This is a genomic window from Clostridium sp. TF11-13AC (genome assembly GCF_003481065.1).
GTDB classification, from domain to species: Bacteria; Bacillota; Clostridia; order Lachnospirales; family Lachnospiraceae; genus Otoolea; species Otoolea fessa.
On record NZ_QUKJ01000005.1, the window covers coordinates 58,086 to 173,428 of the forward strand.

Annotated in this window: 103 protein-coding genes, 1 riboswitch and 1 other annotated feature (2 of these 105 cut by a window edge); of the genes, 16 read left to right on the forward strand and 87 right to left on the reverse strand. The window is 49.1% G+C overall.

What is annotated here, in order from left to right; all coding sequences use genetic code 11:
- A protein-coding gene (locus tag DXD12_RS11045) for a CidA/LrgA family protein (RefSeq protein ID WP_107000488.1) crosses the window boundary here: on the reverse strand, positions 1-33 show its start. It extends 333 nt beyond the left edge of the window; only the first 33 of its 366 coding nucleotides appear in the window; its start codon is at positions 31-33; its stop codon lies beyond the left edge, outside the window.
- 280 nt (positions 34-313) lie between these two features.
- Here DXD12_RS11045 and DXD12_RS11050 point away from each other — a divergent pair, with 280 nt between their 5' ends.
- Complete coding sequence (locus DXD12_RS11050; RefSeq protein ID WP_182457069.1) at positions 314-1,195, forward strand: GNAT family N-acetyltransferase; 882 nt, start codon at positions 314-316, stop codon at positions 1,193-1,195.
- Between the two features lie 65 nt (positions 1,196-1,260).
- Here DXD12_RS11050 and DXD12_RS11055 read toward each other — a convergent pair whose 3' ends face one another.
- The 10 genes from DXD12_RS11055 to DXD12_RS11100 all read right to left on the reverse strand — a co-directional run bounded on the left by DXD12_RS11055 (position 1,261) and on the right by DXD12_RS11100 (position 10,287).
- Positions 1,261-1,974, reverse strand: coding sequence for a GTP pyrophosphokinase family protein (locus DXD12_RS11055; RefSeq protein WP_107000490.1), 714 nt, complete (start codon positions 1,972-1,974; stop codon positions 1,261-1,263).
- Positions 1,975-2,011: 37 nt separating this feature from the next.
- On the reverse strand, positions 2,012-2,839 hold the full coding sequence (locus DXD12_RS11060) for an Mrp/NBP35 family ATP-binding protein (RefSeq protein ID WP_022359355.1): 828 nt from the start codon (positions 2,837-2,839) through the stop codon (positions 2,012-2,014).
- Positions 2,840-3,151: 312 nt separating this feature from the next.
- Complete coding sequence (locus DXD12_RS11065; RefSeq protein ID WP_022359354.1) at positions 3,152-3,736, reverse strand: biotin transporter BioY; 585 nt, start codon at positions 3,734-3,736, stop codon at positions 3,152-3,154.
- 127 nt (positions 3,737-3,863) lie between these two features.
- Positions 3,864-4,427, reverse strand: coding sequence for a folate family ECF transporter S component (locus DXD12_RS11070; RefSeq protein WP_022359353.1), 564 nt, complete (start codon positions 4,425-4,427; stop codon positions 3,864-3,866).
- A 63-nt stretch (positions 4,428-4,490) separates the two neighbouring features.
- Positions 4,491-4,595: riboswitch (THF riboswitch) on the reverse strand.
- 120 nt (positions 4,596-4,715) lie between these two features.
- Positions 4,716-5,150, reverse strand: a complete 435-nt coding sequence (locus DXD12_RS11075) for an acyl-CoA thioesterase (protein WP_107000491.1) — start codon at positions 5,148-5,150, stop codon at positions 4,716-4,718.
- Positions 5,151-5,278: 128 nt separating this feature from the next.
- Positions 5,279-5,554 (reverse strand): HPr family phosphocarrier protein, encoded by a 276-nt coding sequence (locus DXD12_RS11080; RefSeq protein WP_022359351.1) that lies wholly within the window; start codon positions 5,552-5,554, stop codon positions 5,279-5,281.
- 73 nt (positions 5,555-5,627) lie between these two features.
- Positions 5,628-8,105 (reverse strand): homocysteine S-methyltransferase family protein, encoded by a 2,478-nt coding sequence (locus tag DXD12_RS11085; protein WP_118638366.1) that lies wholly within the window; start codon positions 8,103-8,105, stop codon positions 5,628-5,630.
- Between the two features lie 31 nt (positions 8,106-8,136).
- Positions 8,137-8,790, reverse strand: coding sequence for a vitamin B12 dependent-methionine synthase activation domain-containing protein (locus DXD12_RS11090; protein WP_118638367.1), 654 nt, complete (start codon positions 8,788-8,790; stop codon positions 8,137-8,139).
- Positions 8,790-9,650: a methylenetetrahydrofolate reductase [NAD(P)H] gene (metF, locus tag DXD12_RS11095; RefSeq protein WP_022359348.1), complete on the reverse strand. Its 861-nt coding sequence runs from the start codon at positions 9,648-9,650 to the stop codon at positions 8,790-8,792. The genes DXD12_RS11090 and metF overlap by 1 nt, the downstream gene beginning before the upstream one ends.
- 166 nt (positions 9,651-9,816) lie before the next feature.
- Complete coding sequence (locus DXD12_RS11100) at positions 9,817-10,287, reverse strand: hypothetical protein (protein ID WP_118638368.1); 471 nt, start codon at positions 10,285-10,287, stop codon at positions 9,817-9,819.
- A 251-nt stretch (positions 10,288-10,538) separates the two neighbouring features.
- Here DXD12_RS11100 and DXD12_RS11105 point away from each other — a divergent pair, with 251 nt between their 5' ends.
- A complete protein-coding gene (locus DXD12_RS11105) occupies positions 10,539-11,561 on the forward strand; it encodes a PTS sugar transporter subunit IIC (RefSeq protein WP_022359346.1) in 1,023 nt (340 codons plus the stop codon).
- 217 nt (positions 11,562-11,778) lie between these two features.
- Here DXD12_RS11105 and DXD12_RS11110 read toward each other — a convergent pair whose 3' ends face one another.
- The 3 genes from DXD12_RS11110 to DXD12_RS11120 form a co-directional block, all read right to left on the reverse strand.
- Entirely contained in the window at positions 11,779-12,633 is an 855-nt protein-coding gene (locus DXD12_RS11110; RefSeq protein WP_265104151.1) for a RelA/SpoT domain-containing protein, read from the reverse strand.
- A gap of 10 nt (positions 12,634-12,643) precedes the next feature.
- Positions 12,644-14,149 (reverse strand): UDP-glucose--hexose-1-phosphate uridylyltransferase, encoded by a 1,506-nt coding sequence (gene galT, locus DXD12_RS11115; protein ID WP_117796167.1) that lies wholly within the window; start codon positions 14,147-14,149, stop codon positions 12,644-12,646.
- A 167-nt stretch (positions 14,150-14,316) separates the two neighbouring features.
- The gene (locus DXD12_RS11120) at positions 14,317-14,850 is read right to left on the reverse strand and encodes a Gx transporter family protein (protein ID WP_022359343.1); all 534 of its coding nucleotides are present in this window, start codon (positions 14,848-14,850) and stop codon (positions 14,317-14,319) included.
- 390 nt (positions 14,851-15,240) lie between these two features.
- On the opposite strand from DXD12_RS11120, the gene DXD12_RS11125 reads away from it, so the two are divergent.
- The gene (locus DXD12_RS11125; RefSeq protein ID WP_118638369.1) at positions 15,241-16,266 is read left to right on the forward strand and encodes an FAD:protein FMN transferase; all 1,026 of its coding nucleotides are present in this window, start codon (positions 15,241-15,243) and stop codon (positions 16,264-16,266) included.
- Entirely contained in the window at positions 16,247-16,591 is a 345-nt protein-coding gene (locus DXD12_RS11130) for a NusG domain II-containing protein (protein WP_181357182.1), read from the forward strand. The genes DXD12_RS11125 and DXD12_RS11130 overlap by 20 nt, the downstream gene beginning before the upstream one ends.
- A gap of 69 nt (positions 16,592-16,660) precedes the next feature.
- Here the strand turns inward: DXD12_RS11130 and DXD12_RS11135 are convergent, their stop codons facing one another.
- The 21 genes from DXD12_RS11135 to DXD12_RS11235 all read right to left on the reverse strand — a co-directional run bounded on the left by DXD12_RS11135 (position 16,661) and on the right by DXD12_RS11235 (position 41,866).
- Positions 16,661-17,656 (reverse strand): aldo/keto reductase, encoded by a 996-nt coding sequence (locus DXD12_RS11135; protein ID WP_107000500.1) that lies wholly within the window; start codon positions 17,654-17,656, stop codon positions 16,661-16,663.
- Positions 17,657-17,671: 15 nt separating this feature from the next.
- A complete protein-coding gene (locus DXD12_RS11140; protein ID WP_118638370.1) occupies positions 17,672-18,532 on the reverse strand; it encodes an SseB family protein in 861 nt (286 codons plus the stop codon).
- Between the two features lie 16 nt (positions 18,533-18,548).
- Complete coding sequence (locus tag DXD12_RS11145) at positions 18,549-19,178, reverse strand: DUF3877 family protein (protein ID WP_182427961.1); 630 nt, start codon at positions 19,176-19,178, stop codon at positions 18,549-18,551.
- A 134-nt stretch (positions 19,179-19,312) separates the two neighbouring features.
- The gene (locus DXD12_RS11150) at positions 19,313-19,810 is read right to left on the reverse strand and encodes a metallophosphoesterase (RefSeq protein ID WP_117796169.1); all 498 of its coding nucleotides are present in this window, start codon (positions 19,808-19,810) and stop codon (positions 19,313-19,315) included.
- Complete coding sequence (gene rdgB / locus DXD12_RS11155; protein ID WP_107000503.1) at positions 19,807-20,409, reverse strand: RdgB/HAM1 family non-canonical purine NTP pyrophosphatase; 603 nt, start codon at positions 20,407-20,409, stop codon at positions 19,807-19,809. Before rdgB ends, DXD12_RS11150 begins: the two co-directional genes overlap by 4 nt.
- Before the next feature lie 115 nt (positions 20,410-20,524).
- Positions 20,525-22,234 carry a lectin like domain-containing protein gene (locus DXD12_RS11160; protein WP_118638371.1) on the reverse strand — a complete coding sequence of 570 codons (1,710 nt, stop codon included), beginning with the start codon at positions 22,232-22,234 and terminating at the stop codon, positions 20,525-20,527.
- Positions 22,224-23,390 (reverse strand): class I SAM-dependent RNA methyltransferase, encoded by a 1,167-nt coding sequence (locus DXD12_RS11165; protein ID WP_107000505.1) that lies wholly within the window; start codon positions 23,388-23,390, stop codon positions 22,224-22,226. Before DXD12_RS11165 ends, DXD12_RS11160 begins: the two co-directional genes overlap by 11 nt.
- Positions 23,391-23,531: 141 nt before the next feature.
- On the reverse strand, positions 23,532-23,843 hold the full coding sequence (locus DXD12_RS11170; protein WP_022359332.1) for a rhodanese-like domain-containing protein: 312 nt from the start codon (positions 23,841-23,843) through the stop codon (positions 23,532-23,534).
- A gap of 226 nt (positions 23,844-24,069) precedes the next feature.
- The gene (locus DXD12_RS11175) at positions 24,070-24,270 is read right to left on the reverse strand and encodes a hypothetical protein (protein ID WP_107000506.1); all 201 of its coding nucleotides are present in this window, start codon (positions 24,268-24,270) and stop codon (positions 24,070-24,072) included.
- A gap of 264 nt (positions 24,271-24,534) precedes the next feature.
- Entirely contained in the window at positions 24,535-25,254 is a 720-nt protein-coding gene (locus tag DXD12_RS11180; protein ID WP_022359330.1) for a C40 family peptidase, read from the reverse strand.
- 384 nt (positions 25,255-25,638) lie between these two features.
- Positions 25,639-27,396 (reverse strand): HAMP domain-containing sensor histidine kinase, encoded by a 1,758-nt coding sequence (locus tag DXD12_RS11185; protein WP_118638372.1) that lies wholly within the window; start codon positions 27,394-27,396, stop codon positions 25,639-25,641.
- On the reverse strand, positions 27,393-28,070 hold the full coding sequence (locus DXD12_RS11190) for a response regulator transcription factor (protein WP_022359328.1): 678 nt from the start codon (positions 28,068-28,070) through the stop codon (positions 27,393-27,395). The genes DXD12_RS11185 and DXD12_RS11190 overlap by 4 nt, the downstream gene beginning before the upstream one ends.
- Positions 28,071-28,477: 407 nt before the next feature.
- Positions 28,478-30,286: an aspartate--tRNA ligase gene (gene aspS, locus DXD12_RS11195; protein WP_118638373.1), complete on the reverse strand. Its 1,809-nt coding sequence runs from the start codon at positions 30,284-30,286 to the stop codon at positions 28,478-28,480.
- Between the two features lie 53 nt (positions 30,287-30,339).
- Positions 30,340-31,602: a histidine--tRNA ligase gene (gene hisS, locus DXD12_RS11200; protein ID WP_107000509.1), complete on the reverse strand. Its 1,263-nt coding sequence runs from the start codon at positions 31,600-31,602 to the stop codon at positions 30,340-30,342.
- A gap of 148 nt (positions 31,603-31,750) precedes the next feature.
- A complete protein-coding gene (gene hemZ / locus DXD12_RS11205) occupies positions 31,751-33,202 on the reverse strand; it encodes a coproporphyrinogen dehydrogenase HemZ (protein WP_022359325.1) in 1,452 nt (483 codons plus the stop codon).
- Complete coding sequence (locus tag DXD12_RS11210; protein WP_022359324.1) at positions 33,199-33,843, reverse strand: MBL fold metallo-hydrolase; 645 nt, start codon at positions 33,841-33,843, stop codon at positions 33,199-33,201. Before DXD12_RS11210 ends, hemZ begins: the two co-directional genes overlap by 4 nt.
- 68 nt (positions 33,844-33,911) lie before the next feature.
- Complete coding sequence (locus DXD12_RS11215) at positions 33,912-36,197, reverse strand: bifunctional (p)ppGpp synthetase/guanosine-3',5'-bis(diphosphate) 3'-pyrophosphohydrolase (protein ID WP_022359323.1); 2,286 nt, start codon at positions 36,195-36,197, stop codon at positions 33,912-33,914.
- A gap of 277 nt (positions 36,198-36,474) precedes the next feature.
- Positions 36,475-36,999: an adenine phosphoribosyltransferase gene (locus tag DXD12_RS11220; protein ID WP_022359322.1), complete on the reverse strand. Its 525-nt coding sequence runs from the start codon at positions 36,997-36,999 to the stop codon at positions 36,475-36,477.
- 32 nt (positions 37,000-37,031) lie between these two features.
- Entirely contained in the window at positions 37,032-39,887 is a 2,856-nt protein-coding gene (locus DXD12_RS11225) for a YfhO family protein (RefSeq protein ID WP_118638374.1), read from the reverse strand.
- Positions 39,888-39,992: 105 nt separating this feature from the next.
- A complete protein-coding gene (locus tag DXD12_RS11230; RefSeq protein WP_117796305.1) occupies positions 39,993-40,430 on the reverse strand; it encodes a GtrA family protein in 438 nt (145 codons plus the stop codon).
- Positions 40,431-40,579: 149 nt separating this feature from the next.
- Entirely contained in the window at positions 40,580-41,866 is a 1,287-nt protein-coding gene (locus DXD12_RS11235) for an aminotransferase class I/II-fold pyridoxal phosphate-dependent enzyme (protein ID WP_117796177.1), read from the reverse strand.
- 296 nt (positions 41,867-42,162) lie between these two features.
- On the opposite strand from DXD12_RS11235, the gene DXD12_RS11240 reads away from it, so the two are divergent.
- Complete coding sequence (locus DXD12_RS11240; RefSeq protein ID WP_243017078.1) at positions 42,163-43,056, forward strand: polysaccharide deacetylase family protein; 894 nt, start codon at positions 42,163-42,165, stop codon at positions 43,054-43,056.
- Between the two features lie 2 nt (positions 43,057-43,058).
- Here DXD12_RS11240 and DXD12_RS11245 read toward each other — a convergent pair whose 3' ends face one another.
- The 12 genes from DXD12_RS11245 to DXD12_RS11300 all read right to left on the reverse strand — a co-directional run bounded on the left by DXD12_RS11245 (position 43,059) and on the right by DXD12_RS11300 (position 55,218).
- Positions 43,059-44,159, reverse strand: coding sequence for a zinc ribbon domain-containing protein (locus DXD12_RS11245; RefSeq protein WP_117796178.1), 1,101 nt, complete (start codon positions 44,157-44,159; stop codon positions 43,059-43,061).
- Between the two features lie 109 nt (positions 44,160-44,268).
- A complete protein-coding gene (locus DXD12_RS11250) occupies positions 44,269-45,102 on the reverse strand; it encodes an RNA methyltransferase (protein WP_117796179.1) in 834 nt (277 codons plus the stop codon).
- A 407-nt stretch (positions 45,103-45,509) separates the two neighbouring features.
- On the reverse strand, positions 45,510-46,103 hold the full coding sequence (locus DXD12_RS11255; protein ID WP_333549888.1) for a cytidylate kinase-like family protein: 594 nt from the start codon (positions 46,101-46,103) through the stop codon (positions 45,510-45,512).
- A gap of 14 nt (positions 46,104-46,117) precedes the next feature.
- Positions 46,118-47,485, reverse strand: coding sequence for an MATE family efflux transporter (locus tag DXD12_RS11260; protein WP_118628929.1), 1,368 nt, complete (start codon positions 47,483-47,485; stop codon positions 46,118-46,120).
- 379 nt (positions 47,486-47,864) lie between these two features.
- On the reverse strand, positions 47,865-48,824 hold the full coding sequence (locus tag DXD12_RS11265; RefSeq protein WP_118638375.1) for a LysR family transcriptional regulator: 960 nt from the start codon (positions 48,822-48,824) through the stop codon (positions 47,865-47,867).
- A 94-nt stretch (positions 48,825-48,918) separates the two neighbouring features.
- A complete protein-coding gene (gene atpC, locus DXD12_RS11270; RefSeq protein WP_022359057.1) occupies positions 48,919-49,332 on the reverse strand; it encodes an ATP synthase F1 subunit epsilon in 414 nt (137 codons plus the stop codon).
- A 6-nt stretch (positions 49,333-49,338) separates the two neighbouring features.
- Complete coding sequence (atpD, locus tag DXD12_RS11275; protein ID WP_118638400.1) at positions 49,339-50,739, reverse strand: F0F1 ATP synthase subunit beta; 1,401 nt, start codon at positions 50,737-50,739, stop codon at positions 49,339-49,341.
- A gap of 41 nt (positions 50,740-50,780) precedes the next feature.
- Positions 50,781-51,683, reverse strand: a complete 903-nt coding sequence (gene atpG, locus DXD12_RS11280; RefSeq protein WP_118638376.1) for an ATP synthase F1 subunit gamma — start codon at positions 51,681-51,683, stop codon at positions 50,781-50,783.
- Positions 51,684-51,697: 14 nt separating this feature from the next.
- Complete coding sequence (atpA, locus tag DXD12_RS11285; RefSeq protein WP_118638377.1) at positions 51,698-53,770, reverse strand: F0F1 ATP synthase subunit alpha; 2,073 nt, start codon at positions 53,768-53,770, stop codon at positions 51,698-51,700.
- A complete protein-coding gene (locus tag DXD12_RS11290; protein WP_118491621.1) occupies positions 53,757-54,245 on the reverse strand; it encodes an ATP synthase F0 subunit B in 489 nt (162 codons plus the stop codon). The genes atpA and DXD12_RS11290 overlap by 14 nt, the downstream gene beginning before the upstream one ends.
- Before the next feature lie 31 nt (positions 54,246-54,276).
- A complete protein-coding gene (gene atpE, locus DXD12_RS11295; RefSeq protein WP_022359062.1) occupies positions 54,277-54,501 on the reverse strand; it encodes an ATP synthase F0 subunit C in 225 nt (74 codons plus the stop codon).
- A gap of 39 nt (positions 54,502-54,540) precedes the next feature.
- Positions 54,541-55,218 carry a F0F1 ATP synthase subunit A gene (locus DXD12_RS11300; RefSeq protein ID WP_107000520.1) on the reverse strand — a complete coding sequence of 226 codons (678 nt, stop codon included), beginning with the start codon at positions 55,216-55,218 and terminating at the stop codon, positions 54,541-54,543.
- Positions 55,219-55,601: 383 nt separating this feature from the next.
- Between DXD12_RS11300 and DXD12_RS11305 the strand changes: the two genes are divergently transcribed.
- Entirely contained in the window at positions 55,602-56,546 is a 945-nt protein-coding gene (locus DXD12_RS11305) for a LysR family transcriptional regulator (RefSeq protein ID WP_118491623.1), read from the forward strand.
- A 68-nt stretch (positions 56,547-56,614) separates the two neighbouring features.
- On the opposite strand, the gene DXD12_RS11310 is transcribed toward DXD12_RS11305, so the two are convergent.
- Positions 56,615-57,280, reverse strand: coding sequence for a Crp/Fnr family transcriptional regulator (locus tag DXD12_RS11310; protein WP_181357208.1), 666 nt, complete (start codon positions 57,278-57,280; stop codon positions 56,615-56,617).
- A 244-nt stretch (positions 57,281-57,524) separates the two neighbouring features.
- Here DXD12_RS11310 and DXD12_RS11315 point away from each other — a divergent pair, with 244 nt between their 5' ends.
- Entirely contained in the window at positions 57,525-59,471 is a 1,947-nt protein-coding gene (locus tag DXD12_RS11315) for a DEAD/DEAH box helicase (RefSeq protein ID WP_118638378.1), read from the forward strand.
- A gap of 9 nt (positions 59,472-59,480) precedes the next feature.
- On the opposite strand, the gene DXD12_RS11320 is transcribed toward DXD12_RS11315, so the two are convergent.
- Positions 59,481-59,798 carry an EamA family transporter gene (locus tag DXD12_RS11320; protein WP_182457070.1) on the reverse strand — a complete coding sequence of 106 codons (318 nt, stop codon included), beginning with the start codon at positions 59,796-59,798 and terminating at the stop codon, positions 59,481-59,483.
- A 165-nt stretch (positions 59,799-59,963) separates the two neighbouring features.
- Between DXD12_RS11320 and DXD12_RS11325 the strand changes: the two genes are divergently transcribed.
- On the forward strand, positions 59,964-61,331 hold the full coding sequence (locus tag DXD12_RS11325; RefSeq protein WP_118570190.1) for an NAD(P)/FAD-dependent oxidoreductase: 1,368 nt from the start codon (positions 59,964-59,966) through the stop codon (positions 61,329-61,331).
- 131 nt (positions 61,332-61,462) lie between these two features.
- On the opposite strand, the gene DXD12_RS11330 is transcribed toward DXD12_RS11325, so the two are convergent.
- Together DXD12_RS11330 and DXD12_RS11335 are read right to left on the reverse strand one after the other, a co-directional pair.
- Positions 61,463-61,825: an MGMT family protein gene (locus DXD12_RS11330; protein WP_118472179.1), complete on the reverse strand. Its 363-nt coding sequence runs from the start codon at positions 61,823-61,825 to the stop codon at positions 61,463-61,465.
- 2 nt (positions 61,826-61,827) lie between these two features.
- Positions 61,828-63,585: a SulP family inorganic anion transporter gene (locus tag DXD12_RS11335; protein ID WP_118638380.1), complete on the reverse strand. Its 1,758-nt coding sequence runs from the start codon at positions 63,583-63,585 to the stop codon at positions 61,828-61,830.
- 241 nt (positions 63,586-63,826) lie between these two features.
- Positions 63,827-64,081, forward strand: a binding site (T-box leader).
- A 113-nt stretch (positions 64,082-64,194) separates the two neighbouring features.
- On the opposite strand from DXD12_RS11335, the gene DXD12_RS11340 reads away from it, so the two are divergent.
- Entirely contained in the window at positions 64,195-65,931 is a 1,737-nt protein-coding gene (locus DXD12_RS11340) for a carbon starvation CstA family protein (RefSeq protein WP_118472181.1), read from the forward strand.
- A gap of 336 nt (positions 65,932-66,267) precedes the next feature.
- On the forward strand, positions 66,268-66,870 hold the full coding sequence (thrH, locus tag DXD12_RS11345) for a bifunctional phosphoserine phosphatase/homoserine phosphotransferase ThrH (RefSeq protein WP_118638381.1): 603 nt from the start codon (positions 66,268-66,270) through the stop codon (positions 66,868-66,870).
- Positions 66,871-66,975: 105 nt separating this feature from the next.
- On the opposite strand, the gene DXD12_RS11350 is transcribed toward thrH, so the two are convergent.
- The 5 genes from DXD12_RS11350 to DXD12_RS11370 form a co-directional block, all read right to left on the reverse strand.
- Positions 66,976-68,001 carry an NrtA/SsuA/CpmA family ABC transporter substrate-binding protein gene (locus DXD12_RS11350; RefSeq protein WP_347475169.1) on the reverse strand — a complete coding sequence of 342 codons (1,026 nt, stop codon included), beginning with the start codon at positions 67,999-68,001 and terminating at the stop codon, positions 66,976-66,978.
- Positions 68,002-68,014: 13 nt separating this feature from the next.
- Complete coding sequence (locus tag DXD12_RS11355; protein WP_117796190.1) at positions 68,015-68,728, reverse strand: ABC transporter ATP-binding protein; 714 nt, start codon at positions 68,726-68,728, stop codon at positions 68,015-68,017.
- Positions 68,715-69,530: an ABC transporter permease gene (locus DXD12_RS11360; RefSeq protein WP_347561388.1), complete on the reverse strand. Its 816-nt coding sequence runs from the start codon at positions 69,528-69,530 to the stop codon at positions 68,715-68,717. Before DXD12_RS11360 ends, DXD12_RS11355 begins: the two co-directional genes overlap by 14 nt.
- Before the next feature lie 46 nt (positions 69,531-69,576).
- Complete coding sequence (locus DXD12_RS11365; protein WP_118638382.1) at positions 69,577-70,221, reverse strand: hypothetical protein; 645 nt, start codon at positions 70,219-70,221, stop codon at positions 69,577-69,579.
- A gap of 444 nt (positions 70,222-70,665) precedes the next feature.
- Positions 70,666-72,063 carry a sodium-dependent transporter gene (locus DXD12_RS11370; RefSeq protein ID WP_118638383.1) on the reverse strand — a complete coding sequence of 466 codons (1,398 nt, stop codon included), beginning with the start codon at positions 72,061-72,063 and terminating at the stop codon, positions 70,666-70,668.
- Between the two features lie 314 nt (positions 72,064-72,377).
- On the opposite strand from DXD12_RS11370, the gene DXD12_RS11375 reads away from it, so the two are divergent.
- Positions 72,378-72,647, forward strand: a complete 270-nt coding sequence (locus tag DXD12_RS11375; RefSeq protein WP_117796193.1) for a hypothetical protein — start codon at positions 72,378-72,380, stop codon at positions 72,645-72,647.
- A 30-nt stretch (positions 72,648-72,677) separates the two neighbouring features.
- Complete coding sequence (locus tag DXD12_RS11380) at positions 72,678-73,727, forward strand: transglutaminase domain-containing protein (RefSeq protein ID WP_118638384.1); 1,050 nt, start codon at positions 72,678-72,680, stop codon at positions 73,725-73,727.
- Between the two features lie 383 nt (positions 73,728-74,110).
- On the opposite strand, the gene yqeB is transcribed toward DXD12_RS11380, so the two are convergent.
- The 7 genes from yqeB to DXD12_RS11415 all read right to left on the reverse strand — a co-directional run bounded on the left by yqeB (position 74,111) and on the right by DXD12_RS11415 (position 79,259).
- Positions 74,111-74,926 (reverse strand): selenium-dependent molybdenum cofactor biosynthesis protein YqeB, encoded by an 816-nt coding sequence (yqeB, locus tag DXD12_RS11385; protein ID WP_118293485.1) that lies wholly within the window; start codon positions 74,924-74,926, stop codon positions 74,111-74,113.
- Positions 74,927-75,040: 114 nt separating this feature from the next.
- On the reverse strand, positions 75,041-75,271 hold the full coding sequence (locus DXD12_RS11390; RefSeq protein ID WP_118522642.1) for a DUF3343 domain-containing protein: 231 nt from the start codon (positions 75,269-75,271) through the stop codon (positions 75,041-75,043).
- A 16-nt stretch (positions 75,272-75,287) separates the two neighbouring features.
- Positions 75,288-76,427 (reverse strand): aminotransferase class V-fold PLP-dependent enzyme, encoded by a 1,140-nt coding sequence (locus tag DXD12_RS11395; RefSeq protein WP_118472185.1) that lies wholly within the window; start codon positions 76,425-76,427, stop codon positions 75,288-75,290.
- Entirely contained in the window at positions 76,424-77,041 is a 618-nt protein-coding gene (gene yedF, locus DXD12_RS11400; protein ID WP_022359082.1) for a sulfurtransferase-like selenium metabolism protein YedF, read from the reverse strand. The genes DXD12_RS11395 and yedF overlap by 4 nt, the downstream gene beginning before the upstream one ends.
- Positions 77,042-77,053: 12 nt before the next feature.
- A complete protein-coding gene (selD, locus tag DXD12_RS11405; protein WP_118472187.1) occupies positions 77,054-78,088 on the reverse strand; it encodes a selenide, water dikinase SelD in 1,035 nt (344 codons plus the stop codon).
- A 5-nt stretch (positions 78,089-78,093) separates the two neighbouring features.
- Positions 78,094-78,930, reverse strand: coding sequence for a selenium cofactor biosynthesis protein YqeC (yqeC, locus tag DXD12_RS11410; protein WP_243017784.1), 837 nt, complete (start codon positions 78,928-78,930; stop codon positions 78,094-78,096).
- Positions 78,909-79,259 carry an arsenate reductase family protein gene (locus tag DXD12_RS11415; RefSeq protein WP_022359085.1) on the reverse strand — a complete coding sequence of 117 codons (351 nt, stop codon included), beginning with the start codon at positions 79,257-79,259 and terminating at the stop codon, positions 78,909-78,911. Before DXD12_RS11415 ends, yqeC begins: the two co-directional genes overlap by 22 nt.
- Before the next feature lie 417 nt (positions 79,260-79,676).
- Between DXD12_RS11415 and DXD12_RS11420 the strand changes: the two genes are divergently transcribed.
- Entirely contained in the window at positions 79,677-80,618 is a 942-nt protein-coding gene (locus DXD12_RS11420; protein ID WP_022359086.1) for an ion transporter, read from the forward strand.
- Positions 80,619-80,848: 230 nt separating this feature from the next.
- On the opposite strand, the gene pheT is transcribed toward DXD12_RS11420, so the two are convergent.
- The 17 genes from pheT to ftsH all read right to left on the reverse strand — a co-directional run bounded on the left by pheT (position 80,849) and on the right by ftsH (position 105,684).
- Complete coding sequence (gene pheT / locus DXD12_RS11425; protein ID WP_118638385.1) at positions 80,849-83,269, reverse strand: phenylalanine--tRNA ligase subunit beta; 2,421 nt, start codon at positions 83,267-83,269, stop codon at positions 80,849-80,851.
- A 20-nt stretch (positions 83,270-83,289) separates the two neighbouring features.
- Positions 83,290-84,333, reverse strand: a complete 1,044-nt coding sequence (pheS, locus tag DXD12_RS11430; protein WP_117796200.1) for a phenylalanine--tRNA ligase subunit alpha — start codon at positions 84,331-84,333, stop codon at positions 83,290-83,292.
- Between the two features lie 1,159 nt (positions 84,334-85,492).
- Positions 85,493-86,641, reverse strand: a complete 1,149-nt coding sequence (gene iadA / locus DXD12_RS11440; protein WP_118570196.1) for a beta-aspartyl-peptidase — start codon at positions 86,639-86,641, stop codon at positions 85,493-85,495.
- Between the two features lie 86 nt (positions 86,642-86,727).
- Positions 86,728-88,248, reverse strand: coding sequence for a putative basic amino acid antiporter YfcC (gene yfcC / locus DXD12_RS11445; RefSeq protein ID WP_118468203.1), 1,521 nt, complete (start codon positions 88,246-88,248; stop codon positions 86,728-86,730).
- Positions 88,249-88,415: 167 nt separating this feature from the next.
- A complete protein-coding gene (locus DXD12_RS15805; protein WP_270707184.1) occupies positions 88,416-88,538 on the reverse strand; it encodes a hypothetical protein in 123 nt (40 codons plus the stop codon).
- A gap of 19 nt (positions 88,539-88,557) precedes the next feature.
- Positions 88,558-88,821 (reverse strand): acylphosphatase, encoded by a 264-nt coding sequence (locus DXD12_RS11450; RefSeq protein WP_182457071.1) that lies wholly within the window; start codon positions 88,819-88,821, stop codon positions 88,558-88,560.
- Between the two features lie 3 nt (positions 88,822-88,824).
- On the reverse strand, positions 88,825-89,799 hold the full coding sequence (locus tag DXD12_RS11455; RefSeq protein WP_118638387.1) for a Gfo/Idh/MocA family oxidoreductase: 975 nt from the start codon (positions 89,797-89,799) through the stop codon (positions 88,825-88,827).
- Positions 89,800-89,824: 25 nt separating this feature from the next.
- Entirely contained in the window at positions 89,825-90,859 is a 1,035-nt protein-coding gene (locus DXD12_RS11460; RefSeq protein WP_118638388.1) for an alcohol dehydrogenase, read from the reverse strand.
- A gap of 21 nt (positions 90,860-90,880) precedes the next feature.
- A complete protein-coding gene (locus DXD12_RS11465) occupies positions 90,881-91,237 on the reverse strand; it encodes a hypothetical protein (RefSeq protein ID WP_118638389.1) in 357 nt (118 codons plus the stop codon).
- A 671-nt stretch (positions 91,238-91,908) separates the two neighbouring features.
- On the reverse strand, positions 91,909-93,450 hold the full coding sequence (gene guaA / locus DXD12_RS11470) for a glutamine-hydrolyzing GMP synthase (protein WP_118629029.1): 1,542 nt from the start codon (positions 93,448-93,450) through the stop codon (positions 91,909-91,911).
- Between the two features lie 667 nt (positions 93,451-94,117).
- Complete coding sequence (uvrA, locus tag DXD12_RS11475; RefSeq protein ID WP_118638390.1) at positions 94,118-96,970, reverse strand: excinuclease ABC subunit UvrA; 2,853 nt, start codon at positions 96,968-96,970, stop codon at positions 94,118-94,120.
- Between the two features lie 300 nt (positions 96,971-97,270).
- Complete coding sequence (locus DXD12_RS11480) at positions 97,271-98,074, reverse strand: formate/nitrite transporter family protein (RefSeq protein ID WP_182457072.1); 804 nt, start codon at positions 98,072-98,074, stop codon at positions 97,271-97,273.
- 329 nt (positions 98,075-98,403) lie between these two features.
- The gene (locus DXD12_RS11485; RefSeq protein WP_118638392.1) at positions 98,404-99,366 is read right to left on the reverse strand and encodes an ABC transporter permease; all 963 of its coding nucleotides are present in this window, start codon (positions 99,364-99,366) and stop codon (positions 98,404-98,406) included.
- Complete coding sequence (locus DXD12_RS11490; RefSeq protein ID WP_022360157.1) at positions 99,363-100,439, reverse strand: ABC transporter permease; 1,077 nt, start codon at positions 100,437-100,439, stop codon at positions 99,363-99,365. Before DXD12_RS11490 ends, DXD12_RS11485 begins: the two co-directional genes overlap by 4 nt.
- Positions 100,436-101,992, reverse strand: coding sequence for an ABC transporter ATP-binding protein (locus tag DXD12_RS11495; RefSeq protein ID WP_107000563.1), 1,557 nt, complete (start codon positions 101,990-101,992; stop codon positions 100,436-100,438). The genes DXD12_RS11490 and DXD12_RS11495 overlap by 4 nt, the downstream gene beginning before the upstream one ends.
- Positions 101,993-102,184: 192 nt before the next feature.
- Positions 102,185-103,378, reverse strand: coding sequence for a BMP family ABC transporter substrate-binding protein (locus DXD12_RS11500; protein WP_107000564.1), 1,194 nt, complete (start codon positions 103,376-103,378; stop codon positions 102,185-102,187).
- A gap of 428 nt (positions 103,379-103,806) precedes the next feature.
- Positions 103,807-105,684, reverse strand: a complete 1,878-nt coding sequence (ftsH, locus tag DXD12_RS11505; protein WP_118638393.1) for an ATP-dependent zinc metalloprotease FtsH — start codon at positions 105,682-105,684, stop codon at positions 103,807-103,809.
- A gap of 260 nt (positions 105,685-105,944) precedes the next feature.
- Here ftsH and DXD12_RS11510 point away from each other — a divergent pair, with 260 nt between their 5' ends.
- From DXD12_RS11510 to DXD12_RS11520, 3 genes are all read left to right on the forward strand, one after another.
- Complete coding sequence (locus DXD12_RS11510; protein WP_118481915.1) at positions 105,945-106,445, forward strand: MarR family transcriptional regulator; 501 nt, start codon at positions 105,945-105,947, stop codon at positions 106,443-106,445.
- A 202-nt stretch (positions 106,446-106,647) separates the two neighbouring features.
- Positions 106,648-107,595, forward strand: coding sequence for a tyrosine-type recombinase/integrase (locus DXD12_RS11515; protein WP_243017785.1), 948 nt, complete (start codon positions 106,648-106,650; stop codon positions 107,593-107,595).
- Positions 107,596-107,616: 21 nt separating this feature from the next.
- Positions 107,617-108,516 (forward strand): tyrosine-type recombinase/integrase, encoded by a 900-nt coding sequence (locus DXD12_RS11520; RefSeq protein WP_118481913.1) that lies wholly within the window; start codon positions 107,617-107,619, stop codon positions 108,514-108,516.
- 477 nt (positions 108,517-108,993) lie between these two features.
- Here the strand turns inward: DXD12_RS11520 and DXD12_RS11525 are convergent, their stop codons facing one another.
- The 7 genes from DXD12_RS11525 to DXD12_RS11555 form a co-directional block, all read right to left on the reverse strand.
- The gene (locus DXD12_RS11525; RefSeq protein WP_117796214.1) at positions 108,994-109,746 is read right to left on the reverse strand and encodes an amino acid ABC transporter ATP-binding protein; all 753 of its coding nucleotides are present in this window, start codon (positions 109,744-109,746) and stop codon (positions 108,994-108,996) included.
- Positions 109,736-110,425: an amino acid ABC transporter permease gene (locus DXD12_RS11530; RefSeq protein WP_022360148.1), complete on the reverse strand. Its 690-nt coding sequence runs from the start codon at positions 110,423-110,425 to the stop codon at positions 109,736-109,738. The genes DXD12_RS11525 and DXD12_RS11530 overlap by 11 nt, the downstream gene beginning before the upstream one ends.
- Before the next feature lie 174 nt (positions 110,426-110,599).
- Entirely contained in the window at positions 110,600-111,433 is an 834-nt protein-coding gene (locus DXD12_RS11535; RefSeq protein ID WP_117796215.1) for a basic amino acid ABC transporter substrate-binding protein, read from the reverse strand.
- A 692-nt stretch (positions 111,434-112,125) separates the two neighbouring features.
- Positions 112,126-113,478: a TRAP transporter large permease gene (locus DXD12_RS11540; RefSeq protein ID WP_117796216.1), complete on the reverse strand. Its 1,353-nt coding sequence runs from the start codon at positions 113,476-113,478 to the stop codon at positions 112,126-112,128.
- Positions 113,475-114,101, reverse strand: a complete 627-nt coding sequence (locus tag DXD12_RS11545; RefSeq protein ID WP_117796217.1) for a TRAP transporter small permease — start codon at positions 114,099-114,101, stop codon at positions 113,475-113,477. The genes DXD12_RS11540 and DXD12_RS11545 overlap by 4 nt, the downstream gene beginning before the upstream one ends.
- A complete protein-coding gene (locus DXD12_RS11550; protein ID WP_117796218.1) occupies positions 114,055-115,116 on the reverse strand; it encodes a TRAP transporter substrate-binding protein in 1,062 nt (353 codons plus the stop codon). Before DXD12_RS11550 ends, DXD12_RS11545 begins: the two co-directional genes overlap by 47 nt.
- Positions 115,117-115,131: 15 nt before the next feature.
- A protein-coding gene (locus DXD12_RS11555) for a hydantoinase B/oxoprolinase family protein (RefSeq protein WP_118468271.1) crosses the window boundary here: on the reverse strand, positions 115,132-115,343 show its end. The gene runs 1,450 nt beyond the window's last position; only the last 212 of its 1,662 coding nucleotides appear in the window; its start codon lies off the right edge, out of view; the stop codon is at positions 115,132-115,134.

Consider the following 115,343-nt stretch of genomic DNA (forward strand, 5'->3'; position numbering starts at 1 on the left):
AAAAATAATTGTCACTTCTTTCAAGTACTTCATGATGTCTTCACCTTTCGTATTTAATGCCTCTATTCTATCACTCCCAAATTTATAGGACAATATGAAAATTAGCATAAATTCTGTCAATTTCCTTGAATTTTTTGCGTCTTTTTTATACGATACAGGTAAGCTTTTCCGATTCGTAAAATCCAGACATTTTCGATCCAAAAAACGTGAAGTTTTTATCCGCAAATACGTTTATCTTTATGAAAGACTTATCTTCTCAGCTGCTTTTGTAGCTGGTACACTTTGTATTGCAAGAAAGAAAGGATTAGAAGTTATGAATTTAATTCAGACAAACTCTCTCTCTGCCAGACAGGCAGAACAGATCCTGGCACTGTTGAATGAATGCCAGAAGACGCAGCCGATCCACATTTCTTTTCCATTTGAAGACGGAAATTGTTTCCTGCTTCTTCTGGATGAATCAGAGACACTTGCAGCCATCATGGGAATGATCCTTCCACCGGATGGCTCTTCGGACGAGGAACCCGTCGAATGCATCGCCTTCACCCGCCCTTCCCTGCGCCGACGCGGATATTTTGCCGCACTCTTAGAAAAAGCCTGCGACATCTCCGGTGAGCACGATATTCTATTTCCGGTTGACCCGGAATCTGCTGATACGGCTGCCACGATGAAAGCCATTCACGCTGACCGCGTTGATCAGGAATATCAGATGAAATGGGACTTTGACCCGGCGGCCGAACGCTTTGACTCTCCCATGGTTGAAAAACGCCCGCTTACCTTTACCTGCACTTCTGCACCGGAAGGTGACGTCAACGAAAGTGTTGATCCCGACAGTTGCTGGGACTGCTTCCACAGCGCCGATGATCCAGATCCGGCCGTTACAATTCTGACCTATGAATTTTTAGAGACTCCGCCGGATCCGATGTGCTCTCCGGCTGCCGTGTGCATGGCGCGTATGCAGCCCATCCCGGACGTTCCCGGCACATTTCATGCCTGTTTCTACGGTTTCCGGGTCCATGACCTCTGCCGCGGACTAGGAATCGGTGAAGCTGCTTTCTGTCTGGTCTTAAACGATCTGATCGCGCGCGGCTGCACCCGAATTGTTCTTCACGTCAGCAGTGACAATTATCCGGCACTCTCGATCTATAAAAAAGCAGGGTTCCGAATTACCGAAACCCTGTCCTATTTTATGTATTAAAGATATGGCAGGCGCTTCAGCCGCCAAAAGCACCCCGATACATGAGCTATTCGTTTACATCACGACTATTCTTCCTGCGTCGGATGTTTTTCCTCAATCTTCTGACGGATGCTTAACATCTTGCAATCTGTCTCCGCGATGACATCCGCGCACTTTTTCAGCTCCGCACCGATCTCTGCGGCTTCCTGGGCATCCAGCTGCTTTTTATACTTGAGCTGGTGATCCAGACTCGCCCAGAAATCCATGGCGATCGTGCGGATCTGGACTTCCACACGGATATTTTTCTTACTGCTTGAAAAGAATACCGGTACTTCCACGATCATGTGGTAGCTGCGGTAGCCGTTTTCCTTCGGCGCCTTGATATAATCCTTGATCGCAATGATGGTCACATCATCCTGGCGTTCCAGCATCCGGCTGATCTCGTAAATATCGTCCACAAACGAACATATCACACGGACACCCGCTATATCATCCAGGTTGGACTCCATCGATTCGATCGAAAGCGGAAGTCCGCGCCGCTGCAGTTTTTCTACAATACTCTTCGGCTTCTTCACTCTCGCCTTGATCATCTCGATCGGGTTTCTTGCATTCCGCATGGAAAGCTCATCGTTGAGCACTTCCAGCTTCGTCTTAAACTCTCGAATCGCGCAGCTGTACTGCATCATCGCTTCCTGAAACTGCCTTGCCGTCTCCCGGAATGTCTCAGGAATCTCAAACACCTGAGGCGTATTGACCGCGAAATGGCTCAGCTCGCTGTTGGGATTCTGAGCAATATTCATTTGTATTCTTCCACCTCTTCTATATATCTATATTCTTTTATGCCTTCTCCACTGCGTCAGCCGCCGCATCCAGCCATGGGGATTCCACATACTCAACCAGCCCCTCGTCCACCTTGGACGCAATCGACGGATCGATCGGAATCTTCGCAAGCACCGGAATCTCATACTCGTCTGCCGTCTCCTCGATATGGCTTTCACCGAACACAGAAATCTTCTTTCCGCAGTCCGGACATTCCAGATAACTCATGTTTTCAACCAGTCCCAGAATCGGAATATCCATCTTCTTCGCCATGTTGACCGCTTTTGCCACGATCATCGAAACCAGCTCCTGCGGGGAAGTCACAATGATAATACCTGCCAGCGGCAGGGACTGAAATACAGTCAGCGGCACATCGCCGGTTCCCGGAGGCATATCGACAAACATATAATCAATGTCCTTCCAGAGTGCCTCGCTCCAGAACTGCTTAATCACGCCGCCCACAACCGGTCCACGCCAAATTACCGGATCCGTCTCATGCTCCAGAATCAGGTTCGAAGAAAGAATCTCTATCCCCGTCGAGGTCGTGCGCGGCAGCATCAGCTGATCCGCTGTCACACCTACCATGCCGTGAATGCCAAATGCCTTCGGGATCGACGGTCCTGTAATATCTGCATCAAGAATGCCAACGCGGTTGTTTCTCGCACGCATCTTACATGCCATCAGGGATGTCACCAGGGATTTTCCGACGCCGCCCTTGCCGCTGACTACACCAATTACTTTTTTAACTGAACTCTGTGGATTTAACGGCACCCGGAAACTCTCCATCGTCCGGCTGGCACACGTTTCGCCGCAGCTTGAACAATTATGACTGCAATTCTCACTCATACATACTTCTCCTTTTTATCAGGTTGGATTCTGATCGTTCGCTGGTTTTCGTTTTTGCATCCTCTTCAGACGTTTTCCAAGACCAAAAACCTGTAACGCCCAAATCCTCCCCTGTCGTAATCTCCGTACATTTTACCATATTTTCTGCAAAAATGATAGGGGGCAAACACAACTGGCAGCGTTACAAAAGAATGTGCCGTTACTGTACACGTATGCGTGAACAGTAACGTTTTCTATGAGACAAAAACAGACAGCCCGTTTGCTACACTGCATTCAGACTGTCTGTCTTTTTTATATCCTATTCATTTTTCTCTACAGATACGCCTGTACCATCGGGCGCAGCCGTCTTGCCATGATCGCCGCCAGAATGCAGAGAATATAATCCGCCGGCATCTCCGGCAGGCAGTAAACCAGCACAATCGCTTTCCAGCCGATCGGCTGCAGGGTTACGAGATGGGTAATCAGATAGAAATAAACCATTCCCATTCCATAATATACCACATATCCAGCCGTCGCCGCCGTCATCAGCGCTCCCATTTTCCAGGAATTCAAACATTCACAGACCTTTCCCATGACCCACGCCGCAAGGAGAAATCCCAGCAGAAAACCAAAGGTCGGGCGCAGCAGATACGCCGGACCGCCGCCGCGTGCAAAGATCGGGACGCCCGCAAGTCCAATCAGCAAATAGACACCCACACTGGTAAATGCCCGTCTGGAGCCCAGCAGAAATGCTGCCAGCATCACGAAAAACCACTGCAAGGTGAAGTTCATGGTATCTGCGCCGGTCGGAATGACAACCTTGATAAATGCCCCCACGGCGACCAGCGCCGCAAACAGACCGCAAAGCGCCACATCCTTCGAATGTTCCCGGCTCCGCGAAACTGCTTTTTCTCTCATCTGTTTTCCTCCATCATGCATGATGCATTTTTTCATAAACGGTTCCTTTCATGGCATGCAGCCACCGTGCCTGCAGACTTTCGCTGTCCATGTATGTTTCCTTTTGCTCAAAACGAATCCTCCAGCATCACTCCGCCTGGAATTTACGGATCATCCGCACAAGTCCAAGACTCTCCATCCGTTTTGCAATCAGATAAAAGAGTGCTGCATCCACCGGCCACTTGATGAGATTCTTAAGCACACGCATCGGCAGAAGCACCATCATTGCTTTTCCAGACATCATGCTAAGCCAGAGTGTGTTCAAAAATATGTTGCAGATCAGCGCCACCACCAGATCCGCCCAGAGCGCCCGGCGGAAGGTAAGCGGTTTCCGATACAGAATTGTGCCATATAGCACGCCGCCCAGCATCGCATTCAGCGTAAATCCCGGAAAAAATGCCCCTGTCGGCTTTACGACATATTTGACCAGGTCCAAGACTCCGCCATAGACCGCTCCAGCCACCGGACCGAAGAGGTAGTAGACAAACTGGTTGACCACACCGCCGAATCCGATTTTCAAATACGGACCAGCCTCAATCGTGAAGTATCCCAGAACAACGGAGACAGCCATCAGCATGGCGGCAGTCGTGAGTGTTTTCACGTGTTTCAGTTCCTGAAAGGATGCCTGATAACATACTGCAAATTTTTTCATAAAAAAATACCTCCTTTTCTGCAGATCTCTCGAACCACATCAGGAGATAGATTGTATCAACGATGCAGCGGGATGCGGAATACTGACCGCGAAACCCCGGAGGGTCTCTTCGTCCGGCTGACAACTCCCTGTTCAACCAGCACTTAACGCCTGTATTCCTACTCTGCGTTTCTTTTTTATCTTTTACATCATACCATAATTTTCCCGCTTTTCAAGCACTTTATAAGCGCTTCTGGCAATTTCCGCACAAGCACGCCTCTGGCAGTCCATTTTCGAACCGACCAGCATTTACTCTTCTTTTTGGCTCTGTTCGCTGTATTCCCTAAACGCACGATCCATCTCGATATAGTTGCGTTTCAGGGAAACCGGCTTTCCGTCGCGGGTCAGGAAACAATGGCGGCTCTCGCCCACGCAGCGGATTGCGCCCGTTTCCTTGTCAAAAACCGTGTATTCCAGCGTCATGCGGATGCCGTTGTATTCCTTCATCTGAACCAGCACCTGCACCGTCTCGCCAAACCGCGCCATGCTCTTATAATCGCAGTGAACCGACAGCACCGGGCTTATGATCCCCTGTTTTTCCATGATGTCATATCCCATTCCCATCTGCTCCATCATGTCGATCCGCGCTTCCTCAAACCAGTGTAGGTAATTTGCATGGTGAATGATTCCCATCTGGTCGGTTTCATAATACTGCGCTTTGTGTTCGTAAATTTTCAGTTCCATAAAAACCCCTCTTTTCCATCTAAAAAGGGATACCTGCACAACTGCAATTTCTGCCGTTCTGCAATATCCCCCTCTGGTTCTGATATGTGTGTCACCGTCCGCACACTGTGCAGGCAATGGCTGATACCTTACTGTTCCAGTTCTTCTCCGAGTCCGCTCTCGATCGCCTCGGTAATCGTCTTCAGCGCTTCTTCCTCATCCGGTCCGTCGCAGGCAACCGTGATCTCGGTGCCGCACTTGATACCCGCTGCCATCACGTTCAGCACGCTCTTTGCCACAATATGTTTCTCCCCGCACTCAATCAGAGTCCGGCTCTTAAATTTCATCGCGGTCTGCGAAAGCACGCCAGCCGGCCGCAGGTGAAGTCCCGATGGATTAACCACTTTCACTTTCTTCGATACCATAGCTGTCCCTCCCTCGTCAATTCTTAGTTTTAATTACCCTAATTTTAGTCTAAGTAAGGCAGACTGTCAAGCGTTAGACCAGCACCTGCTGCGCATAATTAACAGACGCCATCGCATCGCGGCAATACGCATCTGCTCCGATCATATCCGCGTATTCCTGGGTCAGAACCGCGCCGCCGACCATGACTTTCGCCCACGGTGCTTCCTTGCGGAGCTGCTTGATCGTCTCCTCCATGCTCGGCACGGTGGTCGTCATCAGGGCGGACAGACCGACCAGTCTTACATGGTTCTTGATCGTCTCTTCCACGATCGCCTCCGGAGCTACGTCCTTACCTAAATCCAGCACATCATAGCTGTAATTCTCCAATAATACTTTTACGATATTTTTTCCAATGTCATGAATATCACCCTTGACGGTCGCCAGCACGATCTTGTCCTTCTTCTCTCCTGCTTCCCCGGAGGACTCCATCTGGTTTTTGATGACCTCAAACGCCGATTTTGCTGCCTCCGCACTCATCAGAAGCTGCGGCAGAAAGACAGTGCCTGCCTCAAAACCCTTTCCGACCTTATCGAGTGCCGGGATCATGCAGGAATTGATGACGGTCAAGGAATCCATGGTCTTTAAGAGTTCCCCGGCTGCCGATGCCGCCTGCTCTTTTAAACCTCTCTCCACACTGACCGTAAGCTGATGCTCCGGACCGGATGCCTGGCTGCCAGTGTCCGCACTGCCGGAAGCTCCAGCTGCACCTGCCGCCGGGGCACCCGAACCTGCGCTGCCTGCTGCACCTACGCCGGAAGCTCCGCCCGCACCTGCCTTTGGGATCGCCAGCCGCGCTGCCTGCTCAATATAATCGCCGCAGTGTTCATCCAGTGCTGCCAGAGCCCGGTAACTATAATAAGAACGCATCATTGCCGCCGAATTCGGATTGATGATCGCCGCGGTCAGACCGCTCTGCATCGCCATCGTAAAGAAATTGGAGTTGACAATCTCACGCTGCGGTAATCCGAAGGAAATGTTTGAAACGCCGAGAATCGTATTGCAGCCAAGTTCCTGACGGACACGGCGCACCGTCTCCAGTGTCACCAGCGCGCCGGTCGGCTCGGAGCTGATCGTCATACAGAGCGCATCGATCACGATGTCTTTTTTCTGGATGCCATACTTTTCCGCCTCCGCACAGATTTTCCGCGCGATCGCCATACGTCCGTCCGCCGTCGCCGGAATGCCTTCCTCGTCGATCGTCAGCGCAACCACCGTGCCGCCGTAATGTTTTACCAGCGGAAATACAGCGTCCATGACCTCCTGTTTGCCATTGACAGAGTTAATCAGTGCCTTTCCATTATAAATACGCAGCGCCTGTTCCATCGCCTCTGTGTCAGTCGTATCAATCTGCAGCGGAAGCTCGGTCACCGCCTGCAATTCCTGTACGACCTCGCGCATCATCGCCACTTCATCGATCTCCGGCAGTCCCACGTTGACGTCAAGCACCGCAGCGCCATTTTCCTGCTGGGTGATCGCCTCGCGCAGGATATATTCCAGGTTGTGATCGCGCAGCGCCTGTTTGAACTTTGATTTTCCGGTCGGATTGATGCGCTCGCCAATAATGACTGGATCGGTTCCCATCTCTACTACCGACGCGTAGGAAGTGATGAGAGTGTCATTTTTCGGCTCGATCGGCTTTCTCGTTCTGCCCTTACACATCTCTGCCAGCAGACGGATGTGCTCCGGGGTCGTACCACAGCAGCCCCCGACTGCCGAAACGCCCATCTCCAGCATTCCTTTCATTTCCTCGACAAATTCTGGCGGATCAATATCATATACGGTCTTTCCTCCCTCGCTTCGCGGAAGTCCCGCATTTGGATTGACAACCACCGGGATCGACGCATACCGAAGCAGTTCTTCCACAATCGGCTTCATCTGAACCGGACCTAATCCACAATTGATTCCGAGCGCATCCACGCCCAGACCTTCCAAAAGTGCCACAACGGACTTCGGTGTTCCGCCGGTTAAAAGTTTGCCTTTTCCATCGAAAATTGTGGTTGCAAAGATTGGAAGATCGGAATTTTCCTTTGCCGCCAGAACCGCTGCCTTGAGTTCATACGTGTCGCTCATCGTCTCGATCAGAATCAGATCCGCGCCGCCGCGCACGCCTGCCTTTACCACCTCGGTATAGATGGAGACCGCCTCCTCAAAGTCCAGATCGCCCATTGGCTTTAAAAGGCGTCCGGTCGGTCCCAGATCCAGCGCTACATAACCACGGCCGCAGTGTTCTACCGCTGTCCGGGCATTTTTCATCGCCGCATCCACAATCTCATCCAGATTAAACTCGGCTGTCTCATTGTATTTCAGGCGGTTCGCGCCGAATGTATTCGATAAAATAATATTTGCGCCCGCGTTCAGATAATCCTCATGGATCTTTACCAGAACCTCCGGATGCTTGATATTCCAGGTTTCCGGCAGTTCGCCCGGTTTCAGCCCGGCTCCCTGCAAAAGACTTCCCATTCCTCCGTCAAATACCAGTATTTTATCGTTCCAATCTTCCCGTATACCCATGTCAGCTTCCTCTCTGTTTTTTGTTTCTTACTTATTTATCTCTCCGGTACAGGCAGTTTTTGTTTGAACAGACCTCACAGCCCTCTTTCACACAGCCCGCCGCTATCTTCGATACTCCGATGACCGCCGTCACCGACTTGGACGGCATCATCAAAAAACTTTCCGTCAATGTAATCCCCACCGTCTTTTCCGCTTCCAGTACCCGGCAGAAATCCGGCTGGCACGAAAGCGGCAGATCTCCATAACCTGGCGAAAAGCGGGGACGCAGATAGAGTCCTTCTTCTGCTGCCTCCGCTTTTAATTTGTCATTGATTTCATTGCAGTAACTCTCAATCCGTGCCGCCGCGCACGCCTGCAGGACAACCGCCCGGCTCATCGAAAGACGGCTGTATCGGCGCAGAAGCAGATCCACACCAGCACCCAGCGTCGCCGCAAAAAGGATGATCTCCTGGCAGTCCTTTAAATTGCGGCTGAGCGCCCGGCTTTTTACTTTAAAACACGTAAAATCAAGTTCTGAATCTGGCAGCAGCGTCAGCGGATATCGTCTGTAAAAGCTCCGGCAGTTGACGGATCGCTCTAATTCTCCCAGACAGTCCTCCACCAGATCTTTCGTCTGCAGATCCGGCTCCTGCTGCCCTTTAATTCCTAAATACCGATATATTTCTCTTCGATTGACTTCCGCCATTACAGAATCTCCGACAGGTTGTTCTTAATCTGCGCCGCTACATCCGGTTTATTCATCGAATATACATGGATTCCATTTACATGGTTCGCAATCAGATCGATGATCTGCTCAGTTGCATAGGCGATACCTGCCTGCTTCATCGCTGCCGGGTTATCACCAAAACGATCTACGATCGCCTTGAAGCGTGCCGGAAGGTAGGTGCCGGACATGCTGCAGATGCGCTTGATCTGACTTATGTTTGTCACCGGCATGATGCCTGCGACAACCGGAACCGTGATTCCTTTTTCTCGGATACGGTACAGGTAATTATAAAGGATATTATTGTCAAAGAACATCTGGGTCGTCACAAAATCACAGCCCGCTTCCACTTTTTCTTTCAGATGCCCGATATCCACCGTCTTGTTGACCGATTCCACATGTCCCTCCGGATAACAGGCTGCGCCGATGCACAGATCCGGGCAGGTCTCACGGATCTCGCGGATCAGCTGGGATGCATACTGATAATCTTTTTCTACCTTGCCGTCTTTCGGAATATCGCCGCGAAGTGCCAGGACATTCTCAATTCCGTGTGCCTGAATCTCGCGCAGGACACTGTGCACCTTCTCACGGGTCGAGGAGACGCAGGTCAGATGTGACAGCGCCGGCACCTGGCAGGTGCTCTGGATATCCGATGCGATCTGGACCGTATACTGGCTTGTGCCGCCGCCTGCTCCGTAGGTCACGCTCATAAATGACGGATTTAACTTTGCAATCTCAAGCGCCGCTTTCTCAACGGAAGCGAAGTTGCTCTCCTCCTTCGGCGGGAACACTTCAAACGAAAGCGTCGGCTGTCCTTTGGCTAAAATATCCTTAATCTTCATCGTATTTATCTCCTGTTCTCATCATTTCGTCCGGTTCTGCCCCGGACCTCTATTGCCTATGTATTCTATATGATTTTTGCTCAGTATACCATATTTCCCCAATGAACGCCAGACTTCCGGCAGCTATCTTCTGGATTGATTTTCTATATCTTGCCATAGGCAAAATCTATAGCAACCAAATAAAATACATAAACATACGATACAGATAATTAATTCCAGACAAAGCAAACAAAATCAGCAAAATCACCAGCACAAGGCTCATTTTCCCCTTCTTTTTCTGATTTTTTCCTTGCTGCACCGCGCTTCGTCTCTGCGTTGTCTGATACGACATACTGTTCTGGTTCTGTGTCCGGACGGATGCCTGTCTGCCTGCGCCTGCTGCTTTCTGCGTCTGGGAATATACCTTCGCCCGGTCCGCAAGCGTGCGGATGGCATCTGTGCCTGCCCTTGCACTCGTTTCCCACGAGGCAGATCCCGCATTGTGGTACTCACAGTCCGTCTCATGCGCCGGGTGGCGCTCATTCAGATAATAAGTTGCATTGACATAGTTAGGATTCCGGATCCACTGTTTACAAAAAGAACAATAATGACCATACTTGATCGGATGGTCGCAAATCGGACAAATTCGTCTCTGCATGAAATACCTCCCCTCGGATCGAACATACTTTTTCGAAAACACCTCGTCAATTATTTTTTATTGTACCATAACTTTTTTACTTTTTTCTATATTTTCTCTTGTATTTTCTCCATTTCGTGTTAAAATACAAACGTCCATTACACCTGTCAAGACAGGTGTAAGCCATTTATTTGACTGTCATGGATTTGACCGGAATGGCTGAAACGATTCATTCCGTTCACAATTATTTTACTCTGGGAGGTTCTATCAATATGGAACGTGTGAAAGCTTTTCTGAAACGGAAGCAGGTTGTCATCTCCGTTCAGACGTATCTCATCGATGCGCTGGGCGCGATGGCATTTGGTCTGTTTGCTTCTCTTCTGATCGGTACCATTTTCGGCACGCTGGGGGAAAAAACAGGCGTTGTAATTTTTACTACGATCGCAGGCTACGCCAAGAGCGCGACCGGTGCGGCGCTCGGCGTCTCGATTGCCTACGCCTTAAAGGCACCGACGCTCGTCCTTTTCTCCGCCGCTACCGTCGGCATCGCGGGCAATGAACTCGGCGGTCCGGTCGGCGCGCTCGTTGCCACCATCATCGCAGCCGAGCTTGGAAAAATCGTCTCCAAAGAGACACCGGTTGATATTCTCGTCACCCCGGGTGTCACCATCATCTCCGGCATCCTGGCCGCACAGTTTGTCGGTCCGGGCGTCTCCGCATTCATGACCGCTTTCGGAAATCTGGTGAAGACAGCGACCGTCATGCAGCCGCTTTTCATGGGTATTCTGGTTTCTGCCCTGATCGGCATCGCCCTGACGCTTCCGATCAGCAGTGCGGCAATCTGCATCATGTTAAGCCTCGACGGTCTGGCAGGCGGTGCCGCCACCGCAGGCTGCTGCGCGCAGATGGTCGGATTTGCCGTTTTAAGCTTCTGTGAAAATAAATGGGGTGGTCTTCTGGCACAGGGACTCGGAACCTCGATGCTCCAGATGGGAAATATCGTCCGGAACCCGAAAATCTGGATTCCACCGACACTCGCCTCGATGGTCACCGGTCCGCTCTCCACGATGGTCTTCCATCTGGAAAATATTCCAGCCGGTTCCGGCATGGGAACCTGCGGTCTCGTCGGACCGATCGGAATCTACACCGCCATGCAGGGAAGTGGAAATTCGATGATGTGGCCGGGCATCCTGCTCATCTGCTTCGTGCTTCCGGCTGTTTTGACCCTGTTCTTCGGCGCACTTTGCCGGAAAGCCGGATGGATCAAGGAAGGCGATTTGAAGCTGGATCTATAATTATAGCTCCATGTGCTTCCAATTATCTATCATTCCTATCTGGCATCTGTCCTTAGAATCAGCCAGATTGTCACGGTTCACGCATACGTGCCCAGTAAGGCCAGATTCATAGACCTATGACAGCAAAACAGGCATTGAAATGCTCTTCATCCACCACTGTGTGGATAGCAAGCATTCCAATGCCTGTTTTTTGATCCAGTTATCTTTTCCCTATTCCTTATCGTTCTTCTTTCCCCAGCAGCTCCCGCATACTTGCGAGCAGCTTCGCCTCTTTGTCTTCCTTATATTCTCCGAGCAGGACCTCTTCAAACTCCTTCTCCACCTTCATCCGGCGGAAATACGAGCTCATTTCATCCGCCATACCGGAGAGCCGGTTTAACAGGCGGGAGAAATCGCGCAGCATCACGTCGTCCTTGTGGTACGGATAAACAATGTCGTGGTCAACCTCACTCCATCCCTCCTCGAACAGCGTTCTCGCCTGAATCTCGACGTAGTAACCGCGGTATTTGATGATGTAGTGAAGGGAACGGTAGATACCGCCTGACTTGATTTCGATCACATTTTCATCGTAGATCCGGCTGTCCCCGTTTCGGCGGTATACCTTCGGACGCTCTGCAATGTAGCAGTGTGTCTCATCGTTGTCAAAATCGCGCTCACGGTCTTTTACATACTGCTCCGGGGCATTTTCAAACGCCGATGTGATGTATTCATGGAAATGACGCCAATCCTCACGGTACAGGAAGAATACACGGATACCGATAAGGTCCGTCACGTATTTCCAGTAATTATCAACTCCCAGCTGGGCAAATTTCTCCGGCTGCTCTTTTTTCTTGCGGATGATCTTCTCCAACAGATGCCCCGGTGCCTTGGTACGGTAACGGTAGGAATGGATCCCCGCTTTTTCAATATCATACAGATACTTATCTACAAAATCCTTGCCAATCTCCCGCAGCTTTCCCTCGATCGTCGCATAATGATCCGCGATCGCAGTCAATTCCTCCCAGGAAACGCCCGCCGCGTCAAAGTCTTCCTGTTCGATCCGATATTTTCTTAAAAATAAATCTCTCTCCATTATCTCCTCTTTATCGGAAGCCCACTGAGCGCAGGAACCGGGCAAATGCCTCCCTGCCTTCCGGCGTACACTTATATACGCCCGCGTCTTCCAGTACCTGCTCAAAGACAAGACCTACCTCTTTTTGCAGGATTTCGTTTATATTTTCACTTGTTATATGCTCATACTTCGGCAGGAACTCATCCACCCAGTCCGCATGCTTTTCAAGCTCTGGATTGGAACGGATATCGCCTCCGGAAAGGATCACCTCCGCCAGATCGGCAAGCTCCTGTTTCAATCTGGACGGGAGCACCGCCAGACCCATGACCTCGATCAGACCGATATTTTCTTTCTTGATGTGATGCAGCTTCGCGTGCGGATGGTAAACACCAAGCGGATACTCATCCGTCGTGATGTTATTGCGGAGCACCAGATCCAGCTCGTAGAAATCGCCATTCTTTCTGGCAATCGGCGTGATCGTGTTGTGCGGTTCTCCGTCCGTCTCAGCATAAATAAAAGCATCCTCATCCGTATAGCTGCGCCATGCACGCAGCACTTTTTCACCAAGATCAATCAGGCGGTCCGGATTCTTGGAACGGGTCCGCAGAACTGACATCGGCCATTTAACGATTCCGGCTTCCACATCCTCGAAGCCTTCCATCTCAAATTTCTGTTCAATCGGCGCTTTTGCCATCGCAAACGTGTAATGTCCGCCCTGGAAATGGTCGTGACTTAAAATCGAACCGCCGACGATCGGCAGATCCGCATTGGACCCCAGGAAATAGTGCGGGAACAATTTCACAAAATCAAACAATTTGACAAACGTTGCCCGTTCGATCTTCATCGGCGTGTGCACACCGTTGAACACGATGCAGTGCTCATTGTAATACACATACGGCGAATACTGAAAGCCCCACTGGCTGTCATTGACCGTGATCGGAATAATGCGGTGGTTATTGCGCGCCGGATGGTTGACACGTCCGGCATAGCCTTCATTTTCCTTGCATAAGAGGCATTTCGGATAACCGCTCTGCTTTGCCAGTTTGGCTGCCGCGATTGCCTTCGGATCTTTCTCCGGCTTGGATAAATTAACCGTGATGTCCAGCTCCCCGTATTTTGTATCCGTTTTCCATTTCATATCCTTGGAAACACGGTAACGGCGGATGTAATTGGAATCCTGGCTCAATTTGTAATAATAATTGGTTGCCGCCTCCGGCGATTCCTCATACAATTTCCAGAAATGTCCAATCACCTCGCTCGGGCGCGGCATCAGGCAGTTCATCAGCTTCGTGTCAAACAGATCGCGGTACACCACGCCGTCCTCCTTCAAAACGCCCGTCTCATGTGCATAATCAAGCAGGGCATCCAACGTCTCTTCCAGTGAAATCTCCCTGCATGCGCCCTGCGGTTCTTCATATTCATCCAGTCTCAGAACCTCGAGAATCTGGTTCGTCGCGTAAATGCGATCCGACTCCTGAAGAAGCCCCGTATTGACTCCGTACTGTACTAAATTTCTGATTGCTTCATATACTGCCATACCCTATCCTCCTGACTGAAAAACAACCTTGCTGTTTCATTCTTATCCTTTTTATAACTTTAGCTGCCCGTATACCATTGCGCCACCTTATCTCATGGCATTTTCGGTTCCAAAAATGCCTGCATATGAACAGTCACTGTACATCCTCTTACTCTTGTGGCTTCCATTTACATAAATTTTGTCAAATCCAGACATTTTAAGCGGTTTACCAGGATTCCTCCGAGAAGCCCAATCAGCGCCCCCGCTGCCGTTCCGGCTGCCAGAAGCACCGGAAGATAGTAGAACAGACTCGCATTTTCCACCACCAGCGCCGCCACGATAAGCTGCCCGATGTTGTGTCCCGCACCACCCAGGATGCTGACACCGGTCACGCCGAACCAGTCCAACCGGCGGAACACCACCATCAGAAGAAGGCTGACCGCAGCACCTGCCAGACTATACAGCATCATCGACAGGTTTCCAAACGTAAATCCTACCAGCACGATACGCACCAATGCAATCGCCGCTGCCGCACCGGCTCCCAACAGATACAGGCTCACGATCGACGCCAGATTCGCCAATCCCAGCTTGACCCCCGGAACGCCCAGGTTGATCGGTATCAGGGTCTCAACATAGCTCAGCAGAAATGCCAGCGCTGTCATCATTCCATATAAAGCGATTTTTCCGGCTCTGGATGTGCCTGCTCGTCCTTTTTTCTGCATTTCTTCCTCCTCTGTATACCTCTATGAATATATTAGTAAAAATTTTTAGTTTTGTAAAGCGCGTAACGGTTCACAGATAGGAATTTTCTGAACTAAAAATTCCGTACGATACAGTTCTGGCGTTACTGTTCACGCATACGTGCCCAGTAACGGAATTTGCCGTGGCTTCGCATTTAAATACGGCAAATTCCTGCTGCCACCACGTTTTCTTACGGCACTTTCGGTTCCAAAAGTGCCTACCCGTGTACAGTAACGTTCTGGCTACCGATGCGTTTAGTTTCTGGGCCGTAATCTTGACTTTCCTATCAACCTTTGTTAGAGTAGTTGCAGACATTTTTGCAAACATAGTTTCAAACCGAATTTTCGATATTTTTAAGAATGGAGCTCTTTATGAAAAAAAAGGATTTATCCGCGCTTCTGACACTTCTTGCCGTCGTATTTTTTGGCTGCGGCGCGGCGCTTCTTTTCAGCAAATCCCGCCGGGAGCCGATCAGCCGTTCCGCGTTTCTGCTGAATACATTTGTCAACATCACACTCTATGATTCGCAGGATGAAGCGATCCTTGACCACTGTGTGGACATGTGCCAGGAGTACGAAAACCGTTTCAGCAAGACGATCGAGGGCAGCGAGCTTTACAAGTTAAACCACCGCAGCGCCGACGAGACGACTTTTACCGTCTCCGACGATATGGCGGCGATGATTTCTGAAGGACTGCATTACAGTGAGGTTTCCCATGGTGCCTACGACCTGACGATCGAACCGCTCAGTTCTCTCTGGAATTTTACCAGCGACGAGCACGTGATCCCAGCGGAGGATGACATAACAGCGGCGGCAGAACGCGTCAACTGGAAAAATGTGAAACTTGACGGAAATACTTTAACCTTCCTCTCCCCGGACACGACGATTGACCTCGGCTCCATCGCCAAGGGCTACATTGCCGACCGCATGAAAGACTATCTGACCGAATCCGGCGTCGAAAGCGCCATCATCAACCTGGGCGGCAACGTACTCTGTGTCGGTGAGCGCACAAACCACCAGCCGTTCCGCATCGGGCTGCAGAAACCGTTTGCCGACTATGCAACGGTCTTTGCCGATCTGAATATTGATGACATGTCCGTTGTCTCCTCCGGCGTCTATGAGCGCCATTTTGAGAAAAACGGTGTCAATTACCATCACCTGTTAAACCCGAAAACAGGCTATCCGTACCAGAACGGACTGGTTTCCGTGACGATCGTCTCCCCGCGTTCGGTGGACGGCGATGTACTCAGCACGACCTGTTTCTCGATGGGACTGGATAAGGGCCTGGAACTCATCAATTCAATGGATGGCATTTATGCTTATTTTATCACGGATGATTATGAACTGATTTACTCGGATGGAGCGGAGGCATTTATTGATGAAATCAAAGAAAAATAGAAATGATTTTGTTTTGATTCTGGTTCTTCTTGCCGTCATACTCATCGGTTTTCTGGTTGTGCGCTTGCAGCGCCAGAAGGATGCTTTTACCGTCGATGTCAGTGTCAATGGAACAACCGTCGCCACCTACCGGCTGGATGAGGAGATAGACACCTGGATCGACGGGTATCAGGGGGGACAAAATCATCTGGTGATTCAAGATGGATGTGCCCGGATCGAAGAGGCAGACTGCCCGGACAAGCTCTGTGTGAAGCAGGGAACCGTTTCAGAGAGTGGAGAATCGCTGGTTTGCCTGCCGAATAGGGTGGTTGTGGCGGTTAAATAGATATGGTTTGCCAACACGGACGGAAACGCCCAGCGGGTACGCATAATTGCGCCGCTGGGCGTTTTCTGTTTATTTTATTCCACAAATTTGATCGATTTTAAGCAGCTCTTCCTCGCTCAACGGTGCCCCATCCAACATTTTCAGATTATCTAATATCTGCTCCGGTTTGGACGCACCGATGAGAACGCTGGTTACCACAGGATCCTTCATGACCCATTTGAGCGCCATCTGGGAGAGTTTTTCGCCTCTCTGTCCGGCCATCTCGTTGAGGGCGCGGATCTGGCTGATTTTTTCTTCGGTGAGCTGGTCTTTTTTGAGAAATCTGCCGTCGGTCATGACGCGGCTGTCGGCTGGGATACCGTACAGATAACGGTCGGTTAAAGTTCCCTGTGCAAGCGGGCTGAATGCAATCAGACCTTTCTTTTCTTTGACAGCGGCTTCTTTTAAGCCGTTGTTTTCGATCGTGCGGTCAAAGATGCTGTAGCGGTTCTGATTGATGACGAACGGGCATTTCAGATCACGCAGGATCGCAGCGGCTTCCTGCATTTTTTGTCCATTGTAGTTGGAAAGTCCTGCATAGAGAGCTTTTCCGCTCTTAACTGCCTGATCGAGTGCTCCCATCGTCTCCTCAAGCGGCGTCTCCGGGTCCATCCGGTGATGGTAGAAAATGTCTACATACGGAAGTCCCAGGCGTGTAAGGCTCTGATCGAGGCTTGCAAGCAGGTATTTACGGCTGCCCCAGTTTCCATAAGGGCCGTTCCACATCTCGTATCCGGCTTTCGTGCTGATGATCAGCTCGTCTCGATATGGCATGAAATTTTCCTTTACAATCCGTCCCAGATTTTCCTCAGCACTTCCCGGCTCCGGTCCATAATTGTTGGCAAGGTCAAAGTGCGTGACGCCATTGTCAAAAGCGGTAAAACACAGCTTCCGCATTGTCTCATAGACGCCGGTGCTGCCAAAATTATGCCAGAATCCCAGCGAAACTGCCGGGAGTCTGAGTCCGCTGCTGCCGCAGCGGTTGTAGGTCATTCCATCATATCTTGCGTCTGCTGCCTGATACATATACTCTTTCCTTTCCTACTCCCGTCCAGCCTCTGCCTGAACCTCGCGGATAGCTGCGTCGATCTGTGCCTCTACGGATACCGGCTTCTGGACCGGTGCTTCCGGCTGCTTCTTTACTTTCTGTACGGTCAGCGGCATATTAACGCCCAGCGGATTGAGAACGATGCCCTTTGCCTCCTCCGGGAGTACCTGAGCTAGCTTGAGCGCATCTACGACAACCGGGCGGAATTTCTTCTCACGGTTGAAACGCTGGAACTCGATCACATCCGTAAAGATCGGCTGGAAAATATCTCCGCTCTTTAATTTAACCAGCGGAATGCCATTTCCTTCCTCTGGAAGCGGCACGATATAGCGGCCCTTCGTGAAGTGCGCGCCGATCTCCTCCTGTAAATCGTTTAATTCCGGCGTAATCTCCTGATTTGGCTGACGGCGCAGATCCTGCATATAGTAAAGCATCGTCAGGTGCAGCTCCGGGTTCTCCACCCAGACTTTTCCATTCTTGCTCTCCTCCGGGTCTTTGCGTCTTACAAACTCGGTCAGCTGAATCATCTTCTGCTCCTCGCCCACGTGTACCTGGATAGCATTGATACCCATCGTGTAAAGGCTGGTATAGAAAAGCAGAAGGCTCTTTCTGTCTACCTTCGCGATTCCTACCGGAATCTGCTGCTCTGCCAGCTTCTGTGCGCCTGCCTTTGCGCCCTCTTCGTCCGTAAACAGCAGGATGGCATCATCCATTGTTTCCGGATCACAGTATACATACGGCTCTTTCGTACATCCGGAAAGAATGGCATATAAGGAATCTGCCTCTCTTAACTTCTGTGCGAAGATATCCGGCTCCTGTTCATTCGTATTTGTCTGCTTTGTCTCGTTTTCCATCCGTCTAATCTCCTTTTTATTGAATCGTCATCAATGCCTCAAAATCAGCCCGTGCAAATCGGTGGTAAATCGTGTGCCCCATCTCCTCACGGATGCAGTAATCATATGCATCGATGCTGCTGTCTGTAAAATAAATGACATAATCAAAATCCATGCCGTCCGGCATCTGCCGACACTCATACGCACCGAATTTTTCAAACACAGCGGTAATCTCTTCCTTTGTGCAGGCGTGCTTTTCCCGAAACAACTGGATCAGCTCCTTTAAAAACGGCGGTTCCGGAACCTGCTCATGGACATACTCCACAAAATCCGGCGGGATCGTAAAGACGATCCGATCGGCGTGGATCCGAATCTGGGTATCTCCCATTTTCTCCTTCTTCGCCTCCAGCTCATGCCGTATCTTCTTCGCCAGCTCCCGGATATCCGTCTCCTGCATCTCCAGCATCGCATTCAGGGAAGAAAGCGGATAATAAAGGCGCATCGTCTCCCTGGCATAACCAAGTTTTAGCTGCGCCTCTTTGATCTGATCCGTCATATTTTGAATTAAAGCTTCCAGTTTCATGTCATACTCCTGCCTCGGAAACGAAACCTCCGTCCCCGGCATCTTTATTGGGTCGATTGAATCATTGATAAGTACCTTTTTCACAATCTCTCTCATTATAACAATTTACCGAAAATGCGTCAATATGCGGATATTTGCTTTTTCGGTTTCTGTACACGCATAGTTACTGGGCACGTATGCGTGTACAGTGACACACATATGTGCCCAGTAACAGACCTCTACAAATAGCAGGTCGTAAAATGCGCCTCGCCCTCGTCATCCAGATCCATGAGCATGTAGCTCGGGCGTCTGCCCTCCTGGCGCGGAAACGAAAGACTGCCCGGATTCAACACAGTCAGATCCCCGCGCCGCTCCAGATACGGCTTGTGGGTATGTCCAAACATCGCAATCTGCACGCCGCGATCCTGTGCCTCATCGATCAGGCGCTCCGTCCCAACCGATACGCTATAAAAATGACCGTGGGTTAGAAATGTGCGGTATTTTCCAATCGAAATCTCCTTCTCACGGTCCAGATGGGAGAAAAAATCATTATTTCCCAGCACCATATAGACCTCGCAGTCCGGGTTCTGCTCCTTACACCACGATGTAATCATGTCCTCACTTCCCTCGGCGTCACCCAGATGAATGAACATGTCAAACGGTGCTTCATTCTGGATGACTTCCAGCAGATTACCATCCCGACGGTGGGTGTCGCTTGTAATTAATATCTTTTTCATCTCTCGCCAAGCGCCTCCTTCAGCGCATCTTTCATCCGCTCCAGCGCCTTGCCCCGGTGGCTGATACGGTTTTTCTCCTCCATCGTGAGCTCTGCTGACGTTTTGCCGTACTCCGGCAGCCAGAGAATCGGATCATATCCAAATCCGCCGTTTCCAGCCGCTTCCTTTGCAATCTCGCCCTCCATCGCCGCTTCTGTGTGAAGCACTCTGCCATCCGGCAGCACTGCCGCGATATTGCACATAAAACGGGCGCTCCGCTCTTTTCCTTTTGCATCCTTCACGCGCTCAATCAAAATCCGGTTCTTTTCCTCATACGGTGTGTCCCCTAAATACCGCGCTGAATAAACGCCCGGCTCGCCGTTTAAATAATCTATCACCAGTCCGGAATCATCTGCCAGCACAATGCCGCCCGTCTTCTCCCAGACTGCCTTCGCCTTGATCTCTGCATTCTCGCGGAAGGTGGTTCCATTTTCCTCGATCTCGCCTTCAAATCCAGCCTCGCGCATCGTAACAATCTCACGGTTTAAATCCTTTAAAATCTCACGGATCTCTTTCAGCTTTCCCGCATTTCCCGTCGCAAATATAATTTTCTCGCTCACTTTTCCTCGCTCCTTTATCCTCAAACAGCATGGCTTTTCATATCCCGACATTCCGAATCACCGTTCTTCAAAAACGGCTTCCGCCATACCTTCACATCCGTACCAGCAATCAATTCTAGGAATCCACATTTCTCGTATACGCTTTCAAACACACATTGCAGTTTTGCTCCGCCTCCACGCGCTCCCAGGAGGAACCGCGGTAACTGATATAGCCTTCACCGTCGCTTAAATCGACCGTCAGTCCCTTATCCGACGAACTGTACTCGATCGCCACCGGATGAATCGCTCCCGGCGTCGTGATCTCGACAATCACGGCAAACCGTTCGCCTGCCTCCAGCGTCACCGTCTTATCCAGCAAAACCGTATAATATCCGGCGTTCGCAACCTCCCCGGAAGCCACCTTTCTGCGCCGCCCGAACTGGGAGCTGCCCTCGGCGTCCGTCACGGTATATACCTGATACGATGTATTTTCCCCGGTTGCATAGAAGCCGACTGCCTCCAGCTCTTCTTTCTCCTCTGCCGTATAAATATTGGCAAAAAATGCCGATTCTTTTCCGTAACCGAGCTGCCCGACCCAGCCGCATAGATCTGCCTGGTAAATGTGGTCGTAATTATCTGCCGACTCGATACCGGAATAGAGAATGTTGTGGATCCCAATATTTGTATCATAGTAGGATACGTAAAAATACCCATCGTCCCCAAATTCGCCGCCCCAGCTGTTGGCGCAGATAAACGCGCCATCCCCCTCCGGAGGCTGGTTAAAATTGTCTCTCGAATAGTGGTCATCCCAGCCGATGATCACAACGTCATGATTTGGCTTCTCACCGCCATTATACCAGTACGCCCCTGTCTCTTTCCGGTAATAATGCGTATCGTCGCGGTCACTGACCATCGCCGTATACAGGGAACTCTGAACGCCTCCGTACAGATAAACCGCCCGTTTAACCGCCTCATAATCCTTCTCCGGCAACACCTGTATCTCCTGCACATGACAAGCAGGGCTTAAACCGTCAGGCGAATAGCCGTCGCCGTATGGATCCTCTTCTTCCAGCACCGGCCCCTGCCACGCCAGCAGATACGCCATCGACATCGTATACTCGCCCCCGGCATTCTGTGAAAAATGGAAGCTGTTCCGGAGGGACATATGATCCTCCGAAAAGCTGACATTCCACTCCGGTCGGACACGACTTTCCAGCGCCATCACCGATGCAAACGCCCAGCACGTTCCGAGACTCCCCTGGTTTTTAACCGCCGGTGCCCGGCCAGCCTTCCGGTAATCATAGGATTCCGGCAAAAACGTGGCTGGATCCTCTGACCCGGTCAGTTCCATTTTCCGGTTCTCTGCATCCCAATTTTCTTCATAGGAAAATACCTCCGTCACCGCCTCAAGCGGCACATACAGGATTCCATTTTCCCACTCTGGGGGTGCTGCAATCGTCTGGCTCTCCTCCCCAAGCAAAAGTTCCGGGCTTCCGACCGTCATCTCCGCATGAGTATTGCCGCGCTCCATCACAAGCCGGTTTCCATCGTAGAGAAGCGCCGCACAGGAAAGCGCGTCCGGCAGCATCCCATACGGTATCATAAACTGCCCGTCCTGCGACATTCTCAAGCTTCCAAGCTGCGGATCGACCATTGTTCCATCGACTTCCAGCGTGATCGGGCTGTCATTAATCTCCTCGGCCATCTGCTCATACCACTCCGGCTGCCACTCGGCGCTCTCCTCCGTCTTTTCCACCTGCTTCGGAATATGAATCAGACGGTTCTCGCGTACCAGAAATCCCAGCAGAAGCACCAGAAGCGCCCCATAGAAAACATTACGCTTCAACCTGATCCCCCGTTTTTCTTCTCGGCGGCTTCGGACCCATAAACTGATAATAATACGTCTTCATCATACCATTGTAGATTTTCCGGTTCTTGTCCGCTTTCCTGCCAATATAGCGCTCTGCGTCCTCATACGCGGTAATCAGGTACATCGACCAGGAATCCAGCGCCTTAAACCGTTCACCGATCGTCTTATAGAGCGCTGGAAGGTTCTTTTTCTCCTCGATACGCTCGCCGTAAGGCGGGTTTGTGATAATAAAGCCATATTTCTTCGGATGGCTCAGCTGCGCCACCGGGCGCTCCTGGAAATGAATCATGTGATCCACTCCGGCTCTCTCCGCATTTTCCCGCGCCGCCTTGATTACCTCTCCGTCAATATCGTAGCCCTGAATGTCTACCTTTACGGTATCATCCACCATCTCGGTCGCTTCATCGATCGCGTCGTACCAGCATTTCTTCGGAATCAGGTTTGTCCAGCTCTCCGACAGGAAGGAACGGTTCATGCCCGGTGCCATATTTGCCGCGATCATCGCCGCCTCGATTGGGAAAGTACCGCTTCCGCAGAACGGATCGACCAGAATCCGGTCCGCTTTCCACGGAGTCAGAAGAATCAGCGCCGCTGCCAGTGTTTCCGTGATCGGCGCCTTACTCGTCATCTGACGGTAACCGCGCTTGTGCAGCGACTCGCCGCTCGTATCGATACCGACTGTCACCTGATCCTTATAGAAAAAGACGCGCAGCGGATATTCATTGCCCGTCTCCGGCATCCGGTCCAGATCGTAATATTCCTGCATATGACGGGCAATCGCCTTTTTCATAATTCTCTGGATATCTGACGGGCTGAACAGCTTACTCGAAATAGACGACGCCTTTTTAACCCAGCATTTACCGTCCTTCGGAAGATATTTCTCCCACGGAATCGCACGGGTCGCCTCAAACAGCTCGTCAAAGGTCACTGCCTTGAAGCTTCCCACTTTTAAAAGGACGCGCTCCGCCGTCCGCAGAAAAATATTCGCACGGCAGATCGCCTCCGCATCGCCGATAAAGGTTACGCGGCCATTTTCCACCTCGGTAACCTCATAGCCCAGATCCACTACCTCTTTTTTTAACACTGCTTCCAGTCCAAAATGGCAGGGAGCAATCAGTTCATATCGTTCCAATCTTTTTTCCTCTTATCTCTCTGTGGATTCATTGCCAAATCATTTCATGCAAAGAACCCTTTTATTTTCATTACAGTCTTCACCATTTTTATTCTAGTTGACTGGTCTGCATCTGTCAATGAAAAGCCGCGGCAAAAGTGTCTATCTCAGGCTGCACTGATACTTCCCCTGATAAAAGCGGTAACCGCCGCCCAGATTATAAACCTCATATCCCATCCGGTCATACCAGCCGCACACCAGAAGGCTTTCACTCCCCCGCGCACAGTAAAACAGAAGCGGACGTTCACCTGTAAGTGTCTGCCGGTTATCCTGAAGCCATAAAAATGGAATATTTTCCGCCTCGCAGAGGTGAGACACATTATATTCTTCCGGCGTCCGAAGGTCAATCAGCCGTCCCGTGTACCCTTGCTCCAGCCACGCGTCCAGATACCGCACCGGTATGGTCTGATACATCCGTCATCCCTCCTCATTTTATACAAAAACGGTTTCTGACAGAACCCGATTTCTTTTTTACCTCTATGTAATATTAATATATGCTTTGTCCGGCGGACAGGTGTCAGAGGAGATGCGGCAGCCTCTTCCATTGGCACGAAAGTACAAAAGACGAACAAATGCCGGGAAACGGTGGATATTCCGCATTCCCGGCATTCACTATTTTTTCTCTTATCTGCCTATCTCATCAGTCACAATCGCTGTAATCATCCTCTGTCTTGTCCTGATACTGGTTTTTAGAGCTATTTCTGGAACGGTTCTGGCTCTGGTTCTGCATGCGGTTCTGGCTCTGGTTGGAACCATAATTAGAGCTGTTCTTGGATGCATTTTTGGTGCTGTTTTTCTCGGCACTGTTATCATAGTTGCTGTAACTGTTTTTGCTTGACATAAGTCATTCCTCCTAAATTCCTGCCCTGTCAGGTTTTCTACGTGTCGGTTCCGGCTTCCTGTGAACAGCCGCTTAACCGTCACTTTCTTGTTACAGGTCTTAGTATGGAATTTTACTGCGAAAGTATGCAGGGTAATTCTTACTTTTTATGCCAGTAATATTTTTTTGTTTCATCGGACGCAATTTCCTATGAAATCAAAAAACATCTGCATCCAACCCTTTTTTCATGAAAAGGTTCAATGCAGATGTTTCGTAAATTCATTCTTAACCCAGCACGTTCACAATCTTAACCGGTGTGCGGTAGTTCCATGGGGAAGTCTTGATGCCGGTTCTTTCAGTTGAAGCATGTACCACTTTGCCGTCGCCGATATACATCGCTACATGGTTGATACCTCTTCCGCTTCCGTAGAAAATCAGGTCGCCCGGCTGCATCTGGTCAGCGCTGATTGCTGTACCCTGCTTGGACTGGGAAGTTGAAGAACGGTTCAGGCTCACACCGGCACCGTGCTGCATCACATATTTCGTAAAACCAGAACAGTCAACCCCTGTGTGCGGGTCGCTGCCGCCAAATTTATAACGTCCACCTACAAACTGCAGTGCATAATTGACTAACTGCTCTCTGGTCGAGAGATTGCTCTGCTCTGCGACAAATGCATCTGCGACTGCAGCTGCTTCCTCTGCCTTGCTGAGCATAACGCTACTCTGAACCTTCAAATAGCCTTCCATCTCACCGGCCGCTACCTTGATCCAGCTGTCATCTGCCTTTCCAACTACGTCATAGGACTCGCCCTTTTCAGCCATCGCTACTACTTCTGAGTTTTCATCCTCATCCGCATAGATCGAAAGGTCTGCTGCCACGGTTGCCACCATGTCGCTCTCATAACCTGTAGACGGCCCCGCAAAAGCTGCCTGCGCGCTGCCAATGGTCAGCATTGAGCACACGCATACCATACTGAAAAGTTTCTTTGTTCTATTTAAATTCATGCTTCAAAACTCCTTAATTAGATTTTGTGATTCCCGCAGATATTGCTGAAACAAAAGAATCGAGTCCCAATCGCTGTGGTGTTATCTATCGGTCGAAATGTTACATAATTATTAAATCTTGTTACGTTATTATTATATTTTCTTTTCTTTTCGTTGTCAAGGAAATGACGGATCTTTTATATTTATTTAAGATTTTAATTTCGGACAAAAAAACGCAAAAATACAGGGAATTTCAACCATATTGGGACAAAATATTTTTGCCCCAGGCTGCCGAAATTCCCTGTATTTTCAAGTGTTTTTTATATCATCTCATATATAATGCAAATCACGATTCTGAAACATATTTCATAATTCTAAGATTCTGTCTCTGGCAAAATTTTATTTTCATTTTTCACCAGCCGTGTCCAGCGTAAACCAGAACTCCACACCGTTCTCATGGTTCTTCACACCGCACGCCTTATGGTGCATCTCCATGATCGCCTTGACGATCGAAAGCCCGATGCCGCTGCCGCCATATTCCCGCGTTCTCGCTTTATCTACCTTGTAAAACTTCGTCCAAAGGTTCGGAAGCGCTTCGTCCGGGATCGGATTTCCCGTGTTAAATACTTCCACGCAAACCTCTTTTCCATCGCGCCGGTGGTCAATCCGAATCTGAATCTTCTTCTCCCTGCCACCCACATGATGAATCGCGTTCGTCAGATAATTGGTGATGACTTCCTCTATTTTAAATTCATCGCCCATGACGTAGACTGGTTCCTTCCCGTCAAAATCCACAGTCAGCTCATTCTGCTTAAGCAGCACACCGGAAGAAGAAATCACACTGGCAATCAGCTCCGTCAGGTCAAACCGCTCCACAGACAGCCGTTCTCCCCCAAATTCCAGCGCCGTCAAGGTCAGAAGTTGGCGCACCATCCGATTCATTTTTCCAGCCTCGTCCATGATAACGCCGCAGTAATAATCGCGGTTCTCCTTGTCCTCCGCCATGCCCTCGACGAGTCCTTCCGCATAGCCCTGAATCAGCGCGATCGGCGTCTTTAACTCATGCGACACATTCGCAATGAACTCCTTCCGCATCTCATCGATCTGCACTTTCTCGTCAATATCCTTTTTAAGCTGTGCATTCGCCTCTTTCAGTTCCCCGATCGTTGTCTTGAGGCGCTCCGAAAGCACATTCATGCTGTTTCCAAGCGTATCAATTTCCTCCGTCGAGCGGCGGCTTGTCTCATAGCGGGCATCAAAATCCAGGTTCGACATCTTTTCCGACAGCTCCGACAGCCGTTTGATCGGCATCGTAATGTGCCGGGTAATAAAATAAATCAGAATACTTCCCGCCAGAATTACCACGATTCCAACAAACATCAGAAACCGGTTTGAGATAGCCGCACTCTCATGGATGCTCTCCATCGGCATCGTCATGATGAAAATGGTCGCATTATCCGAGAAAAATCCCCAGCTTTCCAGATAAAACGTCTTGCTGAGCGGGTCAAACGTCTTCTGAATCATGTAGTTGTCATATTCCCGCAATACATCCCGCTTCGCCCCCGCATGGCCGACGATATAGCGCCGCACCCGGTCACGCATGACTTCCACATCCCGCGCCGAGGAGACGAGTGTCTGGTCACTCTCGCTGTCATATAAAAGCAGGGAAATATTCGACCGGTCACGCAGCTCGCGGATCACATTTGCCAGCCGGACACCGCCGCTCGAAGCTTCCTCCCCATCCAGTGCATCCGCCGATGCATCCTCCGAATCATCCTCCAGCACCACCGTGTCACCTTCCGCATATTCCCCCAGCGCATCCTGTGTCTCATCGCCAGCCCTATCACCGGTTCCATTTTTACCAGACTGAGCCGAACCGTCATCCGCACTGTCCATATCAGAACTTCCATCTTTCGACTTCTGGTACTCTTTCCAGCCCGAATTCAGCTCCGCCTGTGCGTCCTCCAGCGAACTCTCGCCATTCCGGACCTCATCCTGGATAATCGCGTCAATCGCCCGATATCCCTTTTCCAGCGTATGAATCTTATAATTCTGGTAATATCCGGACAGAAACCAGTTATTGATACACCAGATAAGCGCGATTGCAACCGTCATCAACCCGGCAAATATGATTGTAAATTTCCATCGGACCGAACGTTTCATTCGCTTACCTCAAATTTGTAGCCCATGCCCCAGATCGTCTTGATGTACTCGCCTTTCTCGCCCAGCTTACTCCGAAGCTTCTTCACATGCGTATCGATCGTCCGCGCATCGCCGAAATAATCATAATTCCATACATTATTCAGAATTTTTTCTCTCGAAAGCGCAATTCCCTGATTCTCCGCAAAATACGTCATCAGCTCAAATTCCTTGTAGCTTAAATCCACCGGTTTTCCATCCACGCTGACCTGATGTGCCGTCTTATCAATGTGGATGCCGCCCACATCGATCACATCCTGGCTGCCGCCGTTGCTGCGGCGCAGGATCGCCTCCACACGTGCGACCAGGATCTTCGGACTGAACGGTTTGGAAATATACTCATCCACGCCCAGATTAAAGCCCTGCAGCTCGTCGCTCTCCTCTCCTCTCGCCGTCAGCATGATGATCGGCACCTGCGAATACTTGCGGATCGTCTTCACAACCTCCCAGCCGTCCATCTTCGGCATCATCACATCCAGAAGAATCAGCGCAATGTCCTTCTGCTGGAAAAACAGATCCACCGCCTCCTCGCCGTCCCCGGCTTCCAGCACCTGATACCCTTTAATCGAAAGGAAGTCCTTCACCAGCTTCCGCATCCTCGCCTCATCGTCCACGACCAGTATTTTAATCTTATCCATAAAATCTTCACCTCATTTATTTTACTCTGCCGTGTATGACAGAACCTTTTTCCACGCTGTCATATCCTGATTACATTCTCAATCTGTCTGTATTTTAGCAGATTCGGGTGGGAGATTCCATAGGTTCACAAAAGATTCATAGTTTCTGCCACATATAGAAAAGCGCCTATTATAAAAAAGAATGTGCCTTGGCACATTCTCAGACTGTAGACAAAATCCTTTTCCATCCTCCTGAGTTCCCCAATGCAAGCAATTTATATATTCAGTTGCCAAGGACAAATGGAACTTTTTCATCTCACACGCAAAACAGGACTGTCCGACAAAATCCAGTATTTCCCTGCATTTCTCATCCAGCCCTGTTTGCGTTCTATTTCACAGTCTTTCCAGGCTGTTCCATATCTTATATTTTATTCTTCGGTCTTCTCCGCTTCATCGCTCTCAACCACGCCAATCGAAAGATCCTGCAGCTGTTTCGGATCAACCTGAGACGGTGCTTCCATCATCAGGCAGGAAGCATCTTTTACCTTCGGGAATGCGATGACGTCGCGGATGCTGTCTGCGCCGACCATCAGCATAACCATACGGTCCATACCGTAAGCCAGACCAGCGTGCGGCGGTACTCCGTATTTGAATGCGTCTAACAGGAAGCCGAACTGCTCCTGTGCTTTCTCCTTCGTGAATCCAAGTACCTCAAACATCTTCTCCTGGATGTCTGCCTGATGGATACGGACAGAACCGCCGCCCATCTCGGTACCGTTCAGGACGATATCGTATGCTTTTGCACGTACCTTGCCCGGATCGGTATCGATCAGCGGAAGATCCTCTTCCATCGGCATGGTAAATGGATGGTGCATAGCTACGTAGCGATCCTCTTCCTCTGAATATTCAAGCAGCGGGAACTCGGTTACCCACAGGAACTTGAAATCATCCTTCTTTAAGAGGTCAAGCTGTCTAGCGATCTCCAGACGTAAGTTTCCAAGTACATCAAATACAACTTTATCCTTGTCAGCTGCGAACAGAAGCAGATCGCCCGGCTTACCGCCCATAGCAGCCACCAGTGCATCCAGCTCTTCCGGCTTCATGAACTTGGAGAAGGAGCACTTGTAGGTACCGTCCTCATGGATTGCCAGATATGCAAGACCTTTTGCACCAAAGCCTTTTGCGTACTCAACCAGCGCATCGATCTTCTTTCTCGGCATAGCGCCCTGTCCTTCTGCGTTGATACCGCGGACAGAGCCGCCATTTTCCAGTGCACTCTTAAATACAACGAACTCGCAGTCTTTTACTACATCCGATACGTTTTTCAGCTCCATGCCGAAACGCAGATCCGGCTTATCGGAACCGAAACGATCCATTGCCTCGCGCCAGGTCATACGCTGGATCGGAAGCTGCAGATCGTAATTGCAGATCTCCTTGAAGAGCTTCTTTAACAGACGCTCATTGACATCCAGAACGTCCTCAACGTCAACGAAGGAAAGCTCCATATCGATCTGGGTAAACTCAGGCTGACGATCGGCTCTTAAGTCCTCGTCACGATAGCAGCGTGCCAGCTGGAAGTAGCGGTCATATCCAGAACACATCAGAAGCTGTTTTAACAGCTGCGGAGACTGCGGCAGTGCATAGAAGCTGCCCGGATGTACACGGCTCGGTACCAGGTAGTCTCTCGCGCCCTCCGGAGTACTTTTAATCAGAGTCGGAGTCTCAATCTCAAGGAAGCCTTCCTCTGCTAAGAATGCACGGGTCAGGATAGCCACGCGGCTTCTTGTCATCAGGTTTCTCTGGATATCCGGACGTCTCAGATCCAGGTAACGGTATTTCAGGCGAAGATCCTCTTTGGTTTTGGAGTTCTCCTCGATCGGGAACGGCGGTGTCTCAGACTCTGCCAAAATGCGGAGGTAATCCGCGCGGATCTCAATCGCACCTGTCTTTAAGTTTTCATTTACTGCACCGGAACGTGCCTCTACGCGTCCGGTTACAGCGATAACGAACTCGCTTCTCAGCTTTTCTGCCTTTGCAAAGCTCTCAGCGCCGCAGTCAGCTTCCTCGAAGATCAGCTGCAGGATACCGGAACGATCCCGCAGATCCACGAAAATAATGCCGCCTTTATTTCTGCTCTTCTGAACCCAGCCCATAACGGTTACTTTCTCACCGATATTGGCAGTTCCCAGCTCGGTACAGCGATGGGAACGTTTCAGTCCTGCCATAGATTCTGCCATGATAGTATTTCCTCCGTTTATTATAGTTTTATCTGAAAAATTCAAAAACTGAATCACTTCAAACTGTCTTTGTAAAATTCCACGATCTCCTCGTAGCCGTCCTTCGCCAGCTGCTCCTTCTGGAATTTCTTGTTCTTGTTCATCTGTGCGACTGCCACGCGGGTGCCGTTAGCGCGCTCTTCCTGTGCTTTCTTTAAGACGGCACGGAACTGCTCGCCGCTTAAACCTTTCTCATACAGGAATGCTTTCTTGCCGGCTGCCTCCGGTACTTTGAAACCGGAATCCATCAGGATCGTGATGATACGCTCAAAACCGATGGAAAATCCGCACGCCGGTGTATCGACGCCGGTAAATTTGCCGATCAGCTTGTCGTAACGTCCGCCGCCTGCAACGGAGCCGCCGAAGCCTTCCATGGAAACCTCAAAAATCGTTCCGGTATAGTAGCCCATGCCGCGCACCAGCGTCGGGTCAAATTCAAGACCGAATTCGATGTCTGCAACCGCTTTAACAGTCTCCATGATCGTTGCCAGATTCTCTGCCTTTGCCGGATCCATCACGCCGGAGAGCTTCTCGCCCAGCGCGCGGACGCCTGCCGCATCGTTCTGAATCTCTGCCAGAAGTCCGGTGTATTTCTCAACCGCCTCTGGCGCATAACCTTCTGCAAGCAGCTCTTCGCGGACACCGTCCAGACCGATCTTATCCATCTTATCGAGAATGATAAATACCTTATCGGTCTCATTTTCCGGGAATCCGCTGTAATCTGCCATGCCCTTTAAGATCGCACGGTCATTGACGCGGACAGTGTATGCCTTGTCCGGGCAGATGCGCTTCAGCGCCTTGGTAAGCGCCAGAATCTCCTCGATCTCAGCCAGGTTTGTCGCATCACCTAAAATATCGATATCACACTGTACAAACTGACGGAAACGCCCCTTCTGCGGACGATCAGCACGCCATACGCTTCCGACCTGCAGCGCCTTGAACGGCGCTGATAAATTAGCAGAATTGTTTGCATAATAACGGCTGAGCGGCAGAGTTAAGTCATAGCGGAGACCACCGTCTACGACATCTGCCTCTGTCTGTGCTGCCTCGACGTTCAGCTTCTCGCCTCTCTTTAAAATCTTGAAGATCAGCTTCTCATTGTCGCCGCCCTGCTTGCTGGTCAGGTTCTCAATGTGCTCCACGCACGGAGTCTCGATCGCTGAGAAGCCGTATCCGCGGTAGGTATCTTTGATGATATTCAGCACATAATCCCGGATCTCCATCTCGCCCGGAAGAATGTCCTTCATGCCTGTAACTGGTTTTTTCTTTAAAGCCATGTGTCAAACTCCTTCTATGTCTTTCTGCGACCATATTTCCCACGCAAAGAAAACTTCACTTTTCCATGCTGGAAACTGGATTTTTATGTTTCTCTGTTACAAAGTGTTTTTCTGCATCTGACACCCTGTATCTGTGAATTTTTCGTTTTTACTCTCTTCGTCCAAGCAGCTTCTCTTTCCGCCCGATCATCTCATCGATCCGGTCGATATACTGCTCAACTTCCTTGACGTTCTCCGCCCTCTCAATCCGGTTTTCTGCCGGGAAATAAACCTTGGTAGTCGTTCCCGCACCGCAGGCGGCGATCGTCTGTTTTTCTTCCATAATCAATATATTATAGAGACATTCCTTGCCCGGAACCGCATAACCGACATTTTCAAAATTGCCCGCCATATTTTTCTGGCGGTAGAGATAGTACGGTTTCAGTCCCATCTCCTCGGCATACTGCGCGGTCAGGTCAATCATCTCCTGTGTATTGACAATCTTCAGATTTCCGTAGCGCTCCTTATAGATATTCAGGCGCGCCGCGCGCTTGATCGCCAGCGAATGCACCGTCACGCTGTCCGGTCTGAGTGCCTTGATCTCCTCCATTGTCTGGCGGACATCGTCGATCGTCTCCTCCGGCAGACCCACGATCAGGTCCATATTGATATTGTCAAATCCCAGCTCCCGCGCCAGCAGGAATTTTTCCTTCACATCCTCCACCGTATGACGGCGTCCGATGAGGTCAAGCGTCGCCTGCTTCATCGTCTGCGGATTGATGGAAATACGGGAAATGCCGTGATTCCGGAGCACCTGCAGCTTTTCGCGCGTGATGCTGTCCGGACGTCCCGACTCAACGGTAAATTCAACTGCCTGTTCCACCGGGAATAATTCTTCCACCTTTGTCAGGATCTCATCCAGATCCTGCGGATTTAACGAGGTCGGTGTGCCGCCTCCAAAATAGATGGTCGAAAGCGGGCGATCCTTCATCTGCTCCGCCACATATTCCATTTCCTTAAAAAGCGCCTCTTTGTAGAGGTCCATCCGTTTTTCCCATTTCACAATCGGAAACGACGTAAACGAACAGTACAGGCAGGTCGTCGGACAGAACGGGATTCCCACATACAGGCTGTACCCATTCTCATAATCGATCGTGGACAGCAGGCGTCTCTCGCGCTCCGCCACGTCGATGCTCAGATCGATCTTTTCCTTGCTGGTGAAATACGTCTCGCGCATATAGGTCTCGATCTGCTCGTCCGTCCAGCCATCATACAGCTTCGTGAGCGCAATCTTCGTCGGACGAATGCCGGTAAGCGTCCCCCACGGAAGCTCTCTGCCGGTCTGGGCACTCAAAAGACGATATAACGTCTGTTTGATCTCATTTTTCGTCTCAAAACGGTTGGAAAAATCCGGATAAATCAAAGCAAAGTGAACAGCTTCTTTCTTCACCGGCGTCACATCCAGGGAAAACGAGTTTCCGTCCCGGACTCCCCGTACAATCAACTCCGCCTCCCCGGCTTCCTCTTCCTTGTGCGTAAATGTCTCGCCCGGATAAAATGCCATCAGGAGCTCACGGATATCCTGTTCAAAGGACGCGTCATTTAACAAAATCGCTATCATGCTTCGCGCCCCCTGTATCCTGCCAGCGGATTGTACTGTTTTTCGTCGGCGATCGTCGTATATCCCATGTGTCCCGGATATACATTCGTATCATCCGGCAGGTTCAGAAGGATATCTGCCACCGAATGAATCATCTGACGTCCGCTTCCAGTCGGGAAATCGATGCGTCCGTAAGAACCTTCAAATAAGGTATCTCCCGAAAACAGCACCTTCTCTGATTTTACATAATAACAACAGGAACCTTCCGTATGCCCCGGTGTATGAAGCATCTGGAACGTGTAGCCCGCTGCCTCGAACGTCTCTCCATCCTTCAAAAGCATATCCGCTTTCAGATGCAGACCGCCGCCCTGAAACTGGACGGACAGGTTCTTATCCGGATCCGCCAAGACCGCCTGCTCCTGCTCACAGGCATAGACCGGCACGCCCAGATCCCGTCTCAGCTCTTCCATCGCCGTCACATGGTCAAAATGTCCATGAGTCAGCAGAATCGCCTTTGCCTTCGCTCCGGTCTGCGCCAGTGCATCCTCGATCCGCGCCGCCTCATCGCCCGGATCGACAATCACAGCTTCTTTCGTCTCCGGATGCACCGCAATATAACAGTTCGTCTGGACCATTCCCACGATCAGCCGTTTTATCTCCATCTTTTCCTCCTAATAATATGTGAAACTTTCACAGGGTGTAAGTACCTGTGAAATATAGAGAGAACCGCTTATCCGGCAGTTCTCTCTATATCTAATACTCCTTCAATCTGTCTGAGTTTATCAGATAATTTATTTAATTCCTCAATTCCGTGAATATCGAACGTCATGACGATCGTCGCCTTGCCCTGCTTGCTTGTCCGCACATTCATCGAGGTAATGTCGATCTGGCGCTCGGTAAATACCTTGGAAATATCCACAAACATGCCGATGCGGTTGTTCGCATAGATCTTGATTTCGGTGGAGTATTTCTCCGTGCCCGTCTGTGCTTCCGGCTGCTGCCACTCGGCTTCAATCAGGCGCTCACGCTCTTCCTGCGGCAGATTCATCACATTGATGCAGTCCGTCCGGTGGATCGAGATACCGCGTCCCCTTGTGACAAATCCGACGATCTCATCGCCCGGAACCGGGCTGCAGCACTTCGAAAAACGAACCGCCAGATCGTGGATTCCCTTGACAACGATACCGCTCTTCGACTTCCCGGCTGCGATCACCGGAACCTTGTTTCCATCCGACGCCATGTTATCGAGGATCGTCGTGTCGGTTACTTCCTTCTTTAATTTCTTGTTGCGCTCATCCAGCATCTTATTGATGACCTGTCCCTCTTTGAGGGCGCCATGTCCGATCGATGCCAGAACGGAATCCCAGTCACGGTACGCATAGCGCTTCATGACCTTTTCCATATATTCCGGTTTATTTAACTCTGAATAATTGATGTCCTTCGCCTTACAATATTTATCCAGAAGCGCACGGCCGCGCAGGATATTGTCCTCTTTCAGCTCGCTCTTGAACCACTGGTTGATCTTATTCTTCGCCTGTGTACTCTTAACCAGTTTCAGCCAGTCGCGGCTCGGTCCCTTGGAATTCTGGGAGGTAATAATCTCGACACGGTCACCATTTTTAATGACATAATCGATGTTGACCAGTTTTCCGTTGACACGGGCACCAACCATCTTGTTGCCGACCGCACTGTGGATCGAATACGCAAAATCGATCGGGGTGGAACCGCTCGGCAGGTTCTTGACATCACCCGTCGGGGTAAAGCAGTATACATCATCCGTAAAGAGGTCCAGATCACTCTTTAAGAGACTTAAGAACTCTTTATTATCGGACATATCCCGCTGCCATTCCAGGATCTCACGCAGCCAGGAAAGCTTTGCCTCGGCGCTGTCAATCGCCGCCTTGCTGCTGCCGCTCTCCTTATATTTCCAGTGTGCCGCGATACCATACTCAGCGGTACGGTGCATCTCATAGGTGCGGATCTGAATCTCAAACGGCTGTCCACTGCTGCCAATCAGAGTCGTATGCAGCGACTGGTACATATTCGGTTTCGGCATGGCAATATAATCTTTAAAACGTCCCGGAATCGGTTTGTACATCTCATGGATGACACCGAGCGCCGCATAACAGTCTTTCACGCTCTCCACGATAATCCGGACCGCAAAAATATCATAGATCTGATCCAGCGTCTTGTCCTGGTTTACCATCTTTTTATAGATGCTGAAGAAATGTTTCACACGGCCGTCTACCTTGGCTTCGATGCCCGCATCGTCCATATGTTTCTTGACTTCATCCATAATCTTATGGATAAACGCCTCCCTGGTGTCCTTACGGAGCGCCAGTTTTTCGGACAATTCTTTGTAAACCTCCGGCTGGAGATATTTGAGAGACAAATCATCCAGCTCGGTCTTGATCTTGGAAATACCGAGACGATCAGCAATAGGCGCGTAGATATCCATCGTTTCACGCGCCTTTTCTTTCTGTTTTTCCGGCTTCATATATTGAAGCGTCCGCATATTGTGCAGACGGTCTGCCAGCTTAATCAGGATAACCCGGATGTCCTTCGCCATCGCTAAGAACATCTTACGCAGGTTTTCCGCCTGAATCTCTACTTTATCGATCGTCCACGAGATCTGGGTCAGCTTGGTAACGCCGTCTACTAAAAGTGCTACCTCCTCGCCAAAGATCGCCGTGATCTCCTCCTCTGTCATGACCGTATCTTCCACGACATCGTGCAGGATACCTGCCACCAGAGTCTCTTTATCCAGCTCCAGATCCGCCAGAATGATCGCCACACAGAGCGGATGAATGATATACGGTTCACCTGATTTACGCCTCTGGTCCTTGTGTGCGTCATACGCGATCTGGTACGCTTTCTCAATCATGCTGATGTCATCCGACGGATGGTACTTGCGAATGGCGGCAATCAACTCATTATACAGTACCTCCGGACTCGTAAAATCCGCCGGCGCTTCAATTTCCTGATCCAGCTTTTTTATTTTATCCAAATTTCCCATATATGCCTCCTGACCCTTCCGTAGATAACTGAAACGCCTGCCGTTCGGAATCCGGAAAGCGGTTCACGCAAATGAAATAAAATATTATATAGAATACCCCTATTATACGAATATTTGACAAAAAATGCAACGGCAAACTATTTTGTTACTGTTCACGCATACGTGCCCAGTAACGGAATTTGCCGTGGCTTCGCATTTAAATACGGCAAATTCCTGCTGTCGCCACGTTTTCTTACGGCACTTTCGGTTCCAAAAGTGCCTACCCGTGAACCGTTATCTATTTCCCCTCATAGGTAATTAGGGCATCCACCGCATATCCGTTCAGTTTTTCGCGTCCCTTTAAGCCTGCCAGCTCCATCACGCAGCAGATTTTTACAACCTCGCCGCCCATCTTCTCGATGAGCTTGACAATCGCCTCGGTCGTTCCGCCGGTTGCGATCAGGTCGTCAACGATAACTACCTTCTGTCCCGGTTTAATGGCATCCTCATGCATCTCCAGAACCGCGCTGCCATACTCCAGATCATAGCTTACAGATACCGTCTTGCACGGCAGTTTGCCTTTCTTGCGGATCGGCACGAATCCCTTGTGCATCGCATATGCAACCGGCACGCCGAAAATAAACCCGCGGGACTCCGGACCAACCACAATATCATAATCCACGCCCTCTAAGGATTTCTGGATTCCGTCGATCGCAAGCTGCAGTCCGTCGGCATCCTGTAAAATCGTAGTAATATCGCGGAAAATGATACCCGGCTCCGGGAAGTCCGGAATGCTTCTTACATATTCTTCCAGCTTTTTCATGATTTTAACCTCTTTTCTATAAATTTTGTATCTCAATTTCTCAGTTTTAAATCGCCATCCGGCTCTTTTTCCACCGTTCTTCTCATTTTTGCAGAAGTTTTCCCCTGCTTCTTCTTCCTTATATACATAGAAGCCACAATCACCGCCAGCACAAACAGCGCACCTCCGCTGATCAGCAGTCCCTCATGCAGTCCCTGCGGATAATACCTGAGTTCCACCGTATGGGTTCCCGCCGTCAGTTCCACGCCGGTAAATGCCTTCCAGACCGGACGCGTGATAGCTTCTTTTCCATCCACCGTGACCGTCCAGCCCTCGTCATACGGGATCGTGAGGAACAGCGTTCCGCCCTCGCCCGCGTCGATCGTGCCCTTCATCGCCTCCTCTCCCAATGTTTCCAGTTCAAATGGATGCTGGTTGAGGCGCTCATAGAGCGCACGCAGCCCGGCTTCGTCAAAGCGGTACGCGCTCGCGTCCATGCTTCCGACACTGTCATTGCTCTCCAGCAGAATCAATGTGCCTGCCTTCACATATCCGGTTTCCACCAGATACCCGCGTTTCAACGTATCAATGTTGCGGCTCTCCCCGCCGACATCCAGTTTAACCGAATCAATCTGACGGTTTGCAACACTTATATAATACTCCCCATCTTCCGGTGCTGTAAAGGAAAAACGATTCCCCTGCTCCTCCCCGTCCGTGAAAATCAGGCACTCCGGCACGCCCAGCACATCCGATAAATCATTCTGGACATCCGCTGGCGAAGAAAGATCGCGCTTCCAGCCCGTTTCTACTATGTCCGGCAGGATAAAGCCGAGCGGCAGCGTCCACGGATTCTCATAGAGGTACGTGTCACCTGAAAATGCATAGAGCGACAGGCGCGGATTGTCCTGCTTACCCTCATAGAGTGCATATTTGATTGAAAATAACGAATCCACCAGCGGCGTACTTCCCACGATGCTGTATGCGTTCGTCGAACCTTCGCAGCCCATCTGTTTGAAGAAATCCGTCACCCCGGCATTTGCCACCGATGAAAACAATGATACGGATGGAAAATGCATCCACGCGCCATCATTTTTCGTGCGCGCATTCGTTTTATCAATCCGGTAAAATTCCGTCTTTTTGAGCGGTTCTGTCACCGCTGCAACATCCTGATTGTCTGCCACATAATCAGTCCGGCTCGTCGTCGGAATACTCGTTGCCGCCATATTGGCAAGCGCCTCCACACTCACCAGCGCCATCGCCAGAAGCGCCGCCGTGAACGCGAAATGTTCTTTATTTTGATAGAAATAAAAGACGCCCAGATACAGCAGCAGAAGCACCACTGCCACATACCAGACAACTGGCTCAAACGCATCGTCCGTCACCAGCTTTTCTGCCAGAATCACGTAGCCAATCGCGGCGGATGTCACCCCGGCAAACTGCCGTTTGGATATTTCATCCAGATATAGATACGCCCGGAAACACATCGTCAGCACCAGCGCGATATAGATAAACGACTGGCGGCACGGCAGGCTGTTCGGGTAATGGAAGCCATGCCAGATAAAATTCAGCACATTGAACGAAAAGCTGGCATAGAAAAAGAGCAGCAGCACACCGTACACAACCTTTTCCCGGATCGCAATCCGGCGGTTCAGAAAATATAACCCCATGAAAATGTAGACTGCCACGCCGCAGTAGAGGTTCGGCCAATGGTCGAGTCCCGTCTCCACCTGTACATTTCCGATGTGCCGCGCGATCATGTCAAAGATCGGGAAGTAGATTTCCAGTGTGGTCGGAAAATTAAAATCGCCAGACGCCGTACTCTGCAGCGCCGCAATCTCCGGAAGAAGCACCGCAGCCGCCAGCGCACCCGCCAGAAGCGAATACACACCAAACAGGAAAAAGCTGTGCAGACAATCTTTCCATCCCGGCCGTTTCTCCAGAAGCAGGAGCGCCACATAGTAAATCACCATGAAGAGGCATATCATAATTGATATATAGTAGTTGGACAGGATTGAAAGTCCCAGCATCAGGCAGTAAAAAAGCCCTTTTTTTTCGCGCACCAGACGCTCCAGGCCGTGCAGGATCAGCGGCAGCAGCACGATGCAGTCCAGCCACATGATATTCCAGCTATACGCCGCCATATAGCCGGACAGCGCATAGAATACGCCGAAATAGCACGCTCCAAACTTCTGTGAACCCGTGTGCTTTTTCAGATACCACGCCATCGAAAGACCAGCCAGACCGCTCTTGAACACGATCATGTAGGTCATAAATTCGATAATCAGGGACGACGGGCATAACAGCAGCAGCCAGTTGAACGGGCTCGCCAGATAATACGCATAGAGCGCGGCAAAGTTTACGCCCATGCCGACATCCCAGCTGTAAAGCAGGCTCTCGCCACTTAAAAGCTTATGCCGGAATTCCGAGAAAAATGGCGCATACTGGTGGTACATATCCGTCCGCAAAAAGCTTTCCTGTCCAAACGGAAAAATACCGCGGTATGCAAAAATCAGGATCAAAATCACCACCGGCAGGAAAAATGCCGCCAGGAGATCATCCGACGGACGGAAAACCGCAGCCAGGCGCCCCATTCCGCGGGGTGATTTCTCTGGTTCATCCCACTCATCTAATTCATCTAATTCTTCCTGCTCCCAGTCATCATCATTCAACTCATTAACGACATCTGCTCTGGACTCTGAAAGTTTAGATTTTCTGGCATCTTCTTCCTGTCTCCAGGCAGGCATTCGTTCAGCACGTCTCATATCTGTACAAGCGATCTCCGAATCCACGTCCGCACCTTCCCGCTCGTTCTCATACTCCTCTATTTTCCCCGTTGTTTCCGCTCCCGTAAGCTCCCTGAGTGCTTCTTCCAGTTTACTGGAACTTTCGTCTCGTTCTCTTTGCTCCATCTTCCCTCCATCCAGAATCCTGTTCAGGCGGCGTTTTCTCTACTCTTTCCGGCTTTTCCGGTCTGTCTTCAGCATCCATTTCCGCTGTCATTTCCCCACACAGCCCTATTTCGAGGATTCTTTCTTTTTGAAAATAAATAATTTACTGCAAATATAATTCAGCACCAGCGAGATCGCTGATACCACAATCTTACAGATCATATCCTGTTTGATTCCCATGCCGTCTACCATCACGATCATCGCCACATACGTGAACACCGATGTGAGAATACGGCAGGAGAAAAACGAAGCCATTTCCTTAAGAAGATATACAGGGCGGAAATTGTAGCTTCGAAATACCCAGATCTTGTTTGTCACATATGCAAACAGGATCGCCGCCGCCTGACAGCAGATCGTCGCCATACGGTAGTTCATACCGTTGTGGCGGAAAACCGCATAGGAAATCCAGTCCACCAGCGTCGTCAGGACACCAAATATCAGATACGATATCGTCTCCCTGTTTACAAACTTTCCCCAGAGCAGGGATAATTTTTCCTTTATCATCACTTTTTCTCCGAAAAAAGAATTGTATGGGCAGCGGTCCTTCGACATCCCCATACAATTCCTGTACTTTCTGTAACACACCGGACTCTGATCCGGCAGTTTTATGATTGAAACGTAACTGTCTTCTGCATTTACAGTTACTCCTGCTATTACATTTCCTCTAACAGCTTGTTTACGCTGACCAGCTTCACGCAGAGAGTGAAGAGCTCAGTTGCAATGATCAGATCCTGCAGCGGCGGATAGGACGGAGCAATACGGATGTTGCGGTCTTCCGGATCCTTGCCATATGGATAAGTTGCACCGGCTCCGGTCATAACAACGCCTGCTTTCTTGCACTTCGCAACGATCTCCTTCGCACAGCCGTTCAGGGAATCAAAGGAAATGAAGTAGCCGCCGTGCGGTTTTGTCCAGGTACCAATCTCCAGTCCGCCTAACTCGCGGTCGAGAATGTTCTCAACAGCCTCGAATTTCGGACGCAGGATGTTGGCGTGCTTTCTCATGTGCTCTACCATGCCGTGGATATCCTTGAAGAAACGCACGTGGCGGAGCTGATTCACCTTATCATGACCGATAGTCTGGATCTTTAACTGCTTCTTGATATCGTCCAGGTTGTTGTGGGAAGTTGCGATTGCCGCAATACCAGAACCCGGGAAGGTAATCTTGGAAGTTGAAGAGAATTTGTAAACCATATCCGGGTTACCGGCTTTCTTACATTCTGCCAGAATCTCCAGCACATGATCCTGCTCATCGTCATATAAATGATGGATACCGTATGCATTGTCCCAGTAGATACGGAAATCCGGAGCAGCCGGATGCATGCGTGCCAGACGGCGTACCGTCTGATCGGAGTAGGAATTGCCGGTCGGGTTAGAGTACTTCGGAACGCACCAGATTCCCTTTACGGTCGGGTCGGTTGTCACATACTGCTCTACCAGATCCATATCCGGACCATCTGCGGTCATCGGAATGTTGATCATCTCGATGCCAAAATATTCAGTAATGGAGAAATGTCTGTCATATCCCGGTACCGGACACAGGAATTTAACCTTGTCAAGCTTGCACCACGGGGTATTTCCCATAACGCCATGAGTCACAGAACGGGAGATGGTGTCGTACATTACGTTCAGGCTGGAGTTTCCATAGATAATGATATTGTCAGCCGGAACCTCGATCATATCCGCTAACAGCTCCTTCGCCTCGCTGATACCGTCCAGACCGCCGTAATTGCGGCAGTCTGTCCCATCTTCGCAGGTCAGATCACTGTCGCTGCTCAGTACGTCCATCATTCCCATCGATAAATCAAGCTGCTCTGCACTTGGCTTACCGCGTGACATATCCAGCGTCAGATTCTTGCCCTGAAACTCCCGGTACTGATCGCTCAGATCACGCTTAAGCTCCAGAAGTTCTTCTTTCGTCATCTCGCTATAAGGCTTCATCCTTCAACATCCTCCTTGTTTCTCTTATTTATTTCATCATAATTTCATGGTCTGCTTTTCATCCAGCTCCCCTTGTTCAAGGGTTCGGATCATCTCATCTAAGCATCGTTATAATAATAACATAGGTACAAAGGGCATGACAAGCATTAATTTGTTATGTCAGCACATAAAATTTGTTATATGGTACCGCTTGGTTTTTCCGATTCGGTGCATTTCACGGACAGCAAATTATAATAAAAACATGATGTTCCCCCTTCTTTCATATACTAATGAAAATATATCTTTCAGGTCACATCATGTTCATTCATTTTCCCATGCATTCTGTTCCATCACGTTTCCGGCACATCATTTCCCCGCTGCTGGTTCCCGCCCTGTTTGCCATCTCTTTCTTCGCCGGGCAGACTGCCGCACATTTCCTGCGCCGTCCATCCGGGCACACGGTTTCAGCGCCTGTTATCGCCTGTGGCTCGCTCCCGCCTGCCTTTGATTCCGATTCGATTCCGGTTTCCGCAGATGGAAACTGGGGACTTGGATTTCCCAGTCCAGGGCAGACACCGGTCGGCAATGCCTCCGCCGACACTTTAAAAAACTTTGACGCTTTCTATGTAGGCGATACCTCCAAGCCCGTCATCTATCTGACCTTCGACGCCGGATATGAAAACGGCTGCACACCTGCCATTCTGGAAGCACTGAAAAAACACCATGTCCCGGCAACCTTTTTCGTCGTCGGCAACTATCTCGAAACCAGTCCTGAACTGGTAAAACAGATGATCGCAGAGGGTCACACCGTCGCCAACCACACGTATCACCATCCCGATATGTCCCGCATTTCCGACAAAGCAGCATTTGAAAAGGAGCTGACTGCCCTGGAAACACTCTACCAGTCCGTCACCGGGCAGACAATGAAAAAATATTACCGTCCGCCGCAGGGCAAATACAGTGAATCGAACCTGCAGATGGCAAAGGAGCTCGGCTACAAGACCTTTTTCTGGAGTCTCGCCTATGTGGACTGGATGCAGGATCAGCAGCCATCCAAAGAAGAAGCATTTTCCAAGCTTCTGACGCGCATCCACCCCGGCGCGATCGTCCTTCTGCACAGCACTTCGCAGACCAACGCTCAGATTCTCGATGAACTTCTGGCAAAATGGGAGGAAATGGGGTATCAGTTCGGGCGATTAGATGAATTATAAAATTATACCAGCAGCATTTTCCGGATAAACGAAAGGATCGCGCCTCCGATGCTGCAGAACAGCAGAAATCCGTGGTTCGCATTGATCGCCTCCAGTGCCGCATAGCCGCCGTCTACAATCGGCTGTAAGCTGCCCGCATTCTTCGGCATCAGGTACGCTGCCGGACCGGCTACTAATACCAGAACAAGGATGATTATAAACGGGATAAATCCGCGCCCCGTATCGTATTTTTGCAGCCGTACTTTACCACCCGCGTGCTTGCCTGACAGAATCCACAGGCACCAGATCGCGCCCATCAATACCAGAAATACGCCAATCCCTACATACAGCCCCAGACCATAATTTTCCTCGGTAATCATAGTTCCGATATAGCCCAGATCGTCGCCGCCATACCGAAATGCCTTCGCATTCGCCCAGGTGATTCCCGCCATCAGAAGAAAACTGGCTGCCTGCATCACGCGCGCCATCAGCACAACCACGCCGGTTACTCCGGCTGCCGTCACATCCAGCACGGACGGACCGTCATTTGAGTCACTCTGCGTATGCGCCTCACTGCGCTCCGCCGCCCGTCTGGTGCGCTCTGCCTCCCGGGACTGGCGTTCCAGTTCCCGCTGGTGGCTGCGCTCCATCCGATTTTTCTGACGCTCTGAGCGCTCCCGCTCCGACTCCAGAGCATGAAGGCGTTTTTCCATCTGCTTCTGCTGTTTTGCATCCCGCTTATCCTCTTTCGCGCTGGAAGAAGAACGTCTCGCGCCCTGTCGTCTGCGCGATGCCGCTTCACGGTCGCGGCGGGCATCCTCCTGTGCCTGGGATTGGCAGCGTTCATTGTCGCGGCGCTCTTCCTCACGCTTCTGTGCGTCCTGACTCTGGCTGCTCCGCTTTTCCTGACTGTTTCGTTTCGATCCAGAGCCGGATTCCGCCTTTTTCTCATCCGATTCCATCCGAGCTGGATTCCGCTGTTCTGAATCACCGTCGTCATAGCTATTTTCCGGCTTTCTTCCCACCGTTTCCTGTTCTCGGCGTACTGTATCATTTACAAGCGGAGTTCCGCAGTTACTGCAAAAATTTCCAACTGCCTCCTGTCCGCATTTTGGACACTTCATTCTATTTTCTCCTTCCTCCAAACGATTCTTTCCATCCATTTCCGCACTCATTTCTGGCATTTGAAACGCATGTTAAACAATGTACATTTTTTTTCACACAGCCAGAACTTTATTTCCTGTTTCCCATGCCCAGCTGCCAGAACGCCACTGCACTCGCTGCTGCCACGTTGAGCGAATCCACGCCGTGTGACATCGGGATTTTCACGGTGTAATCGCACGCCGCGATCGTCGATGCCGCCAACCCGTCACCCTCGGTTCCGAGAATGATTGCTAATTTTTGTTCCTGCGAAAGCGCCGGATCCGCGATACTCACGGAACGGTCACTGAGCGCCATCGCCGCCGTGCGAAATCCCAGCTTCTTAAGCGTTTCCATACTGTTCTCCGCCCAGTCGCCCTTCGGAATGTACGTCCACGGCACCTGAAACACTGTTCCCATACTGACACGGCTTGCGCGGCGGTACAGCGGGTCACTGCATCCCGGTGTCAGAAGCACCGCATCCATAAAGAGCGCCGCCGCTGACCGGAAAATCGCCCCCACATTCGTAGGATTTTCTACATTCTCAAGAATCGCGATCTGTCTGGCACCTGCACAGATTTCCTCGATCCCCGGCATTTTCTTCCGTTTCACCGCACACAGCATCCCGCGCGTCAGTTTAAAGCCGGTCAGGCGCGTCAGCACATCAAATGGTGCCGTAAACACAGGCACTCCCGCACACACCGGGCGTTCCAGAATCTCTCGCCCTTCTGTCTCAATATGGCGTTCTTCCATCAGAAAAGAAACCGGCTCATATCCCGCGTCGAGCGCCCGCCCGATGACCTTCGGGCTTTCCGCAATGAAAAGACCTTCCTTTGGTTCATTATAATGAAATAACTGCCCCTCGCTCAGCCGGGCGTAGATATCCAGCTCCGGCGCTTCCAGGGTTGTAATTGAAATATGATTCATTCTGCTTTTCACCTTTTTAATATGGTTTTCATGTTCTATCGAGTATACCACATTTCTTACAAAAAGGAAGTGCTGATTATGGACGCTGACATGAAATCATTCCTCTATTCTGCCGCATTCTATCATCCTCTTTCCGATTCCGTTCCTATTTCCATACAAATCTATCTTCGGCAAAAGATTTGACTTTTTCATCCCTGTTTTCCATACCGCCTATCATAACGCTGAACCCCCGCTTTATGTCAATCATCTGGGCAAAGATTTCACACAAAGTTCAGAAATAAAAAATGGGTTCTGACACATCTATGTGGGACTTCCAAAACAAAAAAACAGAACTGTCGACTAAATCAGCTACACAGTTCTGGTTTTTCTGTTACTTATAAGAACAAAAGACTATTGTCAGCCCTATCCTAGCGCCCCGCACACTCCATAATAATCCTCTCACACATCTCATACCCCAGCACTGAACTGTTCAGCGACAGTGTATAATTACTTGCCATCCCCCACTTCTGATCCGTGTAAAAGCGATAATTGCTCATACGGCGCTTATCAATGTCTTCTGTCATTTTGATCGCTTCCTGTTCCGTAACATTGTATAAGCCGCAGATCCGCTTTACCTTCTCCGGTATATTTCCGTGTATAAATACGTTCAGAACGTCATCCCGATCTTTCAGGATAAAGTCCGCATTTCTACCTATTATCACACACTCTTCTCTTTCCGCAATATCCAAAATGATCTTTCTCTGCGCTTCATAGATCATGTCTTCGACGGATCGTCCCATCTGGTCGCGCCCTGAAAACGCATAGGCAAATAACCCCTTCTTGGGTGACAATTCCGCATTCTCCTGGATATACTTCGGTGAAAATCCGGACTGCTCCGCAATCTGTCCGATCATCTCCTTATCGTAGTATTTCACACCCAGTTTCTGCGCCACTTCCATACCGATAAAACGTCCGCCGCTTCCAAACTCCCGGCTGACCGTAATAATTCTTTTTCCCATCATCCTATCCTCTCTCCTTACTCCAAATGTTCCACTTTATTCGTTCTGATTTTCTTCAAAAATCCATATCCCACCAGGCAGGCGGCGAGCTCTGTGATCGGAAACGCCCACCAGATAAGCGAAACACCTGCCTGACCGTTTCTCACAAAGATTGAAAAGATGCCTGCCAACGGCAGAATAATCACAAACTGTCTGAGCAGTGAAATCACCAGCGACTGGATGCCACTGTTGAGCGCCTGATAAATACCCTGATATGCCACATTGATTCCGGCAAAAATAAAGCTGATGGAAATGATTCTCATTGCCCCGATAAAGTATTCTCTGGACGATCCGGCATTAAATAACCCGGCAAACATCCCTGGGAAAACCTCTGTGATTGCCATGCCCACAATCATCAGAACAACCGTATAGAACAGACCATATTTAATTCCATCCAGAATCCGCCTTCTGCTATGCATTCCGTATGCAAACGCGATGATCGGTGTGATGGCGTCGCGCAGACCAAACGCAAGGAACAATACAAACTGCTGTACTTTGTAGAAGAGTCCATACGCCGTCTGGGCGGAAGGATTGAATTTCAAAATCAGGTTCATCACATACACCATAATAGACATGAGCGCCTGCGCGATGATCGCAGGAAGTCCGATCGCGTAGATTTCCCTTATAATTCCGACATCCGGCTTCATATATGTGAAATCATGCTCAAACTCTTTGTTTAACTTCATATGAAAAACAAATAATAAAACCGCCGATATGACCTGCCCGATCACCGTTGCATAGGCAGCGCCCGCAACTCCCATCTCCGGGACAGGTCCAATTCCATAGATCATAATCGGGTCCAGAATGATATTTACCACTGCTCCCAAAACCTGACCGATGGTCGAATAAAACGAACGCCCTGTTGCCTGCAATAATTTTTCAAACAAAGAGAAAAATACGATTCCAAACGAAATCACGCAGCAGATCCGAAGGTACTCCGTTCCCATCGAAATAACCTCCGGATCGACCGTCTGCGACGCGATATATGCGTTTACTCCAAAGAGTCCGAATAACAGACATACCGCATAAATAATCACACCCAGAAACAGGCTGTTTCCGGCTGCCTTTGCAGCTTTTTTATTATTTCCCTGTCCCAGCATCCTCGCAAGAAGCGCATTCGTTCCCACGCCGGTTCCAATTCCCACTGCCACCATCAGCATCTGGATCGGGAACACCAGTGTCAGCGCATTCAGGGCGGCTTCGCTTCCTACCCTCATATTTCCCACAAAGGCGCTGTCCACGATATTGTAGACTGCCTGCAATGCCATCGATAAAATCATCGGTATGCCCATCTGGATCATGAGCTGATTTACCGGCATATCCTTCATCTTGTTGCTTTCTGCCATTTTAAACTAAATCCTCCTTTTTTCCGCATAAAAAAGAATGTGCCTTGGCACATCCGGGCGTCTCGCGCGGTCGCTTGCGACATGTTTCTGCTTCGCGTGAGTGCGCATCATTGGCACGTTAGTGCCTTTTTTGTGTAATAGGGAATTCCAAGGAATTTCCTATTACATAAAAAAGTGTGCACCTATCTCATAAGCTGGACTTACGCTGATAGGCAACACACTTTTTAATGGCATTTTTATGAAATTTAATAAAAAATGCACCTTGGCACATTCTTTATGAAATAATAAAAAAAGAGCAGCAAAAGCTGGATTTACACTCGTTTGCTACTCGTTTCGGTATTATTATATTTCCTGTTTTAAAAAAAGTCAAACCAAAAAATCACCTGTCGGAAACAGGAATTCTGGTTATTGGTTCACGGGTAGACACTTTGGAAACCGGCACTCCCACTCTCCGCTTCAACGCCTCAATATACAGTCCCGCAAACCGTCCCGGTGTCACGCGATTGTGGGTAATGTAACCGATCTCCATATAATCGTCCACATCAAGCGGAATCGCTACAATATTCGGTCCGTTCAGTTCCTCATTGATGACACCGCTGCAGATCGTATACCCATTCAGCCCGATCAGAAGATTAAACAGGGTCGCGCGGTCGGACACCAGGATGTCCTTGCGGCTGTCCAGCGTGCTGAGGATCTCCTCGGAGAAATAAAAGGAATTGTGCTCGCCCTGCTCATAAGACAGACGCGGATAAGGTTCCAAATCCGACAGGGTGATAGAACTGCGGCTTGCAAGCGGATTGGCCGCACCGATAAATACATGGGGCTTTGCTGTAAAAAGCCGGGTAAATCTGAGGTCGTGTTCCCGCAGCGTCTTGCGGATCACCGTCTCGTTAAAACGGTTCAGATACAGCACGCCAACCTCGCTCCTAAGCTTCGCCACATCCTCAATCAGCTCATACGTCTGCGTCTCGCGGATACGGAAATCGTACTCTTCTCCGCCGTACTCGCGGATCAGATCGACAAACGCCTCAACGGCAAAGGAATAGTGCTGGGTGGAGACACAGAACTGGCGTTTCTGCGGCACAGCGCCAAAATAGCGCTCCTCGATCAGGTTTGCCTGCTCGATCACCTGTCTCGCATACCCCAGAAATTCTTCCCCGTCCGGGGAAATCACCACGCCCTTGTTCGTGCGGGTAAACAGGGAAAAACCAATCTCATGCTCCAGTTCCTTGATCGCCGCCGTGAGGCTCGGCTGTGCAATATAAAGTTTTTTTGCCGCCCCGCTGATGGTTCCGGCTGCCGCCACCTCCACCACGTATTTTAACTGAAGTAATGTCATGCCCTGTTCTCCATTCTTACTGATTTTCTGTCATTTCTTTCTGAACCGCATCTGCCACAGAATTACATCAGACTCAAATCCGCCTCTAACGCACCTAGTCCACAAATTTTTCCGTCTCTTTCAGACGAACCAGCGCTCTCGCCATCGCCGCGCGGGTGCTGTAATACTCGGAAATACTCTGTTTCTGGCGCAGCCGCTCTTTCGCACGCTCTAATGCCTCCTGCGCCCGGATCCGGTCGATCTCCTCCGGTTTCTCGATCGTATCTGCCAGCAACATAACACGGTTGTTGGCGATCTCACAGAAGCCCTGCCCGACGACTGCCGCCTCCCACGGGCCGTCCTCTGTCGCCTGGAAACGCATTTCTCCCGCTTTGACTGCCACGATCTCGCTCTCATGGTGCGCCATGACAGCCATCTCACCGTCCACCGCCGGAAGGATCAGACAGTGGCAGACTCCCTCATAGAATGTCCGGTTGCTGGATATGATTTTTACATGAAAATCTGCCATCCGTTCCTACGCCTCCTGTTTCTCTAAAGCCTTCGCCTTTGCCACTACATCCTCGATCGTTCCGACATTGAAGAATGCTGCCTCCGGGTACGCATCCATCTCACCATCCAGAATTGCCTTAAAGCCCTTGACGGTATCCTTTAACGGCACATACTTGCCCGGTACACCGGTAAAGTTCTCCGCCACGTGGAACGGCTGGGATAAGAAACGCTGTATCTTTCTTGCGCGGCCGACGGTCAGCTTATCTTCCTCAGACAACTCGTCCATACCCAGAATTGCAATGATATCCTGCAATTCCTTGTATTTCTGCAAAATCTCCTGCACCCGTCTGGCCGTCTCATAGTGTTCTTCTCCGACCACATCCGGTTCCAGAATACGGGACGAGGATTCCAGCGGATCGACCGCCGGGTAGATACCCTGTTCTACGATCTTTCTGGAAAGAACCGTAGTCGCATCCAGATGGGTAAAGGTAGTCGCCGGTGCCGGATCGGTTAAATCATCCGCCGGTACATAGACTGCCTGGATTGAAGTGACCGAACCATCTTTCGTCGAGGCAATCCGCTCCTGCAGCTCGCCCATCTCATTCGCTAACGTTGGCTGATAACCAACCGCCGACGGCATACGCCCAAGCAGCGCTGAAACCTCCGAACCTGCCTGTACATAACGGAAAATATTATCGATAAATAGTAACACATTCCGGTGCATTTTGTCACGGAAATATTCTGCCATCGTAAGCCCGGTCTCTGCAACTCTCATACGAGCTCCCGGCGGCTCGTTCATCTGTCCAAACACGAGCGCTGTCTTTTCCAGAACACCGGATGCCTTCATCTCACTCCAGAGGTCATTGCCCTCACGGGAACGCTCACCGACACCCGTAAAGATAGAATAACCGCCCTGCTCCATCGCAATATTCCGGATCAGCTCCTGAATCAGGACTGTTTTTCCGACGCCCGCGCCGCCAAACAGACCGACTTTTCCGCCCTTGGAATACGGCGCCAGAAGATCAATAACCTTGATGCCCGTCTCCAGAATCTCCGCGACCGGGCTCTGATCCTCAAATGGCGGCGGATCCCGGTGAATACACCAGTGCTCCTCACCATCCAGCTTTTGTCCTCCATCTACCGTCTCACCTAAAACATTAAACAAACGTCCAAGCGTCTTTTCGCCAACCGGAACGGAAATGCCTTCTCCCATCGGTGTTACCTTCATGTCACGGCTCAAGCCCTCGCTTGCCGACAGCATGATGCAGCGGACGATATTATTTCCCATGTGCTTGGCAGCTTCCATCACACACGTCTTTCCCTGATTTTCTACTGTGAGCGCGTCCCGGATCTCCGGAAGGGGACCGCTCTCAAATTTCACATCGACAACCGGACCGGAAACCTGGACAATCTTGCCTTCCGGCAGGCTGGTTTCAGTCTTTTTTGTCTCTGCCGCCTGTTCTCCCATCACACTCTCATCTCCTCTTCTCGTTCTCGTCTCTGTGCAGCCGCGCCGCCGCATACTTCGGTGATCTCCTGTGTGATCGCCGCCTGCCGCGCCCGGTTGTACATCGTATTCAAATCTTTTAAAAGTGCATCCGCATTATCCGTCGCCGCATCCATCGCCATCATACGGGCATTCTGCTCGCTGCAGAACGACTCAACCAGCGCGCCGTAGATAAATCCGGCTACATAGTTTGGAACGATCGCATTCATCGCTTCCTCCGGCGTTGGCCGCAAGGAAAATTCTTCCAGCCGCACATCCATCGGAATCTCAAGCCCATGCATATCCGGCTTGGTAATCGGAAGCACCCTTTTATCCTTCGCCACACTCTGCATCACATTTTCCATTCTTGTATACAGGACATGGATCTCATCCAAATCACCCGACAAATATCGTTCCAGAAGCATTCCTGCAATCCACCTTGCCCGGTTAAATGTCGGATCCTGCGCCGTATACTGGAAATTTTCTTCAATCGGGATGTGCTGGGAGGCAAAAAACTGCCGCCCCGTCTCACCGATGACAAACAGATGTACCTCGCGGGAAGGATCCTTTAAAAATGTATCCGCCATCTTCATGATGTTATGGTTATAAGCACCCGCCAGCCCTTTATCGCCGGAAATAACCAGCAGCCCCGTTTTCTTCGACTGGTGCCCTTCTTTTTCAAAATAGGGACTTTCCATGTTCGGCAGATGCCTCTGGATACGCCGGATGACATTTTGCAATGCATAGAAATACGGCTCCGTCTCTGCCAGTTCTTTTCTGGCTTTCTTTAATTTCGTCGAAGATATCAGGTACATCGCGTTCGTGATCTTGCGCGTATCCTGAATACTCCGGATCCGGTTCTGAATCTCTCTGAGTCCTGCCATCTTCCATCACCGCCTTACTGCTTATCCAGTTTTGCATCCGCTGTGGCTGCCTCCAGCGCATTTCCCTGTGCTTTCAGGAATTTTGCCTTGTACTCGCCCACCGCCTTCGCAATCTCGCGCTGGATATCCTCGCTGAGTGTCTTCGTCGTGCGGAGTGCATCGCCCACCTGCGGGTAGGAGCTTCTCATATATTCGTAAAGACCGCCCTGGAATGTTTTCAGCTTTTCCTTCGGAATATCTACCAGCAGATGGCTCGTCGCCGCATACAGAATCACAACCTGTTCTTCCATCGAGAGCGGATGCTCAAGCGGCTGTTTTAACAGCTCCATCAGACCGCTGCCGTAGGTAAGCTGTGCCTTAGTTGCCGGATCCAGATCGGAGCTGAACTGTGTAAATACTTCCATCTCGCGGTACTGTGCCAGGTCGATACGTACGCTTCCGGCTGCCTTCTTCATCGCCTTGGTCTGCGCTGCGCCGCCGACACGCGATACCGAAAGCCCTACATTGACCGCCGGGCGCATGCCCTCGAAGAACAGCGAACTTTCCAGGAAAATCTGTCCATCTGTGATGGAAATAACGTTGGTCGGGATATACGCCGACACATCGCCCGCCTGTGTCTCGACAATCGGCAGCGCTGTGATTGAACCACCGCCCAGCTCATCCGAAAGCCGCGCCGAGCGCTCCAGCAGACGGGAATGCAGATAGAATACATCGCCCGGATATGCCTCACGTCCCGGAGAACGTTCCATCAAAAGAGACAGTGCACGGTACGCAACCGCGTGTTTCGATAAATCGTCATAGACAATCAGAACATCTTTTCCCTGATGCATGAAATATTCTGCCAGCGCCGTTCCTGCATACGGCGCGATATACTGTAAGGACGCCGGATCACTCGCCGTCGCTGCCAGCACGATGCTGTACTCCATCGCCCCGTGTTTTTCCAGTGTATGAACCAGTCTCGATACCGTTGAAGCCTTCTGACCGATCGCCACATAGATGCAGATCACGTCTTTTCCCTTTTGGTTCAGCATCGTATCTACCGCGATCGAGGTCTTACCGGTCTGGCGGTCACCAATGATCAGCTCACGCTGTCCGCGTCCGATCGGGAACATCGAATCGATCGAGAGGATACCGGTCTCCATCGGGGTATCAACTGACTGACGCTCGATAATACCCGGCGCCGGTGATTCCACCGGACGATATCCGGCTGCCTCAATCTCCCCTTTATTGTCGATCGGATTGCCCAGCGCATCTACAACACGCCCTAAGAATCCCTCGCCAACCGGGATACCTGCCATCTTGCCGGTCCGCATCGCGCGGCTTCCTTCTCCGATGGTGTTCGCATGTCCAAAGAGGATGCAGCCGATCTCCTTCGACCGGATATCCTGTACCATGCCTCTCACATCACCGTCAAACGCCACGATCTCGCCATACATTGCGTGGTCGATTCCATCCACATAGGCGATGCCGTCGCCCACCCGGCTGACCGTACCGATCTCACGGGCTGAAATGTCGATTCCGTCCAGATTTCCTTTCAGAATCCCGATGATTCCCTTCTGTGTAAGGAAATCACCCGAATCCGGCTCTTTTGCCAGATTCTTTAATTTATCTGCCAGCGCCCGTTTTCTTCCCTCCGTGCTCCAGTCATATTCCTCACTTCCGACCCGGAGGATAAAACCGCTTCCAAGCTCCGGCTTTTCTTCCTTCACAATCCGGAGTTCCCGTCCCGGATATTTCTCCGAGAGAAATTTCCGGATTCCGGCTGCCTGTTTTTCATCCGGCTCTTTGACATATTCCAGCACACAGCGCAGATATTTATCCGGCTTTTCAAACGTCTCCGCTTCTTTAATCAGATCCGGCATCATTTTCATTGTCTGATCCTGTGCCAGCACCTCGATGATTCCCCGGACTGCCAGCGGAAACAGGCTACGAACCAGATCTTCCCGCTTCTCACGGGTCAAATCCGGATTTTCAAGCTCTGCCGGAAGCTGCGGTGTCGCAGCCAGTATCTCAGCCGCATGCTGCAGATCATCGACAGAAATCTTCTGCCTCTTTATTTCTTGTAAATAGACATCAAGTTTCTTCATTCTCCGTCGTACCCGCTTTCTTCAAAAACTCATCATAAAGAGCGCTGTCATCCGACTTCTTGTTCATCGAACCAGCCGCCGCGTCCAGAACCAGCGACAAAATTTCATGCTTCGCCTGTTCGAGCATCTTGTCCTTCTCCCGGCGTGCATCCTCGCCCGCCTTACGGATGACTTTATCTGCCTCTTTCTGGGCGTTTTCAATCAGCTGGCGTCCTTCCTCACGTGCACTCGCACGCGCCGCATCCAGCACCTTGTTTTTCTCTACTTCTATTTCATCCTGGCAGGCTGCGTATTTCTCTTTCTCCGCCTGCGCTTCTTCCTGCATCTTTTTTGCCTCATCATACTTTTCCTGAATGGCTGCATTCCGTTTATCGATCACTTTGTTGATCGGCTTAAAGAGGAAAATACGGATAATTGCATACCAGATTAAAAGGTTGATGATCGTAAAAACCAGGTTGATGTCCAACCGTAACATAGCCTTGCCCCACCTTTCGTTTTCTATCGTATCAGCTTAAAAGAATAATAATCAAAAGGGCAATAACGAAACCATAAATAGCAGTTGCCTCGGCAAGTGCCGCACCTAACAATAGAATCTTTGTGATTTTTCCCTCTGCCTCTGGCTGTCTTGCGACTGCCTCAGTCGCCTTAGATGTGGCGATTCCGATACCAATTCCGGCTCCTGCGCCTGCAAGAACTGCCAGACCTGCTCCGATTGCAATGATTGTACCCATAATAAAGTCTCCTTTTTGTAATTTTCTATTTCTCTTCTATTACTCGATTGATTCCTTGATAAAAAGCCCTGTCAGAAAGACAAATACATACGCCTGAATCAAACCGTCAAAGATATCAAAGTAAGCGCTGAACAATACCGGAAGCCCTACCGGAAGGATGTATTCAATCAATTTCATGATGACGAACGCGCCCAGCACGTTTCCGAACAGTCGCATACACAGCGACAACGGTTTGATAAATACCTCCATGATATTGATCGGTGTCACGATGGCGATCGGCTCTGTAAAGCTCTTTAACCATCCTTTTAAACCTTTGACCCGAATCCCTGCTGTCTCAATCAGCACAATACTCATCAGCGCCAGTGCTGCCGTGACGTTCAAATCCTTGGTTGGCGGCTTGAATCCCAGTATACCAAGCAGGTTCGCCACGCCCAGATACATCAGCACGGATGTCAGATACGGCGCATAGCCTTTTCCTTCCTCTCCGAGGATTCCCTCGCCAATGCCCTGTAGCCACGTAACAGCGTTCTCCAGAAGGAGCTGTCCGCGTCCGGGATGTTCAACTTTCAGACCGTGCGTCACAATCAGTGAAACCACGAGCACCACTGCCATCATGATCCATGTAACCACAACGGATTCTGATATGCCGATCCCGCCAATTGTAAAGGCTGTCTCACAGTTCAATTCCTTGATCAGGGTCGCACCCAGATCTCCCATACTGTCACTTCCTCTCTCCGGGTTGTTCTCCCGCGGCTGCCCCGATTATTTTTCTTTCATTTCCCGATGCCGCCACGTGTTCTAGTTACTGTTCACGCATACGTGCCCAGTAACGTTTTCGCCTGTGTCTCCACATTCTTCCCGTCTGTTCCCGATCTTACTCCCAGAAATACAAATGGTAAAATTATATTTTTTTCCTATATCCATAGATAAAATGAATGGTGATAATTATTGGTAATCGTTATTGTGGCTGGACATTTCTGGAAAAATACGATAAAGTGTGACTATATTTGGTAAATACACGTACAGATATAAAATCAGATAAACACTGTTTCAATCAGGCAGAAACAGTCCGACATACAGAAAGGATTTCAACTACATACATGGACATCAGTTTCGACTACTACAAGGTTTTCTATGAGGTGGCTCGATGCCAGAATATTACCCAGGCGGCTTTGAATCTCTGCCTCACGCAGCCAACCGTAACAAAATACATTCATAATTTAGAAGATATGCTTCAGTGCAAACTTTTCAACCGCTCCCAAAAAGGCGTGACCCTGACCGATGAAGGGCGGATCCTGTTCCGCCAGATCAACCGTCCCTGCCAGCAGATGGGACGAGCGGAAGAGCTTTTAAAAGAATACACGAACAGTCAGAGCGGCAAGGTTTCGATCGGTGCGAGCGAGCTGACCATGCGCTTCTTTCTGCTTCCTTATATTGAACAATTCCAGCAGCGTTTTCCGAATGTGACCGTGCAGATTCATTCCAACTCTGCGCCGATCACCGCTTCTTCCTTAAAGGCCGGGGAAAATGACTTTGCCGTCATCATTTCTCCGATCCACGAGATCATGAAGGATCTGGATCTGGTTCACGTGATGCCGGTTGCCGAGTTCCAGGACATCGTCATTGCCGGAAACCGTTTTTCCGAGCTGCAGAACCGCACACTCTCCCTTGAAGAGCTCTGTATGCACCCACTTGTCAGCATGGAGTCCGGCACAACGACGCGGCTTTTTTGGGACAATCTCTTTGAGGAACAGGGGCTGGATCTGCGCCCGAGCATCGAAGTTTCTTCCAACGACCTGATCGCCCCGACCGTCTCCCACAATCTGGGAATCGGCTTTGTTCCCTCGGAATTTGCCCGGAACTACCTGCTCAACTACCGCGTGTTCCAGCTTCACCTAAATATCCCTATCCCGAAGCGCCAGATCCTCGTCCTGCAAAACCCGATGCGCCCGCTGACGCCGGCGGCACAGGCATTTCTGGATATGCTGAAACAGCCGGTGCAGGAAAGTATAGGGAATGGACAGCCGGTCTTGTTACACCCATAGGAATTTTCACTAAAAATACCCTGTCGGTCGGATTTTAATGCTCCTGACAGGGTATTTTTGTTTGTAATCTACAAGCTTCTAACCTCTTCATATAAATGAAAGTGATTTTTTCTAAATTCCAGAAGCCCTTCCCGCTGCATTTTCCCCAGCTCTGCCGACAGCGCCGACCGGTCCACACCCAGATAGTCGGCGAGCTGCTGGCGATTGAATGGGATATCAAATCTCTCGCTCTCATTTTTTACCGCCTGATCGGAGAGATACGACAGAAGCCGTCCCCGGATGGATTTCGACGATGTATTGAAGATCCGGCGGGACAGCTGCAAGTTTTTCTGCGCCGAGATTGCAAGCAGATTGCGGATAAGCTGCGTGTGATGTCCGCAAGAATTGGGACACTGCGACAGCATTTTTCCAACATTTAAAAACAGCACTTCCGTCACCTCCGCTGCAAACACATCGACCAGCAGCTTTTCCCCCGGCACGCACGCATATGTCTCCGCAAAAATCTGTCCCGGTTCTACCCGGTCCAGGATGCTGCGGTTGCCCCACAGATCATCGTTGACAATCATCACACTTCCGTGCATCACCACACCCAGAGATGTGACCGTATTCCCCGCACGATAAATCATTTCTTCTTTTTCATAACTGCGTTCCTCCGCCCCCAGACAGGACAGCATCTCCCCGATTCCGGATTCGCCCGCGCCTCGAAACAGGGGGCTGCGGCTTAGAAGTTGCATTTCGAAGGGAGTTAAATTCAGGCTGGCGCCCGTTTTATAGTTTGATGCCATATAGATGTTGACCTTTCTGTTTTAACTAAGTGTTCTTATTATATCAAATATTTTTATATTTTTCTGCAATCTGATTTCCCGTTCTTGCACATCCATGCAACTTCTGCGATAATAGAAACATTCCTATATCAAATGAAGCTTTAAACCAGAAGATTTATCGGACAGGATATTTACATAAAGAGGAGACTTTCAAATGATCGAGCCAAACCAGCTTCTTCAGACATATATCCGCCAGTATCAGGCGGCAAGCAAGAAAAAAAGAAAGACCAGTTCCCGCCCCCGCGATCTGAGCGAGCGGACCAACCGGCTGTTTAAAACCCTGAAACGCACCAAACCGACACAGGTTACCAGCCTCTCGCTGGAGGAATGGCACCGCCAGATCAAAAATCTGGCTTATTTTGCATACCGTTCGCACAACGATGCTGTCACAAAGCTCATTGAAACCAGCCTGCTGCCACAGCTCATCCGCCTGGATGAGGCAATGTTTCTGCCCGCCCAGCGTGATGATATTTCCGTGGATTTTCTGAATTATCTGGAAACAGAATTGGATGGTCAGCTCTGCACGCAGACACTTCTGGAGCTTTACCAGATCTATAAGCGCTACGTCATCCAGTATAAAATCATGGATCTCGTCCCATCCCGCCCAGAGCTGGAATTTCCGGAGACTATGGCGATGAACCGCCGTTTCATTCTCCACATCGGACCGACCAACAGCGGTAAAACATTTCACGCGCTGGAACGCTTAAAAACAGCGAAAAAAGGCACTTACCTCGGTCCGCTGCGCCTTCTGGCGCTTGAGGTATATGAAAAAATGCACGACTGCGGCGTTCCCAGCACCATGCTGACCGGTCAGGAGTGTATCGCCGACGATGACAGCCGGATCACAGCTTCGACGATCGAGATGGCAGATTTCTCCGAGGAATACGATATTGCCGTGATTGATGAGGCACAGCTGACCGCCGATCCAGACCGCGGGCATTGCTGGACAAAGGCGATTCTGGGACTGAAAGCCCACGAAATCCATGTCTGCATGAGTCCCGCCGCTGAATCTGCTGTCACACACCTGATCCATCTGTGCGGCGACAGCCTTGCCATCTGCCGGTATCAGCGCAAAACTGCGCTCATCTGTGAGGACACGCCATTTTCTTTCCCGGAAAGTGTTCTTCCCGGCGATGCACTCGTCGTATTTTCCAAAAAATCCGTGCTGGATGTGGCGGGACGTCTGGAAGAAGAAGGTATCAAGGCAAGTGTTATATACGGAAGCCTGCCGCCGGAGATCCGCCGACGCCAGATGCAGCTTTTTACCAGCGGCAAAACCAAGGTGGTCGTCGCCACCGACGCGATCGGCATGGGACTCAACCTGCCTGTCCGGCGTATCGTATTTGTACAGACCCAGAAATTTGACGGTACCACCCGGCGCGGTCTGTCCGTACCGGAGATCAAGCAGATCGCCGGACGCGCCGGACGCTTCGGACTCTTTGACACCGGCTACGTCAATGCGATGGGGCAGGAATCCCTCGATTATATCCGGGAACAGCTTACTCAGGAGGAGGAACCGATCGAAAAAGTCAGCCTCGGTTTCCCACAGATTCTCCTCGATCTGGACGAGCCGCTGGACGTTATCATCAAAGTCTGGAAATCCGTTGAGCCGACGCCTCCGTTTGAAAAGGTCAGCGTCGATGAGATTTTAAGCCTTTATGCGCAGGCAGAACGCCACAGAGACGATATCTACGGATTCGATGACAAACGGATTCTCTACCGCATGATCAGCTGTCCCATCGATATCAAGGATCATCAGGTTGTCCTGCAATGGCTGCGCTACTGCAAGGATTACCCGGCGGACAAACGCCTGAAACACCCGGACAAAGGCGCCGGTTCCAAGCTGGGACTGCAGAAATACGAAACGTATTACCGCAAGCTCGACCTCTACTACCAGTTCTCCCACCGTTTTGACAAGATCATCGACGAGGACTGGCTCGAACAGGAACGCAGCCGCACTGAAGGCACGATCATGCAGTATTTGTCCAAGGGCAAAAAAAGCTACATCGCCCGCTGCCAGCGCTGCGGACGGATACTGCCGGTTGGATATCCGTTTAAGATTTGTGAGCCGTGTTTTCATCACAGTTCCATTATCGATTAGCCCCTGATTTTACCGTTTTATTTTCCGGCTGTTCAACACCACCAATGCTGTAAAAATCAAAAGAATGCCCAGCACATTTTCAACCCGCAGCATTTCTCCAAATACCACAATCCCAGCCACAGCTGCCACCATCGGCTCAGCAAACGCCAGAACCGAGGCTTTTCCTGCCTCCATCTGGCGGAGTCCCAGTGTGTAGCTTACAAACGGAAAAAAGGTAGATACAAGTCCCAACGCCAGCCCTTTGCCAAGAATCACCGGAGAGGTCATCAGGCTCAAAAACACCTCCGGTAATTTTACAAAGGGAATCAGGCTGATGGTTACAGCCATAAAAGAATCTTTATTCTGAGGTGATGATATAATAACGGAAGATGCCATGACGACATGGGGGATACTGTTTCGGGGCAGCGCATGACGTGCTGCCTCTTTTTTCGAATTTATGCTATAATACAGAAAGAGGGAATCAAATTTTAGGAAAACAAGGAGAATTTCAATATGTATGATGTGTTAATTATCGGCGCCGGTCCCGGCGGTATCTTTTCTGCCTATGAGCTGATGGAACGTAAACCGGATTTAAAGATCGCTGTTTTTGAGGTAGGACATCCGCTGGAGCACCGTAAATGTCCCATTGATGGTGATAAAATCAAGTCCTGTATTCACTGCAAATGCTGCTCCATCATGAGCGGATTCGGCGGAGCCGGTGCATTTTCTGATGGAAAATACAACATTACCAATGATTTCGGCGGCACTCTCTATGAGTATATCGGAAAAAAGACAGCCATTGAACTGATGGAATATGTGGATGGAATCAATCTCCGTTTTGGCGGGGAGGGCACGAAGCTGTATTCCACTGCGGGAACAAAATTCAAGAAAACCTGTATGCAGCACGGCCTGCATCTTCTGGATGCTTCGGTCCGCCATCTGGGTACGGATATTAATTATATTGTTCTGGAGCACCTCTATGATCATCTGAAGAATAAGGTAGATTTCTATTTTGACTGTGCCATCGAAACCGTGGAGAAGACCGAGAAGGGTTACAAGGTTTACAGCGATGATACAACCTTTGAGGGTACGAAATGTATCATTTCCGCCGGCCGAAGCGGCAGTAAGTGGATGCAGAAGGTATGCAGGGACCTGGATATCCATACGAATTCCAACCGTGTCGACCTGGGGGTCCGGGTTGAACTGCCGGCTGAGATCTTTTCCGATCTTACAGATGAACTCTATGAGAGCAAGATCGTGTATCGTACGGAAAAATACGAGGATTACGTGCGCACCTTCTGTATGAATCCCAAGGGAGCTGTGGTAAATGAGAATACCAACGGCATCGTAACGGTAAATGGCCACAGCTACGAGGATCCTGCAAAGCAGACCCATAACACGAACTTTGCCCTTCTGGTAGCGAAACATTTTTCAGAGCCCTTCAAGAATTCCAATGAATATGGAGAGAGTATTGCAAAACTCAGCAACATGCTGGGCGGTGGTGTAATTGTGCAGCGTTTTGGAGACCTGATCCGCGGAAAAAGAAGCACGCAGCAGCGAATCAATGAATCTTTTACGGTTCCAACCCTCAATGCGGCTGCCGGTGATCTGAGCCTGGTTCTCCCGAAGCGGATTCTGGACGGTATTATCGAGATGATTTATGCCCTGGATAAGGTGGCACCGGGTACGGCGAATGATGACACTCTTCTCTATGGAGTGGAGGTAAAATTCTACAACATGGAGGTGGAAGTGGATCACAACCTGATGACCTGTCATGATGGACTCTACGTCATCGGTGACGGCAGCGGTATTACCCATTCCCTTTCCCATGCATCTGCCAGCGGTGTCTATGTGGCACGGCAGATCGCGGAGGCAATTTAATAATAAACGGTCAAAAAATGTCTATTAAAAATGGATAAGATGCAGCTCCTATCGTCTGCCATCTTATCCATCTCATTTCACTTCTTTCGCTTACCAACATCTCATTCAGATGCATTTTCCTTGATTCCCACTCAGATCCCCAACTTCCGAAACAACGCATACAATTCTTCTGCCTCGTCCATCGAAGGTTTCCATCCATATTGTTTTAAATCGACGCGGTCACCGTCCTCGGTGGAGTCCACCCGTATTCCATCCTGTTCCAGCAGTTTTTTCTGCTGTCCCGGATAGTCGAACGCCGCTGCGCCGCTTAGAAAGCCCTTGGAATTAATCACCCTGAATGCCGGGACATCGCCCAGGCGGTTGGTGCGGAGCGCATATCCCACCTGACGGGAATGGCGCGGTGCACCGCACAGGAGCGCGACCTGACCGTAGGTCGTCACGCAGCCGTCCGGAATGCGCCTAAATACTTCTTTCATTCTCCGATAGATGTCCATAATTATTTTCCCAGCACCTCGTCCGCATGATCAAGTGCTGCCTCGATATTCGGGCAGAAATGATCGCGTCCGACCATATCCACAAATCCTGCTTTCTCCATCACGTGCATCGGCTGCTCGTTGACATGGGACAAAATCAATGTGACGCCGTTCTTCTGGCAGCGCTCATAGAGGGCAACCATCGAATTCATCGCTGTACTGTCAACTGCCGGAACAGCACGCATACGAAGAACCAGGCATTTCGTCTCCTCGCGGGTTTCAATCTGGTTGATGCGGTCTGCTGCACCGAAGAACAGAGGTCCTGTAATCTCATAAACAGCCAGTTCTCTCGGGATCTCCCGCAGACGTGCCTGTTCTTTCATGGCTGCTTCTTCATCTTCTGCAGCTGCCGCTAAGAGCTGTGCCTCTTCCACTGAAAGCTCTTTTCCGGCTTTTTTCGCTTTTCTTGCTTCCTGCGCTTTGCGCTTCTGCTCCTCTACTTCTTCGACATAAAGCCAGCTTCTGACGCCCGTCTCATCGCTCATCCGCTTCATAAACAGCAGGCAGGATAACAGCATACCGATCTCGATCGCTACAACCAGATCGAAGATAACGGTTAAGAAGAAGGTCAGCACCAGAACCGCAATATCACTCTTCGGAGCCGTCTTGGTCAGACGGACGAAGGTTCTCCACTGACACATATTGTAAGCAACCATAAACAGGATTGCCGCGATGGTCGGCATCGGGATCCAGCTTGCACACGGCATCAGAACTACCAGAATCAGAAGCAGGACAACCGCATGAACCATGCCTGCAACCGGGGTACGGCCGCCATTTTTGACATTGGCTGCGGTACGCGCGATCGCGCCCGTCGCCGGAATACCGCCAAACAGGGCGGAAATAATATTACCCGCGCCCTGTGCCACCAGCTCCGTGTTGGAACGGTGTTTTCCGCCGATCATGCCGTCCGCTACCACGCAGGAAAGCAGAGACTCAATCGCCGCCAGAACTGCAATCGTAAACGCATCCGACAGGGAACCCTGAATCACATCGTAGCTGAACACCGGCAGACGGAACGCCGGAAGCTTGTTGCTGACCGTGTAAAGGTCGCCGATCGTATTCACATGCAGCGGCAGGAATTTTACCATTAAAATACCTGCGATAACAGCTACCAGCGATCCCGGAATTTTCTCCGTGATCATCGGCATCACGATCAGAATCGCCAGACACACCACGCCGACGATGATCGCGTGCAGGTTGACACTTCCGAATCCGGCTGCGAACGCTTTCAGCTTCTGCATCGTCTCGATCGTCTCCATTCCTGCCGGATAGGTCACGCCGAAGAAATCCTTCAACTGACCGATGACGATCGTCACCGCGATACCGGAGGTAAATCCGGTTGTAATTGTAAACGGAATAAACTTAATCAATGAACCAAAATGGCAGAATCCCATGACAACCAGGATAATACCTGCCATGATCGTCGCAACTGCCAACCCTTCCACGCCGCTCTTCGCCACGATACCTGCCACGATCGTTGCAAATGCCGCCGTTGGACCTGCAATCTGTACCTGGCTGCCGCCTAAAAATGAGATCACAAATCCGGCTGCAATCGCCGTGTAGATACCCTGTTCCGGACCTACACCCGAAGCCAGCGCCAGCGCGATCGAAAGCGGCAGCGCGATGATCGCTACGATGATACCCGCTACCACATCTGACATCAGCTGTGCGCCGGAATACTTCTTCAATGTTGTAAACAACATTGGACGTATTTTTTCCATACCTCAAACTCTCCCTTTTTCTTCCCAATTTAAATAAAAAGTAATTGCCAGCCCTAAAAAGAACCGACAATTACCTATTATACAGCAAAATAAGGGTGTGTCCAGTTCTTTCGAAGTTTTAACACAGATTTCTTAGTTGTGATTTTTTTGTCAAAATGACGGATTTGTAAACTTTCTGTCACAAACTTCCGGCTATTTTTTCGATTGACTTTCCTTTAAAAAAGTCTATAATTCGTACTTGTAAAAAGCATTGAGCAGGACACGATTTCCAATTCTCCACGTTTTCAGAGAGCTGCCGGGCGATGAAAGACAGTAACGCCGATGGAAATTATCCCCTGTGAGCTGATCGGACAAACGCATGCAGGATACCAGTAGTCCGGTCCGGATTCCTACCGTTAAAGAGGAACATATTCAGAATGATGGATATGGCTGAGAGATCGGCTTTACAGCCGGTAAAAGAAGTGGTACCGCGGATGCTTATGCCTCCGTCTTCTTGAACTTTTAAAAGTTTCAGGAGGACGGAGGCTTTTTTGTTTCCCCGCTCCCGAAACTCCGGCAAACTGCCGGGACACTAAAAACCATTTGACCTATGGGAATGGAGGTATCTTTATGAACACATTAGTTATCGTAGTTATCGCAGCCTGTTGTCTGGCGGCTGGTTATCTGCTCTACGGCAGATGGCTCGCCCATAAATGGGGCATTGATCCAAACGCCAAAACACCGGCCGTCACAAAAGAAGATGGTCAGGACTATGTTCCGACCGATGGCTGGGTTGTATTTGCCCACCAGTTTTCATCCATCGCCGGTGCCGGTCCTGTCACCGGTGCTATTCAGGCGGCTGTCTTTGGATGGGTTCCAGTCTTTCTCTGGATCATCCTCGGCGGCATCTTTTTCGGCGCTGTTACCGATTTTGGTGCCCTGTACGCCAGCGTTAAAAATGAAGGCAAATCGATGGGACTTCTGATTGAACAGTACATCGGCAAAACCGGTAAAAAGCTGTTCCTTCTGTTCTGCTGGCTCTTTACTTTAATTGTAACCGCCGCTTTTGCCGACATGGTTGCTGGTACATTCAATGCATATGAGACGATAGACGGCGTGACCAGCTTATCCGCCGCCGCAACTGTCAACGGCGCAGCCGGAAGCATTTCCCTTCTGTTCATTGCCTTTGCCGTTGTATTTGGACTGATTCAGAAAAAGGCTCAGTTCCATGGCTGGAAACAGACCTTGCTCGGACTTGTCTGCACGGTAGCTGCTTTCGTCATCGGCATGAACTGCCCGCTCATTACCACCAAGGCGAACTGGTCCTACATGGTATTCGCTTACATTTTCCTCGCAGCCGTTCTTCCTATGTGGCTTTTGATGGAACCGCGTGACCTGATGACAACCTTTATGTTTGCCGGTATGATTATCGGTGCCGTCGTTGGACTGCTTGTCGCACATCCGGCAATGAACCTAGCGCCTTACACTGGTTTCCACAATGAGAAATCCGGTGACCTGTTCCCGATTTTGTTTGTAACCGTTGCCTGCGGCGCCGTATCCGGTTTCCACAGCCTGGTTTCCTCGGGTACTTCCTCCAAGGCAATCACCAATGAAAAGGATATGCCGAAAGTTGGCTTCGGCGCTATGCTTTTGGAAAGTTTACTGGCTGTCCTGGCTCTGTGCGTTGCCGGTGCTGCCGCTTCCGCTGATGGCACGCCTGCAGCCGGTACTCCGTTTGCTATCTTCTCCTCCGGTGTTGCCGGATTCCTGGAGATGTTTGGAATCCCAGTTTACGCTGCCCAGTGCTTTATGACGATGTGCGTCTCCGCACTTGCCCTGACAAGCCTGGATTCCGTTGCACGTATCGGACGTATGTCCTTCCAGGAGCTGTTCAGTGTCGATGACATGGAACACGCCGAAGGATGGAGAAAGCTTCTCTGCAACAAATATTTTGCAACGGTTATCACCTTGGTATGCGGCTACATTTTAACCCAGATTGGCTATTCCAACATCTGGCCGCTGTTTGGCAGCGCCAACCAGCTGTTAAGCGCCCTGGTTCTCATCACCCTGTGCGTCTTCTTACGCGTCACCGGCCGTGAAAACCGCACGCTGCTGGTTCCACTAGTTGTTATGCTGTGTGTTACCTTCACCGCACTCGTTGAGCGCTGCATCGCACTGGTAAAGGCTTACAATGCCGGAACCGCTGTCTTTATGGTAGAAGGACTGCAGCTTATCATCGCGGTTCTGCTGATGGTTCTGGGTGTCATTATTGTGGTTCATTCCGGTAAAGTACTGTTTTCGAAATCGACTGCTTCGAAGACAGAAAACGATAAAAGATCTGAAATGAATAAACCGGCGCATTGCTAATGATTTCATCAAAATCAAATTATAACCCGACTATAGGTGCCAAAAAGGGAGTCTCTCGCTCACGAAAAGAGACTCCCTTTTTTGGTATTTTTTAATTCTATTGATAACCACTCTGCTGCTATATGATGCCAACTCTTCACTTCTGAATCTTTCTCACCGCAAATAATTGGTACTTTTGTTACTGTTCACACATACGTGCCCAGTAACGCACTTTTTTCTATTCTTTCATCTTTTCTCAAATTTCTCTGGTATTTCCCCTGCATTTCGTCTATAATAGGAAGCAAATTTTTCAACCGAGCACAGCGCTGACAGGCGTTGTATCAGACAGGAGGAGACATGGATATTGTATGTTTAGATCTAGAAGGTGTATTAGTGCCGGAAATCTGGATCGCATTTGCTGAAGAAACCGGAATCCCGGAGTTAAAACGCACCACCCGCGATGAGCCGGATTATAACAAACTGATGAATTACCGTTTAAACATCCTGCGCGAGCACGGACTGGGACTCAAGGAAATTCAGGAAACGATCTCTAAAATTGATCCGCTTCCGGGCGCAAGGGAGTTTTTAGACAAATTAAAAGAAATCACTCAGGTAATCATCATCAGCGATACCTTCTCCCAGTTTGCCGGACCTCTGATGAAGAAACTTGACTATCCGACCATCTTCTGCAACTCTCTGGTTGTCAGCGAAAATGGTGAGATTACCGATTTTAAGATGCGCTGTGAGAAATCCAAATATACAACCGTCAAAGCACTCCAGTCCTGCGGCTTCGAGACGATCGCCAGCGGCGACAGCCACAACGACCTCGCCATGATTGAGGCAAGCAAGGCGGGCTTCCTCTTCCGCACGACGGAGGAGATCAAGGCAGAATATCCGCAGATTCCGGCTTATGAGACGTATGATGAGCTGTTAGAAGCGATTAAAAAGGTATTAGCGTAAACATTCCGTATTTTCATAATTGCATATGCAATCGTAAAAGCAGCCCCCGGAATCCACACTCCGGGAGCTGCTTTTCAATCGTTTATCATCTCAAATGTTCACTGATTATTTTTCAATAAATAACTGTTTTACATCAAATGCCTCGTCGATCATGCCGGATTCATACATGAAATCAGCAGTCTTCTGGAAGCCTTCTTTGTCATCATCTGTGATCTCGGTAGAGAAATCATAGAGATCGTACATGCTTCTGACTGCATCGGTGTCCAGATCCAGCTCATCGGCTACGATCTGCATCGTCTCATCCGGTTTTTCTTCCATGAAATCAGCAATCTCGGTCTGTGCTTCTTCCAGCTTCTCGATGATCTCCGGGTGCTCGTCATAGAATTTCTGTGTCACTGCCACTGCAATGATCGCCTTAATCAGGCCTTCGCCGTCGGCTACCAGGTGGTAACCCTGCTGCCCTGCATTGTAAGCAGTTGCGCCAGCAACCAGAGCCACGTCTACACTGCCGCCGTCCAGACCTGCTTTTGCATCCGGGATCGACATATTGACATAGTTGACGTCGTCGATCGTCATGCCAGCCGTTGCCAGATAGGAAACGAGAAGCTCATGCAGGTTGGTTCCGGTCGGTCCTGCGATTGTCTTTCCTCTCAGGCTTTCCGGCGTCGTCAGGGACTCATCCTTAGAATACATACAGAATGCCTTCGGAGAACGGCTGTACATATTTAATACCTTGATATCCGCTCCATTTGCTGCAGACAGAATCACCGAAGTACCGCCAACCGCATACAAAACCTGCACATCGCCGGAAGCCAGCGCCTGTGTCTGATCTGCCCCGGAGGTCAGCTCCGCATAATCAACCTCAATCCCCATATCGCCAAATGTTTTTTCAAAAATACCCTGATTTTTCTCGATGATCGTCGGCACATTGAGCGGAGAAGTTACATACGTAAAGGTCAGCTTATCCAGATCAGATTCTTTCGCTGTCTCCTCCTCGGCTGCCGCCTCCTCTGCGCTGGTTTCTGCCTCTGCCTGCGTGCTCTCAGCCGCATCTTTTGTACCGGAGCAGCCTGCCAGGGAAGCTGCGGTAAGGCAGAGTGCCATTCCCATTGCCATCCATCGTTTCATCATAATCGTTCCTCCTCTAAATAAAATGTAAATTATTTATAATATCCCTTTTCAGGGTTATCATCTCATCCTCCAAAAGATTCCTCTCTTCCTGCGGCGCCTTGACCTCATAGAGCGCCTTGACCATGCCCTTTTCAATGACCGCAATCTGGCTTCCCAGAATCAGTGCCTCATCGATGCTGTGCGTCACAAACAGAATGCTCGCACTGCGCTCCTGCTGGACGCGCAGAAGCTCTTTCTGCATCTGTTCCCTTGTAAAATAGTCAAGTGCGGCAAACGGCTCATCCATCATGATAAAGGTCGGCTCATACGCCAGCGCCCGCGCGATCGCCGCCCGCTGCTGCATTCCGCCGGAGAGCTGTGCCGGATATGCTTTTTCAAATCCAGATAATCCGACCGTGCGGATAACCGCCTCTATTTTCCCCGGATCTGTCTCCTTTTTTGAAAGCCCGAACACCACATTTTCCCAGACGGTCAACCACGGCATGAGGCGCGGTTCCTGAAAGACAAATGCCGTCTTGTGGGCGCTCTCCCAGCGAATCTCTCCGCTGTCCGCCGTCTCCAGTCCTCCGGTCAGCCGCAGAAGCGTCGTTTTCCCGCATCCGCTCTGCCCCAGAATCACAGTGATTCTCCCCGCCGGAAGCGACAGGTTGATCCCGTTTAAAACGGGAATCTCCCGGTTATCCACCCGGTATGTTTTATGAATATCAATCAGTTCAATTCCAGCCATTTTCCCCGGATCCTTTCAGCACAAATCCTATCATCCATCCAAACAGGCGGTCCGTCACATATCCGACTGCCCCGATCGCCAGAATCCCCACGATCACCTTGTCGGTCCGCGACATCTGCTGCGCAAATAAAATCATATGTCCAAGCCCGGTGGACGCCGCCACCATCTCCGCACCGATAATGGCGCGCCAGCTATAGCCAAGCCCGATCCGCATTCCGACCAGAATATCTGCCATCGCATAGGGCAGAATGATGCGGAAAAATTTGCGGCGCTTCGAGTAGCCGAACATATCGCCCACTTCCAGAAGTTTCGAATCGCACCCGGTAAATCCCTTCACGATATTTAAGTACATCGGGAAAAATGACGCCAGCACAATAATCACCGTCTTCGTCATCTCTCCGATTCCGCACCAGAGAATCAGCAGCGGAATCATGCTGAGCGGCGGGACATTGCGGAAAAACTGCACAATATACTCATAGTAAACGCTGCTGCCCGGAAACAGCGCCCGGAACATTCCCAACACAAAGGCAAACAGGAACGCAATCGCAAATCCCTTCATGACACGCAGGAAACTGATTGAAATATCCCCCCACAGTTCCCCGGTTTTCACCATTTTTAAAAAGCTCGTCCACACCCGCGCCGGGGACGGCAGCACATACGCACTGACCATCTCCATGCGGCAGACCAAACACCAGATCAGAAATACCGCTCCGATTCCCAGCGCCGGACCGAAGTATTTCTGCCCATTATCCTTGAATTTCTTCGTTTCTTTCATTCTTCCCATTCTTTTGCCGCAATTCATGCATTTTCCGCTTCCTCAAGCTTTTTCCATGAACCACAGATTTCTCTCACTCTGTCTGCACGCCATCCCCGTGATGGCATCCATCCTTACAATACAAAAGTTCCAGCAGATCCGCCTGCTTCCAGCTTCCGCTCTCCACATATGCCCGGATTTTCTCCGGACTGCTGACACTCTCTACCTTCGCCGCCTGTCCATCTTTCCGGCAGATTCCCGCAAAATACCCCGGCGGAATCGGGCTGTCTTCGATCGCCCGGACGCGCACCTCACCGCCTGCCAGACGATTCCATGCGATAAACCGCGTATTCTCAAGTCCCAGCAAATTTCCAAGCACCGCAAGACTCTGGCATGGCGTCGTGATGATCTTCTCCCCATCCGCCAGATCCGGACGCGTGCTTAATTCCCGCGCACAGTGAAGTAAAATCGGCTCGATCGGGGCAACTTTCAGGTTTTCAATTCCAGATTCGTTTTCCGGCTCCTTCTGTATCTCTTCAAGCAGCCGAACCGCCTCCGGACAGCGCGCATCCGCAAGCGTCACGCCCGCCCGCAGACTAGCTTCATATCTTTCCCGGACGATCCGTCCCCAATCGCCCCGGCACTCGACCCGCGTCAGACCATGCCGTTCTAAAAAACGCTTCAGCGAATCTTCCTCACACATCCCGGCAGAAACCGGATTTATCCACAAATACTGCATTGTTTCTCCACTCTATCCAATCAGGCTGCCTAGCTTTCACACCTACGCACCTAATTTACTGCGTTTTCACGTTTCCTGCAAGTTAGTTTTTTCTAACTAGCTTATCATAGCAAAAAATCGATATATTGTCCAGTTTTGATTGTAAACTTTTACATTTTTATAAGTTGACACTAGCCGGTAAAAATGATAAAATCGGTTTTAATAGTTCCTATTTTCCTACATCTTTAATAGGTTTTATTCCGAACAGATTCCTGTTTTTATTGAATCCTATAAAAAAGCAGGCGGACAGGGCATCAAGGATACAATTCAGGCGATCGAAAATGCCGGATATACCTATGAGATCGAGTCGGATGACCGTGAAGAATAATGGGACGCATTTTTCTATAAAAAAGGTTTTAACCAATTCTCGCACTTTCCGTGAAAATCGGCTAAAACCATTTTTCATTACAGCATATTAATAAACCCGGTCGATACCAGGAAAAGAACCAGCATGACAGCCGGCACAATATACCGGATTAAGAAGCTGTACATACCTGCTCTTGAAAAATGTTCCCCATTTTTCTCGACTTCTTCCACGATCCACTTCGGTCCGACCACCCATCCGATCAGGATGCTGGTTAAGAAGGAAATGATCGGCATAAGGAAGCTGTTGCTGATATAATCCATCACATCAAGCAGCTGTCCGGTGGAACCGTTCGGCAGCTTCAACTCAAAATACAGAACATTGTAGCCCAGACAAATGAGAACTGCCGTGATCAGGGAATAGATTCCGACCATCACACACATCTGTTTTCTCGTCTTTCCAAACACTTCCATGCAGTTGGCAACCAGCGTTTCCATGACAGAAACGCAGGATGTCAGCGCCGCAAAGCCAAGCATCAGGAAAAATGCAAGTCCCACGATATGACCGGCGCCGCCCATCGCCTGAAATACCTTTGGAAGCGAAATAAAGGTCAGACTCGGACCGGACGCCATGCCATCGCGTCCTAAAAATACAAAGACCGCCGGAATAATCATCATACCGGACAGAAGCGCCACACCTGTATCAAAAAATTCAATCTGGTTGGTCGCCTTATTCAAATCGATCTCATCTTTGACATAAGAACCATATGTTACCATAATTCCCATCGACACACTCAGTGAGAAAAAGAGCTGGCTCATCGCATCCAGCAGTACTTCCAGAAATCCTTTTACCGTCAGTCCCGTAAAATCCGGGCGCACATAGACGAGGAATCCCTGTATTCCCGTCCGGACCGTCCCATCCGCGTCCGTGTAGGAAAGCGTCAATGAAAAAATCGCGATTCCGATGACTAACAGGATCAGTCCCGGCATGATAAAACAGGAAAATTTCTCAATTCCCTTCTCCACACCTCTGTATACAACCCAGATTGTGAGCGCCAGAAAGATTCCCGTGAAAATCAGCGGCGCATTCTTTTCCGTGATAAACGATGTAAAATATCCGTCCTCCGCCACATTCCTGCCGGATGTCGTCAAATACTCAAAGAAATATTTCGTGATCCATCCGCCGATGACCGAATAATACGTCATAATTAACATCGGAACCAGAAACGTCAGGTATCCGACAAACTTCCACTTCGGATGCAGCGTTCCAAACGCCTGCAGCGCATTCTCCTTCGTTCTTCTGCCGATCGCCACATCCGTCGTCAGAAGTACAAATCCAAATGTCGCCACCAGCACCAGATACACCAGCAGGAACAGTCCGCCTCCGTCTTTCGCACATAAATACGGAAAACGCCAGATATTTCCTACACCGACGGCACTTCCGGCTGCTGCCAGCACAAACCCCAGCGAACCGCTGAAGCTGTTTTTCTTTTTTGCCATTTACTTATAACCCCCGTGATTGTAACTTTTATGTCCGTCTCCCGAGGACATAGACAGCTTCTATTCTACCTGTTTTTATTAGAATTACAAGTATCTGCCGGCAATTTTCTCCTCAAATTTCTCCCCCTCCCGCTTTTCTTCCCAGCCGCCCCATCGTTACTGTTCTCGCATCATGCCCAGTAACGGAATTTGCCGTGGCTTCGCATTTAATTTATTTTTCCCCCCCTTCATCTCTACTTGCCTGCCTTATCATCTTCTGCTAAAATTAAAAAGACAAAAACAGGAATTTTCCCATGGAATGAGGCATATACACAATGAACAGCAATCAAACATTCCCGCGTCTTTGCCGAGTTTTAGAAATATACGAAGCCGATTTTGGCTGTGAAGAACGCCCGGACGGACAGGAAACGATGGTCTGTGTCCGTCTGCTGGACACAACTGAAAATGCAAACCTCTCAGAGCATCCAGAATACACGATACGCACCGCGGATCAGGCACTCTATGATGCCGGAATCGATGAGGGCGATCGCGTCTGGTTTGACCCGGAATCCGGGCAGATTGAGAAAGCGGCTGAATCACACTAAAATATAAAGAGGTTACAAAGGAATATCAAAATGGAACCATTTTACTATAATCACATGAACAAGAACCAGCAAGCCGCCTACCGCGCCATGCAGCAGGGACTTACCAATCTCTCCGACGAATTTCAGATTCCGCGCCTGGAGGGAAAGGATTTAAGCAATGTATTTTTTGAACTCCGGCTCGACCACCCGGAGATTTTCTGGGCTTCCGGCTTTAAATATAAGTATTACCCAGATTCCCCGAACCTGATCCTGATACCGGAATACCTCTTTGACAAGGGCAAGATCCGCGAACATCAGAAAGCGATGAACGCCCGCGTGGAGAAACTTGCCCGCCCGGCAATGAAGCTGACTGAACTGGAAAAAGAACGCTATATCCACGATTTTATCTGCGAACACGTTCACTATGACAAATTAAAAAAGCCCTACTCCCATGAGATCATCGGACCTCTGGGACAGGGCGTCGGCGTCTGCGAGGGCATCGCCAAATCGGTCAAAATTCTCTGTGATACGCTCGGCATCTGGTGCATGATCGCGCTCTGCGGCAATAACCCTGAAAAGGGCATCAAATACCGCCATACCTGGAACATCGTCAAGATCGGGAAAACGTACTACCATCTGGACGCTACCTTCGACAACAGTCTCGGCAAATGTCTCCAGACCGGCGAGGAAATCCGATATGACTACTTCAACCTCGACGATAAGGCGATCTTCCGTGACCACGAACCCCTCATCGCCCCGGCGCCTGCCTGCACCGACAGCGACCATTTCTATTATAAAGAAAAGGAACTCTCCTTTACCAAGCAGGAGGACGTTTACAAGCGCTCCCTGCAGGCAGCCAAAAAAGGAAAGACGCTGACCTTCCACTGGCGCGGCGGCTATCTGACAAAAGAAGTTCTGCGCGAACTGCTTGACCTGATCGAAAAAGCCGGAACAGAGCGCCAGAAGACGGCTCTCATTAAGCTGAACTGGCCACAGGCCGTCCTGCGCGTCCGCTATACCGATGAGGCCATCCAGCCGGTTGTCACCATGGAGGAAGCCAATGAAGGGGAAGAAACCCCGGAAGGCACAGCGTCTTTATAGTTCGCTGTGCTTTTCCGCGGAGCATTTTTTGTGTCATAGGACGAAGTTTCCTATGACATGAGAAGCCTCTAACAATCATACCTGTCATGAAGTCTCTTATACGCATATCCACTTTCACTCACGCCTCCACATTTACTATCTCTTTCATACTTTTCACTTTCTTTCTGAAAAATCCTTTCAAAATATTTCCTATCCTCATCACCCATTGCATACTTTTTGCTGCTATATATTTTTCATAAAAAACAGCCACAAAATTCATCTTCCTGCTAAATTCCAAAAACAGAACGAAATGAATTTTGTGGCTGTTTTTTTGCTATACGTCAATGATTAGGATGAAATTTCTTAGAATTTTTCTCAAAGGAACTATTGCTATAGTCTCTCTTTTACTTCCATAACTGGGCACACACCAACTCCAGTACACTTCCCGCGATACATCTCGCCTTGTCCGAGATCAGAAAACAGTTGGAAAGTTCCTCTTTTCTCGGATCGACATCTGCTACCTTGAAATGTTCCGTCACCCGATAACCATCCCGCAAAAGACCTCGCAGAATGCCCGTGATCTGTGTCTGAACCAGAAGTTTCGTTCCGTCCTCCTGCCAAATCTCCGCGATCGTGTCCCCGGCTTCAACGATATCACCGATCACACGCACATTTTTGAAAATACCCGCTGCCTGCGCGTGAATCACCCGCTCTGCACCGTATCCACCGATCACGCCCGGAATCCCCGTATTCGGGATTGCCGCACCCTCGCGGATAATTCGCCCCAGCCGATGACCGCGCTTTGTCTCCACCACAACATCCACATCCTCACCTGCCGTAAAGCCCGGACCAAGTGCAATCGTGAGCGGTGCCATATCCCGGCGGGTTCCAAGATTTCGCTTTGCCAGAATCGCATCGATCACAACAGCCGGTTTCAGCGCTCCAATCGACACGCCTTTCGGATCAATCAAAATCGGCACGCTATTTTCCTGCCAGACCGCTTCTGCCTCCTCATATCGATCAATCCGGACAGCACGAAGCCCCTCGACCTCAGTTGTTTTTGTATAAACCGCCTCACACAGAGCTACCTGTCGCCGAATCGCCGCCGGATTTTCAATCTCCAGCACCAGCACCCGAAGCCCTGCCGCCCAGAGCCGATGAATCGTTCCAGTTGCCAGGTCACCGCCGCCGCGCACAATAATTAAATCATCTCGTTTCATGAGGATGCCTTCTCCTATCTCACTTTTGTTACTATTATTTCCATTACCTGTTTATGCAGCTTCTTCTTCAAATAATTCCTTTGATTGTGTTTTCTGCTTTTAGAGTAATTCTTTTTACTGCCACACACACGACACCTTATCATAAACAGAAGTGTCTACCCGTCCGCTCCACTGCTCCCACTCTTCCGGACGCATCCGCCACGCAAGACCACAGCCGGCAGAAATCTCCCTCGGAAGTGGAATTAAACGTCCCGGAATGCCCGTTTCCATACATCGTTTTTCCCATTCCATCGCCGCCACAGTTGTCTGAAAGGACAGTACGATAAATGGATGTTTTTCTCTCATACTACCAATTTCTCCCCTACGCTTCCTCTGCCAGTGCCCGAACTGCTTCTGCTGCCCTCTCAATCTCCTCTTCCGTATTAAAATGCGAAAAACTGAACCGCACCACTCCCTGACCGACCGTTCCAAGCGCCCGGTGCATGAGCGGCGCACAGTGTGCCCCCGCGCGGACGCAGATGCCGTATTCCTCCCAGAGTGCATCCGCCACACGTGCCGAATCTTCCCCGGCAAGGTTGAGGGAGACGATCGGCGCATGACATTTTGCCGCCGGATCTCCATACACAATGATGCCCGGAATTTCCTTTACCTGTTCGTAAAAACGGCGTGTTAAATCCCGCTCCCGTTTCTGCAATTTCTCGATCCCCTGATCCATCCGGTAACGGATGCCTGCTGCCAGCCCCGCCAGACCATGGACATTGAGCGTCCCGGCTTCGAGTGCCGTTGGCATTTCCTTCGGATGGTGTTCATCATAACTGTGAATGCCGCTGCCGCCAACCAGAAGCGGTTCCACCGAAAGTCCCGGCTTCACATACAGCCCGCCGGTTCCCTGTGGTCCCAGAAGCGCCTTGTGCCCGGTAAAACAGAGCACGTCGATTCCGAGCTTCTGCACGGAAAACAGTTCTTCCCCTGCAGTCTGCGACGCATCCACAATCAGAAGCAGTCCATTCCGTTTAACAAACGAAGAAATATAGGAAAGATCCGTCACATTTCCTGTCACGTTGGAGGCGCCGGTAATTACCACCGCACGCGTCTCTGGGCGCAGAAATGCTTCCAACTCTTCATATTTTAGATTTCCACGCGCATCCACACCCACAAAACTAAGCATCGAACCCTGATCACGAAGACGATAAAGAGGACGCAGCACCGAATTATGCTCACAGACCGTCGTGATCACGTGATCGCCCGGACGAATCAGCCCGGAAATGGCTATGTTCAGCGCCTCCGTTGCGTTTGCCGTAAAAGCAATCCGCGACGCATCTTCCGCATCAAACAATTCTGCTGCTGCCGCACGTGCCCCGTACACCAGTCTTGAAGCATGTAAGGTTGCCTCATGCGCGCCGCGCCCCGGATTTCCTGCGGTGCGAAGCGCCTCAAGGACCGCCTGTTCCACCTGCAGCGGCTTTTGAAGCGAAGTCGCCGCATTGTCCATATAAATCATGGTTTTACCACATTTCCAGCGCCCAGCATTTTTTCAGCGATGACATACATGTTGGTTACACCGCCGACTGCCAGCTTCTCGGTCAGACCATAGAAATTCAGGCAGGTGCCGCAGGTCAGGATCTCCACACCTTCTGCCTCCAGTGTCTTCAGATCCTCCAGCATCGGAGATCCTTCACAGGTCAGACTGGCTCCGCCGTTATAGAAAAGAATGGTTTTCGGCAAGTTGTCCTGCTGGGTCAGGGCAAATGTAAATGCCTTCAAAAGCGTCTTTCCAAGTTCCTCACTGCCCTCGCCCATCTTATCATTGGCAATCACAACCACGGTATCGGTACGGCTGTCCGGAATACAGGCTTCGCATCCGGCTCCTGCCTGTGCTTTTTCCTCTTCTGTCTGTTCACCCACCGTAAAGATAACCTGATATTCCTGATCCGCCAGCTTCTTTGCACTGCTCTGATAGCCCTTCTGCTCTGCCATTTTCGTCAGATTCTGAACTGCAATCTCATTATCCACCAGCACTTCCACCTGTCCGGCACCCGAAAGTTCCTCTATCGCGTGTTTTGCCTTTACGACCGGAATCGGGCATGCGTCTCCTCTTGCATCTACTTTCTTCATTTCTGTTTCCTCCTATCCTCGTACAAAAATTTCAACCTTTCCCGGTTCCGTGATCGTTCCCACGATCCGCGCCGGAAGCCCGGCGTTCTGCAGCTCCTGTTCCAGTTTCTCCGCCTCATCCGGGGCAGCTGCCATCAGAAGTCCGCCGGAGGTCTGCGGGTCAAACAAGACCTCTTCCATTGAAAACGGTACATTTTCAAACTGCACCGCCGCCCCGACATAGTTGCGGTTTCTCTGTCCTGCCGCCGTGTATAAAAACGCATCTGCCGACTCACGTGCGCCCGGAAGCACCGGGATATGCTTCACATCAATCTCGCACGACAGCCCGCGCCCCATCATTTCATGCAGATGTCCCAGAAAACCGAACCCAGTCACATCTGTGCACGCGTGAACCGTGTACTTCCGGCTGATTTCCGCCGCTGTTTTATTGAGCGTCGTCATCGACTGTACCGCTCTGTCCATCTGCTCTTTTGTCACTTCTCCGACGCGGTTTGCCGAACAAATCAGCCCAACACCCAATGCCTTTGTCAAAATCAGGCGGTCGCCCGGCTGTCCGGCATCATTGGCGTACAGCTTTTTCGGATTTACCAGTCCCGTCACGGACAAACCGTATTTCACGCCCGTGTCCGCAATCGAGTGACCGCCCGCGAGAATGCCGCCTGCTTCTGCCACCTTCTCCGCGCCGCCCTGTAAAATCTGTCCCAGAACATTCAAATCCATTGATTCCGGAAAACACACCAGATTCAGCGCCGTCTTGACCTCACCGCCCATCGCGTACACGTCGCTCAGCGCATTTGCCGCTGCAACCTGTCCAAAAATATACGGATCGTCCACCATCGGCGGGAAGAAATCAACCGTCTGTACCAGCGCCAGCTCCTCCGTGACCTGATACACTGCCGCATCGTCCCGGCTGTCATATCCGACTAAAAGATTCGGATCCTTCTCGCCGCGCGGTAGTTTTTCCAAAATGCGGCTTAAAACACCGGCTCCCAGCTTCGCCGTACAGCCGCCGCCCGTACAAAATACAATGTCCTTTTTCTCACTCATTTTTCTCACCCCTGATTTCGTTCTGTTTCTGAAAAGGAAGTTAAAATTCCCTGAATTCCGTAGCTATGTTTCAGGATATCCAGTACCTTTCTGCCATCCTCCCGGCGCTCTGACGTGTCCGCCTGGTTCAGAACCACAAAAAACGAACGCCCCGATATATCTTTTCTGGCACCGTTTTCGCTACCAAGAAGCCACGCCAGAAGTTCTGGGGTCAAAGGCGTATCTTTCGAAATGGGCACTTCTTTGAGCAGTCTTTTTCCTTCTTTGGGATAAGCTGCGTCCCCATACTCGCACACATCCCTGTTCCACGCCTCAATCGCCAGTTCCGCCCGAAAGCACACCTCCCCCAGCGGACGATACAGGGCACTCAGCCCCGCAACCGCCAGCACGATATCGCTCTGCGGCAGTATCACCGGCTCATACGCCGCCGGAAATTTACACGGAAGACATTTCGCGCCATCCGCCTCCAGAAATGTGATATCTGCATCCGAAATCCACTCGCTTCGAATCGATTCTGGCAGAATTGTCAATTTTTCGTGTGGGGCTGGGGTTCCGGCTACGACATAGGTTCCCTGCTGCCAGAGACGATCGCGCTCTTTTCTGGCATTCTCCCACGCGGTATTTTCTTCCTCATTTACCACAATCCACGGCACATTTACCGGCTTCCGAATATGCGTCGTCGTCGCCGTCAGCACCCGCCATCCCTTCGCCGTGCAGTACGCCGACAGCGCATACAGAAGCGTCGTCTTTCCGCCTCCGCCAATCAGCGAGACCACGTGTCCTTTTTCACGTAAGAAAGGAAACTTCTGCTCCCAGTCCATCACCGCAGCTTCTCTTCCCATTCCTTCTCCCGAAATCCCGTTAAAACAGTATCTCCATCCACAATGACAGGGCGTTTTACCAACATCCCATTGGTGGCAAGCAGCTTCAACTGTTCGTCCTCGCTCATCTGCGGCAGCTTATCCTTTAACTGCATTTCCTTATATAGCATCCCGCTCGTATTGAAAAATTTCTTGATCGGCAGCCCGCTTCTCGCCTGCCACTTCTTCAATTCCTCATACGTCGGATTTTCCTCCACGATATGGCGCTCTGTATATGAAATTTCCTGTGCATCCAGCCATTTTTTCGCTTTCTGGCAGGTACTGCATTTTGGATAATAAATAAACAGCATCGTATTCCTCCTTTGTGAGCATGCTTGCTATTATACGGCACCTTCTATTTTAAATGCGGCCGTTTTAAACAAAGCATTTTACCTTTTTAAATTACCTACAGAAATTATACCCAGACACCAGAAAGATTGCAAGGGATGCCTGAAAATGATACAATAATAGTATCTGCAACTATATTCAAGTCGAACGTCCGTGAGACTTGGCGCGTGATCCTGGTCAGCGAAGCTGACATATTCCTATCAGAATCACTGCGCAACCTCGCGGAGCGTTTATCTCAGTCGGAGACAAGGCTTCCACTGAGACAAATTTGCTATTACTCACCACCTGAAGAGGTAGGAATCTTCTCGACTGAGATACCCCCCTCTTTTATACCAACAGGGAAACACATTCACCCAAAAATTATTATAAAAATATCCACTATGAAAGAAAAAATATTTAACATCATCCAGATCGGCGACAAGAGCAACCGTATCAGCCGTGCATTCGATATTTTCATCACCTTCACGATCATCTGCAATATCATTGTCACGTTTCTGGAAACATTCGATCAATTAACATCCTTCGGTGGTCTGTTTACCATGCTGGAACATGCCAGTGTCCTGATTTTCTGTATTGAATACGCGCTGCGCATCTGGACTGCCGACTATCTCTATCCAGAAAAAACGCCGGGACGCGCCCGGTTCTGCTTTCTCATTTCCTTTGATGGAGTGGTGGATCTACTGACGATCATCCCGGTCTTTTTTCTGTCGGGCTTCATCATTTTCCGTATGCTGCGCGTGGCGCGGATTTTCCATCTGTTCCGGCTCAATGCGAAATACGACTCGTTCAACATCATTACCACCGTACTCTATGAAAAACGGAACCAGATCATTTCCTCTGTGTTCATCGTCATGGTGCTGATGCTGGCGAGCAGCATGTGCATGTATAGTGTCGAGCACAACGCTCAGCCGGACATTTTCCGCAATGCATTCAGCGGCATCTGGTGGAGTATGTCCACGCTGCTGACCGTCGGTTACGGCGATATTTACCCGGTCACAACGCTTGGGCGCGTGATGGCGATCTGCATCGCCTACCTCGGAGTCGGTGCCGTCGCGATCCCAACCGGTATCATCAGCGCCGGTTTCGTCGAACAGTACCAGCGCAAGAGCAGCCTGTCCAGCATGAAGGACGCGGATATTCAGGAAATTGCCGAGGTTTTCGTCGATAAACGATATGCCGGAAAAACCATTGAAGAGATGGAAGAAGAGCAGAATATCAAGATATTTCTGGTGCTGCGCGATGATCTGTCGGTGCTTCCGCAGAAAAATATGGTTTTGAAATTAAATGATATTGTGATTATACGAATAGAAAATGAAGCGTAATCAAACTTATCATCAAACATTTTTTATGAACGTGAAAAAGAATGTGCCTTGGCACATTCTCGCGCCGAGCGCGGTCGCTTGCGACATGTTTCTGCTTCGCGCGAGTGCGCATCATTGGCACGTTAGTGCCTTTTTGTGTAATAGGGAATTCCAAGGAATTTCCTATTACACAAAAAGACTGCCGTCCAAAGTTTCTCTCTCTGGACAGCAGCCTTTTCTTTTCTTCAAAATCAGCTTCTCAGCTCAATTCCATACATCTTATTCAGCTGTTTCAGCACTTTCTTGACATATCCGTCAACGGTATCTGCCTTGAACGCCTCTTCCTTCGGAGTGAAGAGAACGGTAAATGCCATCGATTTCTTATCGGCTGCGATCTGTCTGCCCTCGTATACGTCGAACAGGCTAACATCCTTGACGTAAGCACAAGCCTCGCGGATACAGCCCTCAACCTGTCCGCAGGTGATGTCTTTGTCCATAACCAGCGCCAGATCACGTTTTTCCTCCGGGAATTTTGGAAGCGGCTCAAATACTTTGGCTTTTCCATACCATTTCTCCAGCGCTTTCATGCTGATCTCCAACACATACGCATCTTCGCGCATTGCCTCTTCCTTCATGATCTCATATTTTACCTTACCGAGGTAACCAATCTCCTCGCCCTCGCAGAAGATCGCTGCGGTCTGATACGGATGCAGGAACGGTTTCTCTGCTTTTTCATAGTTAAAAGTAATATTTAAAACATCGGCAACTGCCTCTGCCATTCCCTTTAAGGTAAAGAAGGACTCTTCCTTACCAAATGCACCGATGCACAGCGTCTCTCGCTCTTCCGGATATTCCGTCAGAGGCAGGGACTTCGGAATAAATGCATTTCCAATCTCGAAGATACGTCCCTCGAAGATGCCTCTCTTCTGGTTGCGTCCCATCGCATGAATCATCTGCGGTGCCAGTGTTGTTCTCATCAGGGACAGATCCTCGTTGATCGGATTCATGATGCGGATCGCCCTGCGCTCTGGCGCGTCCTCTGCAAATCCCATTTCATCCAGATCCGACGGGGAGAAGAAGGAATAGTGGATTCCCTCAAATGCGCCAACACTGCACAGCGTTCTCTTTACTTTCAGAATTGTTCTCTGACGCAGGTTGCTTCCACCGATCGTCACCTTAGCACTCGGCAGGAAGGTCGATGTGATGTGATCGTAGCCGTACATACGGATCACTTCCTCGGCAACATCCGGATAATCTTCCATATCCTCGCGGTATGCCGGGAAATGCATGGTCAGTTCGTCGCCGTTGATCTCCGGCTGGAAGTTTAAGCCAGTCAGTATGCGTAAAATATCCTCGTTCGGAACGGTAATACCCAGAACAGCGTTTACCTTCTTAACACTTGTCTTGAAGGTAGTCGGCTCTAAGGAGTTTCCGGTATTTACATTTTTATGGGTCTTGGAAATCTTACCAACTCCCAGCTCCTCAACCAGGTGCAGGGCACGTTTCATCGCCATCTCAGTTGTGTACTCATCGACCCCCTTAGAATATCGCTGGCTCGCGTCGGATCCCTGTCCTAATGCACGGGAGCTTCTGCGGATGTTGTCACGGGCAAATTTAGCTGCCTCAAACATCACTTCCGTCGTGGTATCACGGATCTCAGAATTTAAACCACCCATGATTCCGGCAAGTGCTACCGGCTTTTTGCCGTCGCAGATAACCAGATTGTTCGGATTTAAGGTAAATTCTTTCTCATCCAGCGTCACGATCTTCTCGCCCTCGGCCGCGCGTCTTACGTTGATCGCATTGCCCTCCAGATAATCGCAGTCAAACGCATGAAGCGGCTGACCTAACTCACGCATGATATAGTTTGTAATATCAACAATATTGGAAATGGAATTATTCCCTACCAAAGCCAGACGTCGTCTCATCCATGCCGGGGACTGACCCAGTTTTACGTCATATACATAGTGTGCAATGTAACGCGGGCAAAGATCCTGTGCCTCTACCGTTACGTTGAAGCCTTCTTTCTCAACTTTTGTCTCAGTGTAATCCAGTGCCGGCGTCTTGAGCGGCTCGCCCAGTGCGGCAGCAACCTCTCTTGCCAGACCGAAAATACTCTGGCAATCCGGACGGTTTGCCGTGATAGAAACATCGAAGATCCAGTCATTTAAGCCGGTCAGCTCTTTGACATCCGAACCAATTTCCGCATCCTCCGGCAGAACCAGCAATCCGTTGTAACCAGCACCCGGATACAGATCCTCGTTTAAGCCAAGCTCGGTACCAGAACACAGCATACCCTGGGACTCATAACCTCTCAATTTACCCTTTTTAATGGTAGCCACGCCCTCGATCGTCACATGATCTTTTGCAGTTGCATATACTTTCGCGCCAATCATGGCAACTGGGAATTTTCCACCAGCTTTTACATTGTCAGCGCCACAGCAGATCTGTAAGAGTTCCGGACCACCTACATTGACCTGGCACACATGAAGATGTGTTTCCGGAATCGGCTCACAGGAGTCAACATAACCAACGACGATGCCGCTGATATCCTTGCCAACCTGCCATTTTTCTTCTACCTCAAATCCACAGTCAAAAAGCTTCTTCTCCAGCTCATCTGCGGAAATATTAATATCTACATAATCTTTTAACCAGCTTAACGGTACAAGCATTTCTAATCCTCCTGTCCTGATCAGTCATCGATCTGATCCAGCACACGCAGATCAGACTCAAAAAGCATCTTGATGTTGTTGATGCCGTATTTCAGCATTGCGATACGCTCCAGACCCAATCCGAATGCGAATCCACTGTATTTATTGGAATCAATGCCACAGTTTTCCAGTACCTTCTTATTTACCACACCAGCGCCGAGAACCTCGATCCAGCCAGTTTCCTTGCACAGACGGCAGCCCTTTCCGCCGCACTGGAAGCAGCTTACATCGACCTCGACAGACGGCTCCGTGAACGGGAAATAGGACGGACGAAGTCTCGTTTTTGTCTGCTCACCGAAAATTCTCTGAACAAACATATCCAGCATACCCTTTAAATCACACAGGGTGATGCCCTCATCAACAACCAGGCCTTCCATCTGGCTGAACATCGGAGAATGGGTCGCATCATCATCAGAACGGAATACCTTACCCGGGGAAACAACCTTGATCGGCGGTTTTTTCGCTTCCATGACATGAACCTGTCCAGCCGATGTCTGGGTACGGAGCAAGAACTCCGGAGACAGGTAGAATGTATCCTGCATATCGCGTGCCGGATGATCCTGCGGTGTATTTAAAGCCGTAAAGTTATAATAATCGGTCTCGATCTCGGTTCCCTCATATACCTCAAATCCCATAGAGGTGAAGATATCCGTCAGCTGATTGCGGACCGTCGTAACCGGATGCAGCTTGCCGTAACGGATTTTAACCGGCGGCATCGTAATATCAATCTTCTCTGATTCATAGCGCTGCTGCTGCTCTTTCTCCTTTAATTTCTGATCCAGCTCGTCAAAGAAATTGTTTGCCCACTCCTTGGCGCCGTTGATTGTCTTACCAAATTCCGCTTTCTGATCATTGGCAACATTACGCATTTCTTTCATCAGCAGACCAATTCTGCCCTGCTTATTATCCAGAAAGGTCTTCTTAAACTCATAGACACTCTTGGAAGTCGTCAGAGCATCCGCACCCTGGCGGATTTCCTCTTTGATCGCAGTGATCACTTCATTCAGTTCTTTTAAATCCTGCATGATTTCTCTCCTTCTATTACTTTTGTTGCTTTTTATCTTGATATTGCTTTAACTTGTGGACACGAATTTGTGCATAAAGGATGTTCTCTGGCACATTCGGGCGTCTCGCGCGGTCGCTTGCGACATGACATAAAAAAATCCCTTCGCACAAAACGTGCAAAGGGACGATCATATCTATACCGCGGTACCACCCAGCTTCCTGTCGGCAGGTCATTTTTTCGTCTGCCACAGACACTTTCCGGTATGTAACGTACACCAGACGGCAATGCCTACTCTAAATTTCAGCAATGCAGCTCCCGTGGGAAATTCGGATATCTGTCTGAACGGGAAAAGGCTCACAGCCGCTGACCTCTTCTCTCTGACCGGAAACAGTATCTTATAGAACACGATCATAGCTTTTGGTTTGTTTGTTTGGTTTGATTGATTTCATGTATGCAATCTGTTTATTATTTTAGGCATGTTGGTGGGAAATGTCAAGAGATTTCTTTCCTTGATATTTTCATTGATATTTTCATCTTGGTATTTTCAAATTATAAGAAATTTTACTTACTGCAAGCATTTTGCAAGCACAAAGCCCAGAAACCTCTAAAAAAGCAGATGTTTCAGTTTGAAAACTTCCGCGTAAGGAAGCTCACTGCAATCAATGCCCTAAATTTTTATATTCCCCTGTGCATGGCATTTCTGGCACATATGTCCATGAAATCAGAAACGCATGCCCTGAAGGTTGCAATCATACAGAAAGCAGACCCTATAAAAGAAAAAATCCATTTCAGCTATTATCGGCTGGCTAAAGGTATCTCAGGCATACTGTCGTATGTAAAAGAAGGGATCAGGCTATGGTTTCGGACAAAACGTCCGATATACCGTCAACTTTGCCTTAAGCTGGTCGCTTAAATAGATAAAAGAATAACTCTCCCAAGTAGTGAAAGGAATCATCCATTTATTATTTATCTCCTTCTTCTATCATATAGAATAATTATAATTCAAACATTTAGAATTGTTATTATATTTGTGGTGTATGTCAACAACTTTTTTTCTTTTTAATTCTACCAGCCGACAGCATCTCTTTTTATGCAAGGTTATCATTTTATCAACTGTATAAGCACGCAAAAAAGCACCAGCCAACTAAGTGACTGATGCTTCTCACATCTGATATCCTTTATTTTTTATAAACTGTATTCCCTTTTGCAATCACTTCAACAAGCTGAAGTTCCTGGTCGAGAATACAAAGATCCGCATCATAGCCCTCTTCAACCTTACCTTTTCCCTTAAGACAAAGAATATCTGCTGGATTCGATGTAATTGTAGAAATTGCTATTTCTAAAGGAATTTCTGTTTTAAATACACATTCCTTTACTTCCTTCAGAAGGCAGCTGGACTGTCCAACGCCCATTCCAAGGAATTTGCCATCACTACTGTACATCGGAAGGCTTCCCTGCCCGTCAGAAGAAATTGTTATGCGGTCAGGATTTACTCCTGCATCTAACATCCGTTTGATACCATTACATACACGTACCTCATCACAGATAGTTTCCCAATAGTCAATATCTTCATTTCCAGTAAAGTCTACTGCTCCGCCTTTCAGTGCATACTCAATCGACTTGCCAAAAAGCATCTCATTTCGATTGATATGTGTTGGCAGTATTTGAGTTGCCGGTATCTCTGTCTCATCGACTACTCGTTCAATCAGATCTAAGCATCTCGGACTATCGCCCAGATGAACATTTACAATGCCAGCTTTCCCGGAAAGAACACCACCAATCCTTGTATCCGCAATGACACGTGCAAATTCCTCGAAAGTCGGCTGTGAAGAACGATGATCAGAGATCGCGATTTCTCCCGTTCCAATGATTTCCTGAATCATCATAATATCTTTCACAATACTGTCAGTCAACGTGCGGACCGGAATCTGATAACTTCCGGTATAACAGTATGCAGACATTCCCTGCTCATTCAATCCTTTTGTCTTTGCAACCAGTGCACACATATCACGACCGATTCCATCTGTTCCAAGGCAGCCAACAACGGTTGTCACTCCAAACTTCGTAAGTCCTTCCATGGTTGCTTCCGGAGTACGATTGGCGAATCCGCCTTCGCCACCACCTCCGAGTACATGAACATGACTATCAATGAATCCCGGAGTTAAAAGTAGCCCCTCTCCATTGATCCTTTCTGTCTCAGAAAGAAATCCGTCTGCGGATATAGAACCCGCATCTTTAATCTTAACAATCTTATCATTGATTATAAGTACATCTTTTTTCCCCAGATGCTGTGGAGCATAAACATCAATATTCTGAATTAATTTCATCACAAATCACTCCCACTGAGACAAATTTTCTATTACTCGCCACCAAAAGAGGTGGGAGTCTTCTCGACTGAGATAAAATACATATTTTAGAATCCAATTCCAACTGCAACAAGAACTGTAATGATTGCACCAATCATTAAGACACCAAGGAATTTCCACATGAATTTAATCCAGTTAGACCACTCAATCTTTGCAATTGCAAGAGATCCAATCAAGCATCCGGATGTAGGAACAATCAGGTTTGTAAATGCATCACCAAGCTGGAATGCAACTACAGCTGTCTGACGCGAAACACCTAACAGGTCTGACAGCGGAGCCATGATCGGCATTGTGATGGCAGCCTGTCCTGTTCCGGATACAACGAAGAAGTTAAATACGGACTGGAACAGATACATAAGTACGGCTGCAACTGCTCCGGAAACTCCAGACAATGCATTTGAAATATTATACATAATTGTATTAATAACTGTAGGTGTTGTCGGATCAGAACCACCAAGAACCTGCATGATTCCCTGTGCCATAGCAACGACAAGGGCAGCACCGATCAGGTCTTTTGCTCCATCTTTGAAAGATGTTGCAATATCATTCAGTTTCATATCATTCAGTTTAAAGATAACTCCAAACACACCGGAAACAATTCCCATAATAAAGAACTGTGTTGCAATCTCCGGCATGTAGTATCCCTGAGTCATAACTCCCCAAACTACCCATACTACTGTAACAGCCAGTGTCAGAAGGACTAAAATGTGTCCAAGACCAAATGAATGTCCTTCGTCAATTCCTGTTGTTTCATTCTGCTCACGGAAATATGAATCCGTCTTATATGCGATTGAGATTGTCGGATTCTTTTTAATCTTTGATGCATAGAACATAGTCATTCCACAGCCGAGTGCTGTAAATACGACCCACATTACCATACGGAATCCTGCACCGGAGAATACGTCAATACCTGCAATACCCTGTGCAATGCCTACAGAGAACGGATTCATCCAAGATGAACCGAAACCAATCTGTGTGGCAACATAAGTAACAAGAACTGCGATAACTGAATCATATCCAACTGCTACAAACAACGGACAAAGAATCATAGTAAACGGAAGCGCTTCTTCTCCCATTCCGAAAACTGCTCCACCAAGAGAAAACAGTACGAAAAGTATCGGAATCAGTAGTTTTTCTGCTCCCTTGGCCTTACGGATCAATCCGATCAATCCAGATTCAATCGCACCTGTACGGATCATGATACCAAATGCACCACCTACTACCATAAGGAATGCGATAATCTCGATTGCAGAACTATTTACGATTCCGTTATACATATAGTTGAAGAATCCTGTTCCACCATCTCCGCTAAAGAGTGCTACTCCTTCTGTTACTACATTTCCTGCATCATCTGTCAGATACTGGAAACTTCCGTCCTTGATTACTGTACGGGTTTTCTCAACACCATTGATCATATATGAAATATCCTGTGTTTCATAAAATCCCTTTGGTACAAGGAATGTCAGAAGTGCTGCGATAACAACTACTAAAAAGATGATAATGTAAGTATCAGGCACTTGGAATCCCTTGTTAAAGGACTTTAGCCCTTTTTCTTCTTTTTTGCTCATTTTTGAGTCTTCCTCCCATTTTTTGATATACCATATTAGTGTACCATAGAATGCTAAAAAGCCAACTAAAAATTTACATGTTTTTTGTCATTTTCCTGTATTTTTATATACCCAAAAATGGAATTGGCTCTGGTAATGCAAATCATGACCACTGGCTTAGCCAGTGATTAGACTGCGCCTTCCGGAACCTGCGGAAAGGCCAGATCCTCAATCGTGCCATACTGAAGAGCCGCATTTCTCTCTTCCTCTGCCCAAAGTTTGCTTGGATGATTGGAAAAATTGATAAACATAGTAACATCCCCCTCGTTTTTATCTTATCTTAAATCCCCGTTCTTCTTCACAGGGAATCTCTGTGATCTCCATATCCGTCACGTTGATCCATCTCTGCTGCTGAATCCTAGCTAACATTTCCCGAATGGAAACTTCGCTTCCCTGCACTTCCATCTCCACTCTTCCGTCCCACAGGTTCTCCACCCAGCCGGTCAGGCCAAGGGACTGGGCGATATAAAAAGAGCGGTAACGGAAGCCGACTCCCTGGACATCGCCGGAAAAAAAGATATGTTTTCGTACCATAATTTACATCTCCTCCGGATACTGAAATCCCCATTCTTTTCTGAATTCCGTCATCATATCCATCACATCTTTTGTATAATCCAAATGCATGCATTCTGCATCCCCACGGATGGCTTTCTCCATATCCGCCAGCTCATAGGCCAGCGCATCTGCATGCTCGCCGGCCTGAATCACTTCCGTTTCTCCGGAATCTGTATAGGTGATTCTCGCTTCCCAGGCTCTCGGATATTCCATGATTTCTATATATCCCTTTTCACAGGATACCATGCCTCTTTTCGGCTGCTTGGAATGCAGCGACAACATGACAGATGCCATCTGGTCTTCCTGATTCATCAGCAGCAATCCTGCCTGTTCATCCACTCCTGTAGGTGCCGGTTTTACCTGGGATAAAAGCTGATCTGGCTTGGAATCCATAAACCACCGAATAAAGGAAAGCGCGTACACCCCGATATCCAGCATGGCACCTCCTGCCAGGTTTTTATTAAAAAAGCGGTTGTTCATATCATATTCTTTGAAGCTTCCAAAATTCATAGTGATCAGATTCACCTTTCCAAGTTTCCCTGACTCAAGAATCTCTTTAAGCTTTTTATAAATCGGCATATGATAAATCGTCATGGCCTCACCTATGACAACACCCTTTTTATCCGCCAGAGCAATTGCCTCATCCAGTTCCCGGCTGTTTAAGGTGATAGATTTTTCGACCAGAATGTGCTTTCCATTCTCAATTGCCCTGCGCATAAAATTAATATGGGTATTATGGGGAGTTGTGATATAGATTACATCAATATCCGGGTCTGTAAACATGTCATTATAATTATCATATACCTTTTTTATCCCATATTTTTCTGCAAATGCAACCGCTTTCTCATGGGTTCTGTTACCCACCGCATCGATGTTTCGCCCGTTTTTCTTTAAGGCCACGGCCATTTCATTTGCAATCACTCCGGTTCCAAGAACTGCCCATCTGATGTTCTGCATGTATCTCTTACCTTTCTTTATCCAACTAGCACTCCACCGCTACCTTAATCACTCCATCTTTCTTGTTCTCAAAAAGCTCGTATGCATCTTCGATCCGGCTAAGCGGATAGGTATGGGTAATAAGCGGTTCCGTATCGATCTTGCCCTCTGCAATGAGGCGAAGCGTCTCCTCACAGTCGCATCCATCTACACCGCCGGTTTTAAAGGTAAGATTCTTGCCATACATATCCGGAAGCGGCAGCGTCTGGGCTTCGTCATAGAGCGCTACCACTGTGACGATTGCATTAGGCCTTGCACATTCCCAGGCTAACCGGAAAGTAGAGGGGGCTCCTGCCACCTCAAGGACCACATCGGCTCCGCCGTGATCACTGTTTTTCTGAACATATTCCAGACATTCCTCCGGTGAAACGGTGTATACATCCGGATAATGCTCCTTTATAAAGCGGATACGGTTTTCATCTTTCTCGCAGACAATGATTCGTTTCGGTTTCTTTAACATTACGCATAGAAGGGTACAAATACCCGTCGGACCGGCACCGATGATCAAAACCGTATCTTCCTCCGTGATCTCAGAGATTCTCGCCGCCCAATAGCCGGTCGCCAGCACATCTCCCACAAACAGTGCCTGCCGGTCCGTCACTCCATCCGGAATCTTATTTAATCCCTGATCTGCAAATGGAACCCGCACATATTCGGCCTGCCCGCCGTCGATACGGCATCCCAGGGCCCAGCCGCCATTCTCGTCCGTACAGTTATTTACATATCCATTTTTACAGAAAAAGCATTCACCACAGAAGGTCTCTACGTTTACAGTGACTCTGTCCCTCGGCTTCACATGGGTCACCGCTGACCCAACTTCTTCCACAATTCCTACCATCTCATGACCGACTGTAATTCCAGGGACCGCCCGCGGCACACTTCCGTGTTTGATATGCAGATCACTGGAACAGATGCTGGCCAGTGTTACCTTTACAATCGCATCCCGTTCGTGCATAAGCACCGGTTTTGGTTTTTCCACTAATTCAAACTTTCCCTTAGAAATATATGTATATGCCTGCATTGCTTAACCCCCTTCTTTCTATTATTCATACTGAATCCTATTATAGGCGAAACTTGGGGTTATTAGCAAGATTTGCCGTAAAAAACATGCTTCTGCTTCATTGAAACATTCCGCGTACATGATGGCTAGTTCCAACTGCTGGCAGGCTCCGGTATCATATATCATTTTTTCAGAAAAACGTCCAAAGCGAGTTGCCTGCGCAAGGTTCCATTTTTCAAGGATCACCTGCATCTGCTGGTTTGTCCGTTTCAACTCATCCGTAAGAACAGCCAGCTGGCTACGTAATTCTTTTTCCTGCTCCATGCTTTCAAGCAAGAGCTGCAGGATATCTTTTTTATTCAGTTTTGCCAGCTGTTCTTTTGATAACGCAAGTGCCATACGGACGATCAGTCTCCTTCGCTTTTATGGATCCAGTATAACAGAAGAAGCGAAAATTTCATTTGGATCAGCTGTTACAGACCTCTGCACAGGGAACTGCTTTGGCTGCGTTACTTCAACAAAGCCGCTTTCTACAAGCAGGGCCTCTTTCACTTTGCGGAGCCAGTAATAATAAGAGTCTCATGAAAGCTGATGCTGTGCACAATAATCTTTGACAGACAGACCAGATTCGTTGCGCTCCTGAATAATAGCAGCCCAGTTTTTTACACAGATCTGTGCTGTGGCAAGTTTGGTGTTCATAATTGACCTCCTAGTGTGAAAAATGGAAAAAGTGTATTGTACAACTTTTCCAACATTATCTCAAACTTGGAGGTGTAGTTCTAGAGATGTGTGGTTTACCATTTACGATCGAAATGTTCCAAGACAAACTTAAACCAGATAAATAAGCACGACAAAAGCCCTTAGCTATGAGTTTTATACCCACAGCTAAGGGCTTTTTAGATAAATATGGATTTATTTGTTGCACAACCACCTGTCAATCATTCTCTAACCCTAAAACCACTGGATTACAAGAATAATGGCTCTCATGCAACCGTTATCAAATTGTTATCAAAAGACTTTTAAAAGTGCTGCAAACCCGCATAAATGCCGGATTCACTAAACATTTTTGTTTATTCAAACTCAATCGTAGCCGGCGGTTTCCCCGTGCAATCATACAGTACGCGGTTTACACCTTTCACCTCATTTACAATTCGGCTTGTGACTTTTCCGAGTACTTCCCACGGAAGTTCTGCGGATTCTGCGGTCATGAAGTCGGATGTGAGGACGGCACGAAGTGCGATGGCATAGTCATAGGTTCTGACATCGCCCATGCAGCCTACGGAACGCATATTGGTCAGGGCTGCGAAGTACTGACCGAGTGTGCGGTCGATACCTGCTTTTGCGATCTCCTCGCGGTAGATAGCGTCTGCATCCTGTACGATGCGTACCTTCTCTGCGGTTACCTCACCGATGATACGAACGCCAAGTCCCGGACCCGGGAACGGCTGACGGTATACCAGATTTTCCGGAATACCAAGCTCCAGACCGGCGCGGCGGACCTCATCTTTAAACAGCATACGCAACGGCTCGATGATCTCCTTGAAATCTACGTGTTCCGGAAGTCCGCCTACGTTGTGGTGGGACTTGATAACAGCGGATTTTCCAAGACCGGATTCAATTACATCCGGGTAAATCGTACCCTGTACGAAGTAATCTACTTTGCCAATCTTCTTTGCTTCCTCCTCAAATACGCGGATGAACTCTTCGCCGATGATCTTACGCTTGCGCTCCGGATCGGTTACACCTGCCAGCTTATCGTAGAAACGCTGCTGTGCATTGACACGGATGAAGTTCAGCTTGTACGGACCGTTCGGACCAAATACTGCCTCTACCTCGTCACCCTCGTTTTTACGAAGCAGACCGTGATCGACGAATACGCAGGTCAGCTGGTCGCCGATCGCTTTCGCCATCAGGACACCTGCTACGGAAGAGTCTACGCCGCCGGACAGAGCCAGAAGGGCACGACCATTTCCTACTTTTTTACGGATTTCTTCGATGGATTTCTCTACGAACGCATCCATCTTCCAGTCACCTGCACAATGGCAGACACTGTATACGAAGTTATGCAGCATCTTGGAGCCTTCCTGTGTATGAAGTACCTCCGGATGTGCCTGGATGCCGTACCAGCCTTTTTCTTCATTTTCCATACCTGCAATCGGGCAGACCGGAGTATGGGCTGTCACACGGAAACCTTCCGGCGCCTTGGAAATATAGTCGGTATGGCTCATCCAACAGATGGTCTTCGGGGATACACCCTCATACAGCTTAGATGTTGTGTCTACCTCTACCTCAGTCTTTCCGTATTCGCTGACCGGTGCTGTGGCAACCTCGCCACCTAACAGGTAGGACATCAGCTGTGCGCCATAGCAGATACCCAGTACCGGGATTCCCAGATCAAAGATTTCCTTTGAACATCTCGGAGATTCCTCCTTGTATACACTGTTCGGTCCGCCGGTGAAAATGATACCCTTCGGGTTCATCTCTTTGATTTTTTCCAGCGGCAGGGTGTAAGGATGAACCTCACAATATACGTTACACTCTCTTACTCTTCTGGCAATCAACTGATTGTACTGTCCGCCAAAGTCCAGTACAATGATCATCTCTTTCTCCACGAGTATTCCTCCTATAATTTTATGCTGCGATCCGTACTTCATCAACTTGTAGCTTCGAATCAACTTCCAGGATTTATGGTCACACGCTTGCACAACATGTGAACTGTAACAGTCATACTGCTGCCGCAGGTAATCGCTCCGTTTCAGCCACATCGCCGCCAATCGAAAAATAACCGGTCGCAATCTGTTCAGCAGCTATACCACGTTCTCTTCCTGTCAATTCCTGTAACTTTTATTATAAAATACCCGGCAATTAAAGACAAGCCATTTTTACGGTATTTTCAGGCACTTTTTCCAGAAAAATACTTTTCGATTCAATTCAAGTCGAACATCCGTGAGACTTGGCGCGTGATTCTGGTCAGCGAAGCATCGGCAAAATCCGCTACCAGTATGATATCGTACGGAATTTTCAGTGCAGAAAATTTCTATCCGCAAGTAAAAATGCATATTCTATGCAGAATCACTGCGCATCCTCGCGGAGCGTTTATCTCAACCGGAGACCTAACTCCCACTGAGACAAATTTGTTATTACTCGCCACCTAAAGAGGTGGGGCTTCTCAACTGAGAGCAAAGGATGAGAATTATTATACTATTTGCATTGTGCAGATATGCACCCCCTGCGCTTTCATCTCGGTAATTGAATTGCCGAGGATTCCCGCTTATTGTCCTAAACATTTAAATATTTCTTCACATACTTCCCCGTATACGATCCCGGCGTCGCTGCCACCTCTTCCGGTGTTCCTTTCGCAATCACGGTTCCGCCGCCCTCGCCGCCTTCCGGTCCGATGTCGATCAGGTAGTCAGCAGTTTTGATGACATCCAGGTTATGTTCAATGACAACCACGGTATTTCCACCATCCGACAAACGTCTTAATATCTCAATCAGACGGTGTACATCGGCAAAATGAAGTCCCGTAGTCGGTTCGTCCAGAATATAGATCGTCTTGCCGGTTCCACGCTTGCTCAACTCCGTCGCCAGCTTGATTCGCTGTGCCTCTCCACCGGACAGCTCGGTGGATGGCTGTCCCAGACGGATATAGGAAAGTCCTACATCGTAGAGTGTCGCAATCTTCCGGTGTATGGACGGCACATTTTCGAAGAATTTCATCGCCTCCTCGACCGTCATATTGAGGACATCATAGATGCTTTTCCCCTTATATTTGACCTCCAGCGTTTCCCGGTTATAGCGCTTGCCGCCGCAAACCTCACACGGCACATAGATATCCGGCAGGAAATGCATCTCGATCTTGATGATGCCGTCGCCGGAGCACGCCTCACAGCGCCCGCCTTTTTTATTGAAGCTGAAACGTCCTTTATTGTAGCCTTTTGCCTTGGCATCCGTAGATGCCGCAAACAGATCCCGGATCAGATCAAATGCCCCCGTATAGGTTGCCGGATTGGAACGCGGCGTCCGCCCGATCGGAGACTGGTCGATCGCGATAATCTTATCGAGCTGCTCGACGCCCTCAATGGACTTATGTTTTCCCGGAATCGTGTGTGCGCGGTTCAGCTTCTTTGCCAGCGCTTTATAAAGAATCTCATTGACAAGTGAGCTCTTTCCCGAACCAGAAACGCCCGTCACGCAGGTCATCACGCCCAGCGGAAATTTAACATCGATATTTTTCAGATTATTTTCTGCCGCTCCTCTGACAGTAAGCCATCCCGTCGGTTTCCGCCGCTCGGACGGCACCGGAATCTGAATGCGCCCGCTCAAATATGCACCGGTAATCGATTTTTCATTTTTCATGATCTCTTCCGCTGTGCCGATCGCCACGACCTCGCCGCCGTGTTCGCCCGCGCCCGGACCGATGTCCACGATACAGTCTGCCGCGCGCATCGTGTCTTCATCGTGCTCAACCACCAGAACTGAATTTCCCAGATCCCGCAGGTGTTTTAGGGTATCCAGAAGCTTGTCGTTGTCCCGCTGGTGAAGTCCGATACTCGGCTCGTCCAGAATATATGCCACACCGACCAGACCGGATCCGATCTGGGTTGCCAGGCGGATTCGCTGCGCCTCGCCTCCGGACAGCGTGCCAGTCGCACGCGACAGGGAAAGATATTCCAGACCGACATTGATAAGAAAGCTGATTCTCGCCCGAATTTCTTTCAAAATCGGTGCACCAATCGCCTGCTGCATCGGCGTCAACTCCAACGCATCGATAAATTCGCGGAATTTGACGATCGACATATCGGTCGCCTCGAAAATATTTTTCCCGCCGACCGTGACCGCCAGAGATTCTTTTTTTAACCGCTGCCCCTTGCAGGTTGGACACGGTGTGATCCGCATAAATGTCTCATATTCCGCCTTCATTGAATCAGAGAACGTCTCACGGTATTTGCGGTTCATGCTCTGAATCAGCCCCTCAAAGGCAATATCATAAATTCCCTCGCCACGCTGTCCACGGTAATACACCTTCACAACCTTGCCGCCGGTTCCGTAAATTAAAATATCATGGATCTCCTTCGGATAATCCTCAAACGGAGTATCCAGACTGAAATCGTATTCTTTTGCCAATGCATTTAAGATCGCGCCGGAAAAGCTCGTTTTGTCCGTGCAGGACTGCCATCCCATCGCCGTGATCGCACCCTGGTTGATGCTCAAACTCTTGTCCGGAATCATCAGATCCTCGTCAAACTCCATCTTATAACCAAGTCCGAAACAATCCGGACACGCGCCGAACGGATTGTTGAAGGAGAAGCTGCGCGGCTCGACCTCATCCACGCTGATGCCGCAGTCCGGACAGGAGAAATTCTGACTGAACGTCAGGGTATCGTGCTTTTCTTCGCCGTTTTCATCCCGAACCGCCGTATCGGCCAGCATCAGGCCATTGGAAAGTCCCATGACCGTCTCAATCGAATCCGAGAGGCGTTTCTCAATCCCCGGCTTGACCACCAGACGATCGACCACAATCTCAATATTGTGCTTGATGTTTTTATCCAGCGTGATCTCCTCGGAAAGCTCGTATAAGCTGCCGTCCACCCGCACACGGACATAGCCGCTCTTCTTTGCCTGCTCCAGCACTTTCTCGTGGCGTCCTTTCCGCCCGCGCACGACCGGGGCAAGAAGCTGGATCTTCGTGCGCTCCGGCAGCGCCATGATCTGGTCAACCATCTGATCAACCGTCTGGCGGCGGATCTCACGACCGCACTTCGGGCAATGCGGAATACCGATCCGTGCGTACAAAAGACGCATATAATCATAGATCTCCGTCACTGTGCCGACCGTCGAACGCGGATTCCGATTCGTCGATTTCTGGTCGATAGAGATCGCCGGGGACAAGCCCTCGATGCTCTCGACATCCGGCTTTTCCATCTGACCTAAGAACTGACGCGCATAGGACGACAGGGACTCCATATACCGCCGCTGCCCTTCGGCATAGATCGTGTCAAATGCCAGAGATGATTTACCCGAACCAGAAAGTCCGGTCAGGACGACCAGCTCATTTCTCGGAATATCAATGGAAATGTTTTTCAGATTGTGCTCATTGGCACCTCGTATCTTTATATATTGCTTCGCCATATCTGTACCTCAATTATCATTGACTCTGCTCTGTTTTATCATGTCACTGCTGACTTATTTTATAGTCATTATAGTCACAGTCTTCCCTGTAATTATGCTTAGTATAACACATTCCAAGAGCCTTTGCAAACATTTGTTCTGTTTGATAAAATTGAATCAGCTAAACATAGATATTCCTTAGGAATAGAAGTCAAACTTTTCATCGATTCTAATACAAAAAGGGCACCTCCGCCCGGCTCCAAACCTAGCATGGAGACCAGACAAAAATACCCTTTCGCCCTATTTCATTTTTTCACGCATTCATTTTATTTCACGATTTTTCGTTCCCCGAAGATACACCAGCCAGTACCCGCCTCCAATCACCAGCATCCCGCCGATCATATTTCCGATCGTAGCCGGAATCAGATTATTGAGAATAAAGGTTCCGATCGTCAGCCCTTCCGCTGCCAGACCGTACTCGCCCATGATCATCAGCCCCGCCGGGATGTAAAACATATTGGCGATGCAATGCTCGAAGCCGCAGAGAATGAAAATCGCCACCGGCGGATAAAGCGCCAGAATTTTGCCAGATACCTGCTCGGAGCTCATCGCCGCCCAGACTGCAATACAAACCAGCACATTACAGAGGACCGCACGGCACAGCACCTCCGACAGAGTCAGGGTCACCTTGGAAACGGCTGTATTCAGAAGAACCTGCGCCAGATCGCCGCCGTACAGGCTTGGAATATGCCCGTAGACAAATAAAACCGCCACAAAGATCGCGCCAATCAGATTTCCCAGATAGACAAACAGAAGATTTTTAAACAGCCCGCCCACGGAAATCCGTTTCTGCAGCGCCGAGATCGTCATCAGGCAGTTCCCAGTGAAAAGTTCCGCCCCGGTGCAGACCACAAGCGCCAATCCTGCCGGGAATACGAGTGCCGAAGCAATCCGCGATGCCGAGGCATTTGTCATTGCTGCCGAGGCAACCGACGCCCCTGCGCCTGCCAGCGCGATGAACATTCCGGCGAAAAAGCCGAGTATCAGCATATGAGACACCGGAAGTTCCGCCTTTTTTCTGCCCGTCTCCACATAATTTTCTGCAATCTGTTTCGATGCAATCATAGATTTTCCTCCCATCAGCCTTTCTATGTCCGAAATTCATTTTTCAAATTCTTCCTTTTATCTTCTGAATTTCCGAACTTGCCACATCGTTTTATAACCTTTCCTTCCATTTCAAACAGAAAAAGACGGTTTTCGTCCGATCTTTCTGTTCTATCCCTTTAAAATCTTTGACAAACAACCGTCTTTTCTATTATTTCTATATCATTTCTGATGTCGTCCTATCACCTCAAGCCGCCATCTGACATCACCTATCAAGGGCTTCCCTTATTATTTCATGTGACTACTTTTTGCAGCCCTCCCACAAATCCTATAAGTTCCCCTTCATTTTCCTACCGTTCCTCCCGGAAATAATTCTCGCCCAGATGCGCCGGGATATGTGCCCCTTTATTCTTACGCATCGACGCGATCACCAGCACCAATGCGGTGATAATGAACGGAAGGGCATCGAAAAATGCCGTTGGAATCGCATACGTGTTTTTCGGCACATAGTATTTCAGCACGCGCAGAGCCCCGAAAATAAAGGAACCGTAAATAACATTGATCGGCTTCCACGCCGCGAAGATAACGAGGGCAACGGAAATCCAGCCAAGACCGCCGACGCTGTCGCGCAGCCACACGCCGCCGTTGATGATCATCGAGCAATATGCGCCGCCGATACCGCAGATCGCACCGGATAGCAGGATATTAATGTATCTCCACTTTGTAACTTCGATACCTGCCGCATCTGCTGCGCCCGGATTTTCTCCGATCGCCTGCACATTTAAACCAACCTGTATTTTATATAAGTAGAAACTCGCCACAATCGCGATGATGATTCCAAGATAAACGAACGGGTTATAGGAAAATAATAATTCTCCGACCACCGGCAGATCACTGAGTCCCGGGATGTGGATGTTACGCATCTGTGCCGTCACCGCATCCGGAAGTTTCAGGGTGCCGTTCTCTGATTTTTCCAGCATAAAGACACCGATAAAATTGGCTAATCCGACGCCGAAAATCGTCAGGGTCAATCCCGTTACGTTCTGATTTGCCATAAATGTGACAGTCAAAACACCGTAAATCAATGCCGACAGCATTCCAGCCACCGCCGCAGCTAACAGCGCCGCAACAAAGTTATCCGTCTGATAGCCGACCATGAATCCGGCGCACGCGCCAATCGACATCATGCCCTCGACGCCCAGATTCAGGTGTCCGACCTTCTCACTCAAAATTTCGCCAACCGTGCCAAAAAGGAAAGGCGTACCCGCCAATACAGCCGCCACCAGAAATTTAATTACGATCTCGCTGCTCATGCGCGTGTACCTCCTTTTCCGCGAAATACAAATTGATACCGTATAAACAGTTCACATCCCAGAATGAAGAACAGGATGATTCCCTGCAGCACATCCGCGCAGTCCGAGGACAATCCGAATGAAGACTGAACTACGCTGCTTCCTTTTTCCAGCACGCTGAACAAAAAGGTAACCAGCAGAATCACCGGCGGATTCAACTGTGCCAGCCATGCCACGATGATCGCCGTAAATCCGACACCTCCGGCAACTGCCGTCGTCAGCGTGACATCCGAACCGGTCGCCTGCACCATGCCGCCGATGCCGCAGACAGCGCCGGACAGAAACATCGTCCGCAGAACCACTTTTTTTACATTCATGCCGGCATAGCGGGCTGTCTCCTGGCTCTCTCCCACGACGCTGATCTCATATCCCTGCTTGGAACGATTTAAGTAAACCGCTATCACTACCACAAGAATCAGCGCAATCACCCAGCCGAACTGGATGCCGAACACCTTATCGAGCGCCGCATTCTTATTGAAACGGGCAATCTTCGCATATCCCTGGGAACCTGGGTCACGCCATGCGCCCTCTCTCAAAAATACGATGACATTCAGCGCGATATAGTTTAACATCAGCGTAAACAGCGTCTCGTTCGTATCATACCGGGTCTTAAACCACGCCGGAATGAGTCCCCACAGACCTCCGCCGATCGCGCCTGCCAGAAACATCACGATCACCAGCAGCCAGTGATTCCAGTTCGCATGGAACAGGGCAAAATACGAGGCAAAAATACCGCCCATAATGATCTGTCCCTCGGCTCCGATGTTCCAGAATTTCATTTTAAATGCCAGCGTCACGCCCAGCGACGCAATCAAAAGTGGAATCATGATTTTGACCGTCGCCTGTATCGCCATCTCGCTTCGCAGCGCTCCGGTTACAATCGTCTGATAAATGACAAATGGATTCTGCCCAATCAGCAGGATAAAGAATCCGCCTGCCACCAGAGCCAGCACGATCGCCTCCAGACGGAGGATCAATGTTTCTCTTTTTCCAAGTTCCGCCTTTTTTACAACGCGGATCCACGGTTCTTTCATGCCTGTTCCTCCTTCTTTTCGGATGCCATACTCTTATCCAGCCCCAGCTCGCCCGCCTCGGTACCGGTCATCATCAGTCCCAGCTGTTCTTTCGTGAGCTTCTTCGCATCCACGATACCCGTGATCTTTCCATGGCAGAGTACCATGATCCGGTCTGAAAGCTCCAGAAGCACATCCAGATCCTCGCCGATATAGACAACCGCCACGCCCTTTTTCTTCTGCTGGTTCAGGAGATCGTAAATCAGATAGGAAGAATTAATATCAAGCCCTCGCACCGGGTAAGCCGTGATCAGCACCTGCGGGCTCGACTCAATCTCACGTCCCAAAAGTACCTTCTGGACATTGCCCCCCGACATCATACGCACCGGCGTATCAACGCCCGGCGTCACGATTCCCAGTTCTCCGATCAGGCGTTCTGCCATCTCCCTCGCCGGTTTCCGGTCTACAAACAATCCTTTCCCTTCCGAATAGGACTTGAGCAGCATATTATCAACCATACCCATTGAAGCAACCAGTCCCATACCGAGACGATCCTCCGGCACGAAACTCATGCTGATTCCGAGGCGGATGATCTCCGCCGGAGTCTTACCAATGATATTTTCCTTACGGTACAAAATAGCGCCCTTTTTCGCGTCCATCAACCCGGTCAGCGTCTCGCAGAGTTCTTTCTGACCGCTTCCGGCAACACCGGCAACGCCCAGAATCTCGCCTGTTTTAATCTCAAAAGAAATATCATCCAGCGCCACGCCGCCGTCACTCTTATCGACGGTCAGATCGACAATCTTCAAAATAGTCTCTCTCTTCTCCATCTCCGGGCGCTCGATATTCAGGCTGATTGGTCGTCCAACCATAAGCTCCGTAAGTTTTTTCTCATCACATCCGGCGGTTTCTACCGTCTCGATGCTCTTTCCTTTTCGCAGAATCGTGACACGGTCACTGATAGAAAGGACCTCATTTAATTTATGGGTAATAATAATAATCGCACAGCCCTGTTCTCGCATCCGGCGCAGGATTTTAAACAGCCGCTCCGTCTCCTGCGGCGTCAGGACTGCCGTCGGCTCGTCCAGAATCAGGATCTGGGCGCCTCTATATAATACCTTCAGGATCTCGACCGTCTGCTTCTCGCTGACCGACATGTCGTAGACCTTTTTCTCTGGTTCAATTTCAAGTCCAAATGACTGTCCAAGCGCTTCAATTTTTTCCCGCAACGCCTTTCTTCCCAGCCGTTTTCCCTTGGTTCCCAGCACGATATTATCCATCGCACTGAACACATCCACCAGTTTGAAATGCTGATGAATCATACCTATTCCTAAATTTCTCGAATCTACCGGCGAATTTATGGAGACTTCTTTTCCTCCAACCAGAATCGAACCGGCATCTGGGTGGTAGATACCGGAAAGCATGTTCATGAGCGTTGTCTTACCGGAACCATTTTCTCCCAAAAGTGCCATAATCTCGCCGTACCGGACGGTCAGATCAATCTTATCGTTCGCCACGACGCTTCCGAATGCTTTCGTGATCTGCCTACACTCAATGGCATACTGTTCTGTCATATCGTCACCTCAAATGAATATTTAACCAATTTTTTAATCAATTTTCTAAAAAAGAAAAAAGAGGTGCCGCAAATGAAAGTGGATCCATTTGAAGCTGCCTCCTTTTATCTGTTATATACTCTTGGAATCTGCAACACCCGGAAGCGTTTCCGAACCTGTTTCAGCATCGCTTCCAGGTATATAATTCCGTGATTATTTCTCTACGATGTTCTTGAAGTACCAGTGAATATTGCCTGTGATATCTGCATCAGACATATGCTCGCCCTCGGTGCCAACGGTGGTTCCGTCGTTGCACTCGATCACGCCGTCAAATACATCCCAGTCGCCAGACTCGATCTTCGCACGTGCCTCGTCGATCTTCTCCTGCGTACCATCTACGCACAGGTCAGATAACGGGGAAATGTCTACCAGACCTTCCTCCAGACCGCCGAAGTAGTTCTCGCCTGTCCATGTACCATCAATCAGATCCTGTACAGCTTTGGTATAGTATGCGCCCCAGTTCCAAACGGTGGAGGTCAGAACTGCCTTCGGAGCATCCTTGCTCATATCAGAGTTGTAACCAACACCAAATACGCCAGCTTCCTCAGCTGCCAGCTGCGGGTTCGGTGTATCGCAGTGCTGTCCAATGACATCACAGCCCTCGTTGATCAGGGCTACGGCTGCCTGTTTCTCACCTTCCGGATCGTACCAGCTGTTGGTGGTCTTGATGTAAACGGTTGCATCCGGGTTTACAGAATATACACCCATTGCAAATGCGTCACATCCGCCGGTAACCTCGGCATTGTCCTTGCCCCAGGCGCCGACATAACCGATCTTATTGCTCTCTGTCTTTAAACCAGCCGCGATACCAGTGAGGTAACGGGACTGATAAATCCGTCCAAAATAATTGTTAAAGTTCACACCGTTGGATTTGTAGCCGGTTGCATGGGAGAAGATAACGTCCGGATATTCTTCTGCCAGTGCCTCGCATGCATCCATGTAGCCCCAGCTTGTCGCGAAGATAATCTGGCATCCTTCCTCGACACACTCGCGCATTGCTGTCTCGATGGCAGTCTGATCATCGTCCGCTACGTTGTTCTTGCGGATAATCTGATCATCCTCCAGACCAACGGCTTTCTGCATCGCTACGATACCCTGATCATGCGTATAGCTATAACCGGAACCATCCGCCGGATTTCCAATATGAATCACTCCGACCTTCAGATCCTCTTTAGCAACTGCCGGCATCACGCCCTCTGCTGCCTCGCCTGCTTCTGTGTCTGCCGCGTCAGCTCCCTTTTCCTCCGCTGCCTTCGTATCCGCTGTATCAGAAGACGAAGAAGAACAGCCTGCACACAGGGACAGCGCCATGGCAGCGCTCAGTAACACGCTTACTACTTTTCTCATAACATTTCCTCCTAAGAATGCCTGCGAATGCGGTTCTCTCCCTTTCTCATCGTTTGTCAGAATTCCCTCGCAGAACCTGAAATCCGAAAATAAAACCGCATTCCCGAAAATTTGGATCGATACAGGAAATATTATTGCATATTTACAGACGATTTTCAAGGAATTTGCCTGATTTTTACTGTGATATTTATTAATCTCTTTTCATAAGTTTTACTTATTTCTTTTTCTCTCCTGTAATCCCCCGATATGCAGGAAGGGAACACCGGAGGAATCAGCTGCCAGCATCTTTTTTCGACGCAGACAACACAAAAACAGGCACCAGACATTTCCTTTCAAAATGCCTGATACCTGCTCAGCTCACTGTAACTGATTTCTCTTATAACTTCGGCAAACACGTAACCGTCCACCTTATAATACACGGCTCTGTTTTAAGCCTCTGCCTCGCCATCCTCTTTCTTCTCTTCCAGAATCTTCATAAACTCCTCACCGGTGATCGTCTCCTTATCCAGAAGATAGTCTGCCAGCTCATGAAGCTTATCCTCATGCCCGGAAAGAATAGCTTTCGCTTTCTCATACGCGCTCTTTACCAGCGCAATCACTTCCTCATCGACCCTCGCCGCCGTCTCTGCCGAACAAGCCAGGGAAGTATCGCCGCCTAAGTAGGCGTTGTTGACCGTCTCGAGCGCTACCATGCCGAAATGGTCACTCATGCCGTAACGCGTCACCATCGCACGGGCGATCTTGGTTGCCTGTTCGATATCATTCGAAGCCCCAGTCGTGATAGAATGGAAGATCAGCTCCTCCGCCGCACGGCCGCCGGTCAGTGTCACGATCTTGTTGAACGCCTCTTCCCTGCTCATCAGGAAGCGCTGATCCGCCTCCACCTGCATCGTATATCCGAGTGCCCCGGAGGTTCGCGGCACAATCGTAATCTTGTGGACCGGAGCCGAGTGCGTCTGCAGCGCCGCTACCAGCGCATGACCGATCTCATGGTAGGAGACAATCTTCTTCTCATCCCCGGAAACACCGGCATCCTTCTTCTGATATCCGGCAATAACCGTCTCGACACTCTCTTCCAGATCCTGCTGGGACACGGTCTTTCGTCCCATCCGGACTGCCCGCAGCGCCGCCTCATTGACAATATTTGCCAGCTCCGCGCCGCTCGCACCGTTGGTGGCACGGGCGATCTCATTGTAATCCACACTCTCATCCACTTTAATCTTTTTGCCATGGACTTTCAGAATTGCCTCACGGCCTTTCAGATCCGGCAGCTCTACCGGAATCCGGCGGTCAAAACGTCCCGGACGAAGCAGCGCCGGATCGAGGGATTCCGGACGGTTGGTCGCCGCCAGAATGACAACACCCTTCTTGCCGTCAAAACCATCCATCTCAGTCAGAAGCTGGTTCAGCGTCTGCTCGCGCTCGTCATTGCCGCCCATGCCGGCGCCGTCACGCTTCTTACCAATCGTATCGATCTCGTCGATAAATACGATACACGGCGCTTTTTCATTGGCCTGTTTAAATAAATCACGCACCTTCGCCGCACCCATGCCGACAAACATCTCAACAAATTCCGAACCGGAGATCGAGAAGAACGGAACGTGTGCTTCCCCGGCAACGGCCTTCGCCAGCATCGTTTTACCAGTTCCTGGAGGTCCGACTAACAGGGCGCCCTTCGGCAGCACCGCACCGATCTCCGAGTATTTTTCCGGCTTATGCAGGAAATCGACAATCTCTTTTAACGCATCCTTCGCCTCTTCCTCGCCAGCCACATCCGCAAATGTGATACCTGTCTCGGATTCTGCATAAATCTTCGCATTCGACTTGCCAAACGTCATTGCGTTGCCGGGTCCGCCGCCCATCCGTTTCATCAGTGAACGTCCCATGAGCTGTCCGATTCCCACAAAGAGAATCAGCGGCAGGATCCAGGTCAGCAGGAAATTCAGCAGCGGGGACGCCTGTGTGTTGATCTCCGCACTGTATTTCACATCCTTACCATCCAGCAGGTCATACAGGTTGACACCCGGAATCTCGCCGGTTTTGTAGGTGACATTCCACGCTGTGTTTTTATTGTCATTTTTCAGCGTATAAACGATCTCATTGTTCGTCGTCACATACACTTCATCGACATTATCTTCCTTCAACTGATCGCTGAACTGGTCAAACCGCACCTGCTGCGTCCGATCCATCATAGATGGAAAGAGGAAAATATTTAACAGCATGACAATCAGCATAACCAATCCATAATAATATAAAAATGATTTTCTGGGCGGCTGCTTTCCGCCGCCGTTCGTGTTCTCTACCATAGATTGTTCTCCTTATTGTGAGTCTGTGACAGATGGTTTCTGTGTTTCTGTCACATCGTTTCGTGATACATTAACATATACCGCATTCTTTGTTATTTGTCAATCCACAACAGTAAATATTTATTTACTTTTTATATTTGTTGACCTTTTTGTCTGGATGTGCTAGAGTACAAGTAAATTGATGTTTCCTTGTTTGCAATTTATGTTTGTGAAATGGACCGCATTTTATTACTTTGATATTTAAATTTGGAGGTTTTCCTATGAATCCAGGCAAAAAAAATTCAAATCTTTTAAAAAACACCGGTATCCACTTCCTGGAGTTTGCACTCGGCTTTCTCTCCCTGGCGAAATGCCACTACCAGCCAAGCCATGATATGAAAGTCAACTCGCTTCCATTTTTTGCCCTGATCGCGCTCGACAGCTGGGCAGATCAAGACTATACCATGTCTGAGCTGGCGGACAAGCTGAGTATCACAAAGCAGCAGCTCTCCCATATGATCAAGGTTCTTGAGGAACGCGGTCTGGTCGAGCGGATCCACGATACAGCCAACCGCCGCCGCGTCTACATCCGCATCTGCGATTCCGGTCGTGAGATGATGAACCAGATGAAGCAGGAAATGCTGTCTTCCACCCTGTTTGGGCTGCGCGCTTACACCCCGGAAGAACTGGCATCGATGGACGAGTGCCTGTGCCGCCTGATGGAATTAATGAAGAAATTCAACTGTGAAACCGATGAACCTGTAAAGAATGTATCCGTATGATAAAGACACCGGAGACACTTTTTTCTCCGCTTTCTTTTAAATCCTGTATAATTGACTTTTGTAACGTCCAGCAGCATTCCGGATTGATTTCTCTGCCATTTCATCCTTTCATCCGTTCCGGTGTGTTCCACGCCTCGGCAGAGTTTTCTTTCTGTGCCAATGGACGTTTCTCAATGATACAGAAAGAAGGTTCCTACATATTATGCCACAAATGATAGAAAATCATATTTTTCCACACGCTGCTCATAGCAAACACACTCTCCCCCTCTCATCCAGGCAAACTTCTGCTGCCATTCCACGCCTTTCCGGTCAAACGCGTGCTGCCGCACCTGCAAGAGCCCAAAAGGCCGCGGACGAATTTGCCCGCTACCTGCTCACGCGCAACCTTGCCGATGAGACACTCCGCGCTTACACTTATGCTGTACGGCAGTATTTTACCTATTACCGTGACATTACTTACCCCAATTTAAAGCTATACAAAATCTTTCTGCTCGAGCACTACAAGCCGCAGACCATCAACCAGCGGATCCGGGCTTTGAATGCCTACCTGGATTTTAAAAAGCTCTATCCCGGGCATCTTCCCATGGTAAAAATCCAGCAGAAAACATATCTGGATCACATGATCAGCGAGGCGGATTATGAATACCTGAAACGCTGCCTGCTTCGGGATGAACGGTACACTTACTATTTTCTCATCCGTTTCATGGCGGCAACCGGCGTCCGGGTCAGCGAGGTGATTCAGTTCCAGGCAGAAGATATTTTCTCCGGCTATAAGGACATCTATTCCAAAGGAAATAAAGTCCGGCGCATCTACATCCCACAGTCACTCCGAACCGATACCCTCAAATGGCTTTCCTTTCTCCACAAATCCCACGGTCCCATCTTCCTCAACCGCTTCGATTCCCCCATCTCTCCAGGCGGCATCCGCAGCCAGCTCAAAACCATCGCCCTCTCCTACCACATGACACCGGAAATGGTACATCCGCATGCATTCCGCCACCGGTTTGCCAAGAGTTTTATCGAAAAATGCGGCGATATTTCCCTGCTCTCCGATCTGCTTGGACACAAAAATCTCGAAACAACCCGGATTTACCTGCGTCGTTCCAGCAGCGAGCAGTATGAGATTGTCAACCGGGTAGTCACCTGGTAGAGAGGAGGAAATGAAGCACATATGAATTTTGAAACACTTATTTCCGACTTTGGCATTTACCTTGAAAAACAGGGGCACGCCGCCATCACCATCCGGGTCTACAGCTGTTCCGTCCGGCTGTTTTTTTCGCATTATAACAGCCTTTCAGTCGAGCACCTGCAGTCGTACCGGCGCTGGCTGCTGGAATGTTATAAGCCATCGACAGTGAATACGCGGATTCTGGGGATGAACCGGTTTCTGGATTTTATGCAAAACAGAGGATTGTTGGATAATGAAAAGGCGAATTTTCAATCCCCCATATCCGCCCCCACAGATTCACTCCGCATCACTCCCACGGGTCACTACCGCCTGCGCCCCATCCGGGAGCAGAAGCACACCTACCTTGATACAGTGATCTCCCAGAAAGATTATGACCGGCTCAAACGGCGGCTAAAAAAGGATGAAAATTACTTCTGGTATTTCATCGTGCGTTTTCTCGCCTCCACCGGCGCGCGCGTCAGTGAACTGCGCCAGATCAAAATGGAGGATCTGCAGCTTGGCTATCTCGATCTCTACTCCAAAGGCGGCAAGATACGGCGATTGTTCTTCCCCCTCTCCCTCTGCGGGGAAGCAATCCCCTACTTTGCCTCTCGCGGCATCGACAGCGGCTTTCTCTTCCTGACCCGCCGCCGCACCTGCATCTCCGCACGCGCCATCGAGATGCAGTTAAAAAATATCGCAAAGCGCTACCGCATCAATCCGGCAACAATGTACCCGCATTCTTTCCGGCACCGCTACGCCATCAATTTTTTGAAACGGTTCAATGACATTTCCCTGCTGGCGGATCTGTTAGGACACGACAGCATCGAGACAACCCGGATTTACCTGATGAAATCGAGTCAGGAACAGCAGACAGTGATTGACCGGGTGGTGACGTGGTAGGCACAGGCGTGTGAAAACCATAAAAGGGGAAAGAACTGCCATTTTCCACAATTCTTTCCCCTTTATTATAGATTTATTTTTTCTCTGCCTCCACAATCACGAGCTCATATGGAAGTGCTTCCTCAGCGCTATCGGTTCTAATGTTTTCACCCGACCGTTCTACCGCATTCTCTTTTTTCTCCTGCTTCCCACTGTCCAGCTTTGTCTCAACATTCTGTTCCGCCTTCTTTTCAGAATCTTCCTCCTTTTCTGCTGTTCTACTAATAAGACGATGGGAGATTTCATTTGGTTTTATATATTTGCAATTTTTTTAACAACTTTTCTTTCCAAATAAACATTTTTCAAAACGGAAATTAGAAGAACCAGATGGATAATAGAAAACGCATAAAGATATTACAGGCATAAAAAAAAACCGGCAGAAAGAAAATGTGCTATGACATTCTCTCCCTACCGGACTTTTCCTAATATTAAATTTCCTTACAGCACCTTACTCAAAAATGCCTTCAATCTTTCGCTCTTTGGATGCTCAAAGAACTCCTTCGGTTCGTTTTCTTCGATGAAGTTGCCGCCCTCCATGAACATGACGCGGGTTGCCACCTCGCGGGCGAAGCCCATCTCATGGGTAACCACGACCATCGTCATGTGTTCCTCGGCAAGCTGGCGCATTACGTTTAATACCTCGCCTACCATCTCCGGGTCAAGCGCAGAGGTTGGCTCGTCAAAGAGCATCACATCCGGATGCATTGCCAGGGCGCGGACGATCGCCACACGCTGTTTCTGACCGCCGGAGAGCTGTCCCGGATAGGCGGATGCCTTTTCCTTTAATCCGACACGCTCCAGAAGTTTCAATGCTTCCGTCTCCGCCTCGTCCTTCGGGCGTCCGAGCAGTTTCATCGGTGCCAGCGTCATATTATCAAGAATCGTCATGTGCGGGAACAGGTTGAACTGCTGGAATACCATTCCCATTTTCTGACGGAGTTTGTCAATGTTTGTCTTTGGATCCGTGATATCCGTTCCCTCAAAATAGATGTGTCCGCCGGTCGGAGTTTCCAGCAGGTTCATGCAGCGCAGAAATGTGGATTTACCGGAACCAGATGGTCCGATCACACAGACAACATCCCCCTTGCGTATCTGGGTAGAAATATTAGTCAGGACCTTTAAATCACCGAATGCCTTGGAAAGATCCTTGATGTCAATTATCACTTCTCCGTTTTGTACTTTATCGTTCATTCTTTCTCAGGCTCCTTTCCAGATTCTGTGCAAAGTGGTTGAAGATCATCGTCAGCGCCAGATAAACAGCAGCCACTATCAGAAGCGGTGTCCACGCGTCATACGTTCTGGAACGGATGATATCGCCGCCCTTCGTCAGATCCTGCACCGCCACGTAACCGGCTACCGAAGTCTCTTTCAGAAGAACAACAAACTCATTGCAAAGTGCCGGAAGTACGTTTTTAAATGCCTGCGGCATAATGATATAGCGCATCGTCTGCACATAGTTAAAACCAAGGCTTCGACCTGCCTCCATCTGTCCCTCGTCGATCGACATGATACCGGAACGGAAGATCTCCGCTACATACGCTGCCGAGTTAAGACCAAACGCGATCACACCGACAAAGACGCCAGCAAATACACGCGATACAAAAATACAGTAGTAGAAAATCATCAGCTGGATGACAACCGGCGTTCCCCGGATGACCGTCAGATATACCTGGCAGACACCATTTAAAAATTTCATTTTTCCGGTTTTGTCGTGAGTTGCACGGACAATCGCAATCAGCAGACCAAGGGCAATGCCGATCAGGGTCGCAAATAACGTGATGATCAGGGTATTTTTTAGGCCCCCTGTCAAATACTGCCACCTGTCATCCTTGATCAGGTTTAAATATAAGGCCTGCTTGAGTTTCTCCAATCTGTTTTCCTCCTTGTAAGGTGATATAGACTTGAAAAAGGGCTGCCGCCGAACCGTGTTTTCGCCATTCTGCAGCAACCTTTTTCCGTTCCGTCAGATACCGGAAGCACTCTGGGTGTTTTCCGGATCACCTGAATCCATCCATCTGACGATTCATTTCAATTCTCTTTTATATTACTCAGCGGTAATGTATTTTTCAACGATCTCGTCCAGTTTTCCAGACTCTTTCAGGTTTGCGATGGATGCGTTGATAGCGTCCAGAAGCTCTGTATTGCCCTTCTTAACTGCGATTGCGTACTCTTCTTCTGCATACGGTGTTTCCAGAAGCTTTAAGCCTTCATTCTCGTCTACAAATACCTGTGCCGGTTTGTTGTCAATGATAACTGCATCGATCTTGCCAGTGGACAGCGCCTGTACTGCATCGGCGCCCTTGGAAAATCTCTGTACGCTCTCCTCGCCGAAATCATCGGTGGAGTACAGGTCGCCGGTGGTACCCTGCTGAACGCCGATCTGCTTGCCCTTTAAATCATCCAGGGATGCGATGTCGCTGTCCTCTGTTACGATAACAGACTGAACGCCGATTGCGTAAGTGTCAGAGAAATCCACCTGGGTCTGACGATCCTCGGTAACAGTCATACCTGCTGCTGCGAAATCAGCTTTGCCGGACTGAACCTCCGGGATGATAGAATCGAATGCTACGTCGGTGATTTCCAGAGATGCTCCCATATCCTCGCAGATAGCGTTTGCAATATCTACGTCGATACCTACGATATCATTTCCATCGTGGTACTCATACGGTGCGAACTCAGCGTTGGTGGACATAACCAGAGTCTTTCCTGCAAATGCGCTGTCGCCAGCTTCTGCTGCCTCGCTGCCCTCTGCTGCCTCTGCGGTTGTCTCCTCATTCTCCTCTGCGGCTGCGGTTGTCTCTGCCGGTTTGGAAGAGCATGCTGCTAACGATGCTGCCATAGCAGTTGCCATAGCGATTGCTGCTAATTTCTTTTTCATAATAAATTCCTCCTCATTTCTATTCGCTGCTTTTGTATTTTTATGCAGTAAATACGAATATTCTTACTTTTATTACTGTATCTAGGAATACATTATACCGCATTTTTATAAATAATCAAGCCTGAATTCCTGTTTTTTACATGGTTTTGTATGATTATGCATTCTTTTCCAATTTGTACGGTTCCAGTTACGGACAGATCTGGTTGTTAATTCTTGGCACGGGAGTTTAATAGTTGCATAATCAGGTTAGTGAAATTTTGAAAGTAAATGAAAGCAGATGACAGCTCGAAGAATGTTTCCGGTTTCCGAACGGATTATCAATTCATAACGAACAGTAAAATGAGAACAATTCCAAAAATGGACAAGGAAGAAAAAAATACTATAGTCTGCAACAGCAACAAAAATCGCTGCACCCCAGCAAATACAAGGGTTACAGCGATTTTATTTTCACTCAACTGCCAAAGACTGGATATATATTTTTTTCAATAATCCAAATTTTTGTTTTTTCTGTGTTTCCTGTTTTCAAACTTCACGTTCTCTCCACAGGCAATATCATTTACTTAGAGAATTTCTTTGAAAAAAATTTCCTTTTTTCTACCAATAACTCAACAAGCACTTGACAACACCTTGATAGTTCAGCGCCTCAGCTAAAAAAACGCATAAAAGCAATCCATTCGTTATAATAGCGTTGACTAGAAACTATAAAACAAGCCCGGCAACCAGGTTGATACGACAGGAACAAACGATACCAGCAGCAAAATAGGTAATGCACCAAAAAGCAAAAATGGAAGAATAGGTTTAATAAGTTTATGAATCGGAACATCACAAACTCTGGAACATGCCATCAGACAAGTAGCCATTGGCGGTGTAATTGAGCCAATACCTATCGAAACAAAAACGATTACTGCTAACTGAATTGTATCAATTCCACATGCAGTAGCAATCGGTGTAAGAAGCGGCACCAGCGTCAAAATAATAACATTTCCATCCAAGAAAAAACCTATAAAAAACAGCAGAAGATCTATTAACAGGATAAGACCAATACGATTATTGGTAATTCCCAACATTAACTCTGCCACCAACTCGGGAATATGGTTAAGTGTCATCAAACGACTGAAAATCAAAGTCATTGGAAACATTATAACCAATGCCGAAACATCCTTAACTCCCTTAGAAAAAACGCCCATCAATTGAACCAGAGAAAGCTTTTTATAAACTACCACTCCCATGATCGCTCCATATAAACAGGTAATTGCACCTGCTTCTGTCGCTGTAAAAATGCCGCCATAGATACCCCCTAACACAATTACCGGCATTAAAACTGCTACAACAAGCTCTAAAAAAAATCTATTCCGGCTTATAGTCTCACGCGCATTTTTTTCTGATTCTTCTTTAGGCTCATTATCTTCAGTACATGCAGAAACGGATGCAACTGTTTTACCCGCATATTCTGGATGATAATATTTTATATAAATAATCCGATTAATGATCAAATAGAGCCCTGCCCATATTAATCCCGGCACAATCGTAGCCATAAATAAAGCACCAACCGATGCCGAGGACACGGATGCAAAAATAATAGCATTTACATTTGGTGGAATCATAAAGCCAAAAGGACTAGAAGCTGCAATTAATGCCGCTAAATATGCTTTATCATATCCTTTCTTTTCCAATTCTGGCACCATAGCTGTTGACAGTGTATTAGCCGTTGCCAATGCTGAACCGCAAAGGGCTCCAAAAAAGCAGGAAACTACTGGAATTGTGGCCGTCAATCCTCCCTTTACATTATGTAGCATCTTATCCGCTACCCGAATCAGCACATTTGCAATTCCGCTTCGCTCAATCAAAGAACCTCCTACTATAAAAAGCGGAATCGCCAACATAGAAATAGAGTTCAAAATGTAAAACGCATTCGTTGCAAACGTTCCTGTACTTCCAAGCCCCATATATGCCACAAAAAAGGAGCCGCCCAAAAATGCTAACGGAACTGCAACGCCGGAAAAAATCATGAGTAAAATTAATACTGCAGCTATTCCAAATATCATAATGTGCGTAACCTCCTTATAGATTTACAAACATTCACCACATAATAAACCATCATCCCCAAAGCTCCTAAAAATACAGAAGCATATACCCACCACATGCTAAATCCAACAGCCGGAGACACCGTATTACGTTCAATGTGTGTCATCATTAAATTAAATGTTAATGGCATAAATAATCCACATATTATAGTAGAAATAATCAAACTAAACAAATGAAGTGCTTCTTTTGACTTTTCCGTCTTACACAGATTCAAGAAGAAATCGACTTTTAGCATATTGTCATCACGCACAACCAGTATTACTCCAAGCCATACAAATACAATAAATAGAATTGTTGGCAATTCCTCATAGCCGTGCATATTAATATTAAATACCCAACGACTGAAGATTGTCAGATTAACCATAATCATCATCACAATCAACAAAATACCCGCTAAATTTCCAACCACAAATTCAACTATATGATCTAATTTTTTTAAAAATTTCACCACGTTCCTCCTCTCTTTAACGGTAAATAAAAAAGCAGGGGATACTACAAACATAGATATCAATCCACTTGCAGCATCCCCCATACCATTAATAATTAAACAGCTCAGATACCTGATTGTATAATTCTTCTCCAATCAGTTCTCTCCACTTATCCGACAGAGAAGCCGCATACTCTTTCCATTGATTCAATTCCTCATCTGTTGGCTGATAATATGTAATTCCTTTTTCATCAAAGAATTTTTCTGCGTCTGCTTTCATATCTTTATAAGATTCATATTCAGCCTCTGAACACGCCCAGGCAGCATCTACAAATATCTTTTGATCCTCTTCGCTATACTGATTAAACTTATCTAAATTCATCATCAAACTATACGAAGTCCACTGAGCTCCAACATATGAATAAAATGGTGCTACTTCATAATAATTTTCAATAATATATGAAGGTATCTGCTGATCCGTAGCCGTAATCAAACCATTCTGCAGCGATGTATATAACTCTCCGTATGGCATAATTGCGATATTTCCCAAACCGCCATAAAATTCGTTAACAATAGCATCTTCATATGTTCGAAACGTTTCATTCGCCAGATCCTTCGGCACTTTAATCAATTTATCTGTCGAAAAGATGTGGCGCTGTAAGCCACTGTTTTGTGCCAAAAGTTTAATTCCATTTTCTTCATAAAGCTTTGTATTAATAGCAAATCCTTCTGCATTCGGATTAGCAAGCTTTTCCCTCACTGTGTCTAAATCAGGTAATAAAAATGGAATTCTTTGCCATGCAAATCTCTTATCTACATTAGACATTCCAGCACCAAAGTTAAAATCCGTCTCCCCATCCTGAATCATCTGAAAGGATTCCGCATCGCTGGCATAACTGGAATACCAATAAATATCTACTACATAACGGCCATTACTATTTTTCTCCACCTCTTCTTTAAATTTCAGTAGTCCATCAGCCCAGGGATTATAATCCGGGGCAACCTCTGGATCTAACGCTGATGTTGTCAAAACAAGATGAGTTGCATCTGAATCTGCTTTCGTAGTTTCTTCCGCTTTATCGCTCTGCAGTGCAACTGTATTATTACCTCCACATCCAACTATAGTTAATGCCATCATTGCTGCCATTGTCGTTGCAATTAATTTTTTCATTGTACTCCTCCTTTTTCAACATCCACCATATTCTTTTTCTGCTCGTTCCTGGCTGATCAAGCCATCTTTCACATCACACTTTAATGCTTTTTTATCTCTCTCAAGCGGATTACCCCAACCTCCGCCGCCACTTGTCTGAATATAGAGTCTATCTTTCTTATAAAAACGCACCCTTGCTTTCGAAGGCAAATGTTCTTCCGTTCCATCAGCTCTATTTACTGTAAAAC

What these genes read in the sequence shown, in the direction of transcription:
- DXD12_RS11210 (WP_022359324.1), bottom strand. Translation starts at nt 33,843, where the DNA reads ATGGAGATAAAACGGCTGATCGTGGGAATGGTCCAGACGAACTGTTAT.
- atpG (WP_118638376.1), bottom strand. Translation starts at nt 51,683, where the DNA reads ATGGCAGGACTCAGAGAGATTCAGAACCGGATCCGGAGTATTCAGGAT.
- DXD12_RS11375 (WP_117796193.1), top strand. Translation starts at nt 72,378, where the DNA reads ATGAACAGCAATCAAACATTCCCGCGTCTTTGCCGAGTTTTAGAAATA.
- DXD12_RS11100 (WP_118638368.1), bottom strand. Translation starts at nt 10,287, where the DNA reads ATGCAGAGACGAATTTGTCCGATTTGCGACCATCCGATCAAGTATGGT.
- DXD12_RS11510 (WP_118481915.1), top strand. Translation starts at nt 105,945, where the DNA reads ATGAATCCAGGCAAAAAAAATTCAAATCTTTTAAAAAACACCGGTATC.
- DXD12_RS11240 (WP_243017078.1), top strand. Translation starts at nt 42,163, where the DNA reads ATGTTCATTCATTTTCCCATGCATTCTGTTCCATCACGTTTCCGGCAC.
- DXD12_RS11515 (WP_243017785.1), top strand. Translation starts at nt 106,648, where the DNA reads ATGCCACAAATGATAGAAAATCATATTTTTCCACACGCTGCTCATAGC.
- DXD12_RS11065 (WP_022359354.1), bottom strand. Translation starts at nt 3,736, where the DNA reads ATGAGAGAAAAAGCAGTTTCGCGGAGCCGGGAACATTCGAAGGATGTG.
- DXD12_RS11300 (WP_107000520.1), bottom strand. Translation starts at nt 55,218, where the DNA reads ATGGGAGATCTGGGTGCGACCCTGATCAAGGAATTGAACTGTGAGACA.
- atpC (WP_022359057.1), bottom strand. Translation starts at nt 49,332, where the DNA reads ATGGCAGATTTTCATGTAAAAATCATATCCAGCAACCGGACATTCTAT.
- DXD12_RS11550 (WP_117796218.1), bottom strand. Translation starts at nt 115,116, where the DNA reads ATGAAAAAATTAATTGCAACGACAATGGCAGCAATGATGGCATTAACT.
- DXD12_RS11320 (WP_182457070.1), bottom strand. Translation starts at nt 59,798, where the DNA reads ATGGCTGTAACCATCAGCCTGATTCCCTTTGTAAAATTACCGGAGGTG.
- galT (WP_117796167.1), bottom strand. Translation starts at nt 14,149, where the DNA reads ATGGCAGTATATGAAGCAATCAGAAATTTAGTACAGTACGGAGTCAAT.
- DXD12_RS11355 (WP_117796190.1), bottom strand. Translation starts at nt 68,728, where the DNA reads ATGGCTGGAATTGAACTGATTGATATTCATAAAACATACCGGGTGGAT.
- DXD12_RS11180 (WP_022359330.1), bottom strand. Translation starts at nt 25,254, where the DNA reads ATGAATTTAAATAGAACAAAGAAACTTTTCAGTATGGTATGCGTGTGC.
- DXD12_RS11325 (WP_118570190.1), top strand. Translation starts at nt 59,964, where the DNA reads ATGTATGATGTGTTAATTATCGGCGCCGGTCCCGGCGGTATCTTTTCT.
- DXD12_RS11135 (WP_107000500.1), bottom strand. Translation starts at nt 17,656, where the DNA reads ATGTATCAGGCAGCAGACGCAAGATATGATGGAATGACCTACAACCGC.
- aspS (WP_118638373.1), bottom strand. Translation starts at nt 30,286, where the DNA reads ATGGCAGAATCTATGGCAGGACTGAAACGTTCCCATCGCTGTACCGAG.
- DXD12_RS11315 (WP_118638378.1), top strand. Translation starts at nt 57,525, where the DNA reads ATGATCGAGCCAAACCAGCTTCTTCAGACATATATCCGCCAGTATCAG.
- yfcC (WP_118468203.1), bottom strand. Translation starts at nt 88,248, where the DNA reads ATGAGCAAAAAAGAAGAAAAAGGGCTAAAGTCCTTTAACAAGGGATTC.
- DXD12_RS11395 (WP_118472185.1), bottom strand. Translation starts at nt 76,427, where the DNA reads ATGATTTATATGGACAATGCGGCGACTTCGCTTCAAAAGCCGCTGCAG.
- DXD12_RS11500 (WP_107000564.1), bottom strand. Translation starts at nt 103,378, where the DNA reads ATGAGAAAAGTAGTAAGCGTGTTACTGAGCGCTGCCATGGCGCTGTCC.
- DXD12_RS11175 (WP_107000506.1), bottom strand. Translation starts at nt 24,270, where the DNA reads ATGTCAAGCAAAAACAGTTACAGCAACTATGATAACAGTGCCGAGAAA.
- DXD12_RS11050 (WP_182457069.1), top strand. Translation starts at nt 314, where the DNA reads ATGAATTTAATTCAGACAAACTCTCTCTCTGCCAGACAGGCAGAACAG.
- DXD12_RS11255 (WP_333549888.1), bottom strand. Translation starts at nt 46,103, where the DNA reads ATGATGGGAAAAAGAATTATTACGGTCAGCCGGGAGTTTGGAAGCGGC.
- DXD12_RS11125 (WP_118638369.1), top strand. Translation starts at nt 15,241, where the DNA reads ATGAAAAAAAAGGATTTATCCGCGCTTCTGACACTTCTTGCCGTCGTA.
- DXD12_RS11245 (WP_117796178.1), bottom strand. Translation starts at nt 44,159, where the DNA reads ATGAAGTGTCCAAAATGCGGACAGGAGGCAGTTGGAAATTTTTGCAGT.
- DXD12_RS11340 (WP_118472181.1), top strand. Translation starts at nt 64,195, where the DNA reads ATGAACACATTAGTTATCGTAGTTATCGCAGCCTGTTGTCTGGCGGCT.
- DXD12_RS11415 (WP_022359085.1), bottom strand. Translation starts at nt 79,259, where the DNA reads ATGCTGTTTATTTATTATCCAAAATGCAGTACCTGCCAGAAAGCGAAA.
- DXD12_RS11380 (WP_118638384.1), top strand. Translation starts at nt 72,678, where the DNA reads ATGGAACCATTTTACTATAATCACATGAACAAGAACCAGCAAGCCGCC.
- DXD12_RS11080 (WP_022359351.1), bottom strand. Translation starts at nt 5,554, where the DNA reads ATGGTATCGAAGAAAGTGAAAGTGGTTAATCCATCGGGACTTCACCTG.
- yqeC (WP_243017784.1), bottom strand. Translation starts at nt 78,930, where the DNA reads ATGGGAAGAGAAGCTGCGGTGATGGACTGGGAGCAGAAGTTTCCTTTC.
- DXD12_RS11465 (WP_118638389.1), bottom strand. Translation starts at nt 91,237, where the DNA reads ATGGCACTTGCGTTATCAAAAGAACAGCTGGCAAAACTGAATAAAAAA.
- DXD12_RS11365 (WP_118638382.1), bottom strand. Translation starts at nt 70,221, where the DNA reads ATGCAGTATTTGTGGATAAATCCGGTTTCTGCCGGGATGTGTGAGGAA.
- DXD12_RS11260 (WP_118628929.1), bottom strand. Translation starts at nt 47,485, where the DNA reads ATGGCAGAAAGCAACAAGATGAAGGATATGCCGGTAAATCAGCTCATG.
- atpE (WP_022359062.1), bottom strand. Translation starts at nt 54,501, where the DNA reads ATGGGTACAATCATTGCAATCGGAGCAGGTCTGGCAGTTCTTGCAGGC.
- DXD12_RS11335 (WP_118638380.1), bottom strand. Translation starts at nt 63,585, where the DNA reads ATGGAAAAAATACGTCCAATGTTGTTTACAACATTGAAGAAGTATTCC.
- DXD12_RS11230 (WP_117796305.1), bottom strand. Translation starts at nt 40,430, where the DNA reads ATGATAAAGGAAAAATTATCCCTGCTCTGGGGAAAGTTTGTAAACAGG.
- DXD12_RS11460 (WP_118638388.1), bottom strand. Translation starts at nt 90,859, where the DNA reads ATGCAGGCATATACATATATTTCTAAGGGAAAGTTTGAATTAGTGGAA.
- hisS (WP_107000509.1), bottom strand. Translation starts at nt 31,602, where the DNA reads ATGGCTTTAAAGAAAAAACCAGTTACAGGCATGAAGGACATTCTTCCG.
- DXD12_RS11305 (WP_118491623.1), top strand. Translation starts at nt 55,602, where the DNA reads ATGGACATCAGTTTCGACTACTACAAGGTTTTCTATGAGGTGGCTCGA.
- DXD12_RS11185 (WP_118638372.1), bottom strand. Translation starts at nt 27,396, where the DNA reads ATGAAACGTTCGGTCCGATGGAAATTTACAATCATATTTGCCGGGTTG.
- uvrA (WP_118638390.1), bottom strand. Translation starts at nt 96,970, where the DNA reads ATGGCGAAGCAATATATAAAGATACGAGGTGCCAATGAGCACAATCTG.
- DXD12_RS11055 (WP_107000490.1), bottom strand. Translation starts at nt 1,974, where the DNA reads ATGAATATTGCTCAGAATCCCAACAGCGAGCTGAGCCATTTCGCGGTC.
- DXD12_RS11190 (WP_022359328.1), bottom strand. Translation starts at nt 28,070, where the DNA reads ATGGATAAGATTAAAATACTGGTCGTGGACGATGAGGCGAGGATGCGG.
- thrH (WP_118638381.1), top strand. Translation starts at nt 66,268, where the DNA reads ATGGATATTGTATGTTTAGATCTAGAAGGTGTATTAGTGCCGGAAATC.
- DXD12_RS11090 (WP_118638367.1), bottom strand. Translation starts at nt 8,790, where the DNA reads ATGGCGGAAGTCAATCGAAGAGAAATATATCGGTATTTAGGAATTAAA.
- DXD12_RS15805 (WP_270707184.1), bottom strand. Translation starts at nt 88,538, where the DNA reads ATGTTTATCAATTTTTCCAATCATCCAAGCAAACTTTGGGCAGAGGAA.
- yedF (WP_022359082.1), bottom strand. Translation starts at nt 77,041, where the DNA reads ATGAAGAAAGTAGATGCAAGAGGAGACGCATGCCCGATTCCGGTCGTA.
- DXD12_RS11235 (WP_117796177.1), bottom strand. Translation starts at nt 41,866, where the DNA reads ATGAAGCCTTATAGCGAGATGACGAAAGAAGAACTTCTGGAGCTTAAG.
- DXD12_RS11265 (WP_118638375.1), bottom strand. Translation starts at nt 48,824, where the DNA reads ATGACATTACTTCAGTTAAAATACGTGGTGGAGGTGGCGGCAGCCGGA.
- DXD12_RS11070 (WP_022359353.1), bottom strand. Translation starts at nt 4,427, where the DNA reads ATGAAAAAATTTGCAGTATGTTATCAGGCATCCTTTCAGGAACTGAAA.
- iadA (WP_118570196.1), bottom strand. Translation starts at nt 86,641, where the DNA reads ATGAAATTAATTCAGAATATTGATGTTTATGCTCCACAGCATCTGGGG.
- DXD12_RS11455 (WP_118638387.1), bottom strand. Translation starts at nt 89,799, where the DNA reads ATGCAGAACATCAGATGGGCAGTTCTTGGAACCGGAGTGATTGCAAAT.
- DXD12_RS11150 (WP_117796169.1), bottom strand. Translation starts at nt 19,810, where the DNA reads ATGAAAAAGATATTAATTACAAGCGACACCCACCGTCGGGATGGTAAT.
- DXD12_RS11215 (WP_022359323.1), bottom strand. Translation starts at nt 36,197, where the DNA reads ATGGGAAATTTGGATAAAATAAAAAAGCTGGATCAGGAAATTGAAGCG.
- DXD12_RS11495 (WP_107000563.1), bottom strand. Translation starts at nt 101,992, where the DNA reads ATGACAGAACAGTATGCCATTGAGTGTAGGCAGATCACGAAAGCATTC.
- DXD12_RS11520 (WP_118481913.1), top strand. Translation starts at nt 107,617, where the DNA reads ATGAATTTTGAAACACTTATTTCCGACTTTGGCATTTACCTTGAAAAA.
- DXD12_RS11060 (WP_022359355.1), bottom strand. Translation starts at nt 2,839, where the DNA reads ATGAGTGAGAATTGCAGTCATAATTGTTCAAGCTGCGGCGAAACGTGT.
- DXD12_RS11075 (WP_107000491.1), bottom strand. Translation starts at nt 5,150, where the DNA reads ATGGAACTGAAAATTTACGAACACAAAGCGCAGTATTATGAAACCGAC.
- yqeB (WP_118293485.1), bottom strand. Translation starts at nt 74,926, where the DNA reads ATGAAACGAGATGATTTAATTATTGTGCGCGGCGGCGGTGACCTGGCA.
- DXD12_RS11140 (WP_118638370.1), bottom strand. Translation starts at nt 18,532, where the DNA reads ATGGAAAACGAGACAAAGCAGACAAATACGAATGAACAGGAGCCGGAT.
- selD (WP_118472187.1), bottom strand. Translation starts at nt 78,088, where the DNA reads ATGAGTGAGAAAAAGGACATTGTATTTTGTACGGGCGGCGGCTGTACG.
- DXD12_RS11330 (WP_118472179.1), bottom strand. Translation starts at nt 61,825, where the DNA reads ATGGACATCTATCGGAGAATGAAAGAAGTATTTAGGCGCATTCCGGAC.
- pheS (WP_117796200.1), bottom strand. Translation starts at nt 84,333, where the DNA reads ATGCAGGATTTAAAAGAACTGAATGAAGTGATCACTGCGATCAAAGAG.
- DXD12_RS11490 (WP_022360157.1), bottom strand. Translation starts at nt 100,439, where the DNA reads ATGAAAGAACCGTGGATCCGCGTTGTAAAAAAGGCGGAACTTGGAAAA.
- DXD12_RS11130 (WP_181357182.1), top strand. Translation starts at nt 16,247, where the DNA reads ATGAAATCAAAGAAAAATAGAAATGATTTTGTTTTGATTCTGGTTCTT.
- DXD12_RS11085 (WP_118638366.1), bottom strand. Translation starts at nt 8,105, where the DNA reads ATGGGTATACGGGAAGATTGGAACGATAAAATACTGGTATTTGACGGA.
- DXD12_RS11170 (WP_022359332.1), bottom strand. Translation starts at nt 23,843, where the DNA reads ATGTATCAGACCATACCGGTGCGGTATCTGGACGCGTGGCTGGAGCAA.
- DXD12_RS11250 (WP_117796179.1), bottom strand. Translation starts at nt 45,102, where the DNA reads ATGAATCATATTTCAATTACAACCCTGGAAGCGCCGGAGCTGGATATC.
- hemZ (WP_022359325.1), bottom strand. Translation starts at nt 33,202, where the DNA reads ATGATAGCGATTTTGTTAAATGACGCGTCCTTTGAACAGGATATCCGT.
- DXD12_RS11480 (WP_182457072.1), bottom strand. Translation starts at nt 98,074, where the DNA reads ATGATTGCATCGAAACAGATTGCAGAAAATTATGTGGAGACGGGCAGA.
- DXD12_RS11370 (WP_118638383.1), bottom strand. Translation starts at nt 72,063, where the DNA reads ATGGCAAAAAAGAAAAACAGCTTCAGCGGTTCGCTGGGGTTTGTGCTG.
- DXD12_RS11485 (WP_118638392.1), bottom strand. Translation starts at nt 99,366, where the DNA reads ATGAGCAGCGAGATCGTAATTAAATTTCTGGTGGCGGCTGTATTGGCG.
- DXD12_RS11220 (WP_022359322.1), bottom strand. Translation starts at nt 36,999, where the DNA reads ATGAAAAAGCTGGAAGAATATGTAAGAAGCATTCCGGACTTCCCGGAG.
- DXD12_RS11110 (WP_265104151.1), bottom strand. Translation starts at nt 12,633, where the DNA reads ATGGAGAGAGATTTATTTTTAAGAAAATATCGGATCGAACAGGAAGAC.
- DXD12_RS11290 (WP_118491621.1), bottom strand. Translation starts at nt 54,245, where the DNA reads ATGTTACGGTTGGACATCAACCTGGTTTTTACGATCATCAACCTTTTA.
- DXD12_RS11120 (WP_022359343.1), bottom strand. Translation starts at nt 14,850, where the DNA reads ATGCAGAAAAAAGGACGAGCAGGCACATCCAGAGCCGGAAAAATCGCT.
- DXD12_RS11450 (WP_182457071.1), bottom strand. Translation starts at nt 88,821, where the DNA reads ATGGTACGAAAACATATCTTTTTTTCCGGCGATGTCCAGGGAGTCGGC.
- DXD12_RS11525 (WP_117796214.1), bottom strand. Translation starts at nt 109,746, where the DNA reads ATGAACGATAAAGTACAAAACGGAGAAGTGATAATTGACATCAAGGAT.
- atpA (WP_118638377.1), bottom strand. Translation starts at nt 53,770, where the DNA reads ATGAAGAAACTTGATGTCTATTTACAAGAAATAAAGAGGCAGAAGATT.
- metF (WP_022359348.1), bottom strand. Translation starts at nt 9,650, where the DNA reads ATGAAGATTAAGGATATTTTAGCCAAAGGACAGCCGACGCTTTCGTTT.
- pheT (WP_118638385.1), bottom strand. Translation starts at nt 83,269, where the DNA reads ATGCTTGTACCGTTAAGCTGGTTAAAAGATTATGTAGATATTAATATT.
- DXD12_RS11420 (WP_022359086.1), top strand. Translation starts at nt 79,677, where the DNA reads ATGAAAGAAAAAATATTTAACATCATCCAGATCGGCGACAAGAGCAAC.
- DXD12_RS11390 (WP_118522642.1), bottom strand. Translation starts at nt 75,271, where the DNA reads ATGAGAGAAAAACATCCATTTATCGTACTGTCCTTTCAGACAACTGTG.
- DXD12_RS11360 (WP_347561388.1), bottom strand. Translation starts at nt 69,530, where the DNA reads ATGAATTGCGGCAAAAGAATGGGAAGAATGAAAGAAACGAAGAAATTC.
- ftsH (WP_118638393.1), bottom strand. Translation starts at nt 105,684, where the DNA reads ATGGTAGAGAACACGAACGGCGGCGGAAAGCAGCCGCCCAGAAAATCA.
- DXD12_RS11310 (WP_181357208.1), bottom strand. Translation starts at nt 57,280, where the DNA reads ATGCAACTTCTAAGCCGCAGCCCCCTGTTTCGAGGCGCGGGCGAATCC.
- DXD12_RS11540 (WP_117796216.1), bottom strand. Translation starts at nt 113,478, where the DNA reads ATGATATTTGGAATAGCTGCAGTATTAATTTTACTCATGATTTTTTCC.
- DXD12_RS11350 (WP_347475169.1), bottom strand. Translation starts at nt 68,001, where the DNA reads ATGATGAAACGATGGATGGCAATGGGAATGGCACTCTGCCTTACCGCA.
- DXD12_RS11225 (WP_118638374.1), bottom strand. Translation starts at nt 39,887, where the DNA reads ATGGAGCAAAGAGAACGAGACGAAAGTTCCAGTAAACTGGAAGAAGCA.
- DXD12_RS11535 (WP_117796215.1), bottom strand. Translation starts at nt 111,433, where the DNA reads ATGAAAAAGAAATTAGCAGCAATCGCTATGGCAACTGCTATGGCAGCA.
- DXD12_RS11105 (WP_022359346.1), top strand. Translation starts at nt 10,539, where the DNA reads ATGGAACGTGTGAAAGCTTTTCTGAAACGGAAGCAGGTTGTCATCTCC.